Annotated in this window: 91 protein-coding genes (1 of these 91 running past the window's edge); 46 read left to right on the forward strand and 45 right to left on the reverse strand. The window is 62.0% G+C overall.

Annotated features, from left to right (window positions below):
* Positions 1 to 137 precede the first annotated feature (137 nt).
* The 8 genes from GE253_RS04075 to GE253_RS04110 all read right to left on the reverse strand — a co-directional run bounded on the left by GE253_RS04075 (position 138) and on the right by GE253_RS04110 (position 12272).
* Entirely contained in the window at positions 138 to 2147 is a 2010-nt protein-coding gene (locus GE253_RS04075) for a methyl-accepting chemotaxis protein (RefSeq protein WP_173012483.1), read from the reverse strand.
* Between the two features lie 268 nt (positions 2148 to 2415).
* Positions 2416 to 3123, reverse strand: coding sequence for a response regulator transcription factor (locus GE253_RS04080; RefSeq protein ID WP_153202872.1), 708 nt, complete (start codon positions 3121 to 3123; stop codon positions 2416 to 2418).
* A complete protein-coding gene (locus tag GE253_RS04085; protein ID WP_153202873.1) occupies positions 3116 to 4573 on the reverse strand; it encodes a HAMP domain-containing sensor histidine kinase in 1458 nt (485 codons plus the stop codon). The genes GE253_RS04080 and GE253_RS04085 overlap by 8 nt, the downstream gene beginning before the upstream one ends.
* Positions 4574 to 5049: 476 nt before the next feature.
* Entirely contained in the window at positions 5050 to 5850 is an 801-nt protein-coding gene (locus GE253_RS04090; RefSeq protein ID WP_153202874.1) for a hypothetical protein, read from the reverse strand.
* A gap of 22 nt (positions 5851 to 5872) precedes the next feature.
* Positions 5873 to 6817: a response regulator gene (locus GE253_RS04095; protein WP_153202875.1), complete on the reverse strand. Its 945-nt coding sequence runs from the start codon at positions 6815 to 6817 to the stop codon at positions 5873 to 5875.
* Positions 6814 to 8355 carry a hypothetical protein gene (locus GE253_RS04100; protein ID WP_153202876.1) on the reverse strand — a complete coding sequence of 514 codons (1542 nt, stop codon included), beginning with the start codon at positions 8353 to 8355 and terminating at the stop codon, positions 6814 to 6816. Before GE253_RS04100 ends, GE253_RS04095 begins: the two co-directional genes overlap by 4 nt.
* 5 nt (positions 8356 to 8360) lie before the next feature.
* On the reverse strand, positions 8361 to 10235 hold the full coding sequence (locus GE253_RS04105; RefSeq protein WP_153202877.1) for a glycosyltransferase: 1875 nt from the start codon (positions 10233 to 10235) through the stop codon (positions 8361 to 8363).
* 18 nt (positions 10236 to 10253) lie between these two features.
* The gene (locus GE253_RS04110; RefSeq protein WP_153202878.1) at positions 10254 to 12272 is read right to left on the reverse strand and encodes a hypothetical protein; all 2019 of its coding nucleotides are present in this window, start codon (positions 12270 to 12272) and stop codon (positions 10254 to 10256) included.
* Positions 12273 to 12332: 60 nt separating this feature from the next.
* Between GE253_RS04110 and GE253_RS04115 the strand changes: the two genes are divergently transcribed.
* Positions 12333 to 13346 (forward strand): glycosidase-like protein, encoded by a 1014-nt coding sequence (locus tag GE253_RS04115; protein ID WP_153202879.1) that lies wholly within the window; start codon positions 12333 to 12335, stop codon positions 13344 to 13346.
* A gap of 11 nt (positions 13347 to 13357) precedes the next feature.
* Here the strand turns inward: GE253_RS04115 and GE253_RS04120 are convergent, their stop codons facing one another.
* Both GE253_RS04120 and GE253_RS04125 read right to left on the reverse strand, forming a co-directional pair.
* On the reverse strand, positions 13358 to 14800 hold the full coding sequence (locus GE253_RS04120) for a mannose-1-phosphate guanylyltransferase/mannose-6-phosphate isomerase (RefSeq protein ID WP_348770773.1): 1443 nt from the start codon (positions 14798 to 14800) through the stop codon (positions 13358 to 13360).
* A 380-nt stretch (positions 14801 to 15180) separates the two neighbouring features.
* The gene (locus tag GE253_RS04125; protein ID WP_153202881.1) at positions 15181 to 15414 is read right to left on the reverse strand and encodes a hypothetical protein; all 234 of its coding nucleotides are present in this window, start codon (positions 15412 to 15414) and stop codon (positions 15181 to 15183) included.
* 319 nt (positions 15415 to 15733) lie between these two features.
* Here GE253_RS04125 and GE253_RS04130 point away from each other — a divergent pair, with 319 nt between their 5' ends.
* Positions 15734 to 16342, forward strand: a complete 609-nt coding sequence (locus tag GE253_RS04130; RefSeq protein ID WP_153202882.1) for a DedA family protein — start codon at positions 15734 to 15736, stop codon at positions 16340 to 16342.
* 51 nt (positions 16343 to 16393) lie between these two features.
* On the opposite strand, the gene GE253_RS26450 is transcribed toward GE253_RS04130, so the two are convergent.
* Positions 16394 to 16525: a hypothetical protein gene (locus tag GE253_RS26450; RefSeq protein WP_282183185.1), complete on the reverse strand. Its 132-nt coding sequence runs from the start codon at positions 16523 to 16525 to the stop codon at positions 16394 to 16396.
* 222 nt (positions 16526 to 16747) lie between these two features.
* A complete protein-coding gene (locus GE253_RS04135; protein ID WP_153202883.1) occupies positions 16748 to 17209 on the reverse strand; it encodes a MaoC family dehydratase in 462 nt (153 codons plus the stop codon).
* Positions 17210 to 17480: 271 nt separating this feature from the next.
* Between GE253_RS04135 and bfr the strand changes: the two genes are divergently transcribed.
* Positions 17481 to 17957: a bacterioferritin gene (gene bfr / locus GE253_RS04140; protein WP_153202884.1), complete on the forward strand. Its 477-nt coding sequence runs from the start codon at positions 17481 to 17483 to the stop codon at positions 17955 to 17957.
* Positions 17958 to 18034: 77 nt separating this feature from the next.
* On the opposite strand, the gene GE253_RS04145 is transcribed toward bfr, so the two are convergent.
* A complete protein-coding gene (locus GE253_RS04145; RefSeq protein ID WP_173012484.1) occupies positions 18035 to 18448 on the reverse strand; it encodes a hemerythrin domain-containing protein in 414 nt (137 codons plus the stop codon).
* 105 nt (positions 18449 to 18553) lie between these two features.
* Entirely contained in the window at positions 18554 to 19552 is a 999-nt protein-coding gene (locus tag GE253_RS04150) for an NAD-dependent epimerase (protein WP_153202886.1), read from the reverse strand.
* 187 nt (positions 19553 to 19739) lie between these two features.
* Here GE253_RS04150 and galE point away from each other — a divergent pair, with 187 nt between their 5' ends.
* The 8 genes from galE (at position 19740) to GE253_RS04190 (ending at position 28013) form a co-directional block, all read left to right on the forward strand.
* A complete protein-coding gene (gene galE, locus GE253_RS04155; RefSeq protein ID WP_153202887.1) occupies positions 19740 to 20735 on the forward strand; it encodes a UDP-glucose 4-epimerase GalE in 996 nt (331 codons plus the stop codon).
* A 127-nt stretch (positions 20736 to 20862) separates the two neighbouring features.
* Entirely contained in the window at positions 20863 to 22029 is a 1167-nt protein-coding gene (gene glf, locus GE253_RS04160) for a UDP-galactopyranose mutase (protein WP_153202888.1), read from the forward strand.
* A 33-nt stretch (positions 22030 to 22062) separates the two neighbouring features.
* Positions 22063 to 23295, forward strand: a complete 1233-nt coding sequence (locus GE253_RS04165) for a glycosyltransferase family 4 protein (protein WP_153202889.1) — start codon at positions 22063 to 22065, stop codon at positions 23293 to 23295.
* A gap of 14 nt (positions 23296 to 23309) precedes the next feature.
* Positions 23310 to 24557: an oligosaccharide flippase family protein gene (locus tag GE253_RS04170; RefSeq protein WP_173012485.1), complete on the forward strand. Its 1248-nt coding sequence runs from the start codon at positions 23310 to 23312 to the stop codon at positions 24555 to 24557.
* A 187-nt stretch (positions 24558 to 24744) separates the two neighbouring features.
* On the forward strand, positions 24745 to 25113 hold the full coding sequence (locus tag GE253_RS04175) for a helix-turn-helix transcriptional regulator (protein WP_153202891.1): 369 nt from the start codon (positions 24745 to 24747) through the stop codon (positions 25111 to 25113).
* 11 nt (positions 25114 to 25124) lie between these two features.
* Complete coding sequence (locus GE253_RS04180) at positions 25125 to 25508, forward strand: helix-turn-helix transcriptional regulator (protein ID WP_153202892.1); 384 nt, start codon at positions 25125 to 25127, stop codon at positions 25506 to 25508.
* The gene (locus GE253_RS04185) at positions 25505 to 26638 is read left to right on the forward strand and encodes a hypothetical protein (RefSeq protein ID WP_153202893.1); all 1134 of its coding nucleotides are present in this window, start codon (positions 25505 to 25507) and stop codon (positions 26636 to 26638) included. Before GE253_RS04180 ends, GE253_RS04185 begins: the two co-directional genes overlap by 4 nt.
* A 4-nt stretch (positions 26639 to 26642) precedes the next feature.
* Positions 26643 to 28013 (forward strand): hypothetical protein, encoded by a 1371-nt coding sequence (locus GE253_RS04190; protein WP_153202894.1) that lies wholly within the window; start codon positions 26643 to 26645, stop codon positions 28011 to 28013.
* A gap of 358 nt (positions 28014 to 28371) precedes the next feature.
* Here the strand turns inward: GE253_RS04190 and GE253_RS04195 are convergent, their stop codons facing one another.
* The 8 genes from GE253_RS04195 to GE253_RS04230 all read right to left on the reverse strand — a co-directional run bounded on the left by GE253_RS04195 (position 28372) and on the right by GE253_RS04230 (position 43902).
* Positions 28372 to 28803: a hypothetical protein gene (locus GE253_RS04195; protein WP_153202895.1), complete on the reverse strand. Its 432-nt coding sequence runs from the start codon at positions 28801 to 28803 to the stop codon at positions 28372 to 28374.
* 17 nt (positions 28804 to 28820) lie between these two features.
* Positions 28821 to 30179: an HlyD family type I secretion periplasmic adaptor subunit gene (locus GE253_RS04200; RefSeq protein WP_153202896.1), complete on the reverse strand. Its 1359-nt coding sequence runs from the start codon at positions 30177 to 30179 to the stop codon at positions 28821 to 28823.
* Between the two features lie 79 nt (positions 30180 to 30258).
* Entirely contained in the window at positions 30259 to 32028 is a 1770-nt protein-coding gene (locus GE253_RS04205; protein WP_153202897.1) for a type I secretion system permease/ATPase, read from the reverse strand.
* 276 nt (positions 32029 to 32304) lie between these two features.
* Positions 32305 to 32847 carry a hypothetical protein gene (locus tag GE253_RS04210; protein WP_153202898.1) on the reverse strand — a complete coding sequence of 181 codons (543 nt, stop codon included), beginning with the start codon at positions 32845 to 32847 and terminating at the stop codon, positions 32305 to 32307.
* Positions 32848 to 32855: 8 nt separating this feature from the next.
* Complete coding sequence (locus GE253_RS04215; RefSeq protein ID WP_153202899.1) at positions 32856 to 34382, reverse strand: class I SAM-dependent methyltransferase; 1527 nt, start codon at positions 34380 to 34382, stop codon at positions 32856 to 32858.
* 105 nt (positions 34383 to 34487) lie between these two features.
* The gene (locus GE253_RS04220) at positions 34488 to 35720 is read right to left on the reverse strand and encodes a glycosyltransferase family 4 protein (protein ID WP_153202900.1); all 1233 of its coding nucleotides are present in this window, start codon (positions 35718 to 35720) and stop codon (positions 34488 to 34490) included.
* 98 nt (positions 35721 to 35818) lie between these two features.
* Positions 35819 to 42427 carry a hypothetical protein gene (locus GE253_RS04225; protein WP_153202901.1) on the reverse strand — a complete coding sequence of 2203 codons (6609 nt, stop codon included), beginning with the start codon at positions 42425 to 42427 and terminating at the stop codon, positions 35819 to 35821.
* 521 nt (positions 42428 to 42948) lie between these two features.
* Positions 42949 to 43902 (reverse strand): glycosyltransferase family 2 protein, encoded by a 954-nt coding sequence (locus GE253_RS04230; RefSeq protein ID WP_153202902.1) that lies wholly within the window; start codon positions 43900 to 43902, stop codon positions 42949 to 42951.
* Positions 43903 to 44141: 239 nt separating this feature from the next.
* On the opposite strand from GE253_RS04230, the gene GE253_RS04235 reads away from it, so the two are divergent.
* The 5 genes from GE253_RS04235 (at position 44142) to rfbD (ending at position 48701) form a co-directional block, all read left to right on the forward strand.
* Entirely contained in the window at positions 44142 to 45146 is a 1005-nt protein-coding gene (locus tag GE253_RS04235; protein WP_153202903.1) for a glycosyltransferase family 2 protein, read from the forward strand.
* 153 nt (positions 45147 to 45299) lie between these two features.
* Complete coding sequence (gene rfbC, locus GE253_RS04240) at positions 45300 to 45860, forward strand: dTDP-4-dehydrorhamnose 3,5-epimerase (protein ID WP_153202904.1); 561 nt, start codon at positions 45300 to 45302, stop codon at positions 45858 to 45860.
* Positions 45861 to 45863: 3 nt separating this feature from the next.
* Entirely contained in the window at positions 45864 to 46925 is a 1062-nt protein-coding gene (gene rfbB / locus GE253_RS04245; RefSeq protein ID WP_153202905.1) for a dTDP-glucose 4,6-dehydratase, read from the forward strand.
* Between the two features lie 5 nt (positions 46926 to 46930).
* Complete coding sequence (gene rfbA, locus GE253_RS04250; RefSeq protein WP_153202906.1) at positions 46931 to 47815, forward strand: glucose-1-phosphate thymidylyltransferase RfbA; 885 nt, start codon at positions 46931 to 46933, stop codon at positions 47813 to 47815.
* Position 47816: 1 nt separating this feature from the next.
* Positions 47817 to 48701: a dTDP-4-dehydrorhamnose reductase gene (rfbD, locus tag GE253_RS04255; RefSeq protein ID WP_153202907.1), complete on the forward strand. Its 885-nt coding sequence runs from the start codon at positions 47817 to 47819 to the stop codon at positions 48699 to 48701.
* Positions 48702 to 48790: 89 nt separating this feature from the next.
* On the opposite strand, the gene GE253_RS04260 is transcribed toward rfbD, so the two are convergent.
* The 5 genes from GE253_RS04260 to GE253_RS04280 form a co-directional block, all read right to left on the reverse strand.
* Entirely contained in the window at positions 48791 to 50152 is a 1362-nt protein-coding gene (locus GE253_RS04260) for a hypothetical protein (protein ID WP_153202908.1), read from the reverse strand.
* A complete protein-coding gene (locus tag GE253_RS04265) occupies positions 50149 to 51048 on the reverse strand; it encodes a hypothetical protein (protein ID WP_153202909.1) in 900 nt (299 codons plus the stop codon). The genes GE253_RS04260 and GE253_RS04265 overlap by 4 nt, the downstream gene beginning before the upstream one ends.
* Positions 51048 to 51977: a hypothetical protein gene (locus GE253_RS04270; protein WP_153202910.1), complete on the reverse strand. Its 930-nt coding sequence runs from the start codon at positions 51975 to 51977 to the stop codon at positions 51048 to 51050. Before GE253_RS04270 ends, GE253_RS04265 begins: the two co-directional genes overlap by 1 nt.
* Before the next feature lie 91 nt (positions 51978 to 52068).
* On the reverse strand, positions 52069 to 54597 hold the full coding sequence (locus tag GE253_RS04275) for a YjbH domain-containing protein (RefSeq protein ID WP_153202911.1): 2529 nt from the start codon (positions 54595 to 54597) through the stop codon (positions 52069 to 52071).
* A 25-nt stretch (positions 54598 to 54622) separates the two neighbouring features.
* On the reverse strand, positions 54623 to 57577 hold the full coding sequence (locus GE253_RS04280; RefSeq protein WP_173012486.1) for an SLBB domain-containing protein: 2955 nt from the start codon (positions 57575 to 57577) through the stop codon (positions 54623 to 54625).
* Here GE253_RS04280 and GE253_RS04285 point away from each other — a divergent pair.
* On the forward strand, positions 57561 to 58313 hold the full coding sequence (locus tag GE253_RS04285) for a YjbF family lipoprotein (protein WP_173012487.1): 753 nt from the start codon (positions 57561 to 57563) through the stop codon (positions 58311 to 58313). The two genes, GE253_RS04280 and GE253_RS04285, sit on opposite strands and share 17 nt — an antisense overlap.
* Before the next feature lie 141 nt (positions 58314 to 58454).
* Here the strand turns inward: GE253_RS04285 and GE253_RS04290 are convergent, their stop codons facing one another.
* Positions 58455 to 58772 carry a hypothetical protein gene (locus tag GE253_RS04290; RefSeq protein WP_211101339.1) on the reverse strand — a complete coding sequence of 106 codons (318 nt, stop codon included), beginning with the start codon at positions 58770 to 58772 and terminating at the stop codon, positions 58455 to 58457.
* 281 nt (positions 58773 to 59053) lie between these two features.
* Here GE253_RS04290 and GE253_RS04295 point away from each other — a divergent pair, with 281 nt between their 5' ends.
* The 11 genes from GE253_RS04295 to GE253_RS04345 all read left to right on the forward strand — a co-directional run bounded on the left by GE253_RS04295 (position 59054) and on the right by GE253_RS04345 (position 72780).
* Positions 59054 to 59548: a hypothetical protein gene (locus tag GE253_RS04295; protein ID WP_153202914.1), complete on the forward strand. Its 495-nt coding sequence runs from the start codon at positions 59054 to 59056 to the stop codon at positions 59546 to 59548.
* A gap of 96 nt (positions 59549 to 59644) precedes the next feature.
* Positions 59645 to 59836 carry a hypothetical protein gene (locus GE253_RS04300; RefSeq protein WP_153202915.1) on the forward strand — a complete coding sequence of 64 codons (192 nt, stop codon included), beginning with the start codon at positions 59645 to 59647 and terminating at the stop codon, positions 59834 to 59836.
* A 148-nt stretch (positions 59837 to 59984) separates the two neighbouring features.
* Positions 59985 to 63545 (forward strand): response regulator, encoded by a 3561-nt coding sequence (locus tag GE253_RS04305; protein WP_153202916.1) that lies wholly within the window; start codon positions 59985 to 59987, stop codon positions 63543 to 63545.
* Positions 63542 to 63934 carry a response regulator gene (locus GE253_RS04310; protein WP_153202917.1) on the forward strand — a complete coding sequence of 131 codons (393 nt, stop codon included), beginning with the start codon at positions 63542 to 63544 and terminating at the stop codon, positions 63932 to 63934. The genes GE253_RS04305 and GE253_RS04310 overlap by 4 nt, the downstream gene beginning before the upstream one ends.
* Positions 63935 to 64096: 162 nt before the next feature.
* Positions 64097 to 64543, forward strand: a complete 447-nt coding sequence (locus tag GE253_RS04315; RefSeq protein ID WP_153202918.1) for a response regulator — start codon at positions 64097 to 64099, stop codon at positions 64541 to 64543.
* Between the two features lie 124 nt (positions 64544 to 64667).
* Entirely contained in the window at positions 64668 to 66932 is a 2265-nt protein-coding gene (locus tag GE253_RS04320) for a helicase-related protein (protein ID WP_153202919.1), read from the forward strand.
* 113 nt (positions 66933 to 67045) lie between these two features.
* Positions 67046 to 67549, forward strand: a complete 504-nt coding sequence (locus GE253_RS04325; RefSeq protein WP_153202920.1) for an arsenate reductase ArsC — start codon at positions 67046 to 67048, stop codon at positions 67547 to 67549.
* A gap of 256 nt (positions 67550 to 67805) precedes the next feature.
* The gene (greB, locus tag GE253_RS04330; protein WP_089289013.1) at positions 67806 to 68375 is read left to right on the forward strand and encodes a transcription elongation factor GreB; all 570 of its coding nucleotides are present in this window, start codon (positions 67806 to 67808) and stop codon (positions 68373 to 68375) included.
* 208 nt (positions 68376 to 68583) lie between these two features.
* A complete protein-coding gene (locus tag GE253_RS04335; protein WP_173012488.1) occupies positions 68584 to 71532 on the forward strand; it encodes an ATP-binding protein in 2949 nt (982 codons plus the stop codon).
* A 140-nt stretch (positions 71533 to 71672) separates the two neighbouring features.
* Complete coding sequence (locus tag GE253_RS04340) at positions 71673 to 72125, forward strand: Rrf2 family transcriptional regulator (RefSeq protein WP_153202922.1); 453 nt, start codon at positions 71673 to 71675, stop codon at positions 72123 to 72125.
* A gap of 25 nt (positions 72126 to 72150) precedes the next feature.
* Positions 72151 to 72780, forward strand: coding sequence for a hypothetical protein (locus GE253_RS04345; RefSeq protein ID WP_153202923.1), 630 nt, complete (start codon positions 72151 to 72153; stop codon positions 72778 to 72780).
* Positions 72781 to 72784: 4 nt separating this feature from the next.
* Here the strand turns inward: GE253_RS04345 and puuE are convergent, their stop codons facing one another.
* Complete coding sequence (gene puuE / locus GE253_RS04350; RefSeq protein ID WP_153202924.1) at positions 72785 to 73717, reverse strand: allantoinase PuuE; 933 nt, start codon at positions 73715 to 73717, stop codon at positions 72785 to 72787.
* Between the two features lie 89 nt (positions 73718 to 73806).
* On the opposite strand from puuE, the gene uraD reads away from it, so the two are divergent.
* The 4 genes from uraD to adhP all read left to right on the forward strand — a co-directional run bounded on the left by uraD (position 73807) and on the right by adhP (position 77279).
* Positions 73807 to 74334: a 2-oxo-4-hydroxy-4-carboxy-5-ureidoimidazoline decarboxylase gene (gene uraD / locus GE253_RS04355; protein WP_153202925.1), complete on the forward strand. Its 528-nt coding sequence runs from the start codon at positions 73807 to 73809 to the stop codon at positions 74332 to 74334.
* Positions 74331 to 75749, forward strand: coding sequence for an NAD(P)/FAD-dependent oxidoreductase (locus tag GE253_RS04360; RefSeq protein ID WP_153202926.1), 1419 nt, complete (start codon positions 74331 to 74333; stop codon positions 75747 to 75749). The genes uraD and GE253_RS04360 overlap by 4 nt, the downstream gene beginning before the upstream one ends.
* On the forward strand, positions 75737 to 76093 hold the full coding sequence (gene uraH / locus GE253_RS04365) for a hydroxyisourate hydrolase (protein ID WP_153202927.1): 357 nt from the start codon (positions 75737 to 75739) through the stop codon (positions 76091 to 76093). The genes GE253_RS04360 and uraH overlap by 13 nt, the downstream gene beginning before the upstream one ends.
* Positions 76094 to 76256: 163 nt before the next feature.
* Entirely contained in the window at positions 76257 to 77279 is a 1023-nt protein-coding gene (gene adhP, locus GE253_RS04370) for an alcohol dehydrogenase AdhP (RefSeq protein ID WP_211101374.1), read from the forward strand.
* 363 nt (positions 77280 to 77642) lie between these two features.
* Here adhP and GE253_RS04375 read toward each other — a convergent pair whose 3' ends face one another.
* Positions 77643 to 78116 carry a hypothetical protein gene (locus GE253_RS04375; protein WP_153202929.1) on the reverse strand — a complete coding sequence of 158 codons (474 nt, stop codon included), beginning with the start codon at positions 78114 to 78116 and terminating at the stop codon, positions 77643 to 77645.
* Entirely contained in the window at positions 78109 to 81405 is a 3297-nt protein-coding gene (locus tag GE253_RS04380) for a winged helix-turn-helix domain-containing protein (RefSeq protein ID WP_153202930.1), read from the reverse strand. Before GE253_RS04380 ends, GE253_RS04375 begins: the two co-directional genes overlap by 8 nt.
* Positions 81406 to 81980: 575 nt before the next feature.
* Here GE253_RS04380 and GE253_RS04385 point away from each other — a divergent pair.
* The gene (locus GE253_RS04385; RefSeq protein ID WP_153202931.1) at positions 81981 to 82589 is read left to right on the forward strand and encodes a hypothetical protein; all 609 of its coding nucleotides are present in this window, start codon (positions 81981 to 81983) and stop codon (positions 82587 to 82589) included.
* A gap of 95 nt (positions 82590 to 82684) precedes the next feature.
* Here GE253_RS04385 and GE253_RS04390 read toward each other — a convergent pair whose 3' ends face one another.
* From GE253_RS04390 to GE253_RS04405, 4 genes are all read right to left on the reverse strand, one after another.
* Positions 82685 to 83809 (reverse strand): ABC transporter permease, encoded by a 1125-nt coding sequence (locus GE253_RS04390; protein WP_348770782.1) that lies wholly within the window; start codon positions 83807 to 83809, stop codon positions 82685 to 82687.
* A 10-nt stretch (positions 83810 to 83819) separates the two neighbouring features.
* Complete coding sequence (gene rbbA / locus GE253_RS04395; protein ID WP_153202933.1) at positions 83820 to 86540, reverse strand: ribosome-associated ATPase/putative transporter RbbA; 2721 nt, start codon at positions 86538 to 86540, stop codon at positions 83820 to 83822.
* 35 nt (positions 86541 to 86575) lie between these two features.
* Positions 86576 to 87568: an HlyD family efflux transporter periplasmic adaptor subunit gene (locus tag GE253_RS04400; protein ID WP_153202934.1), complete on the reverse strand. Its 993-nt coding sequence runs from the start codon at positions 87566 to 87568 to the stop codon at positions 86576 to 86578.
* 77 nt (positions 87569 to 87645) lie between these two features.
* A complete protein-coding gene (locus tag GE253_RS04405) occupies positions 87646 to 88563 on the reverse strand; it encodes a LysR family transcriptional regulator (protein WP_153202935.1) in 918 nt (305 codons plus the stop codon).
* A gap of 178 nt (positions 88564 to 88741) precedes the next feature.
* Here GE253_RS04405 and GE253_RS04410 point away from each other — a divergent pair, with 178 nt between their 5' ends.
* Positions 88742 to 89935 (forward strand): acyl-CoA dehydrogenase, encoded by a 1194-nt coding sequence (locus tag GE253_RS04410; RefSeq protein ID WP_247878486.1) that lies wholly within the window; start codon positions 88742 to 88744, stop codon positions 89933 to 89935.
* Between the two features lie 213 nt (positions 89936 to 90148).
* Entirely contained in the window at positions 90149 to 91345 is a 1197-nt protein-coding gene (locus GE253_RS04415; RefSeq protein WP_153202936.1) for a CoA transferase, read from the forward strand.
* 6 nt (positions 91346 to 91351) lie between these two features.
* Here the strand turns inward: GE253_RS04415 and GE253_RS04420 are convergent, their stop codons facing one another.
* From GE253_RS04420 to GE253_RS04435, 4 genes are read right to left on the reverse strand one after another with little or no spacing between them, the layout of a single operon-like run.
* Positions 91352 to 91720, reverse strand: a complete 369-nt coding sequence (locus GE253_RS04420) for a phosphate acetyltransferase (RefSeq protein ID WP_153202937.1) — start codon at positions 91718 to 91720, stop codon at positions 91352 to 91354.
* A complete protein-coding gene (locus GE253_RS04425; RefSeq protein ID WP_153202938.1) occupies positions 91714 to 92085 on the reverse strand; it encodes a MaoC/PaaZ C-terminal domain-containing protein in 372 nt (123 codons plus the stop codon). Before GE253_RS04425 ends, GE253_RS04420 begins: the two co-directional genes overlap by 7 nt.
* The gene (locus GE253_RS04430; protein WP_153202939.1) at positions 92082 to 93587 is read right to left on the reverse strand and encodes a long-chain fatty acid--CoA ligase; all 1506 of its coding nucleotides are present in this window, start codon (positions 93585 to 93587) and stop codon (positions 92082 to 92084) included. The genes GE253_RS04425 and GE253_RS04430 overlap by 4 nt, the downstream gene beginning before the upstream one ends.
* A complete protein-coding gene (locus GE253_RS04435; RefSeq protein WP_153202940.1) occupies positions 93584 to 94246 on the reverse strand; it encodes a TetR/AcrR family transcriptional regulator in 663 nt (220 codons plus the stop codon). The genes GE253_RS04430 and GE253_RS04435 overlap by 4 nt, the downstream gene beginning before the upstream one ends.
* Positions 94247 to 94474: 228 nt before the next feature.
* Here GE253_RS04435 and GE253_RS04440 point away from each other — a divergent pair, with 228 nt between their 5' ends.
* The 3 genes from GE253_RS04440 to GE253_RS04450 all read left to right on the forward strand — a co-directional run bounded on the left by GE253_RS04440 (position 94475) and on the right by GE253_RS04450 (position 99164).
* A complete protein-coding gene (locus GE253_RS04440) occupies positions 94475 to 95323 on the forward strand; it encodes an alpha/beta hydrolase (RefSeq protein WP_153202941.1) in 849 nt (282 codons plus the stop codon).
* Between the two features lie 13 nt (positions 95324 to 95336).
* Positions 95337 to 97553: a TonB-dependent receptor gene (locus tag GE253_RS04445; protein WP_153202942.1), complete on the forward strand. Its 2217-nt coding sequence runs from the start codon at positions 95337 to 95339 to the stop codon at positions 97551 to 97553.
* A gap of 90 nt (positions 97554 to 97643) precedes the next feature.
* A complete protein-coding gene (locus GE253_RS04450) occupies positions 97644 to 99164 on the forward strand; it encodes an MFS transporter (RefSeq protein ID WP_153202943.1) in 1521 nt (506 codons plus the stop codon).
* Between the two features lie 124 nt (positions 99165 to 99288).
* Here the strand turns inward: GE253_RS04450 and GE253_RS04455 are convergent, their stop codons facing one another.
* The gene (locus GE253_RS04455) at positions 99289 to 101205 is read right to left on the reverse strand and encodes an ATP-binding protein (protein ID WP_173012489.1); all 1917 of its coding nucleotides are present in this window, start codon (positions 101203 to 101205) and stop codon (positions 99289 to 99291) included.
* 409 nt (positions 101206 to 101614) lie between these two features.
* Here GE253_RS04455 and GE253_RS04460 point away from each other — a divergent pair, with 409 nt between their 5' ends.
* Together GE253_RS04460 and GE253_RS04465 are read left to right on the forward strand one after the other, a co-directional pair.
* A complete protein-coding gene (locus GE253_RS04460) occupies positions 101615 to 102349 on the forward strand; it encodes a fimbria/pilus periplasmic chaperone (RefSeq protein ID WP_153202945.1) in 735 nt (244 codons plus the stop codon).
* Positions 102350 to 102415: 66 nt separating this feature from the next.
* Positions 102416 to 104962 (forward strand): fimbrial biogenesis outer membrane usher protein, encoded by a 2547-nt coding sequence (locus GE253_RS04465; protein ID WP_153202946.1) that lies wholly within the window; start codon positions 102416 to 102418, stop codon positions 104960 to 104962.
* Here GE253_RS04465 and GE253_RS04470 read toward each other — a convergent pair.
* A complete protein-coding gene (locus tag GE253_RS04470; RefSeq protein WP_153202947.1) occupies positions 104928 to 106340 on the reverse strand; it encodes an amidase in 1413 nt (470 codons plus the stop codon). The genes GE253_RS04465 and GE253_RS04470 overlap by 35 nt on opposite strands.
* A 446-nt stretch (positions 106341 to 106786) precedes the next feature.
* Here GE253_RS04470 and GE253_RS04475 point away from each other — a divergent pair, with 446 nt between their 5' ends.
* The 3 genes from GE253_RS04475 to GE253_RS04485 all read left to right on the forward strand — a co-directional run bounded on the left by GE253_RS04475 (position 106787) and on the right by GE253_RS04485 (position 108724).
* Positions 106787 to 107695 (forward strand): spore coat protein U domain-containing protein, encoded by a 909-nt coding sequence (locus GE253_RS04475; protein WP_211101341.1) that lies wholly within the window; start codon positions 106787 to 106789, stop codon positions 107693 to 107695.
* 72 nt (positions 107696 to 107767) lie between these two features.
* Entirely contained in the window at positions 107768 to 108238 is a 471-nt protein-coding gene (locus tag GE253_RS04480) for a hypothetical protein (RefSeq protein ID WP_153202949.1), read from the forward strand.
* A 126-nt stretch (positions 108239 to 108364) separates the two neighbouring features.
* Entirely contained in the window at positions 108365 to 108724 is a 360-nt protein-coding gene (locus GE253_RS04485; protein WP_153202950.1) for a hypothetical protein, read from the forward strand.
* On the opposite strand, the gene GE253_RS04490 is transcribed toward GE253_RS04485, so the two are convergent.
* The gene (locus tag GE253_RS04490; RefSeq protein WP_153202951.1) at positions 108719 to 109576 is read right to left on the reverse strand and encodes an alpha/beta hydrolase; all 858 of its coding nucleotides are present in this window, start codon (positions 109574 to 109576) and stop codon (positions 108719 to 108721) included. The genes GE253_RS04485 and GE253_RS04490 overlap by 6 nt on opposite strands.
* 360 nt (positions 109577 to 109936) lie before the next feature.
* Here GE253_RS04490 and GE253_RS04495 point away from each other — a divergent pair, with 360 nt between their 5' ends.
* The 3 genes from GE253_RS04495 (at position 109937) to GE253_RS04505 (ending at position 113902) form a co-directional block, all read left to right on the forward strand.
* Entirely contained in the window at positions 109937 to 111094 is a 1158-nt protein-coding gene (locus GE253_RS04495) for a GGDEF domain-containing protein (RefSeq protein ID WP_173012491.1), read from the forward strand.
* A gap of 106 nt (positions 111095 to 111200) precedes the next feature.
* A complete protein-coding gene (locus GE253_RS04500; RefSeq protein ID WP_153202953.1) occupies positions 111201 to 112787 on the forward strand; it encodes a sodium:solute symporter in 1587 nt (528 codons plus the stop codon).
* Positions 112788 to 112870: 83 nt separating this feature from the next.
* Positions 112871 to 113902: a LacI family DNA-binding transcriptional regulator gene (locus GE253_RS04505; RefSeq protein ID WP_153202954.1), complete on the forward strand. Its 1032-nt coding sequence runs from the start codon at positions 112871 to 112873 to the stop codon at positions 113900 to 113902.
* 2 nt (positions 113903 to 113904) lie between these two features.
* On the opposite strand, the gene GE253_RS04510 is transcribed toward GE253_RS04505, so the two are convergent.
* The 3 genes from GE253_RS04510 to GE253_RS04520 form a co-directional block, all read right to left on the reverse strand.
* Positions 113905 to 114366 (reverse strand): cyclic nucleotide-binding domain-containing protein, encoded by a 462-nt coding sequence (locus GE253_RS04510; RefSeq protein WP_173012492.1) that lies wholly within the window; start codon positions 114364 to 114366, stop codon positions 113905 to 113907.
* 83 nt (positions 114367 to 114449) lie between these two features.
* Positions 114450 to 115142, reverse strand: coding sequence for a hypothetical protein (locus GE253_RS04515; protein WP_153202956.1), 693 nt, complete (start codon positions 115140 to 115142; stop codon positions 114450 to 114452).
* Positions 115139 to 115343, reverse strand: partial view of a CHAT domain-containing protein gene (locus tag GE253_RS04520; RefSeq protein ID WP_153202957.1) — the final stretch only. It continues 2831 nt past the right edge of the window; 205 of the gene's 3036 nt are visible here — the last part of the coding sequence; the start codon falls outside the window, past its right edge; its stop codon occupies positions 115139 to 115141. The genes GE253_RS04515 and GE253_RS04520 overlap by 4 nt, the downstream gene beginning before the upstream one ends.

The raw sequence follows: 115343 nt of genomic DNA on the forward strand, positions 1-115343 counted from the left end.
AGCAGCTCCCGCAGCGAGCACGCCACAAACAGCTCAGGCTGACGACGATCCTTTTGACCCAACATGGCGATGCCTCCCGTGACATCGCCATCGAATCAAAATATCAGGACTTCTTCAACAGGCCCGGGAGATTGGTATTACGCGGCTTTGACATCCGCCAGGAAGGTGCTGACCACATCCGTCAGCTGGTTGGATTGCTGCTGTACATTGGATGCCACGCCCAGCACCTGGATGGCCGCCGTCCCCGTCTCCCCCGCCGCGGAGCGGACGCAGACGATGGTAGAAGACACATCATGGGTACCAAGGGCCGCCTGCTGCACATTGCGGGCAATCTCCTGCGTGGCGGCCCCCTGCTCCTCAATCGCAGCGGCGATGGCGGCCGAGATTTCATTCACCTTGGCAATGGTGCCGGTAATGGACTGGATGGCCACCACGGCCTGCTGCGTGGCATCCTGCACCTGCTGCACCTGCCCGCTGATCTCCTCCGTCGCCTTGGCAGTCTGGTTGGCCAGGCTTTTCACCTCACTGGCCACCACGGCAAAGCCTTTGCCAGCCTCCCCGGCACGCGCCGCCTCAATCGTGGCATTCAGGGCCAGCAGGTTGGTCTGGCCGGCAATATCCTGGATCAGTTGCACCACGGTGCCGATCCGGCCGGCCGCTTCCGACAGGGTGGCAACGGTTTCGTTGGTATGTTCCGCCTTTTCATAGGCTTCGCGGGTGACCTGAGCGCTTTCGGCTACGCGTCGGGTGATTTCCTCCAGCGAGGCGGAAAGTTCCTCCGTCGCCGATGCCACCGCCTGCACGTTTGCGGATGCCTGCTCCGCCGCGCCGGCCACCGTAACAGACTGGTTGCTGGTCTGCTCCGACAAGGCCGACATGGATTGGGCAGAGGCGCGCATTTGCGTGCTGGCAGCCCCCAACTGTCCGACCAGGGACTGGACCTGGCTGTCAAAGCCACGCATCAGCGCCTCCAGTCGCTGGGCGCGCTTCTCCCGCGCTTCCCGCTGGGCGACCTGTTCCGCCTCCAGGCGCTGGCGTTCCAGACCATTGGTCTTGAAGACCTCCACAGCGCGCGCCATATCCCCCATCTCGTCACGATAATGGGTGAAGGGCACGTCGACCGTCAGGTCAGCATTGGCCAGCCGCCCCATGGTGCCGGTCAAGGCCGACACCGGGCTGGTAATGGAACGGGCTACAATCCAGGAAACCGCGGCCCCCAGCAGCACCGCCACAATCCCCAGCATAATACTGGTGTTGCGGGACATCTCAATCCCGCCCACGACTTGCGGCCCCAACTGATTCTGGCTCGCCGTTTGCGAGCTGCGCATCCGCCCGGTCAGTTCGATGAAACGGTCGCCGCTCGGCACCAGCCGGTCCTGCGTCAGCCGGGTCTGCAACAGCAGCAATTCATTATTCCGCTTTGCCCCGGCCATATAGGCGTCGATGCCGGCGACAATGTCGGTAACCACAGCGCGGCGCGCTGGGATCTGCACCAGTTCGCCGAAATTTTTTTTGGATACCGCCAGAGTTGCCAGACGTTCATCCAAGGTGGCGGCTGTCTTGTCATCCCGTCGGTTCAGCAGACGCTGCATATCCAGCCGCACCAGCAGATAATCCTGCATCAGCTGGGCGGAACGGCCACCCGTGCGCGAGTCATTCTCGGCGGCAGCCGCGTCAATCAAGGCGTCCAGTTTCATCCGGGTTTCCGGGCCGATCTTGTCCAGCACATCGGTCGTCAGATGGTCCATCTCCTGGTCCAACTTGGTGATCTGCACGAAGAGGGCTTCATAATCAGCAAGAATCCCCTCCACCTCACCCAGCATCTTGCGGCGCTCCGGGTTGGTCACCGACTGCTCGGCCTGCGTAAGCAGTTGTTCCAATTCACGCAGCAACTTGCCGGCGCGGGTACTGTGCTGTTCCTCCCCAGCCAGCAGGAAGTCCTTGACCGCCATGCGAACATCAGCTGCCTTGGCGTCAACCTCCCCCAAATGGTTGGAATTGCGGGCGATCCGCCGATATTCGGTGAAATTGCTGCTGATGCCGGACAAGGACCAGATGGATAGCGTTACCATAGCCAGCAGAATGACCAGAAGCAGTGCCTGCCCACCGACAATGCGCTGCGAAACCTTAAAACGATCAAGTTTCATGAAATTTCCCCGCCCTATTTGCCACACTGGGGCCGTTGCGCCACGATTAGCGGACATAGAGGGCCAGTACAACCCCTGCATGGGTATAAAAATAGACCATTACATGTAGGGGTATACTGACCAGAAGGTTAGGGTGTACTTAAGGATAGTTTAACTTGTTCATACAAATGTGCTTTTGTTGATGAACAATTGAATATCAGATAAATTATACCGCCTAAAATTTCGGCGCGATTTTCTTTAATATCGCCCCCACCCATTCCCTGTCTTATCAGGCCGCAACCGGTCGGAATACATATCCCACCCCATAGACAACGCTGATCGGCAGCTCCATCCCACAGAATTGCGCAACCTTGCGGCGCAGACGACTGATCAACCCGTCAAGATTACGTTCGTTATAGCGCATGGAAGGACGGGCCAGGGCAGCGATCAGATCCTGCCGGGGAATGGCGCTGCCGCGCGCTTTCATCAACTTGGCAATACAGGCAAATTCCGTCGCCGTCAGTTGTACCTGGGCGCCATGGGGGCTGGTCAGGCACCAGCTGGTGTCCTCCAGCCGCCAATCCGTGGTAGGGCGGGTAAGGGTGGGCTTGGGTGCCCCCGACACCGTCTCTGACAGGCGGCGCAGCAGGCTGCGCACATTGGCCTCCACCTCCCGCAGGCTGACATGTTTGACAAGATAGATATCGGCACCGCTGGCCAGCCCTTCCACCTTGTCTTCCACCGTCCCCAGCCCGGTCAGCATAATAATGCCGCAGGAAAGACCGTACCGGTCACGGATTTCTCGCGCCAGATCAAAGCCATGGCAATCCGGCAGCCCCACATCCAGGATGACCAGATCAAAGGTCCGCTGCGCCAGCAGGGAACGGGCCGCCGCCCCATTGGCGGCCCCGCAGGCGCCATATTGTTTCAGGCAGAGATAGTCGATCAGGTCATTGCGCGGACCGTCGGCATCTTCGACCACCAGGATCTCAGGCATGGGCTAGCTCCCGTTCCGGTTGGGGGGCCGTCCGCACCGGCGGGTGCGGCGGCAGACGCAGGGTGACCAAGGTGCCGCAATTGTCCGGACCGGGATCGTGGCGCATCTCGCCCCCCATCTCGGTCAAAAAGCGGCGAACGATGAAAAGCCCCAATCCCGTTCCGACCTGCCGGTTGGTGTTGGAGGCACGATAGAAGCGCTGGCCGATGGAAGCCCGTTCCAGCGGCGGGATGCCGATGCCGCGATCCGTGATGGTCAGCAGCAGACCATTACCGTCGCGGGCCAGGGTGACCTGCACAGGGCTGTCAGAGGAGGAATATTTCAGGGCATTTTCCAGCAGATTGCGCAATATGGCGCTGAGCAAGGCCGGATCGACCATCAGAGGCAAGCAGGCCGCGGCGCCGGACAGCTGAACCCGGGTGGCTGCCCCCATATGGGCCAGCCCCTGCAGCACATTAGCCAGCAGGCCCGACACGTCCAGCATCTCCGGCCGGGGACGGACATGACCCGCCCGTTCCTCATCCATCACCCGTTCAACCAGGCCCCCCACCCGGCGCACCCCGTCACGAATATCTGCCAGCCGGCGTTGACCGGTGGCCGGGAGTTCCTGGCAGGTGAGCTGCAGCATCTCCGTCGCCCGGTCGATCCCAGCCAAAGGGGTGCGTATCTCATGGGCAACAATGTGCAGCAACTGGCGATGCTCGGCGTGCAGCTGTCGTTCTGCCGCCAGGGTGGCTGCCAGTTGCTGTTCCAGATGACGCCTATGCTCAACCTCCTGCGCCAGTTCGACATTGCGTTGTCGCAGACTGGATTGCAGCCGAGCGCCCAGCATTGTCAGAAAGCAGATAAACCAGAGATGGTGAGCAATGGCTGACTCGACCACCGTCCAGGGAAAGAACATGCGCGGGTCGATCACACCGTCGAGCCGCAGACTGACACGGTATACCGACCAGCCGATATGGATGGCCAAATGGATCAGGACGGCTGGCAACAACGTGTAGCGTAACCAGCCGCAATCCCCCTTCAAGCGCCAGAGGACCGGCACCGCCGTACCAAAGGAAATCACCCCCAATGTACTTGCACCGATGGAGCGCAGCGATCCGTCGGCCGGATTGATCAGCAAGGCCAACGGCCAGTAAATCATCGTGAAAATCACACTGAACGGCAATAACCAGCGCTTCGGTGTAACGCCCAGAAACACCATCACCCCATTCACACACAAGGGCACCGACGCGGCTATCAGCACAGCGGGAGGGAACCCTGTCATACCCGCCCGCAAACCGGGGGCAGGATTATAGAAAATCCCAACAACAGCCGCCAAAGCCCCAACGATAAAGCCTCCGGCGATCAGGGGTACCCCGGCCAAATGTCGATAGGTTGCCCAGATCGCTGCCGATACGGCAGCGTTCAGCATGGTCATGATGAACAGCAGGATCAGCAGGGTGTTCATGGCATATAAGATTATGACATTTCTAGTGGATGATTTGATATATATAACACCTATTTATATATTGAAGAATATGATTTGCAATTTTCTCTGAATTTTACCCTACTCGCCACATAACTCTCAGACAAAAACAAGATATTAATACGTTTAAAGGGTGACTATTAATATATATAATAAAAAATAATCAGAATTAATGAAATAAAAATTCACGATCATCTAAGAAAATATGCAACCATATGGGGATTTATCCGTAAATTCGGAAAAATATCTATTCTGATAGGCGAGATAAAAAATGCCCTGCCTGGCCTTTACGCCATTATTTTCTTATCCCAATCCCTATCCAGAAAAATATACCATCGCCAAACGGAGAGTATGGTCGCAATCGGAGCTGATTAACGACGGATACCAGGGGTATGGCGCGCATGGCTCATGGCGTGAATGCCGCCGCCAAGCACAACACGGATCGCTTGATCCTTTGATCAGACTCTCATCCATAGGGCCGCCATGACCCCACGTTCGTTCCCATCATTATGACCGGCAATGGCCTGGTTGACACCGATCTGCAACGACACATCCTCCGTTAACTCATAAACGGCGGAAACCTGCAGCTTGTGGCGACGGAATTCACCATAGCCGGGACCGGAATCACCGGTACTGACGGTATTGAAGGATTGCAGCAGCACCTGCAGATCTGTATCGGCGCGCACGCCCAGGGTCAGGTCCAGACTGACCTCATTGGCGGGTGGGCCGGTGCGCTCCCGCCACGCCACCTGCCCGTCAAAGAAGGCCGGCAAGCCTGCCACTGACAGGTTGGTACCGTACATTGCTCGCATTTCCAGATCGAGATGACCGGACCCCAGCGCTGGGTTTCGATCCGGATTATAGAAAAAGGGCAGACGCGCCATTGGCTGCAGGGAAATGACGCTCTCAGCGTCCCGCCATACAGCGAATGTCCCACCAATCTCCGTATCGGTCACACCAACTGTGTGATCGGTCACGCCGCCGCTGCGGTCGGCCGACAGGCGCTGCAAGCTGGGCTTGACGAACAGGCTGCTATCCTGCCCCACCCCCCAACTGGCAAGTGCAGAAAATTCCCATTTGTTAAATTCCAGGCTGCGGTCGTTGTTGCGGCCATCAAACCCGGTATCAGAGGTGGAGGTGGCCAGGCTGGTGATGAGTTGGCCAGTTCCTTCTGCCTGGGGCCAGGCACCCGCCAGCCCCTGTTGCGGGAACAGGATGATGCCCAGGAGCAGCACCGACAGAAGGATAAGACGCTTCATCACACCAGTCACCCACATATCCTCACTTCTTTCCTGCCGGCGGAACATCGTCCGCCACAGCGCGGTTCCCGCCATCCAGCTTGGCCTGCTCCCGCGCCGCCTCGGCGCGCGCCTCCAGCCCTTCTCCACGGGCGCAGCCGATGCTGAGCGTGATGCAGGGCCAACTGGAGGAACGCGGATGCGGAATCGTGGCATCATAGACGGTGCGGCAAAGCAGATCGGCCAGCAGCAACGCCTCCTTGGCGGTCGGCCGGCGGGCCAGCAGGAAGAATGCCCCGTCGGGAAGCACCAGCATCTGGTCCCCCACCCGCCCGGGTACCGCGCCCAGCAGTGTCAATACCTGACGCTTGACCAGAGTCGCCTCCAGCTCCCCTGCCGCCACGGACAAATTGGTCCAGCCATCAATTTCCCCGCTGAACAGCCAGAGATCGGCGGCCAGTCGCCCGGAGAGCAGGGCCGGCAAGGCGGATAGGTCGGGCAAACCCGTGCCGGGATCAATCCCGGTCAGCCTTGGCTTGTCGCGGCGCAGGGCGGCATTGGCTTCCGCCAGCGCCGCTTCTCGCTCCCGACGGCGTTCCGATTCCAGGGCCAGCCGCAGCGCCCCGCGCACGCGGGTCAGCAGTTGCACCTGGGTCACCGGCTTGGTGACATAATCAATGGCACCGGCCATGAAAGCGTTGACCAGGCACGCCTCATCTTCCCGGCCGGAAACGACGATGACGGGAATTTCGGCCAGGCGCGGGTTGGATTTAATCAGGCAGATCGCCTCAATCCCGTCCTGACCCGGCAGTTCCACATCCATCAGGATGGCGCTGACCAAGGGAGGGGGACCATTACGGCGCTCCACATCCAGAATGCGGTAGGCTTCTTCGGCCGACGCTGCCTCCAGTACCGACAGGTTGCCGGCGCGCAGCATATGGCCCAGCAGCATCCGCACCTCGGGCACATCGTCGATGATCAAAATCATGGCCCCTGCCCCCCCCTGCTTTCGCCGTTTCTGACGGCTTTTGATTGATCCGGCATCCGCCACAGACGCCACGCCCCACGGCTGGCGACCAGGGTGCCACCAACCGGCCCGTCACGCCACAGCGTGGAAAAGGCTTGGCTGATCCGGTCGCGTTCCCCCCGCGGGCTACCCGGATCCTGTAGCGCCACATATTCGGTGGAAATATGTCCGACAACCATGTCCGCTTTAAGCCGGTCGGTGCTGGTCAGCACCAACCCATCCGCCTCACCCCGCCCCGGTACCAGCATACCGGAAGCATCCGCGTCGAGCGCAATATCCCCAGTATTGCGCAACAGACGGCCAAAGGCGGCATCATCCAGCGTCTGCATCTGCGCCACATTCTGCCCTGCCATAGCCTGACGCCAGTTGTCGGCAACCGGTGCCGGTTCATAGCCCTGAACCAGCCATCCGCCAGCCAGGCTGACAAGTGCCAGCAGCAGCGCCAACGACACTGGCAGCCGGGCCGGCCCCGCCGCCACCAGCGCCACCACGCCAAGCGGCAGCAGATAGACCAGCAGGCGCGATGGATGATCCAGATAGCGGGTCAGGGAGCCGATGGCGATAGCGGCCAGCACCGCCAGCGCCAACATCAGCAGGGTGAAACGGGCTTGCCGGTCCATCACCCGCCCCAGCGCCACCGGGAGCAGCGGCAAGCTAAGCAGCGCCATCACAGCGCCAGCCAGCAGTGAACCCGGCACCGTATGCCCCCACCCCAGCAGCCATGGATGCGCCCCGATATTGGCCGCCGCTCCCCGGATCACCGCATCCACCCCAGCTGCGAAAGCAAAGGCAGAGCCGCCGAAAATCCAGTTGATATAGAGATAGCCTGCCAGCGTGAAACAGCCGGGAAACAGCAGCACCAACAGCACACCGAGCGGCGACCGGGAGACCATGCCCGAAGGGGCCAGCACCACCATGAATGGCAGCAGTGCCAACATCATGTAGACCCCTGAAGCGGCGGAAAACATCATCAGCGCCAGCGCCACCCCCACCATGGCCATGGCATTGACATCTCCGCTATGGCGCATCCGGATGGCCGCCGGCACCAGCAGACTGAAGGCCAGCACGCCCAGGATGCCGCCACTGCCCGAGGCAACCACCTGCTGCAGCGGCGGTTGCGCCAGCAGCGCCAGCGCGATCAGCCCCGCGGGAAGCCGGCCATAACCCGCCCCTTGCAGCAACCCGGCCCATAAGGCCGCAGCGGTCGCCCCCGCCAGCACATTCACCAGCAAAGGCAAAGGCACGCCCGCCGTTCCCGGCAACAGGCCGACCAGAAGATCGGCCGACAGGGCCAGCGGCGGGAAGCTGACGGCGAACAGCTCCCGAAAGGCACTGGCATCGGCGGCGGCAACCAGAGCGGTGCGCCAGCGGTCGATACCAATGTCGGCCATATACCCTTGATCCAGAACCCGCATCGTCAACAGGCCACACAGCAGCAGCCCGGCCACGAACCAGATGAGATAGAAGAAGAGCGGCGAGGTGACTGGGTTGCGTACCATGGCCGTCACTGATTCATGCTGGCCATCGCCTTGGCCACCTCCTGCTTGGTCACAGCGGAGAGGCCGTGGTGGGTCTTTTCCCAGTAGAAGGGATTGCGCACCAGCTGCCACAGCGCCTTATAGGCCGCCACCGACATCAGCGCCCAATAGCCGGCCACCGTCAGCCCCCAGGGCGCCAGATTCATCCAACCGCGCTTCACCGGGGCGATGATCGACAAATAGGTGAACAAGCCATTGCCGGCCAGCAGGTTGAACAGCGACAGATACAGCAGCGCCGTCGGGAACAGCTGATCCAGGAAGGAACCGCCAATCAGCAGCCAGAACAGGTAGAAGCCCCAGAAGATCGGGTTAAGAATGCCCGACAGCATGGTGCCGCCGACGAAGAACTGGAAACCCCAGAATCCCCCCGCCCCCACCGAGCGGTAAAGATGCCAGGGATGGCGCATATGCACCAGATAGGTCTGCATATAGCCCTTGATCCAGCGGGAGCGCTGCCGAATCCAGTTGGGAATGGAGACGTTGGCTTCCTCAAACGTGGTGGAGTTGCAGACCGCCACCCGATAGCCCTTCTGCGTCAGCCGCACGCCCAGATCGGCATCCTCCGTTACATTGAACGGATCCCAGGAATGGAGCTTGCGCAGCACATCCATACGGAAATGGTTGGAGGTACCGCCCAGTGGAATGGGAATACGCAGCCGTTCCAGCCCCGGTAGCATGTAATCAAACCAGAGAGAGTAATCGAGCGTGAACATCCGGGTCAGCCAATTCTCCTCCGCATTGAAGTAATTCAGGCGGCACTGGATGCAGGCGACCTGCGGTCCGGCCTTTTCAAAGGCGATGACCACCTTCTTCAGCTGATCCGGCTCCGGCTGATCTTCGGCATCGAAGATCACCAGATATTCACCCCGGGCGAAGTTGAGGGCATAATTGCAGGCCTTGGGCTTGGTCTGCGGCTTGGACGCCGGCACACGGATAATCTCGAAGGAGCCTTCCAGACCCAGGGCCTTGGCCGCATCAATGGTTTCACGGTCGCCCGCTTCCAGCACCAGCTTGATATCCAGCTTGGCCATCGGATAATCCAGCCGCCGCAGGGCGGCGGCCAGGATGGGCAACACCTCCGGTTCCTTGTACATCGGCACCAGCACGGTGAAGACCGGCAGATCATCATCCTTCAGCGCCTTCACCTCCGCATCCGTCACCTTGCGGTCCACGACGCGGGCATTGGCGCCGAAGGCCACCAGCACCGCCTTCAGCACGAAATTGCCCAGATAAAAGACCGCCATCACCAGATTGAAGGCGATCAGCGTGCCCACGGGTGCGAAGGCAAAACCGGCCAGCAGTACGGTGAGGCAGAGATACAAAAACAGCCCCTGCTGCGGCGTCACCACCTGTTTGGCCGAGCTTTCAGGGTCCATATCGGACAGCCCGAACACAGCCTTGTGGCTATATTCCTGGTCGAAGGTGCGTTGCAGGGTCCAGAGAATGTCGAATTTGGAGGTGACCACCATCCAGACGTCCGGCCCAAAATGCCGGCGCGCGAACAACAGCGCCTGCGGCCCAGGATCGGCGGTGGCGACAATCACCTGCCCGCCCTGCCGCCGCCAGGGCAGCAGCAGCAGGCGGGCATAATCATCCATATGCTCCGCCCGCGCCAGGGTCGGGTCGGGTCGCGCCTCCATCAGATCCATAAAGGCCAACCCGAACCGGTCTGCCAGGGTACGATAGAAATCGCGCGGCTTCACCATGCCCTGGGAGATGACGATATCACCGAAGCGCACATTCCATTTCCGCTGCAACTCCAGCGCGCGCTCCAGTTGATCAAGCCGAAGCAGGCCATTGGCGATCAACAATTCGCCGATGGGGGGAGAGAGGCTGTTCATGGTACCATGCGCCTCCGGTCAGACTTTGGGCTTGGAACGGCTGCGGTACCAGCGGGCGGCTACACCGGCCAAGGCGGCGGTCAGCGCCACCCAGACCCCGGCCACCAGCAGGATGCGGAAACGATCCACCCAATCAGCCCAGGCTGAAGCCTCGCCCACTTCCACCCGCACAGCACGTTCACGCAGCGTATCCAGGCTCATCAACAAGCCGGTGGCATCGGCGAAAGCGACATTACCCCTGTCCAGCGCCAGGGCGGCTGGTACCGGGATCGGCCCGCTGCCACCTGATTGCAGGATAAGACCCGGCTGGTCCCCGACCGTCGCCAGTTGGGCAACCAGCAGGCCGGGCGTGCCTGAGACATCCAGCAGCAATCGCTTCTGCCGGTCCACCACCTTCACGGAACCTTCCTCCATCGCCACCGGAAGCGAGATGCCGGCCGGCAGCTTGGCGCCCGGCAGCAGCAGGAAAGGCCGGGTCGGCACCTTGCCATCATCCAGAACCACCTGCAGCCCCTGGCTGTTGTGCGACAGGCCGCTCAGCGCCTTCGCGGCCAGGGCCAGGGAGGCGGCGGGATCGGCCAGGGCCGCTGGGGGCACGACAACCGTCACCCCATCGGCAAAGGCAGAGCCCAGAGCGAAGAAATCAGCCGGCTCACTCTTGTCGGCCACCAGTTCCACCGCGCTGCCCGGCAGCAACTGCGCCGGGGAGGCCAACGGCGCGTCCTTGCAGTTCCCGGCAGCCGGCTGGCGCTGCAACACCACGCGGACAGCATTGCTGCGGCCCAGCAGCCCGTCGGGCAGAGGCACCTTCAGGGTGCGGGCCTGCGCGCCCCCCTCCAACGTGACCGAGCGCAGCAGCAGGTCATTGACGAAAATATGGGCCAGCTGCGGCTGGCTGGTCATAGCGGCACCGGGCGCCAGCTCGATGCGCAGGGCTGCCGGCCGCATGTCCTTGGGCACCATGGCATAGTCCAGCCGCAGCTGCCACTCGCCGCGATCCACCACTTCCTGCACGCCCTGTCCCAAGCCCAACCGGGCAAAGGCGATGGCGTCGGAATCAGTCTGCATGACGGGTCGGCTGGCACGCGGCGTGACTGCCGGCCCACCCGCAAGCGCCTGCCAGTCAGAAGACAGGTAAAGGGCTGTCTGCGCATTGGCCCCATCGGTCAGCGCCACAAGGGGGAAACGACCATTACGCAACAGTCGGGCCGTGCCCTGCCCGTCCCCCTTCAAAGCCGCCAGTTCGGCGGCGGGCGCGATGACGATCTCCGCCAGGGCCTGCTCCGGCTCCACCGGCACAGTCGCCGGCAGGCGCAGGAAGCTGACCTTGTGGCCCTGACGGCCAAGCTCAGCCGCCAGCACCAGGGCTGCTTCATAATGGTCCCGGCTCAGCGGTGCCGCCGACAGGGCGATGCGGACATGGCGTGGCAACACCGCCATGGCGGTGCGCAGGCTGGTGATGGCTGCCGGATCGTAGCTGTAAAGCAGGGCTGTTTCCGGCGCCAGGGTAACATAGCCGCCGGGCAAGCGTTGATCGGCGCAACGATCATCGGTCCAGGCCGCCCCATAACGGAACCCAACCCGGACATAATCCTGTGTCTGATCCCCGCGCGCCACCTCCAGTGCCACCGGCACGACCGCAGTACCCAGCACACCGCTCCAACGCGGTCGGTTGTCGATGGCGATCTGGGCTGACGCGCGGATCGGGTCAGGAATGGCGCTGTCCAGCACCCCGCTCAGCCGCAGGCTGCTGACCGGCACACCGGCCGGCACGGGGAAGAACAGGTCGCGCTGCCCGGAAAAGCCATTGAAGCTCAACCCGTCGGCAAAGCCCAGTTCCGCCAGCGTCACCTCCCGTTCGAGCAGGCGGGGCTGCTTTGTCGACAGAGTGGAAGCCGCCACCGGGGCGGCAGGAGGCGCTTCAGGCTTGGACTTGGCAGCCGTTGCCGCTGGCTTTCTGGCCGGCGCCGCATTGCCAGCCAGCGGGAAAGCCATGGCGACAGTAGTCAGAAGGACAGTCTGCAACATGGTCTTCATGGAAGAGTTCCTGTAAAGGGCGGAGACGGTCTGCATGATCGGACAAAAGGAGAAGGGTTGATGATGTTCCGGCGGCATTTCCTGGCCATGCCCCTGCTGGCGCCATTGCTGGGCTGTTCGCCGGCGGGTGCCGCCCGGCAGCACGGACCCTGGCGCGGCGCCAATCTGACGCGCACGCCGGAAGCCCCGCTGGGCAGCGACGCCTGTGGCCGGTCGCTGGCGGCATTGAAGGCGTTGGGAGCTGACGCCGTGGCCCTGGTCTGTTTTTTCTGGCAGGCCACGCCGAAAAGTGCGGACATCACGTTGGGCAGTGACATCCCGATGGAGGAGCTGCGCGCCGGCATTCGCCAGGCGCGCAAGCTGGGACTGAAAGTACTGCTGAAGCCGCATGTCTGGGTGCCGCAGACCTGGGCCGGCGCCGTCGATCCCACTGGCGACGGCGCCTGGGAGCGTTGGTTTGCCGGCTATGGCACCGGGCTGGAGACATTGGCGCAACTGGCCGCAGCCGAAGGGGCGGAGGGTTTTGCCATCGGAACCGAACTGCGCGGCACCACCCACCGGCCAGAATGGCGGGAGATGATCGCCCGAGTCCGCCAGACCTATCAGGGACTGCTGACCTATGTCGCCCATTGGGATGGGGAGGTGACACGCGTTCCCTTCTGGGATCTGCTGGATGTGGCCGCCGTCAGCCTTTACTCCCCCTTGGGAGAAAATATGGCGGACATTAGTACCGCCGTGACCGGTAGCGCTGATGAATTGGTCAAATGGCGTGACCGGATCGGTAAACCACTCTGGATTGCCGAACTTGGCCTGCGTTCCGCCAACGGCGCCCAGGCCAAGCCCTGGGAGAGTGCGGAGGAGCGGGAAACCCAGCCGAATGAGCTGGTGCAAGCCGAGGTGCTGGCGCAATGGCTGGCAGCATTGGACCAGCGCGGCTTCCAGGACGTGCTGATCTGGCGTTGGTTCAGCACCCCCGATATCGGGGGGCCTAAAGACACCGATTTCACCATCCAGGGCAAACGTGCGGCCACGGTTCTGCATGACTGGCTCAGCAGCTCCAACAAGACGCGATAGGGGGAAGCCGGTCAGTCACGGCCATAATCATCCTCCAGCCGGACAATATCATCCTCACCCAGGTAAGAACCGGAGGCGACCTCGATCAGGTTCAGCGGGATGCAGCCGGGATTTTCCAGCCGGTGGACCGACCCCATGGGCAGATAGACGGATTCATTCTCCCGCACCATGAACTGCTCACCATCACGCGTGACCAGTGCGGTGCCATTGACGACGATCCAGTGTTCGGACCGATGGAAATGGCGCTGGAGCGACAGTTTTTCGCCCGGTTTCACCATCAGCCGCTTCACCTGGAAGCGGTGACCAGACTGCAGGGGCTGGAAATAGCCCCAGGGCCGGTACTGGCGCGGCCGGCTTTCCGCTTCCGCGCGGCCCGCCTTCTTCAGTCGCTGCACCACCGTTTTGACATTCTGCACTTCCGATCTGTCTGCCACCAGTATGGCATCAGAAGTAGCCACCACCACCAGATCGCGGGCGCCCAGCACAGCTGTCAGCACACCATCGGTACGGACATAACAGCCTTCGGACCGCTCGACCACCACATCACCGATGGCGGCATTGCCATGATCATCGCGTTCAACAATGTCGTACAGCGCGGCCCAGGAACCAATATCGTTCCAGCCAATGGAACAGGGCATCACCCCGGCCAGACCGGTACAGGCAAAGACGGCATCATCAATAGAAATAGAACGCGCGGCCCCGAACGGCTCTGCCGCCAGCCGCACAAAATCACTCTCTGTGCGGCGCCCGGCCACGGCCGCCCGGACATGGGCCACCAGCTCCGGCTCGAACCGCTCCATCTCCGCCACCAGTTGGGATGGCTTGAACAGGAACATGCCACTATTCCAGACATGCCGCCCCCCCGCCAGCATGGCCTCGGCCACCCCGCGTGCCGGCTTTTCAACAAATTCGGCAATGTGGAAGGCACCGGGCAATCCCCCCAGCGGTTCTCCTTGCGCGATCCATCCGAACCCCGTTTCGGCCCGTTCCGGCCGGATGCCGAACGTCATCAGCAGGCCGTCGGCAGCGGCCGGCATAGCCGCCCGCACCGCCTCTGCCCAGGCATCGCCATCGGCAATGACATGGTCAGCCGGCAGAACCAGCATCAACCGCTCAGGGTCGGTTTCCATCAACAGCAAGGCCGCCGCGCAGATGGCAGGTCCGGTATTGCGGGCCGCCGGTTCGAGCAACAGGCTCCGGGGTTCCACGCCCTGTTCAAGCAGCTGTTCGGCGACAACAAAACGATGCCCCTCGCTGGCCACCAATATCGGAGGGGCGAAACCGGCCGTCTGGCAACGCGCAACCGTTTCCTGCAACAAGGAACGGTCGGACATCAGGCGCAGAAATTGTTTGGGGTAGTTCTCCCGCGAGAGCGGCCACAGCCGGGTGCCTGACCCACCGGACAAGATCACTGGCACCAGCCGCCCGCCCCAGCCTTCCGAAAACTCCTTCACCAAACCACCCCTATCGAGACGAGGAAAAAATGTCTGAATACAACCTAATGTATTACCCCACACCCACTATCTGACATCAAACACGGTTCAGGTCCATGGATACAATGGCGGAAACCTATACCGGGGGATAGGGGTAGCTATGCCAATATTATCAATAAGTTAACGGAATAATAATGAGTACTGGCTCGTCAACGTCTCCAACAACAGAGAAACAAGATTTTTCGTCTTTATCCCAAGGAGATAGAGGAACATGGGCGCGACTAAGAAATGTTGCTCCCCGAAGCGTTTTTCACCGTATCTACAGTCAACAGATTGTAAACAAAAACGCCGCTCCCAAAAGGAGCGGCGTTTTCAAAAGCGGAACCAGCCAAATAATAGGGTCAGGCGGCGTCCTGACTATGGCCCAGGCGGCGGAATCGGGTGGCATCCAGCACCACCTCCAATGCCAGCGACAGCCGGTCACTCGACCGGCCCTCCACCAGAAACTCGACATGAACCGGGCGCGTAGCATGTTGATGGACCGCATGAACCAGAAGACGCCGACGCGGCACCTTCAGTTCCTCCAGCCATTCGCCCGGTTTCGGGGGGTCGGCGACCCGCCTGGACAATACCATCGCACTCTCCTCACCAAACCGCCCCGATCAAAAGGGGAATATAACCGGCACAAACGGGGGTACCGCCGTGCAACCGGACTTCCCCACTGTTCTAGAGCCCATGATAGCCGAAAATTCTCCTAAAGGAATAGAGCTTCAAAAGGTCAGTGTGATCGTTGGCGACAATGGGGGGCTAATCCCACCCTTTTCCGCCATGGCTTTGACATCATCGGGCCTGAGGCGGCGTTTACCCATGACAGGCAGGCGGGCTTGGGTTACAGCACGGCACGCCTGCGCACCAACGCGTCGGCACACGATAAATCAGGATGGCAGCAGGATCATGTTCGAACAGTTGTTGGGTCTGGTGGAGCAGATGGGATATTGGGGCCTGCTTGCCCTGATGTTCCTGGAAAACCTGTTTCCCCCTATCCCCTCGGAACTGATCATGCCGCTGGGCGGCTTTCTGGCCGCACAGGGCAAGATGGATCCGGTACTGGCCGTGTTGTTCGGCACCACCGGGTCAGTTCTGGGAGCCTTGCCCTGGTACTGGCTGGGACACGCCTTTGGCCGCGACCGCTTGTTCCGCCTGGCCGACCGATTCGGCTTCATCATGACCATGGACCCGCCGGAAGTGCTGCAGGCGTTCAACTGGTTCGACCGTCACGGACGCAAAGCCGTACTCTATGGCCGGCTGATCCCGGCCATCCGCACGCTGATTTCCGTGCCGGCCGGTCTGGCCAGCATGTCGCTGCCGGGTTTCCTGGCCCTGACCACCCTGGGTTCCCTGGTGTGGACCAGCGTACTGACGGCCGCCGGCTACCTGCTGGAAAGCCAGTATGAGCAGGTGCAGGATTATGTCGATCCCGTTTCCAAGATCGTCGTTTTCGCGGTTATCGCTATTTACCTGTGGCGGCTGGGGCGGCGTCTCATCATCCGCCGCCGCAACTAAAGCCGCTCCCCGCGCGGGTACCCCAGCCGGGAGAATGATTAGATACCCCCCCTAGCGCAGGCGGCGGAAGCGATTGACATCCGACAGAGCGAAGATGGACAGGCTGAGCCTGTCCACCACATTGCCGGCAATCGCCAGTTCCACATTGGCCGCCTTGATGCCCGGGCGGGCGTGGATAGCCATAACCTGTAAACGTCGACGCGGGGGTTGCAGCTCCTCAACCCATTCACCTGGGGCGAAATCAGCAAAGTCACGAGCCATGATGGGAGCGCACCGGAAAAGCTTGTTGTTGATCAGCCCGCGGGGCGGACTGTCCCATATTACGCCAGCTTGACGGCTGATTGCACCAATGATTGCAGGACGATTAAAGAAAATCGTCCACACGGATCAATCGTGGTCACCCGATTACACACCAGGCTCCCGGCGACGGATCATCCCGACGGAAATGTTGGTCATCACCACCTCATCCTTCTGGTTCAGCACCTCCGTGCGCTGACGCACGGTGCCCATTTCCGGTCGGGAGCGGGATACACGCACCTCCAGCACCTCCAGCCGGACGCGCAGACGGTCGCCCGGTCGCACCGGGCGCAACCAGCGCAGTTCATCCAGGCCGGGGGAACCCAGCGAGGTTTCCGGACACAGGTAATTATCCACCATCAACCGCATCATGATTGCGCAGGTCTGCCAGCCACTCGCCACCAGCCCGCCAAAATGCGTCTTCCGTCCCGCCGCCTCATCCAGATGAAAAGGTTGGGGATCATAGTCGCGGGCAAAGGCGACAATTTCCTCCGCCGTGATCAGCCGATCACCAAACTCGACCACCAGACCGGGGCTCAAATCCTCAAAATACCGTAACTGTCGCGCCATTCCCGCTTCCTTTCCCTCATTTATTCTCCAACCATCATCGACGTTGGAGCTGCAAACAGAGTAACCCGTGCCGACGATAACGACAATCATCAGCATTATTGAAATATTGATATACAGAAATCGCTAATGAAACCAGTTATCAACTACGCCCCATTCAATTGCAAGACGTTATCACGCGACAAATCGTGCAGCTTGTGCCAGTATTGTCGAGACATGATTGTTCGGCTGCATCAACGGCCATTCAGACCACCCCAAATGAACGAAGGTTCCCATGAAGGGCGATCCCACCGTCATCCGTCACCTCAACACGATCCTCATGAACGAGTTGACGGCCATTAATCAGTATTTCCTGCACGCGCGCATCATCAAAAACTGGGGTTTCCTGCGACTGGCCAAGAAGGTCTATGAGGAATCCATCGGGGAGATGAAGCACGCCGATCAGTTGATCGAACGGATCCTGTTCCTGGAGGGGCTGCCCAACCTGCAGGATCTGCATAAGCTGATGATCGGCGAGGAAGTGCCGGAATGCTTCCGCGGTGACTTGGCGATTGAAACCCGCAACCGCACCGACCTGGTCGAGGCGATGCAGTATTGCGAAGGCATCCGCGATTACCAGTCCAAGGAAATCTTCCGCCGCATCCTGGAAGATACCGAGGAACATATCGACTGGCTGGAAACCCAGCTGGGCTTGATTGACCGGGTCGGCATCCAGAATTATCTGCAAGAGCAGATGGGGGCGGAATCGTAATTCCCCCCTGCCGGCAGTATCCACGGGCGATCCCACTGGGGTCGCCCGTCACTTTTTTATACTGAAACGCAGCCGGATCAGGCTGTCTTGCTGGCGGCCATTTCCTCGTAGCGGGCATAGAGAATTGCTTCCTCCTTATGCAGGCGGGATTGCAGCTGTGCGCTGATCCGGCCGAAATCGATAGCGAAGGCCATGCCCTCGCCCCCATCCTTGTATTTATCGAAGAAGGCGAGGATTGCGGCCCCCATCTGGCGCATCTCCTCAGCAAACTGATCTGCCGTGGCCGCCCGCAACGGGTCGCGCCGGGCCAGACGACGATAGTCAGGATAAAAGACTTCATCCTCCCGCTGGATATGGCGGATGAACCGATCGCGCGCGGCAAGAAGCGTTTGCCGCCCGGCAGCGGTGCCGATTCCCAGGCGACGCACCTCCTCCAGAATATGCTTCAATTCAAGATGATCATGCTTCAGTTCAGGAACGATCCTGGTCATTGGCCTTCTCTTTAATATGCATTCTATATGCATATTAAATCCAAATTGCCGTCTCGCCGATGCGGCAACCGGTCGCATCATCCGGAGAACGGCACCAGGATTGGATCAATCCAGCTTGTAGAAAGCCCGATACCAGGCGATGAAGCGTTCAACCCCCTCGGCCATGCTGGTGCGGGGCACATAGCCCAGGTCCGCCGTGCTGGCGCTGATATCGGCATAGGTTGCGGGCACATCGCCGGGCTGCATCGGCTCCATGATCTTCTCCGCCTTACGCCCCAAGGCCGTCTCAATGGCGGCAATGAAATCCAGCAGCCGCTCCGGACGGTTATTGCCCAGATTGTAAAGGCGATGGGGCACCAGATCGCCGCCCGGCAGCTCCGGTGCCGGACGGGCCGGACGATCCAGCGCGGCAATCACGCCGGCGACGATATCGTCGATATAGGTGAAGTCGCGCCACATCTGCCCATGATTGAAAACGCGGATCGGCCGCCCTGCCGCCACGGCACCGGCAAACAGGAAGGGCGCCATGTCCGGCCGCCCCCACGGACCGTAAACGGTAAAGAAACGTAAACCCGTCGCCGGCAAGCCATATAGATGGCTGTAGGTGCGGGTCATCAGCTCGTCGGCGCGCTTGGTCGCGGCATAGAGCGACACCGGCCTTTCCACCGCATCACCCACGGTAAAAGGCTGCTTCTCGTTGGCCCCATAAACAGATGACGAGCTGGCATAAACGAAATGGCGCAGGCCCGTCAGATGGCGCGCCCCCTCCAGCATCACCACTTGTCCCATCAGGTTGGACTGGACATAGGCATAGGGATTTTCCAGCGAATAGCGAACACCTGCCTGGGCGGCCAGATGCACGATGCCCGTAATGTCCGGGTGGCCGGCGAAGAAATCCTCCATGCCGACACGATCAGCAATATCAAGCCGGTGCAGGCTGAAATCCGGCTGCCCGGTCAGCAATGCCAGCCGCGCCTCCTTCAACCGAACATCATAGTAATCATTGACATTATCCAGACCGACCACCCGATCGCCACGCGCCAGCAGCGCCCGCGCCACATGCGAACCGATAAAACCAGCCACACCTGTGACAAGGATGGTCATGACAAAACCTCACCCGCTCTCTTCACGAACATATGCGTTATAGGCCGGAAGAAAGAAGCAGGTAAGCCTGTCACACAGCCAAATAACGATTTTACAGGCTGCCTTGGAACTGGCTACAAACGGGGCAATGGCCTCCGCCTTCCGTATAGGTGAAGGGGAGGTATCTCTTAACGTGAAGCGGGTTCAGATGGCAGCGGTTGATGCAATCCTGGTAACCGGTGGTGCTGGCTATGTCGGCAGCCATGCGGTGGAGGCCCTGTGCCGCGCCGGCTATGCGGTCACGGTGGTGGATGATCTGAGCCAGGGCCACCGGGCCGCCGTACCGCCGGCGGCGGATCTGGTGGTGGGCGATGCGGGGGATCGCCCGCTGCTTGACCGGCTGATGGCAACCCGTCCCTATCACGCCGTCATGCATTTTGCCGCCCGTTCCCTGGTGGGCGAATCCATGCGCGACCCAGCCCCCTATCTGGCGGGCAATGTCCGCGTGGCCCAGGCGGTGATTGACGCTGCGGTGGCACACAAGGTTGGCAAGCTGGTGCTCTCCTCCACTGCCAATATCTTTGCGTCCAGCGACGGCCGCCCCATCACGGAGGAAAGCCCCATCGATCCGGGCAGCCCCTATGGGGAAGGCAAATATATGGTGGAACGGCTGCTGCACTGGGCGGATCGCTGCCACGGGCTGCGGTCGGCGGCACTGCGCTACTTCAACGCCGCCGGCGCCCATCCCGACGGGCATCTGGGGGAAGACCACCGGCCCGAGACGCACCTGATTCCTATCGTCCTGGAAGTGGCTCTTGGCAAACGGCCGCATCTGGATATTTTCGGCGACGATTATGAGACGCCCGACGGTACTTGCATCCGCGATTATGTCCATGTCTGCGATATCGCCGAAGCCCATATAAAGGTGCTGGACGTGCTGGATGAACGGTCGGCCCGCTATAATGTCGGCACCGGCAGCGGCTACTCGGTCCGCCAAGTCGTGGAGGCGGCGGAAAGGGTGATCGGCCGGCGCATCACGGTGCGCATGGCCCCGCGCCGGCCAGGTGACCCGCCCGTTCTGGTCGCCAATGGCAGCCGGCTGCGACGGGAAACCGGTTGGGCACCGAAGCTGCCCGACCTGGACAGCATGATCGCCACCGCCTGGGAATGGCGACGTCGTCACCCGGACGGCTATGTCGGCTAAGGCGGCAGGGCGTACCCTGCCATGGCGCAAAGCTGGCCAGCCCGCCCTTGCAATCCCCCCGTGACCGACGGTAACAGTAAACCGGCCCCGCGTTCGCCGCGCAGGGTGGAATTTCCGAGGGGTAAAGATGAATTTCGACGGTTTTGACCTGATTGTGGTGGGTAGCGGCTTCTTCGGCGCCACCATCGCCGAACGCGCTGCCCGCGAACTGGGCCTGACCGTTGCCGTGCTGGACAAGCGCACCCATTTCGGCGGCAACTCCTATTCGGAGATCAATACCGAAACCGGGATCGAGGTGCACCCCTATGGCACCCATATCTTCCACACCAATTCGGAAGAGGTGTGGACCTATATCAACCGCTTCACGCAATTCTCCGAATATCGGCACCGGGTGTTAACGGTGCATGGAAACCGGGTGTTCTCCATGCCCATCAATCTGGGCACCATCTGTTCCTTCTTCGGCCGCCATTTCACGCCTGACGAGGCCCGTGCCCTGGTCGCCCAGGAAATGGCCGCAGAGGCCATCGGCGAACCGACCAATCTGGAAGAAAAGGCGGTCAAATCCATCGGCCGTTCCCTTTATAACGCCTTCATCCGTGGCTATACGATGAAGCAGTGGCAGACCGATCCACGCCAGTTGCCCGCCTCCATCATCGGCCGGCTGCCGGTTCGTTTCACCTTTGATGACCGCTATTTCGCCGACCGGTTCGAAGGGATGCCGCTGGGCGGCTATGGCGCGATCTTCCGCACCATGCTGAATCAGCCGAAGATCCAGATGTGTCTGGGGGTGGATTTCTTCGATATCCGTGACCAGATCCCGGCCGGCAAACCCATCATCTATACCGGCGCCATCGACCGTTATTATGATTATCAGTTTGGCGAACTGGGCTGGCGCACGGTCGATCTGGAATGGGAAGTGGCACAGACACCCGATTTCCAGGGCACCTCGGTGATGAACTATGCCGATATGGACGTGCCCTTCACCCGTATCCACGAATTCCGGCATCTGCACCCCGAACGGCCATTCGACGGTGACAAGACGATCATTGCGCGGGAGTTCTCCCGGTTTGCCGGCAAGGGGGATGAGCCCTATTACCCGATCGCCACACCGGCGGACCGTGATCTGTATGAACGATATGTCGCCTTGACCGAGCGTGAGCCGAATGTGATCTTCGGCGGCCGTCTTGGCACTTATCGTTATCTCGACATGCATCAGGCCATTGGCGCGGCCCTGAAATGTTACGATACCCAGGTGGTGCCGCTGGTTACGGCCGGCAAACCGCTGCGGGTCTGACCCGGTTTTCTCGTTTTTCAGGCAAGGCGCCAAATGGCTGCGAATTCGCTGCGTGTGAACATTGTCGTCCCTCCCCTGCATCGGGAGAAGTTCACCGGCGGCATACTCTGTATCCTGGAACATGCCCACCAGCTCCACAAGCGCGGGCACCAGGTGACGATCATCCCCACCCGCCCCTGCGATGCACCGGCCTGGTTCAAGAAGGAATTTGGCACGCTGCTGCACTGGGCGCCGCAATCGACCGGTGGCGCCCTGGGCCGGCTGATCGGCACCGTTGCCGGCTGGCTGCCCCGGCGGGATGAGGCCGGCAAAGCCGATATCCGGCGCGATTTCATGACCCTGTTGCGCAATCTGCCCCAGCTTTGGACACCAGAGATCGAACAGGCCGTGCAGCACCATGAGCTGCGCCACCTGATCCCGCCGGCCGACATTACCATTGCCACCCAGTACAGCACCGCCCTGCCCGTCTATCTGTTCGGTACCGGCAAGCTGGGCTATTTCATGCAACATTATGAGGTCATCTTCGCCAATGACACCCCCGATCCGGCGCTGACCCACAAGGTCGCCGCCATGTCCTATCGGTTGGGGCTGGAGATGATGGCCAATTCCCCCTGGCTCTATGATCAGGTCGACAAGGCGGTCCCCGGTGCTTCCCTGCGCCTGTCACCCAATGCCCTGGACCATAATATCTTCAACGGGGCACCCAAGCCGCTGGCAGGCCCGGATGATCGCAAGGTGACGCTGATCTCCTATGGTGGCCGCCATGTCGCCTGGAAAGGCTTCAAGGAGATGGCAGAGGCAACCGCGATTGTGCGCCGTCGCCTGCCGCAATACCAGATCGACTGGCATGTCTATGGCGGGGCGGCCCTGCCACCGGATAATCCCATCGCGCCTTACAAGGATCTTGGCTTCCTGCAGCCGCTGGCCCTGGCAGAGGCCTATCGTCAGGCTGACATCCTGCTTTCTGCTTCCTGGTATGAAAGCTTCCCGCTGTTCCCGGCAGAGGCCATGGCCTGTGGCCTGGCGACCGTGACCACCCAACCGGGGACGGAGCAATATGCCATCCCCAATCAGACGGCCGAGGTGGTGGAGGCGCAATGCCCGGAATCCGTGGCGGCCGGTCTGGAACGGCTGATCGCCGACCATGCCCACCGTCAGCGCATCGCCCAATCCGGCTGGGAAATGGCCCGCACCCTGACCTGGGAGGCGGCGGGCGATGCCATGGAGGCCAATATCCGGTCGATTGTCGCAGGTCAGGCCCCCTGAGGGGCTGTTGCACCATGATCGACCGCAAGATTCTTCACAATATCTCCTATCTCGGCCTCACCAACGTTGCCAACCTGATCATCCCGTTGGTGGTGCTGCCCTTTATCACCCGGGTGCTCGGGCCGACACAGTTCGGGCAATATGCCTGGGCTGTATCGGCCGGCACCTTGCTGGGTCTGGTGTGCGATTTCGGCTTTAACTGGAGTGCGGCGCGCGAAGTGGCCATCCATAAGGAGGATCGCCGCCGCACCGCCGCCATCGTTGCCGAAGCCTATGCAGTACGCGCCCTGCTGTTCACCCTGACCGGTCTGGTGATTTTCACCATCTGGACCCAGTTGCCCCATGAGGGTGGCGTGGGTGCGGTGTTGTCTTTCGTACCATTGATCGCTTTTTGCAATCTGCTGACTCCGCCCTGGCTTTTCCAGGGGCTGGAGCAGTTTCGCATCGTCGTCTTCTCCTCCATGTTCGGACGCCTGATCGGGGTGATTGGCATCTTCGCCTTGGTGCGCGGGCCGGCGGATGCAGGTTTGGCAATCATGCTGACGGCGGCAGGGGCCGTGCTGCCGGGGTTGGTCACCTTCCGCTTCCTGGCGCGCCATTATGGCGATGTGCTCCACCTGCCCACACGGGCGGCGGTCGGAGCGCGGTTGCAATCCGCCTGGCGTATTTTCACGGCAGATCTGGTGATCCAGGTCTATACCATGGCGCAGACTTTCCTGGTCGGGCTGCTGGGCGGACCGGTGGCTGCCGCCCAGTACAATATCGGCGACCGTTGCCTGAATGCTGGCAAGGGTTTCCTGGCCGCGATCACGCAGGCCGCCATGCCACGGGTGGCCAATCTGGCCGTCACCGATCCGACGGCTGGTATGCGGTTGATCCGCAAGGTGATGCTGATGGTGGGTTGCGTCGGCTTGGCTGGCGGGCTGGTCATGGGCTTTGCTGCCGACCTGCTGGTGATGGTTGCCTTTGGGCCGGACTTCATGGAGTCGGCGCGGGTGCTGCGTATCCTGGCACCCGTCCCCATCCTGGTCGGGGTGGGCTCCTGCTTCTCCTCCCTCTATATGTTCAACTATGGGGAGGGAAAGTTATGGTCCGTGATGCTGAAAGTGGCAGCTGCCATCAATTTTGGTACCATGCTTGGCCTGCACCTGTTGGGGGTCGATATGCATATAGCGGCCCCCATAGCTGTGGTTGCAGCCGAATCATTCGTCTTCTGCCTTGCCGGGTATCGCTTCCTGCTGGCCGTGCGCCTGGGAAAATGAGCCAATAGTGGCAATTTCATGGCAACCCCTGCCGGTACTGCCCAACTTTCATGCGGCGAACTGTGGCTTCTGCGCCGCCCGGCTTAAGTTTTTTGGTCCATAGGTGGATGCAGGCAATAAGTGAAGTGGTATTCTGTTATAAAGTCGCTTATGTTGGGGTCTAAGGAATCGATCTCAAGGATGTCGCATGTACACCCACCCCCAACATGGTGGCGGTGAAGAGGTCAAGGAGTTGCGCCGACGCGCAGGCTCCTGGCTGAAGAACCGCCGCACGGAAGTCGGGCTGACACAGCGCGCTTTGGCAGAAGCTGTCGGCCTTGAATATTACACGATGGTTTCGATGATTGAGGCCGGTCGTGGCCGTATTCCGCCGGACAGCTATCTTGCCTGGGCAGCCGCTCTGCAAATGGTCCCGGCAGAGTTTGTACGCACTCTGATGCAGTTTTATGATCCTATCACCCACGCCATCCTGTTTGGGGAGGTTGGTGACATCGGCGGTACGATGACCGGGAGCGAGACGCCGTCTGCAAAGGCGACAAAGTTCCGGGTCGTCTAGGAAGGTTGGCGATGGGCGAGATCATTCCCCTGCGTTCCGATCCTTTGGAAGCGCCGCGTAGCGACACGCAAGAGCTCTTCCAGCGTGACCGGATCAACCAGGCGCGGGAAAGACGCGCCGCATGGGGGCGCGCCATCCGCCTGCAACGACTGACCACCGGTCTGACCACACGCGGTCTTGCCAGCCACATCGGTTTGGCCAGCCCTGGTATCATCAGTGCGGTGGAAGCCGGGCGTGGGCGGATACCGGAGGGTAGTTTGCTGGGGTGGGCGGAGGCTTTGGGAATGGAACCGACCTTGTTCGCTGCAAGCTATCTGGCCGCCTTTGAACCGGATGCCGCGGCCCTGTTGCTGATCAATAGCCGGGAGGATGGCGCTAAAGGAGAGGCGTCATGAGCGTCTCAGCCGATATATTCACCTTCCCCGGCCGTAATGGCGGGGGGAATAGCGGGACCTGGGGCAACCAGGATTTGGCCGATATCTATCGCTGTATCGACCTCTTCGCCCGGCATGGCGTTGTTCTTGAGGCTGCATCTGGTTTGACGGACGAGGGGGATCCCTGGTTTGCCCTTGAGGATGTGGCCACCGCCGAAACCTTGGTCCATATCGCCAGGATCGATGGATTCTTCATTGTTCATGTCATGGACGGGGAAACCTGGCAGGCCGACACCCTGCGGGCCGCCCTGGCCAACCTGGATTTGAGCGCATTGGCTCTTGTTGATTCCCATGTGCCCGCTGACCATGGTCACGATGGCACGGATAACAAGACCGACCCGGATGGGTCACATGCGTTCTTGCGTATCGTCAGTGCCGTCATTGCGGTGCTGACGGCGGATGTGATCGCCAGCACAGTGGCGCATGACGCGATGGCGTCGCCCCTGCCGGACGTCAGCGAACCTGTCGCTGGCGATCACGCCTTCGATACTAACAGCCATACGCTTGCATTGCCAGAATTGCATGAGGCGGTGAAAGCCAAACTTCACCCTTCCGCGGAGGCGACAACCGATGGCGCCGGGTTAGAGGCGACGTCTATGCCGTCGCCGCCCCCTGTTCCCGGGAACGGGGAGAAGACTGCCGTCTTGTTGCTGGCAGAAGAAGCGCCGGCTATCCAACATGGCACGCCACCACAGCTTGCTGTCGCTGACCTGCTCATGCTCGCAGAGGCCAGCGCGCCGATCAAGATTGAAGCGGCAGCACAGCCGCTGCTCGTCATGGCGGCCGGTGTTCAGGGACAGACATCGGAGCAACCGGCCGTTCTGCATTTCTTCAGCAGCGACAACGTCGTTCTCTCGGGAACGGAGAAGAAGGATTTGTTCCTCGTCTCGCTGACACCAGACCATGAACGCCTGCAAATCACCGCAGACAATTTCCAGTCCGACCATGACAGCCTTGTGGTTGAGACATCGGAGCATGACAGCACAACAAGCGGCGTTATTCTTGACCTGTCACAGGTGGCCGTGCAGGCAGGGGGATTGACGATGATCGGCCAGTCGACAACCGGCGATTTGCCGCTTTCAGGAGGTTGAGGAAATGTCTTTTGCCGCTCAAACGCTTCTGATGGCGGGCAGCAACGTCATGACAATCGACGAGCTGAGCCTTTATCATGCAATCAATGATCAGCGGGTTGCCCAGGGGCTTTCCGCCCTGCGCCCGGTAGTGGATCTGACAACCCTTGCGGGGCAGCACGCTGCCGATTTCAGCAGTAATGTTGGCTATGCTAACTGGTCTGCCGCACCCTCGGTCACCGCCCGTCCCGTCCCCACTCTGCATCATTGGAGCGATGGCAGTTCCTTCCTTGATGGCGTGTTAAGCGTCGCCACCGGGCTCCGCCTCACGCTGCCGACCGGCTTGGCAGAAAATGCGGAGGGCACGTTGGTCGGGCAGACCAACGACACCTTGCTGCACAATTGGCTGGGCAATCCCGCCACCAGCTCAAATCTGCTTTTTGCCGGCTGGGACACGATGGGGGTCGGCATTTCCGGCGACATGACCTATGTCGTATTCGGGAATTATGACGATACCGTACAAACCACGACACCTGTGATCCTTGGTACTGACAAGAGCGATAATATCCGCACCACCCCCTGGGCTGATGTCATCCTGGGCGGAGCTGGAAACGACATATTCACAGCAGCCTCCTACGGTGATCGACTGGACGGCGGCAGCGGGGCGGACCGGTTGGTCCTTGATGGTCCCGCCAAAGCCTACCAGATCAAGTTTGTTGAGGAGAATGGCGAGCACTGGGCGCTGATCAATGACGACAACGGGCTGGAGTTGCGTATCCGCAATATTGAATATATCGCTTTTAAAGACCGGGTTGTCGATAGCAGCAGTTGGGGAGAACGTGTCAGTGCCGTCCATTTCGATGCAGACTATTATCTCGCTTCCAATCCCGACGTCGCAGCGGTCCTGAAGGTGGCGTATCCCACGGCAAGCAAAGAGATGCTTGCCGCCGCCGCCGCCGATCATTATTGGAGCTATGGGCAGAAGGAAGGGCGTGATCCGGCCGCCTTCTTTGATACCAGCTACTATCTGGCACATTATCCTGACGTGGCGGTGGCTGTGGAGGCTGGTTCTTTCACGGCTTTCTCGCATTACATGCTGATCGGTCAGTTTGAAAACCGGAACCCCAACGCCAAGTTTGACGCCATTGATTATCTGGCCTTGAACCCGGATATCAACGCGGCCATCAAGACGGGAGAGGTCAACTCTGCCATCGACCATTACGTTCTCTATGGTCAAAAGGAGAAGCGAGAGGCGATGTTCGATGAGGACTATTATCTCTCAGCCTACCCGGACGTAGCTGCGGCCATCAATGCGGGGGCCTTCACCAATGCCTTGTCTCATTTTATACTTTACGGTGCCGCTGAAGGGCGCCACGGCTATGCGGATTTGATCTGATAGTTTCCCCGCTGGCGCTTTGGCCGTTACGGGAGCCCTGTGCATTTGCATGGCTAACACCAGGGGCCATGGATCATGCCTCTTGGTTCAGATAAGTTCGCTCAATCACCGGACGCTGCTTCCGGCAGCCAACGGTCGCTGGCTGCCATTGTGCACGACCGTGCCACCAGTATGAAAACCTATCGACAGTGCCAGCCCCAACATCAATCGCGGGAAAGGCGCTGATACCAATCTCCCTTGATCCTGACCGATTCAGGGAGATTTTGTGTTCCCTCATGTGCCGGGTGGGCGCTTAAGGTACCCTTGGCACGCTCCGTAATGCCGAGCCAAGGGTACCGACCTCCAGACCGCCTAAAGGTCAACCTTTAGGCGGTCTGGTATGAGCCGGCTCAATCAAACGACCAAGAAAATACTCAAGCCGGTGGCATAAATCATCCACCTGCTCTGCAGCAAGCCGGTCAAAGCGCCGCAACATGTTTATTGTCGTGTCATCCAACCGGGGGTAAGCCAGAAGCAGCCCTTCTGACTCCCCGGCAGCAGACCGTACAAATAACCTGAATGCATGACCATTCATGACAAAATAGGCCAGCAGGGCAACAAAACCCACCTTGTCCTGCAGGAAGAAGGTAGGGCACTCAACATAGGCGCTATCTGGAACCAGATCGGTCAAAACCGCATCTGGCACCACCAAACTGTTGGGGGAGAGTCCGCAACAGGCGACGCCACGTGCCAACTCCCGAGGGGCCGCCTGCAAGCGCCAGACCGGCCCCTTCTCGCGTATGGTCAGCATGGCATCACCAGTGTCGGTCAAACCTCCTTGAACGCACGGAAGAAGCTGTCCGTCAGCGGCTTCATCAGATACTCAACCAGCGTCCGCTCGCCAGCCCTGACCAGCACTTCCGTCGGCATACCCGGGACGATCTTCTGACCACCCAGCTTTGACAATTGATCCTCCGGCACTTCTACACGCGACAAATAATAGCGGTTACCCCGCTGGTCGGTTGTTACGTCAGCATCGACCTGTATCACCGTTCCCAACAAAATCGGGATCTGGCGACTGGACAAGGCTGAGAAACGAACCTCCGCTTCCTGTCCTACAGCCACATTGTCAATATCGTTGGGGCTGACCATTGCCTCAACGATGAGCCTCTCGTTGTTGGGGACGAGCTCCATGATGGTTTCACCGCCACGCACGACCCCGCCCAGTGTATGGACGCGCAGACCAACAATGATACCATCACCCGGGGCCTTCACTTCGCGTCGCTGCAAAACATCATCGGCGTTGGTCAATCGGTCTTCCAGATCAAAAATCTGCTGCTGGGCCTCACGCAGCTTATCAGCAACGTCTTCCTCAAATGCCTTACGAACCTGCAGGATCTGCAACCGGGCTTCGCCAATCTGCATTCTGGCGCGGGCGATCTCGCCTTCATAATTACCGCGCTCGCCATCAAGCTCAGCGCGGTTACGCTGGAGCTGAAGCAACCGCGTCTTTGAGGCATAGCCCTTATCGTAAAGCTGCTTCAAACCATCCAGCTCATCGTCAATAAGACGGATCTGCTCTGTATTTGCCAGAACCTGGGCCTCAAAACCCTTTATCTGCTCATCAAGCTGCTTGACGCGTTGCTCATAGATGGAAAGCTGGCCAGCCAATGTCAGCCGACGGCTTTCAAACAGCTGCTGTTCATTATTACGGATACTGAGCTTACGACCATTTTCGTCCGCTCCCTTCATCAGTTCGTCCGACCAGTTGATCCGCTTGCTCTCATCCCGCTCTGCGAGCAAACGTGCCTCTTTGGCCTTGGCCGACAGGAACTGGCCGTACAAGACGTCGCGCTGCGCCTGAGACGATACCTCGTCCAAACGCATCAGAACCTGGCCAGCCTTCACCGCATCACCATCCCGCACCAGGATTTCCGATACGATACCCCCTTCCAGATGCTGGATGCTCTTGCGGTTGCTGTCCACCACAAGCGTACCGGGGGCCACAATCCCCTTTGCAAGCGGGGCAAAGACAGACCACGCCAGAAGACCGCCAAAAGCAATCAGGATCAACGTCAAGCCGAGACGTATAATCGGCATTTCGTCGGTGGGAACCTGCGGTGCCGGTCCCTTCTCAAGGCCAGGTACCGGCAGCGGGGGGGTGTTGCTCGTGACAAGGTCGGTCATGCTTGCGCACTTTCACAAAGGTCAGCACCAGCATGGTGCCTAAAGCAAATGTCGTTAAAGGGGGTGATGCAGGGCAACATCACGCACCCGACGCGCCGGAAACCTGACCCTGCGGGGGTGCCCCCTGCGGAGGAACCGCAGGCTGATTTGCCACCGGGCGGGTGAGCCGGGCAATCACTTCCTGTTTCGGCCCGAACATCTCCACCATTCCTTCACGCAACAACAGCACCTTATCCACATGGTTCAGAATGCTGGGACGGTGTGAAATCAGGATCACCGTCGCGTTCATCTGCTTCAACCGCTGAAGGCCATTCACCAGGGCCACTTCGCCATCGGAATCGAGGTTGGAATTGGGCTCATCCAGAACGACGAAGGTAGGATTGCCATAAACGGCCCGCGCCAAGCCCAAGCGCTGGCGCTGACCGCCGGACAGAGCAATCCCGCCCGGGCCGATTAATGTATCATAGCCAGACGGCAACCGCAAAATCAGGTCATGCACGCCGGCCAACTGTGCGGCCTCTACCACCTTTACGGCGTCAACCGTGCCGAAGCGGGCGATATTTTCCTTGATGGTACCGTCAAAAATTTCGACATCCTGCGGAAGATAGCCGATATGCGGACCGAGTTGTTCATGATCCCAAGACGACACATCCGCACCGTCGAGCCGCACCGAACCGGAATGCGGCGCCCAAACGCCAACCAGCAGCCGCGCGAGCGTGGACTTGCCGGCGGCGCTGGGACCAATGATCGCCAGGGACTCCCCTGCCGCCAATGCAAAACTGACCCCTTTGATCGTCGGCGCGTTGGCCCCCGGCGGCATCGCAACCACCCGATCGACCGCCACATTCCCCACCGGCGCCGGCAGTTCCATTGTGTCCGCGTTGGGAGTGAAGGCGCGCAGCAGATCGTCCAGGCGGCTATAGGCACCGCGGGCGGAAACGAACGACTTCCAGGAACCGATCGCCTGTTCCACCGGTGCCAGACCACGTCCCATGATGATCGACGCGGCGATCATCACACCCGGGGTAATCTGCCCTTCCAATGCCAGATAGGCACCGAAACCCAGCATTGAGGATTGGAGCAGCAGGCGGATAAATTTAGTCAGCGCACTGATGCTGCCGGCACCGTCGCTAGCCTGTGCTTGCAATATCAGTGCCTTTTCCTGATTGACACGCCAGCGGCGGCGGATACCGGGCAACATACCTAAAGCCGCCAGCACCTCGCTGTTCTTCAAACTGGCTTCAGCGAAAGATGCCGCCTTGATGGCATGTAAATTCGCCTCGTTCAGCGGCTTCTTGGTCGTCACCTCGGTAACGTAGGCCAATGCGAAGAGGATCAGCGCGCCAACGGTGGCAATCAGCCCCAGCAACGGGTGCATCATGAAAACGATGCCGATAAAGATCGGCGCCCAGGGCGCGTCAAACAGCGCGAACGGCCCCTGTGAGGTGATGAATTGCCGCAGCGTATCTAGATCGCGCAGCGACTGGGCGCGATTGGCAGCGGGACTGCGGAGATTAAGAGCGAAAATGGCGTCAAATACCTTTCCGCTCAAGGTCTGATCCATCTTGCCGCTGACGCGCACCAGCACACGGGACCGAACCATTTCCAACAAGGCCATCAACAGCATCATCCCGGCAATGATGAGGCTGAGATACAGCAAGGTGGATTCGCTGCGGGCAGTCAATACACGGTCATAAACCTGCAACATATAGATAGGCGAGGTCAGCATCAGCAAATTAATGAAGAAGCTGAATATCGCCACAAAGAAGAACGCCCGACCGGAGCTCTTCAACGCCTGGCGTAATTGTGACGGGGCGCCTGCCTGGCGGTTGACGGGAACAATCTTCATCGGGTTCGCCTGCTTCCAGATGCTGGTCACAAAAACAGCCAACCACGTCCGGGTGGCTGGCTCTCCATTTTAACGTTTAAGCCGCCCTGTCTGCAACAGCACGAAACGGGTAGCTGATGCAACCATTCCTCCCGGCACAGGCGGAATGCAACAACAAGATTGCGGTGTTTCAGCGGCGCATGGCATCCAAGGACGTTATGACGCAGGAACCGAACGGACGCGACAATGCCGGGAAGGTCCACCCTAACCGGGTCCGCCAGTGCCCGGCCAAGCCATTCAGCAGGGACGCGTCCCCTCGGGAAGCACAATCTGACCGCGGCGGTCAACCCAGGCCAGTTCATCCAGATTCCAGCCCGCTTCCTGGCATTTCTTCAACAGCATATTGACGAACTGATGCACCAGTTCTCTAGGCAGGCTCAGCCAAGCCTGCTCCCCCGCCTCGACCAGGAAAGACAGGCGGACCATCCCGCGCGTGATTGTCACATCGATGCGGTCCAGTAACCGGGGCGTCTGGGCCTGAAGCTGCGCTGCCAGCGCTGGCGCCACAGTAGATGGCGACACATTGCAGGCGGTGACGCGGTTTACCGCGTCCATATGCTCGAACAGCAAAACATCCCCCCGATGATCCGGACCACTGCGCGCCACCAGATCACTCGTTCGCATCAGCAAGTCCAGCAGACCAGACAACAGCGCCCTTGTCAGACGCCGTGTCAGGTACATGTCCATTCCCGTTGCCACCGTGCGGGCGGTCAACACGAGCCGATCCTGGTGCAGATCATAGCGCAAATCCAGGCTGCTGGCCGCCACTGAGGTCATCATGCTGCTACCTATGCAATGCCGAGCCGCCGCAACAGCGGCAGTGTATCCACCTGGAAAACTCTGTACTTCCCGCGTAATTCGGTCAAATTATCTGCATCATCCGTCAACGGTTTGCCATCACGAAACATTCGTTGATTATTGCGTGACAGGGCCCGCCAGACAAAAGCGCTTGGATCGGCCTCTCCTTCCGTTAAGGCCAGCAGGAACAACTGTGACACCTGGTCCTGCATCACCGCCCCGCCGAATACAGGGGATGCCAGATATTGAAGCTCGGATGACCAGCGTGCCCGCCGCATGACCGCTTCATTAAACGCGCGACAACGCTGGTGACGCTCCTCCGCGCCGACGTCAGACAGAACGGGCTGCACATAGCCAACGCCTACCAACACCATCAGTGCCTGCTGAACACGCTGTGGGTTCATGGCAACCAGAGCCGGATCCGTCAGCAGTTCAGTAAAGCTAGGGCACCCCCGCTCTAAAGCGTCCAGCAGGGGAACATAAACTTCCTCCTGCAGCACGGCTTCCCCCATAGCGCCCTTCACCTTCATGCTGACCTTGGTGCGTTCAACGGACAAGGTGAAACGCTGGCGCGCCCACAGACTGTGCGACTCACCCGTCAATAATCTTACAGCCCCCTTGACGAAAATATCGCGCCGGAATTGCTGGTTGACCATAAAATCGCGCAGGGTCTCGCGCCGAGAGACATCATCAATCTGATTCAGCACTTGTTGCTGTTCAGGGCTCAGATTGATGGCATCCAGACGGTCCAGCAGAAATGCTGACGTAATCCAACTCAGCTTGGCTGCGGCCAACTCCGCCGCAACATCCCCGTGGTAGAAGGGCGTCCAATGTTCATTAAAAAATTCGTGAGCCAGATAAGCCCGCGACTGACCCTTAATACGATTCAGCCGGTCGGCAACACCGGGATTATGGGCAAAGTAGCGGCCATTCACCCCAGATACCGTCTCCGCCAGACGCAATGCCTCTTCGATGCGTGCGAACACGGATTTACCCGCTGCCCCGGCGGCACCCTCAACCAGAAGCCGGCGTAATGGCATCGCCGCCGCCCAGCCTGGCAAAGTATTATAGGAGATGTAAACCAACCCGCCGGGACGCAAGCGTCGCCGGATGAATTCAACAATCTCCCCCCGGTGTTTATCACTGATCCAGCTATAGATACCGTGCAGAGCGATGATATCGAAATCGGGTAAATCGGTACGTGCTACAAACTCTCCGAAACTATCCTCATAAAAAGTGATGTTGGTACTGTCGGCTGCAGCGGCCAGATCGCGCGCGCCGACGACCTGTGTCGGATTGAAATCCGTCGCGTGGAACTGAATATGCGGATTGGCTGCCGCCAGCAGATTGCTGGAATAACCCTGCCCGCAGCCCAGCTCGCAATAAGCAAGCGTCTGGGGAGCGCGATGGCCAGACAGTAACGCCGCAAACTCAAGCAGAGAGGGGGTAAGCTCACGGTAAAAACCATGGGTATATGAGACTTCAGCCATATAACCAGCGGACCAATCTGTTGTCATCGCCTGCTGCCTTTGGTTAGTTATAGAGCGCGAGCCATTAATGATGGAAATCAGCGACCTGTCAGTCAATCAACTCAACATGAAAGCAAAGCTGGCCGGAAAATCTTAATTCGCGTGCCCCATCTTCGCAACACGATCAATCAGGGCTTGCTGACGCGGTAGGCAGACACGTGCGAGGTCATAGCGATCCACCACGGTCTGCCGGGCCGATTGGCGCATCCCCTGGTATCGCTGGCCATGTTCCAACACCTCGCCCACCGCATGGGCAAGCCCTTCGTAATCGAAGAAATCGACCAGCAGCCCATTATGCCCGTGCTCAATCACCTCCTGTACCGGCGGCGTCGCACTGCCGATAATGGGCGCGCCACATGCCATAGCCTCCAACATCGACCAGGACAGCACAAACGGGTAGGTCAGATAAACATGTGCCGCCGAAACCTGCATCAAGGCCGCGAATGTAGGATACGGAATATGCCCCACAAACGCGACGCGCGTAAGATCAATCCGATCTGAGACCTCGTTGAGGAATATCTCCTTCCAGGTTTTTCCCTCCGGCGCCTTGGAGCCATAGGAGACGCCGTCGCGCCCGACCACCACGAAAAAGGCATCCGGGGCCAACTGCTGCATCAAAGGCAGGGCCCGCATGAAGCTGTGATAGCCGCGATAGGGCTCCAGATTGCGGTTAATGAAGGTCACCACCTTCATGCCTGGCCGCAAAACAAGGTTACGACCGGCCAGCGTGACAGAGGCGTCGGGGTTGGGTCGCAATTGATCTGTATTGATCCCGTCATGCACCACCTCCACCTTCGGACGGGCAAAAGCGGGATAAGATGCGCGCTGCCATTCGGTTGGGCTGTATCCGGCATCCATCTGTTCCAGCGAAATTAACCCGCCGGAATTTTTTGTTCGAACCCGGGCACCATTTTGCCACTGCGCCTGGGCAAATTCCGGATCGAAATTCACATCGCTGCCCTGGGCGGCGTAATAAAACTCAAGAAAATGCAACTGTGGCGCGCTTGGCCAGATATCGCGCAGAAACAGCATCTCTCCCCATCCAGGGTGCCCCACGATGATATCCGGCTGATAGCCGGCGGCCTTTAAGTCCGCCGCAGCCGTCGCACAGGCCTCACCGCGCAGTACTTTAGTTTCAAAATCGCTGACCCAAGGGTGAATGTTGGGAGAGGTTCCGCGATGCGGTCGATAGCGGATGAACCGGGGACCAAGTATCTCCGTACCTTCGATCGCCAACGCCGTCACCTCATGGCCAGCCGCGATTAATGCCGGCACCAGCGATTTGAACTGACCTGGAAAATTCTGATGAATGAACAGGATCTTCATTGAAATTGTCTAACCAAAAAAGAAGCCCCGCCGCTCGCACGGCGGGGCTGAATGCCCTGGAAGGGGAGACCAATCGGTCTCCCCGATAGAGGGTAAGATTAGAAGCTGAAGTCGTTGAAGCGGAAGTTGTCCAGCCAAGAAGCAGCCGTACCACCACCGTTCGTAACGCCGACCAGATCGATCACCATGTCGTCAGCCTGGTTGAAGTCACCATCGCCATTCACGTCGATGAAGACGCGGAGGTTAGTGGTGCCCTGTTCCAGCTGAACAGCGACGCGACGATCAACACCGCCATCGTCAAACAGGTCGGTCAGGGTAGAAGCGTTATCCACCGAAACCGGGTTGGAGTACTTAATAGCGGCCGTACCGGTGCCGGTGAAGCCGAAGGAGGACAGATCAATAACGTCAGTGTTGCCATCGAAGTTGGTGATCTCGTCACGGGTACCCAGGGTCGACTGGTCACGAGCGGTGTAAACCAGCTCGTAGCTGCCGACGCTGCCGCCAGCGTTGGACAGGGTCTGGGCATCCGCACCGCTCGTCTGAAGAACGCGGAACACCACGTCACCAGCGACAACAGTACCGATGTCTTCCAAGTCGATGGACACGTCCGCCGCAGCGCCAACACCACCAACGGCGTTGTCGGAACCCAGATCCACCACGATCGTTGCGTCGTTGGCGTCGCCATCGGTGTCGTTGTTACCGTTGGTGAGGCCGAGAGCGGCGTTCAGCACGTTAGAGGTATCGGCCACCGAGATCACGATCTTGTCGACAGTGGTCGTGAAGCCGGTGACGATATCAGCCGTGCCGGTGGTCGCCTGGTTGAAACCGGACGATTCCGTCGCTGCCGATGCGCTGTAGATGATGCGGTCAACAACGCTGGCACCTTCGGTCAGGACAATGCTGTCCGCGCCGGCGCCACCAACGATGATGTCCTTGCCTTCGCCGCCGGTCAGCGTGTCAGCACCGCCACCGCCAGAGATGGAGTCGTTACCGGCGCCACCGTTCAGACCATTGGCCGAGCTGCTGCCCGTAATGAAGTCAGCGATGGAAGAGCCAGTCACGTTCTCGAAGTTGCTCACGTTGACGGCGTTGACAACGGACGGGCTCGCACCCGTGCCGTATTCCTGCACCAGACCGCTTTCCAGATTAACAACGTTTTTGGCGCCGTTGGTCAGGGCAGAGACGTCGATGGTGTCGGAGGTATTGCCGCTCGAAGCAACCAGGGTCAACGAATTGGCGCTGCTCGACACCGTATCGCCGTTGAAGGTGTGCGTCGCAGTACCCAGCGTCAGCGCACCCACGGTGAAGTTGGTAGCGGTGGTGACCGCACCAGCGTCAACCTTGTTCGCACCAGCGCCCAGGTTGAAGGTATGAGCAGCAGCCGTCTCCGCATCGGTGACGATGACGGTTTCGGCATTGGCGCTACCGGCAACCACGGTGAAGCTTGCACCGCCGACCACGTTCATGAAGCGGGCGAAGACCTGGCTGGCATCCGCCGTGCTGGCCACCGAGGTACCGCGCAGAACATTGGTAGCGCCAGAAGCGGTACCGTTCGGATCAGCAAACTCGTTGGTCGGGTTGTTATTGGAAGCCTCGGCAGAGAAGTTGATCGTCGTGTTCAGCGTCACCGCCGACAGATCAATCGTGTTCACACCGGTGCCACCGAAGTAACGCTCAACATTGGTGGCCTGATCGACGCGATCCTGCGTGCTGTTGTTCAGGTTGTTGTCGCTGTTGCCATCGACGATCACCAGATCAGCACCGGTACCGGAGTTCACCACCACATTGACGCGGCCCGTTTCAGCCCGATAGTCCAGGATGTCGTCGCCGGCACCCAGATCAAACTTGAACAGGTTGACGTTGACCGACGTGGTCGTCGCCGCACCGTAAGCGGAAGCCAAGCCAATGGCAGTAGCCGTAGCAGAGGCGCGGGTGTTGGACATCGCATTGTCGAGGATGACGCGGTCAGAGCCGGTCGAACCATTGACCTTCTCAACCTCGGTCAGGCCGGTAACGGTCAGACGCTCGGTGCCAACACCGTTGCCGGTGACAGCGATGCCGCCAGCATTCAGCGTGCCACCGCCCAGGGTAGCGAGAACCGTAACCGCACCACCGTAGTTAACGGTAGCACCAGCAATGGCAGACACATCCAGCGTATCGTCAGCGGTGCCGGTAGCAGCATTAGAGATGTTGAGCTGCTCGACGCTCACCAGACGATCGGTGCCGCCGCCAGCCAGAGCGACCGTATCGGTGTCAGCCGCAGCTTCCACAGAGATGGTCATGGCCGGACGACCAGCAGCCGCCAGAGCGGAGTGGTCATAAGAGACCGTATCAGCACCATTGGTACCCTGGCTGCCCAGGTTAATGGTGTTGAAGGAAGCATACTGGCTGGCATCCAGGTTGACGGTGTCATTGGCGTTGCCACCAATCACATTCTCAACACCGGTGACATTGAGAACCGCGTAGTTGCTTTCGTTGGCGTCAGCAACGTCGCCGTCATTGTTCAGATCAACCGTACGGGTAACAGCGTTACCGGTGCTCGTCAGATTGACGGTCACGCCTTCGCTGGCCAGCATCGCGGTGTTCGGCGAAGCCGTGGTCACCACGTTGATACGGTTGGACAGCGCCGAGACATCCAGCGTATCGGTCACGGTCTGCGAGGCGTTACCGATGGTACGAACCTGTTCAATACCGCTGAACTGGGTCGTGCCAACAGTCGTGGTGCCATCGACAGACGTAACAGTACCCTTGCCCTTGCCCAGCAGATCATCGCCCGCATCCACGGCAACCGTGAAGGCAGTGGTGGCGGTGAACAGGTCGCGCTTGAACAGCAGGGTGTCTTCGAAGGTGGTGCCGGTCAGGTCGCCGCCACCAACAATGGTGTCAGTACCCTTGGAACCATAGAAATCGTCGTCACCGGTACCGCCCGACAGGCTGTCATTACCGTTGCCGCCGATCAACAGATCGTCACCATGCAGACCGTTCGCCTGAGCGTCCTTGCCCGTCAGCGTGCTGCCGGCATTGCTGGCGGTCAGCAGCACAGACTTGCTGTCAGCCGAGGTGAAGGTGTTGACGGTCGCCGGCTCACCAACGAACAGCACGTTGTCAGCGGTGAAACCGCCGTTACGGGCATCGTAGTTCAACAGCGTGATCTGGTTGCTCGAAGAAGCAGCGTTGCTGACCGTTGCGCCGTTCACCAGCAAGGTCGCCGTCGGGGCCGAACCACCGGAGCCGTTCACCAGGGTGAAGGTCGGGGCCATCATGAAGACGTCTTCGTCACCGGAAATCAGCAGCGTGTTGACGACGTTGCCGTCGACAGTGGCCGTGTCCAGCGAAGCCGTCAGCTTACCAGCGGAACCGCCGGCATCACCGTTATTGATGGCGTCGCGGATTTCCTGCAGGCGGGCGGTTTCGCTACCACCAGCCAGCTTCACCGTGAAGGACTGACCATTCACCGTGACGGTGACGGTATCGTCAACGTTCAGATCCGTGAAGCGAGCTTCGTAAACCTGGCCATTGACCAGACCGGTGCTGACATTGCCAGCAGCGTCGGTGGTGAAACCAACGGCCAGCTTCTCACCTTCGAGGGTCAGAGCCGTGTTGGTGGTGTTCACGCCCGTGTTGGTCGCACGGTCGGCATAGGTCTGGAAGACCAGACGGTCCTGCTCGTCCGTGGTCACCGCGGCGGTGCCCTGGGTGATCGGACCGAGGGTAACCGGCAGAGCCGTACCGGAAACCGAGGTCACGCCCGGAGCGGTCGCCACGCGGCCGACAGAGTCGGTGAAGCGGATGGTGGTCGCATCCACGGCGGTAACCGTCACACCCGCCGGCAGCGCGCCGGAGAGGATGGAGACGATACCGGCCAGATCGGTTGCCGCAGCCACATTGACATTGATCGTGCCAACGCCCGCCAACTGGAAGGACACCGCACCAACATCATCAACACGGGTCAGATCCGTGAAGGTGAAGTTGATGGTGGTCGGCGAACCGGGGATCGTGGTGCCCTTAACAGCGAAATCCTGCGTGAACAGGCCAGCACCAGAGGCGTCGGTGTCCCAGATGCCGTCATTGTTGGCATCAAGCTGACGATGAACGACGTCCACGCCGTCGCCAGCCTGGAACACGAACGTATCGTTGCCACGACCGCCCGACAGGCTGTCAGCACCACCGCGACCTTCGATCACGTCGTTGCCGGTGTTGGCATACAGAACGTTGGAAACATCCGTGCCGCGCAGAGCCAAGTTGGCATTGATGCCAGCGAAATTCTGCTGCGACTTGACGTTGATGTCGTTCTTGTTGGAACCATCAACATCATAATCCAGCGAGCCCAGGCCCGTGGCGATCACATTCTCGGTATTGAGAATGACAGAGCTGGAAGCACCGGTCTTGTAGTTGGTCTGATCAGCAGTGCCGGCCTTGTTGGAGCCGCCATAGCCGCGGAACTCAGCCGTCGTGGCCGAAGTACCAACGCCCAGATCAATACGGACGGTATTGTCGGTGGTCTGCGCCGTCAGAGCGGCCGTTTCACCGGCATTGTCCTTTTCACCCGCCCAGGTCGCACCGGCCAGACGCCCGGCAGTGAAATTGGTCAGGAACAGGCTGTCGGTACCAGCACCGCCGTCAATGGAACCACCGTCCATTTCAAAAACGATGCTGTCGTCGCCGGCGCCGCCAAGCAGGGTATCACGGCCATCATTCACCACGTTGGTGGTGGCGTTGACATTGAGATTGAGACCACCCGTGGCGTTCAGCAGGTTGGCATTGTTCTGCTGACGCAGCAGGTAACCAAGGTTACCGCCGAACAGCACGTCGTTACCCGCACCGCCGTCGACCGAGTCATTGTCGTAACCGGCAACGATGATGTTGTTTTCGGCGCTGCCATTGACAATCAGCTGAGCCGTGGTGCCAATACCAAAATTCTTATCGGCATCAGCGTCACGGGTGAAGCCATCCACGCGGCTGTCGGTCGCACGGCCACCAATCTTGGTGTCGATCTGATCGATCGCCTGATACAGGTTACCCGAGGCGTCGAGGTTTTCGACATCCTTCAGCGCAGCCAGCTGCACGCCGGAACGGGTGGTGACATTACCGTTATCGGTGTTACCACCAACCTGCAGGTTAACCGTGGTTGCTTCGTCATCATCCGACGCTTCCAGCAACAGCCAGTCGGAGTCCTGCGAGGCCTTGTCGTCGTAGGTATTGCCACCGTCAATGGAGAGGGTGCCATTGCCGTCGGTCGAGTCCAGCTTGGACATTTCAGCAAAGAACAGGTCAGCGTTACGGCCGCCATAGAGCTGGTCGCTTCCACCACCACGCGCCTGCGCAACGCCACCGCCAACGAGGAAGTCGTTACCGATACCGCCGAAAATGGTGTCGGCACCCAGGCCGCCCAGCACGATCGAACCGTTGGTCGTGACGCCGTCGCCGGCATAACCCGTACCATCATAGGCGATGTCGCCCAGGAAGTTCTTGGTGGTGTCGGTCTGGTTCAGCGGATTGCGGGAGTATGCATCCACAACTTCGAAGTTCTTCGCGGTGAAGATCTTGGAAGCGGAGACATTGTTCTCTACGCCGTTGGCATCGATCTTGCCGTTGCCATTCAGGTCGATACCACGAACCTGGTTCGCGGAATTGGTCAGGTCGATACGCAGGTCGGTGTTACCCGTCAGACGCAGCGTGTCAAAGCCAGCACCACCGTCAGCGGTGACATTGGCACCGGTCACGCCACCACCGACATCGGTCATGTTGACCGTAACCTTGTCAGCATTGGCCGTCGCAGCGCCAGACACGGTGATGGCAGCAGCAGCAGCCACACCGTCGTTCAGGCGCACCGGGGTGCCGGTCGCCAGCACGGCGCCGGTATCACCCAGCAGCGACACCTTGAAGCCTTCAACACCTTCGCTGACGCCATCAGCCTTCGGGGTCAGCGTGATCGTACCGGTGGTCTCACCGGCCTTGATCGTGACCGTGCCCGTCATGGCGCTGAAGTCGTTCTGGTCGACCTTCGAAACCAGACCACCCATGTCGTCAGCAGAAATCAGGTAGCTGATGGTGGTGTCGGTCGTGGCCGGCAGCTTCAGGGTAACGGTGAAGCTGACCTCCGAGCCTTCCGTAGCGGCGGCCGGCGAGCTGATGGAATAGCCCTGCGTACCGGTCGGGAACGCGCGGCCTTCGTAGATACCGTTGTTGTAATAATGGAAGCGGGCAGCTTCCACACCGGTATAGCCACCAAAGGTATTGCCGGCAGCCAGATAGTCCGCCAGATCCTTGTTCGCGGCCAAGTACGCGGCACCGTCAAACGCAGAGGCGACGCGGTTTTCGGTCACGCCATAGGTGGTGAAGTGCTGGTACAGAGCCACCGGGTCGGTGACGCCATTGGCAGCGAGATCAGGGTTGCTAGCGGCATAGATGGCAGCGTTGAACTGCGCCGCCGTGAAAATGGAACGGCCTTCGAAAATACCGAACTGCACATAGTGCAGGGTCAGCTGCGCCGGCGTGGTCAGACCAGCTTCGGCCAGGTCAGGATTGTTGGCAGCGTAAACCGCGGGATTGAAAGCTTCCGAGAAGGCACGGCCTTCGTGCACACCGTACTGCTCCCAGTGCGCCAGCCCAGAGGACAACACACCAGCCTTAACGGCTTCGGCGACGTCCGGGTTCTGGGACAGGTAGTACGCCTCATTAAAGAGGGAGCTCAACGTGACAGCCATCTAGATTCTCCGTAGGTTGGCTAACTTGCCTGACCGAAATGCTGAAAAACGGGTGGAGTTGAGCAAGCCAAAGGGCAATTTACAACCGAAATTCCGGCTGCATATGACGAGAGAAGATACTCAGCGGCCGGCTGACCGACCGCGAAATGCGGGGGCAACGACCAGAGGAAGGCATTTTGCTCACTGAAAACACGCCCGTTAGACCCTTATTCGTTCAAGCGTAGTAGGTTCTTTAAGCGAGGCTGCTCTTATACGCAAGAGCCAAATGAGCGCGGGAATCCGCGAAAACCCGACTTTGTTAAGCAACTCGCTAACATGAGGTCGCTGTTCAGGGGGCATGTGGGCGCTCTTTATGCCATCACATTGTTAATAAAGGATTTTTCTGGTGGGAGCGCTACAATGCAAAATTGCCACAGGCCGGCGCGAAAAAAGCAGGCTTGAGGATCAATTCACCGCGGCATCCGCTTTAAGCCCACGAGAATCCACCTGATGGTCGCGGGGGCAGACGGGAGAGCCCCTGCTCAAGCCCGCAAGTAGAAGCCAATTGTCCGAATCACGCCTGACAGACGAAAGCCGTGGCGAATCATTCGCAAACGGCGCGCCAGGAAGCCCTGGTGTGGCAGGAAACGGAAGGCGGCGAGGGTATTGGCACGAGCGCGAGGTAATTCTGCTCCATGCAGCCGATGCAACGCATCCGCCTGAGCATAAAGCCGATCCATCCACGCCAGGAAACGCTGCTGGTTGGCGCGAAACCGACCGCTGCGAATCTTGTCCCGAATAGCAGAAGCCGCCGACCATGGCTTCGCGCCAACCGCGTTATTTCCATGCTGGCGGTAGTCAATCAGACATTCCGGCATCGTTATGATTCTGCCACGGGCTGCACAAACCAACGCCAGCCACCAATCATGCATCAGCGATTCCGTCGGGACATTACAACCGATTCGACAGGCGGCCCGATTGATCCCCATGGCGCAACCCGTGACGACATTCTCCGTCAGCAGACGATGGAAGGCGGCCCCGGCCTTTGCATCCATCCCCTGGAACCGTCGGAAACTGGGATTGATCACCATGCCGTCGGCATCCACCACCGCCAGATCACAGAAGGCAAGCAAGGGCGTTTCGGCGCTGGTTTCCGCTTCCGCCCTGATCAGCGCGGCCACCGTTGTACCGACCTTTTCGGGATGCCAGAGATCGTCCTGGTCGGCGAACAGAATATAGGGCGCATCCGCTGCGGTCATCAGTCGGGTGAAATTAGCCGCGGCCCCACCCGCCGGCTGATCCATTTCCAATATCGACACACGGTCGGGATCACGCGCCTTCCACGCTTCAACCAAGGCCAGGGTACCATCACTGGAACCATCATCCCGCACCAGGACGCGGTAATCCCGATCCAACTGCGCCTCAATCGACGCGATCAACGCGGGCAGGTAGGTCTCACCATTGTAGGTCGCCAGGAGGATGTCGGTGCGGGCCATGATCTTCAGTCAGAAACGGAAAAGGAAAATGTGGACAGACCACAATGCTGGACTGTGGCGTGAAACAGGGGCAGGGCGGAAGCCCTACTTGCAGACGGCTTTCGAATGCCTGCCCTCCGCTCCACCCTATCCCCAGCTAGACGTGCGGGAGACCTGCGGTACCCCGACGCGCGATTGACCAATGCTCCCCCCGCGCCTAGACAAGGCAAACAGCCGAAGCCCTGGAGATAGAGTCGCAAATGACAGGATCATCCGAAGAAGGCGCAGCCGACGCCGCGCTTTGCTGGATCGTGCTGCTGAACTGGAACGGTCACGCGGATACCATCGCCTGTATCGACAGCGTGATGGCGCTGCGAAATGTCCGTTGGCGCCTCGCCGTCTGCGACAATGCCTCCTCCGACGGCTCGGCCCCCATACTCTGGCAGGCCATGCGTCAACGCTTCGGCGCCCGGTTTCAGGTACTGGGTGAGGCCGATTCCGCAACAGCGCCGCTGTCCCCGGAAACAGATGCGTTCCTGATCCAGAATTCTGCCAACCATGGCTATGCGGGCGGCAATAATGTCGGCCTGCGTCTGGCACTGCGTGATCCGGCCATGGCAGCCGTCTGGATCTTGAACAATGACACAGAGGTCGATCCCGACGCCCTGGCTGCATTGTGGCACCATGCGGAAAGACATCCTCGCCAGGGCATCATTGGCTCCACCCTACTGTATCATGACCGGCGGGATATCATTCAGGCCGCCGGCGGTGGCACCTATCACCGCTGGACAGGCCTGTGCGATCATCACGGCTATGGCGAGCATCGCCAGGCGGCGCAGCGCCATGCCAGCCGCCCTCTGGATTATGTGTTTGGGGCTGCCATGTTCATTCGTCGCCCCTGGCTGGAACAAGTCGGGCTGATGGATGAGAGCCTGTTCTTGTATTTCGAGGAGATTGATTATTGCCGCACCGGACGTGATCGGTTCGATATCGGCTATTGCCCACAGGCCATCGTCTTCCATAAGGAAGGAGGCAGCACCGGGGGCAAGCGCGAAGCCGTCAGTCTGTTGGCCGATTTTTACAATCTTCGTAACCGGTTACGTATCACCTGGCGCCATTTTCCCTATGCGCTGCCCACCGTCTGGGCCGGCTTACTGGTGACCATGCTGAACCGGTGGCGGCGGGGGCAAAGCGACAGGGTCGCCATGGTATGGCGCATCGCCATCGGCTTTCGCCATATCGAGTTCAGGGATCTGCAGCGATAGCTTGAATGATGCTTCGGGCCGTCCGCCCAAGCGCGGAAGAGTGCCCGCTATTTGGCGGGTTGCCGAGTGGTTACGGCTGAGGCATAAACGCGGCGGGGCGATATCATACATTTGGGGCCGGCGCCCATGCCTGCCCTCATAATGGAATCAAACATGGACGTCAGAGAATTCGCGATCGCCGGGCCAAAGCTGCTGGTGCCTGCCCGCCATGGCGATCATCGCGGTTATTTCAGCGAGACTTTCAATCGCCGTCGCTTTGCCGAAGCCACCGGCGTCGATCCCGACTTCGTGCAGGATAATCATTCCCTTTCGGGCGATGTCGGTACATTGCGGGGCCTGCATTTTCAGCGTCATCCAACCGCCCAAGGTAAGTTGGTTCGCGTTGTACGCGGTGCCGTCCTGGATGTGATCGTCGATATCCGCACCGGTTCCCCCACATTCGGTCAACATATCAAGGTTGAACTGTCAGCGGAGAACGGCGCTCAACTCTGGGTGCCGGTCGGCTTCGCCCATGGTTTTTGCACCCTGCTGCCGGATACTGAATTTCTTTACAAGGTCACCAACTACTACAGCCCGGCGGATGATGGCGGTATCCTGTGGAATGACCCCGATCTGGGCATTGACTGGCCGTTCGGCCCAGAGGCGGTCAAACTGTCGCCCAAGGATACCAAGCTGCCGCTGCTCAAAGACCTTCCAGCCCTTTTCCACTGGTGAGACATGACGATCCGTAACCCCAAACTGGTGCTGGTCACCGGCGGCGCCGGCTTTATTGGTTCGGCCCTGGTACGCCACCTGATCCTGGATCGCGGTATCACGGTGGTGAATGTCGATTGTCTCACCTATGCCGCCAATCCGGATAACCTGAAGCCGGTGGCCAACAGCCCGCTCTACCGGTTTGAGAAGGTGGATATCCGCGATCGGGCGGAAATCGACCGGGTGCTGGCGGCCCATAAGCCGGATACCATCATCCATCTGGCCGCCGAGTCCCATGTCGATCGTTCGATCGACGGGCCGGATGCCTTCATTCAGACCAACATCGTTGGTACCTCGGTATTGCTGGCCGCCGCCCGCGCCTATTGGTCGGCCCTGGATGTGGACGCTGCCCGCCATTTCCGCTTCCACCATGTCTCCACCGACGAGGTATTCGGCAGTCTGGGGGCGGAAGGCTTTTTCACCGAAGAAACCGGCTACGCCCCACGTTCCCCCTATTCAGCCTCAAAGGCGGCGTCCGATCACCTAGTTGATGCGTGGCATCATACCTACGGGTTGCCGGTGGTGCTGACCAATTGTTCCAATAATTATGGCCCCTATCACTTCCCTGAGAAGCTGATTCCGCTGATCATCCTCAACGCGTTGGAATGGAAGAACCTGCCGGTTTATGGCGATGGGCAGAATGTGCGCGACTGGCTTCATGTGGAAGACCATGCCCGCGCGCTGGCTGAGGTTATGATCAAAGCAGAAAATGGCGGCCGCTATAATATCGGCGGCAATAATGAGAAGACCAACCTGGAGGTCGTGGAGCGAATCTGCGATCTGGTGGACAAGTACCGGCCGGAACCCGGTCGGTCGAGACGCGAACTGATCAGCTTTGTTACCGATCGGCCAGGCCACGACCACCGTTATGCCATCGATGCCACGAAGATCCGGCGTGACCTTGGCTGGTCACCGCAGGAAACTTTCGACAGCGGCATCGAAAAGACCGTTCAATGGTATCTGGAAAATGAATGGTGGTGGGGCCGGCTGCGGGCCGTTGCCGGCCAACGTTTGGGAAAGGTGTAAGGGCCATGAAGAAGCGTAAGGGCATTATTCTGGCTGGCGGTTCCGGCACCCGGCTTTATCCCATTACCCGCGGCGTCTCCAAGCAGTTGCTTCCGGTCTATGACAAGCCGATGATCTATTATCCGTTGTCTGTGCTGTTGATGGCCGGCATCACGGATATTCTGATCATCGCCACCCCCAAAGACATGCCGCAGTTCCAGGAATTGCTGGGTGATGGCAGCCAGTGGGGTGTCTCCTTCATTTATGCCGTGCAGCCCAGCCCGGACGGGCTGGCCCAGGCCTTCATCATTGGGCGCGGGTTTGTCGGCAACGATGACAGCGCCCTGATCCTGGGCGATAATATTTTCTATGGCCATGGCATGGACAGGCTGTTGGCCAATGCCGATCAGCGGCAGGACGGGGCCAGCGTTTTCGCCTATCATGTGAATGATCCGGAACGGTATGGCGTGGTCAGCTTCGACGCCGATGGTCGGGCGCTGACGATTGAAGAAAAACCCAAACAGCCCAAGTCCAACTATGCCGTCACGGGCCTGTATTTCTACGATAACGACGTTCTGGACATTGCCGCGAACATCAAACCCAGCCCCCGCGGGGAGCTGGAAATTACCGATGTCAATAATGTCTATCTCCAGCAGGGCCGCCTGAATGTGGAACGGATGGGCCGGGGCTATGCCTGGCTGGATACCGGCACCCATGACAGTCTGGTGGATGCCACCCATTTCGTGCAGACGGTGGAACGCCGTCAGGGCCTGAAGGTCGCCTGCCCGGAAGAGATCGCCTATCGGAAGCGCCTGATTGACGATGCCCAACTGGAGGCGCTGGCCCAGCCGCTGATGAAGAATGACTACGGCCATTATCTGCTGAAGGTTCTGAACGAAGGGCGCGAATGAGATGACGGTTCTGGTCTTCGGCCGGAATGGCCAGCTTGCCAACGCCCTCATTCGCCATCCCTGGTCGCCCAACGCGGATGGCAGCCCCCGCAAGGTGGTGGCCTTGGGCTCGGCAGAGGCGGATATCCGTGACGCGGTGGCGGTGACGAACGCCATTACCACCCACCAGCCGACGCTGGTGGTCAATGCCGCCGCCTATACGGCGGTGGATAAGGCAGAAAGCGAGCCGGAAGCCGCCTATGCGGTGAATGAGACTGGATCAGGCGCCATTGCCCACGCCGCTGCGGCGGCCGGCATCCCGTTGATCCATGTCTCGACCGACTATGTGTTTGACGGCACCGGCACCAGCCCCTACCGCGAGGATCAGCCGACGGCCCCACTCGGCGTCTATGGTGCGTCGAAGCTGGCTGGCGAGAAAGCCGTGGCCGCCGCCGGTGGCCGCACGGTCAGCCTGCGCACCTCCTGGGTGTTCAGTGCCGACGGAAACAATTTTGTGAAGACAATGCTGCGGTTGGGCGCTGATCGTCCTGCCCTGCGGGTGGTGGCCGATCAGGTTGGCCGCCCCACAGCCGCCGCCGATATTGCCGCGGCCATCGCCTTCCTGGAACCATTCGTGGCAGATGGGCGCGCGTCTGGTGTCCTGCATTTCGCCGGGGCTGAAGCGATCAGTTGGCACGGCTTCGCCGAGGCCATTTTTGACGAGGCCGCGGCCTTGGGCCGCCCCCGCCCCAGCGTGGCCCCGATCACCACCGCCGACTATCCCACCCCGGCCAAGCGGCCGGCTTATTCGGTGTTGGCCTGCGACCGGTTCCTGGCCCTGCCAGGGGCCAGCCTGCCGGACTGGCGGGTGGCCCTGCGGCAAGTGGTGACCGATCTTGTAGGGTGAGGGTCTTGCAGCGCCCGGCGTGCGAGGGAGCATAAAATCTCCCTGGATCGGTCACGATCAAGGGAGATTTGTATAAAAGGCCGCCAGCATCACGGGCTGGCGGCTTTTTGTATGCTCCGGGTACCGCCCAGCAATATGCGTCGGGGTAATAGAAGTAACGAGCAGAACAACCAGAATATCGCCGCCTGGGTTGGCTGGTAAACCAGACCGTTGGCAAACGGCAGATTGACGAAATAACAGATATAAACAACTAGTAAGGCAATAAAGAGACGACGCGGCTCTTCTAAGTGCTGGCGCCAGCTTTCATTGATCAAAGATAGCAGCCGCCATGCCACAAGCCCCAAAATTGCTAGAAAATTGAGCAGGAAGAAAACACCACCCAAGGCCCAGAATTCGATGAACTGATTATGGGCCATGGTAGATAATTCATCCTCCTGCGGTACCAGGGCGGTAGAGGACATGCCAAAGCCAGCCCCTGTAAGCAACCCGAACGGCCCGTTCGTCTTATCCAGATTGCTGAACATGATGGTTGGGTGAAAAAGCAATCGCTCCTGAAACGACTTGCCGATGGCAACATCATCGGTGCGTGTCTCGGCGGAGGCAACGCCAAAGCTGGCCAGGCTGACCAGGATACGCCCCTGCACAGCCGGCACTGACAGGGCGATACCGATCACGGCAGCTACCATGACAAAAAAGCCGATCACAGCGCCCACCGGCACGCGACGCACAATGCGAAAGCGCGGCAGCACCGACAGGGCGGTGATCAGTACAACCGGGATGGCGACGTTGAAAATCGCCGCCTTGGACAGGCTGGCGATGGCAGAGACAGCAATGGCCAGACAGATCAGCAGCTTCCACAATCCACGCCGCATCACCAACAGAATGATGGCGAAATAGAAGCCGGCGGAAATACCAATGGCGGTCACATTTCCCAGAATGCTGGCATAGCGATCAAAGCCCCCACGCTTGTAATCAGATCCCAGCCATTCCAGCTTGCCGAACGCCATCTGCCAGGGCACCGACAGGTTGCCCACGGCCACAACGATGGCGATCCCCACCAAGGCCAGACGCAGGGTCGAGAAGTCCCGCACATAGAGCATCAGGGCCAATAGCAGCGGGATCGCAAACAGGAACCGCCCCATGCCCATCACGGCCCCTACCATGGAAATGTTGCTGGCCGAATTCACCAGGGCGATGAAGACAAAGGTCAGATAGCCCAGCAGCAAAGCCAGACCGGCCAGATTCTCCCGCTCCAGACGCATGGGACGGCGAAACAGGTCCAACAGCAGGATCGCCATGGCCGGCGCCAACAGGGCCAGATAGAGGGCGGACGAGAGCTTGCTGACGGCATTCAGGGCGACGGCGGCGAAGATGAAGACGATCTTCGCCGCGTCCCAGTTGACGGGCCGTGGCGGGGACATCCGCACGGCACCCAAGGCCAGTTCACTCATACGCCCCTCCCCAGCGACGGCACGGACCGGTCACGGCCGAACAAACCGCAACTGAAGGCCCGCAACCGCCTGAAACCCGTGCCGCGCGACCGTGTGCCGGCCAGCATCACCAAGCTTTTCAAGACGAACAGCAGCGCGCGCAGCAGAAAATAGCCAAAACCCGCCAATCCACCGACAGGATGCATCAGATACTGGCCGACAAGATAGCCCTGGCCAAAACTATATCGCGCCACCTTTTCCGCCAGATCATCGCGCGGCAGCCGGGCCACCGGCAGCCCGCTCAGGAAAGGCAGAGATCGCAGACCCTGGCCCCTGACAATGGCATATAATAAGCGGGAATCCTCCCCCGCCTGGTGATGCGATGGGGTGCCGGGACCGATATCAGCCAAAAACCGCAGATCGCCAATCGCATCCAGCCGGATCAGGCTGGACCAGATGAACCCGCGATAAACAAGGAAAGCGGCAGAGACACGCGACGGCGCAGCCCCGCCCTCTGGGCTTTCGGCGGCAAAGACGACCGGCGCCGAAACCAGCGGGGCGTCGTCCAGCAGCACCAGGGCTGCCCGCAAAAAGGCGGCGGAGGGTCGCACCGCGACATCGACAAACATCACCGCATCCACACGCCCCCGCAGATGGTCCAACGCGCTATTCCGGGCACGGGAAACACCGGCCTGGGCTTGTGGCAGCCATTCCACGCCCGGTTCCACCACCGGGGCCAATACAGCGCCACCAGACGGTTGCGGCACCACCACCACGACCAGATCTGCCTCCCCGGTTAACGCGGCTCTGATCCGCGCGATATTGGCCAGACAGTCGCACAGCAGGGCTGCTTCACTGGCCAGAACAGGGACGATCAGACCAACGCGGCGCAGGACCGGCTCTGACCGAGCGGCCATCAGGCCGCACCCATGTTCCGGCGCAGGATGCGGATGAAGCCCAGCACCGCCAGCAGCAGCACGCTGCCCACGACAGCCAGAATGAAGCTGATGATAATAGCGAACAGCGGCCGGGGCGTGACCGGTTGCGGGTTGACACTCAACGGATCGAGAACCCGGAAGGCAAAGAACTCCGCACTTTCCGCTTCGACGATCTTGTTCTCATTCTCCGATATCCAGCGCAGCATATAATCCCGCACGCTGCTATTTTGCTCCACATTGAAGCGCGCACGCAGCGCCTCATTTTCCTGGCCGATCTGGGCCAGTTTCTGGGTGCGCAGGATCGTGTCCAGTTCACGCACAACCCGGCCAAGGAAGAGCTTTGCGAAGGCCGGATCGGTATGCTGATAGGAAAGACGGGAGGCACGGCTGTCGGTCACCTTGGCCACCTTGACAGCGCCCTTGACATAGTCGCGCATTTCAAACGCCGTCGGGGACGTCCAGGGTTCCAGCCCAAACAGGCTGCGCAGGCCACGGCCCACCATCGAACGCATCCCCCCCGCCGGCTTCCACTGCTTTTTCTCCGCATCCCAGCGGTCAGCAAAGACCCGCGCCGCGATGGCTGGATCGGCCAGCAGTTTCTCACCCAGTTGCACAGAACCTAAAGAGGTGAGGAAATTGCCGAAATCCGGGCTGTTGCCACTGTCCCCCATCAAGGCCTGGGCCAACCCGCCGGCGACACTCTGGCTTTGCTGCCGCGTGTCAGGTGGCAACACATCCATACCGGCCTCATACTGCTTGGCAGACGTGAGGAACAGGAAGAATGCAACGATGAAGATCGTCACGAACGCCGCAAGCAGCAACCGCACATGTCCGGCATAGAACCGGATAATGTCGAAGATGGTGAATTCCATCCCCGCTTTTTCCTGGAAATCCGCTTCCTGAACCATCTTATGCTCCCCGGCCCCTCAGCCACGGCCGCCCGGGGGGCGGCCGTCATCTCACAAAATCAGGCACCTGCCCGAACCCCAGGTCGATGCCTTAATCCAACAAGGTGTTCCAGTCCCGCCGCAACCGCGACCCGTCGGCCGCATCCACCTGCCCGATCAGGGCCCGGCGATTGGCCAGCATCTGACCACCATCGCGGGTCAGCGGACGCCACAGCCAACCCAGCGACCCGCGACTGGACTTGACATAGACATTGTCGAGCGGAATGACGAAATAAATGCCCTTATCGAAGCGACCCTCACCGAACTGCTCTGCCGATACGTCCGTGAAGGTGGCAAAAACCCCCACGGTTATGCCGCTGTCAAAGGTACGCGACATTTCAAAGGTGGCCCCCTTGTCACCGGCCAAGTAACGGCCGACGCGGACACGGGTGTCAACGCCCAACGGTTCGTAATGATAGTAACCGGTCAGGTGACCGGTCACGACGTCATAGTTGCGGAAGCCGAACCACTGCTGGAAATCACGCTGTTTTGCCCAAGCAACATCCAGACCGATGGCCCAGTCCTGACCAAAGGGCTTGTAGAGCACTTCGCCACCGGCACCGCCGAACATCTCCTCCAGATAGCCGCCATAGAGCCGGCCATAGGTGTCCTTTGCCAGCTTGAACGAATAGTCGGCCTGCAGGTGCGTCATCGACGTCGTCCCCTGCTGCAGGTAGTTCTTGATATCCGAACGCACATGGGGAAGCTTGCTGTCCGACGGAATTCGCATCCGGTCGAAGTTATTATAGATGTCAAAGCCGATACCGCCGGCGATATTGACACCGGGTGCCACGGACACAGAGCCGGAAACGCGCATCAGCGCCTGCCAGAGGATGAAGGCCTCTGGTCGGCCCAGGGTCTGGCGCAGTGCCGGGCGCAGCGACCAACCGAACCCCGGATAAGGGTCTGGTTGCGGCGCATTGGCATCCGACAGCTTCATTTCCGGCCGTTCCATGCGGGTGCGCATCCACACCTCTTCCATGGAGCCGCCCGTGGCGGACAAGGAACGCTCCAGATCCGCCCGGTACATGGTGGCGGAGAGCATCTCCATACCATTTTCCATGAAGACCAGTTGGATCTCCCCATATTCCGGGGGCAGCACGGCGGCAGCACTGCGCACCGCGCGGCCAATGGCGCGCGGCACCTGCCGGTAGCGACCATTGGAAATGAACAGTGTGGCCCGACCGGGTTTGTAATCCGCACCGAACAAGAAGAAGCCCTGCTTGCCCAGCACCTCCTGCAACTGCTTGCGGATCGGTTCCGGCGGCGGCTCCCCCTTCAGTTCCATCTTCCTTGATGGCGTGACCGGTGACGGCTGGGGCAACTTCATCTCGTCGCGCAACAGCTTGGTGTCGAAATCCATCACCAGCCAGGGGAGGCTGTTCTCAACCTGCAGAATGCGGATCTTGCCCTGGAAATCTGTTGCCAGCTCGATAACCCGGTGCGCCAGGGCATAGGCAACCGTGACCCCGTCACGATTGGGTGATCCGGTTACGGTGACATGGATTTCCTTGCCCATACGGGCAAAGGCCTCCAGATGCAACCCGTCCAGGGCAGCCTGCCGCCCCAGGCCGGTCCGCATCTCCTCCATCCCCGCCGGAACGACCGGCGTGGAAGCGACCGGTGCCACGGCCGGCCCCGCAGCCGACTGGCCAGCCGGCGTGGTGGGAATCAGCGGCGGGAGGGGGGCGTCCAGCTTGGGCGGCCCCTTGGCCTTGTGGAAGTTGGTGGTGGTGACAAACCGCAGCATCGCGCGGTTACCCCGCTCCAGCGCCACGCCCAACTGCAACCAATCCCATGGCTTGTAATCGATTCCGATATTAATCGGCAGGCTCTGTTTCAGCGGATTGTTGAGCGGTTCCGATTTATAGTCGTTGGGATCATATTCCAGCTTCAGATTGAGCCCTTCGATAAAGGGCGGGCGCCAGTTGATACCGCCAAACAGCGAAACCCGCCGGCCCTGGAAGAAATCAGTCGAAATGGCGCCGCCACCGCTGGCAAAGGTGGAATTGCGGGTGTCGAACCGCTTGGAAATCAGCGAGAACGGGTTCCGCAGCGTGCCCTGGGTACCCATATTGCCCCAGCCCATGCCCAGCGAGAGGTCGAAATCCCCAAAGCTTTGATCTGCCACGATATATTCAGAACCGAACAGGCCGGTTCCGGCAATATCGCGCAGCCCCACCGACAAATTGGGCCAGTCACCATTCCCCTTCACCAGGCGGACCTTCACATCGATACCGCGATCCTTGTAACTCTGGTCGCCGGAGAAATCCTGCGGCCCGTAAAAACGGTTGGCGACGCTGGTATAGCGCAGGGTCGCTTCCATCCAGGGCAAGCCTTGGACCGTGATGAAATAGCGCGAATAGGGCCAGACATAGGAGAAGCCGGCATAGGCCTGTCCATCCTCTGCCATGCGCGCCATCGGGGTCTGGATCAAACCGACCCCGCCATAATCATTCACCGTGTCCGGCTGCCGCCAGGGCAGGAACGGGTTTTCCAGTTCCTGCCCCAGGGCGACCCCGCCATTGGAAAGGGCCAGCAGGGCGACGATGGCCGTTGCCATCCGGCGAAGGCGCGACATGATCACCAGAATATCCACCCGTCGGTCAGTTTCTGGAGATCACGGCCAGCGAGGCCGCCGACAGGGCCAGGCTGCTGATCAACGACATCACCGTTCGGGTGGTGGTCAGGAAGTTGAACGGCTCAGGATCGCGTGGCACCACGATGGTGGAGCCCGGCGGGATGGGAGTATTGCCGCTGCTGAAGCGGCCAACGCCCAGCGGTTCGGATTCCCCGTTGGGATAAATGACGAAGGCATTTGAAATCTCTGCCGCCGCCGTGGCCCCGCCCGCCTTATTAATGTAGTCGCGCGCGCTGGCGCCACTGGTGAACATAACGGAACTCGGGTTCAGCACTTCGCCCGTCACCGTCACGTGCGATGGCCGTTTGGGAATCAGCAGCTTGTCACCCGGCTCCAGTACAAAATCCAGCTCAGGTCTGGACGCCAGCACGGTGGGGTCGGCCTCGATCACCACGCGACCGACAGCCTCGGTGCTCTTCAGGCTATAGATCAGACCCTGCAGGAAAGGCAGCGCGTTTTGTGCCGCCTGGGCATTATCCGTATTGCTGGAAAGTGCCGCCGGCAGGGACAATTCCAGTTCACGCGCGGCCCGGCGATAGCCCTCCTCCTCGGCGATACGGACCTGATCGCGCTGGAAAACGGCACCGTAGGGATAGGCTTCCGGTGTCAGACCATCGACACGGCGCAGCAGCTCGGAAAGCCGCTCGCCGCGGCGGATATCGTACCGACCGGGGCGCAAGACTTCGCCCGCCACCTCCACCATACCGGCTTCGCGCTGTTGTACACGGCCGCTGATCCGGATGACATCGCCGGGATTGACGACCATCTGGTTCAATTCCGCCACGGTCAGGCCGGTGCGACGCCCACCGCCGCTGCTGGTCATTTCAATGGCCTTGGTATCTGCATCCAGGGTAAGCCCGCCCACCGCTGTCAGCAGCGTCTGCGAACTGGTGCCAGGCACGACCGGATAGACACCGGGGAACCGTACCTCCCCCTCCAGGGCCGTCGCATATTCCAACAGGAAAGGCAGCAGATCGGGATGCCGGTCATAAAGCTTGGGACAGGCGCGGATATCCACCAGCCCGACGGGAATGGCGTTCCTGCCCCCGGCGGCGTTGCCCTTCCCCGTGGTGCTATCGCTCACCCCCGATGCACCAACGCGACGGGCGACGCTGAAGCGCTGCTGCAGTCCCTCGGAGACGATGGCCGCCAGGGATTGCAGTCCTGCACAGGTGACATCGCTCTCAACAAGCCGCACCGTATCCCGATCACCATCTTTGAAGGCCCCGATCAAGCGGCCGCGATCCAGCTCGCCATTGTCATCCGCATTGGCGTCGGTCTCGCCTTGGCGATAGCGGTCAGAACGGTCGACCGGATCATCCTCACGCGGCGGGGCCAGCATATCGTCACGACGTTTGGCACCTTGCAGATTGGACCGGTTACCCCGCTCAGGCTGGTTTGCGCCAACACCCGCCAGATTCTGCCGTTCCTGCGCCATCTTCGTATCGACCGAGAGACGGAGGCTGGGGGGCGGTTCCTTACGCAAAATGGCCTGCACATCGGCTGAACCAAGATAGCGGATATCATCACGGGTCAGGATGATCACCCGGTCACGCTCCCGCAGCGTGACGTTCATCCCCCCCTCCAGCACGCGCTGCAAATCCACCGGCACATAGCGCCGCTGACGCGTTACCGGATCCTCGGTATCGATCACCGCCATCGGCAGATAGGGATTGGAACGCAGCACATAGGGGTCGCGCAACAGATCGCGCAGGGTCTTTGCCTGCATCAGGCCACGATCACCAGGCTGCTCCGCCCCACCCTCCAAGGCAATCGCCTCCCGGGGCAGTTGCACGGAAATGATGTCGCCCGGCAAGATCACAGTGGTGCCGGCCGCACTCCGGATCACCTGATTGCGACCGGCCCCATCAAGACGCAGAATGTCCAGCCGGTTACCCCGGGCGCGCTGCGCACCACCCGCCAGTTCCAGCACCGCATTCAGCGCCGGCTTGCCGCCGCCCGGGCGCATTTCGTAGATACCTGGGCGCACAACGTCACCGGTCACGGCGATCGTTTCGCCAATCGCGGGAACAATGATCTGATCGCCATCGCGCAGGCGCAGATCATTGACGGAACGGCGCCCCAGCAGCACGTCGTAAAGATCAACAGACAAAGTCTCGCCGCCGCGCATGATCGTCAGATTACGCAGGCTGCCCGTCTTGTCGATGCCATCGGCCATGACCAGCGCATCGATCAGGCTGGAGAAGCTGGTAACGGTAAAGCGGCCGGGCGACCGCACCTCACCCGTGACCAGAACTCCGATGGACCGAACCGACCCAACAGAAACATAGATACTGGTTTGCAGGAAGGTCGCCTGGGCCTGCGCCGCCAGATCGTCACGGAACTCACCAAAATGGCGCCCGGCCGCCGCGACGGGCGGCATGTTGGGCAATACAACGCGGCCCTCCCGATCAACGCGCACCTGGCTGGTACTGTTGACCTGGCCGCGTAGCGTAATGACCAGTTCATCCCCGATTCCCAGGACATAATCGTCCGGCACCGAGCCGGAGAGCAGACCCGTGGTCGGCGTGGTGACATTGCCCAGGCGCAGGTCATAGCCGAACTGCTTCAGTTCCCGACCGGCCCGCTTGCTGTACTGTGATTCCAGCGCGGTTGGCCGCGCCTGTTCCAATGTTCCGTACCCGGCTTCCGCCGCCCGGCTGTCAAAACGGTCGGTACCGACATTGCTACGATCACCGGGGCTGACCTGCTGGCGGGCCCGGTCCAGCGCGCTGGGCACCTGCCCCCCCTGCTGGCCCTGTCCATATTGTTGCTGCAGGTCGCGCAGGTTAACACTGCCGTTGGGCAACTCGATCATCTGTGCCGAAGCGGGCATGGCGGCACTGACAAGCAGCCCGACCCATGCTAGACCGGATCGCAGGTACCGCCCCGGGACGGCAGCCTTGAACACATCACGCATCGAGTTCTCCATGATTCATCCCAAACGCGATCCCAACGCGACCACGGTCATCCTCAGCCGGCGCCGCTGTCTGGGCCTGCTGGCAGCCAGCGCCCTGCCGGCGACCATCTTGCCGGGATGTGCCCTGGTTAGCACTGAATCTCCATATTGGGCAACAGTGGCCGCGGTGGCTGGGGTCACACATCCGGCACCGGTGACCCGCCAACAGGCGGATGACCTGCCCTATGCCTCCATCCTGGCCTGGTATGATGACGCGTCGGTGGCCTTCATGGTGCTGGGCGAAATCAGCCCGCAGCGGGAGCTGGTTTATTACAGCCAGAGCCGGCAGGTACTGGTCACCCGGGGAGCCTTCATCGTGCGCAGCGTTGGTATGGCCGGGGATCTGACGCGCACCGTATTTTCCCCCGAATGGCCGATGGCGGAAAACGGGGAACCCGCCGATCTGCGCGGATTGTCGGGCCGCACGCTGGTGCGACGCATCGATATCCAGTCGGCAGCCCTGTTCGATATCCCCCTGCGCAGCAGCTTCGTCCTGGAAGGTGCTGCCAGAATCGAAATACTGGGACGTCCGCTTGAAACAGTCCTGCTGCGTGAAGACGTGCGGATGCCAGGCGAGAAGCCTTATTCGAACCGGTACTGGCTGGATGCCAAAACGGGATTCTGCTGGAAATCCTCTCAACATATCCACGCCCGCAGCGAGGCGATCAATATTGAGATAACCAAGCCCGCCGGCTGAACTGACGGCGACAGGGGGAAAGACGGCGGCGGCTCCATAGCCGTGCGCCCATCCCTGTCAGCAAGCCGAAAATAAAAGGGCCCCGCGAGGGGGCCCTTCCGAGAACAGTCCACATCCTTCGGGTGCGAACAGCGCCCGTTCTCAGCGCGCCGTGCTGGTCGCCGTGCTGGTCGACGTGCTGGTCGGCGTGGTCGTCGGCGGAGTCGGCGTAACACCGCCATTATCCGGCGCATCATCATTACCGCCAGAAGCCGCAACAGCCACAATACCGGCAACAGCAACGGCACCGACAACAGCAACCGAGGTCAGCGAGCCAACGGCCACACCGCTGGCACCAGCACCCGCAGCGCTGCCAGCGCCAGTCGGAGCGGCGGCGGGTTTGGCGTCCTGAGCGTTGGCAACGGCAGGCATCAGCCCAAGTGCGACAGCGACCGCGGCAGCCAGAATATCCTTTTTCATTTGGACTAATTCCCCAGAGGTTGGACCGATGTGCCTTATACCACTTCTTTTTCGCGTTGCGAGAGCTCTTCTGTCCCGGGCAGGCTAAAAATACCGCATAGCGGTGGCGTGTGGCCCCGCTGCCGCAGATGAAGGCAGACGGGCATGGGGACCAGATCCCGGTTTCCTCCGCCGGGTGCCACAACAGCCTGCCGACTTTCCATCGGGGCGATAGCGTTTTTGGTTGCGCCGTCTCTGGCGATTCGGAATATGACTTAAGGAGGGGAAACGGGAAAGAGACCATGAAAGGCGACCCGACAGCCCAGGCGCGCATAGAGCATCAGTTAAGCCTGCTGCACGAAGATCTCGCGCGGCTGGAGGAACACTGCGCCGCGCTGTCTTCCCCATCGGACGTGACCACGGCGTTGCGCCAGTTCAAGGAAATGACCCCCTTGTTCGAAACTGTCGACTCCTTTGTCACCGTTGCCGGTTCCTATGCGCAACGGCTGGAGACGGATAAGCTGCTTCAAGTGGACCAGCAACTGACAAGGTTGCGAATCCTCCTCTGGCAGCTGCGGCTGAACGCGGTTGAACCGATCCTGGAGCGGCTGACCCAGGATATGCGGCAGATGCCCCTGGGCAGCCGCTTCATGATGGAGCGCTGGCAGGACAGGCTGAGCGATCTGCGCCAACAGCCCACCATACAGTTGGGCCTGCCGCCGGCCCTGCTCGCCCGTATCGAAGCACTGACACAGACCCTGATCGGCAGCGCCCCCGATCTGGCCGTCTTCGATTGAAGGCAACGAAAACACTGCATCACGCTGGTCAATCGCCTCCCCTGCTGTATTATCCTGCGCCCGAACTCGTTTGCCATGCAGGGATCAGAAAAGCGGATGAACAAGATTCTTGAGATCCTCAAACCCTATGGTCGCCCCACCCCCAAGGAAGAAGCGATACTGGATGCCGTGCTTGAACGGGTCGGGCGCAAGCTGCTGACCCCCGAAGATGCCATTGACGAGATCATTGAGCGGCTGGACTGGCCGCTGGAAAGGGCAGCGGCGGAAGTGGACGGCTATCTGGAATAATCTGCGGCGGCGCTGAATTGGCGTGAGAACCTAGACTTCTGGATAGGATCATCTCAGGAGTATGGCGACAGGCATACGAATGGTTCATCGTCGTGATCATACTGGCGGTGGCACAGGCGATCGCATGTAAACTTGACGTTGAAGGTCGATGCGGCTCCGCTATTTCATCACGGTCCTGATCCTGGCACTCGCCGTTGGCTTTCTGGCCATGGCGGGTGTGGACATCTTCCAGAGCTGGCGTGAAAAGCGGAACGCGGAAGATTTCATCCACTCCGACGCCGCCCGGGGCACGTTGTTGTACGCGTCGGCAGACTGGGCACTGGAGCGGGGCCTGGGTTATATGCTTCTTTTCAGCCAAGCCCCGGTGCCGCTGGAAAAGCGACAAGAGTTGGCTGCTATCGCCGGACGGGCGGACGGCTATTGGCGTCAGGCCTTTGCAGCCCTGAGCGCACCAGAGAAGCGGCCGCAGATCTCCTTGCACACATTGCAGGAGATGAATCAGGTAATCGCAGCGGCGAATGAGACGCGGGCCATGGTCATACAGGCTCTCAGCCAACCTCGTTCTCAGCGCCCCATCGATTTACATGAACGCTGGTTCACTGCCATGACCGGCGTCATCGACCAAAGCGGGGTATTGCGTTTCCAGGTACTTGCCTCCATCCCCATCGACGATACGCGCATCGACACCCAGTCTTGGCTGAAACAATATTCCTGGGTCGCGGCGGAATATGCCGGGCGTGAACGCGCCCTGATCGCCGGAGCGCTGGCGGGCGGGCCGACGCTGGCCGCCGTGCAGACCGCGCTGATTGATGCGAACGCCCGCCATGCCTGGGCCTGGGGCAGCATCGAAAACATGGCCCGCGCCGGGATCGGCAATGTGGACAGTCTGGTCGCGGAAGCGCGCCAGGTGATGAACACGGTGGTTGCCCCCGCCCGCCACAACGCAATGCAACGGCTGAGCAGTAGCGATTATCGCCCCGATATGGCGGAAGCGGAGAAATGGTTCGCGGCCGCGACACGCGGCATTGACAGTCTGCTGGATATCCAGCGCGCCGCCACCGTCGCTTCCGCCAACCGTGCGGCGGACCTTTCGCGTCTGGCCAGACGCGACCTGCTGGCCAGCATCCTGCTGCTGCTGTTTGGCGTGGTCCTGACGATGGCGGCCCTGCTGCTGGCCCATTACCGCCTGCTGCGCCCCCTGGCCGAACTGACCGACCTGTTCGAGAAGATCGCCCGCGGCCGCACCGATCTGACCGTGCCGGACACACGACGCCATGACGAGGTAGGGGAACTGGCGCGCGCAGCGGCTGCCTTCCGGGAGACCCATCTGGAAGGACGGCGCATGGCGGAGGAACTGCGCCGCCGCGAGCATCTGCTGGGCCTGTTCATCAGCCATGCCCCCACCGCCATCGCCATGCTGGACCGCGATATGCGCTATCTGGCGGTCAGCCGGCGCTGGCTGTCGGAATATGGCCTGGAAGGCCGCAATGTCAGCGGCCTGTCTTATTATGATCTGTTTCCGGAAACCGATGAACGCTGGCGTGCCATCCATCGCGCCTGCCTGGAGGGTGAGACCGCCGCTTCCCAGGAAGACAGGCTGGTCGGCACGGATGGCACGGTCAACTGGCTGCGCTGGGAGATTCATCCCTGGCACGACATTGATGGCCATGTCGGCGGGATCATCATTTTCACCGAATTCATCACCGAGCGCAAAGAGGCGGAAAGCGAAATCCGCCATCTGGCCACCCACCTTCAGGTGATGCTGGACAGCGCTGACGCCGCCTTCATCTCTACCGACGCCGACGGCACGATCCAGATCTTCAACCGGGGCGCAGAACGGATGCTGGGCTATGGTGCGCATGAGCTGATCGGCCGCCAGACCCCGGTTCTGTTCCATGATCCGGCGGAACTGGCCGGCGTCCTCAATGGGTTGCGGCAGGAAGGCATCCCTATCAACAGCCCCTTCGACGCGCTGGTGCATGACGCCCGCCAGGGCCGGCCCTGCCAGCGCGAATGGACGATGGTGGACCGCGATGGCCACCGGTTCCCGGCCTTGCTGTCCGTCAATGCGCTACGCACCGCTGATGGCCATATCCAGGGTTTCCTCGGCATCGCCAACAATATCTCGCAATTGCGCGAGGCTGACCGGCTGAAGGCGGAATTCATCTCTACCGTCAGCCACGAGTTGCGCACACCGCTGACGGCCATCCGCGCTTCCCTGGGCATGGTCAATAGCGGCCTGTTCGGCGACGTGCCGGAAGAGGCACAGCAGTTGACCGACATTGCCCAGCAGAGCACAGAGCGGCTGATTCGCCTGATCAATGATCTGCTGGATATCGAGAAGATCGCGTCGGGCAAGATGCGGTTTGAGATGAAGCCGCACCAGCTAAGCGCCCTGCTGCGGCAGACGATGCAGGATAACGAGGCACTGGCCGGACGCGCCGGTGTGACGTTACAGCTGGCTGATGGGGAACAGGTCGCCACCGTGCGGGGTGATGCTGACCGTCTGGTGCAGACCTTCACCAATCTGGTCAGCAACGCGGTGAAATTCTCCCCCGCCGGCAGCACCGTCCAGATCAGCGTCATCACCCTGAAACCCAATTGGGTCCGTGTCAGCATCATCGACCAGGGCTGCGGCATCCCGGAAGATTTCCGCCCCCGCATCTTCCAGCGCTTCGCCCAGGCGGACGGTTCTGACAGCCGGGCCAAAGGCGGTACCGGTCTCGGGCTGGCCATCACGCGCGAGATCGTCGAACGCCATGGCGGGGAAATCTCCTTCGAGACAAGGGTGGGCAGCGGCACGCAATTCCATGTCGACCTGCCTGTGCTGGATGATCTGCCGGTCACCGCCCTGCTGGCAGATGACGGTGGGGAGGCGGGGACTGAGAAGCCCACCGCCCATGTGCTGGTCTGTGAGGATAACCCGGATATTGCCCGCCTGCTGGGGCTGATGCTGACACAGGCGGGCTTTGACCCGGTTCTGGCCCCGGATGGGGAAGAGGCGCTGCGCCAGCTGCGGGAGCGGCGGTTCGATGCCATGACGCTGGACCTGCTGCTGCCCGACATGTCCGGACTGACGTTGTTCGACAAGATCCGTGCCCTGCCCGCCGGCCGCGATCTGCCGATCATCATTGTCTCCGCCATCGCCGATCAGGGGCGGGAAACGCTGGATGGGGAGGCGGTGGGCATCATTGACTGGCTGCCCAAGCCCATTGACCCGGACCGGCTGATCCGCGCCATCGGCCGGGCCATCGCCCGTCCCGGCAGCCAGCGACCGCTGCTGCTGCATGTGGAGGATGATCCCGACATGCGGCTGGTGGTGCAGCGTGTTCTCTCGCGGCTGGCCGAAATCGTGCCGGCCTCATCCATGGCAGAGGCCCGAAAGGCCGCGGAGGAACAGTATTTTGATCTCGCCATCATTGACATCGACATGCCCGGCGGATCAGGGCTGGACGTGATCCCGCTGCTGCGCGACCGCGCCGGCGGGCCTGTACCGGTGGTGGTGTTCACCGGCGCCGACATCGACCTGGCCGCCCTGCGCCAGGTGGCGGCCACCCTGGTCAAGTCACGCGCGCGCAGCGACGATCTGGTCGAAACCATTCAAGGGCTGATACAAAGGCTGCGTCACGCTGGACATGGGCCGGCCGACGTGATCAGCCATACCTCCTCTTTACCCGAACCGCCCCGTCATCTGGAGCCCTCATCATGACCACGGACCTCAACCGTATCCTCTATGTTGAGGATGAGGAGATGCTGCGCACAGTCACCAACCTGGCGCTGACCCGAATTGGCAAATTCACCGTGGAACTATGTGACAGCGGCACCCGGGCGGTGGCCACCGCTAAGACGTTCAAGCCTGACCTGATTTTGCTGGATGTGATGATGCCGGGCATGGATGGGCCGGCCACGCTGCGTGCCCTGCAGGCGGACCCGGAGACGGCGGCCATCCCGGTGATCTTCATCACCGCCAAGGTGCAGCCGCGCGAGGTAGAGGCTTTCCTGGCCCTGGGCGTCATTGATGTGGTGCCCAAGCCGTTCGAGCCGATGACGCTGGCACGCGACATCCGTGCCATCTGGGACCGCCACCACGGCGGTTGACCCCTGTCTGCCTATGCCTTCCGCCCATGCCAGGGGCGGTTGTGCCTAGACGGACAGTCCAATGGGCCAAGACCTTTTGCGGGCGGGACTTTTCCCGCCCGTTGCCGTTCAATCCCCCTGTCGGCATCGGCCTGCCGGCCACCGAACCTTGGGGGATGAGACATGCACGTTCTGATCGTGGAAGATGAACCCTTGATCGCCGCCAGCGTGGAAGACGCGTTGGGCGGGGCCGGCATCAGTACCCGTTCAGCCGCCAATGCCGCCGAGGCTCTGGCCCTGGCTGAACGCACGCGTTTCGATCTGGCCCTGCTGGATGTCCGGCTGGGCTATGGCGAGAGCGGGTTGATGCTGGCGGAAATGCTGCTGGAAAGCCACGCCGTGCCCACCTTGCTGTTGACCGGGCTCAGCGAGTTGCCCGAGCATATCGGTGCCTTCGTCCTGGGTGTGCTGCACAAACCCTTCAGCGGGCAGGATGTGGTGTCGGCCGTTCAGGCTGTACGCCAGGTGGTCGCCGGGCAGACCGTCGAACATCTCCCACGCAACCTCACCTTCTATGGCGGGCACCGTCGCAATCAGCAGGATATGCCGGCCTTCATGGCGATGGCGTAATTGCCAGCAGCCCAACCAGCAGAATCCGGGGGCGTGAGTGCCATGTTCACGAACCCTCTGGGAATAGGCGGCGGCTTATCGCATATTGTGCACTTGCTAAATCGTTCTCATTGCCCGGTGCCCAATGGAAGTGTCGTCCCCGGAACAGGCTGTTCTGGACCCGGATCTGGTTTTCTCTGTCGCCCGCCATCACCCTGAAATCACCACTGCCGGCCGGCTGGGGCTGGATCGGGTGGAGCAGGCGCTGGCCTATGGCATGGTGCCGCTGGGCCTCCCCTTGCCGGAGGGCAAGCGCGATCTGGTGGTGATGGAGGACCGGCGCGAGGCCGTGGCGCTGGAGATTGAGGGCCAGGTGGCCCGGCTGATCCGCCGGCGCGAATTGCTGGAACAGGGCCGCCGCGCGCTGGACGGTGCCCCCGTCGCGCTCGTGGCGGCGGAGGCGAAGACACGGGTACGTGCCCGCACATCCGATGAGCTGAACTTCCCCGACCTGCCCGGCCCGATCAAGCTGGAGGTCAGCCGGACGCTGGATATTGACGAGCTGACCGGGTTGGAGGATGCGGAGCTGCGGGAGCGGCTGGTCAATGATCCGCAACTGGCCCAGGCGTTGGAACAGGCGCTGACCGATGTGGCCCAGCGCCTGTGGCAGCTGCGCGAGCTGGTGGGTGAGGCAGACGACAGCTGGACCTTCGAGAATCTGGGGGAGCGGCTTTACCGCATCTGCCGCAGCAATCATCAGCCCAACGATATTCTGCGCCGCTGGGAAGAGGTGGCGGACACCTGGCTGCGCGAACGCGCCGTGGCGCGCGGCCGCAACTTTGTGAACAGCGAGTTCGATTTCGCCAAGTTCGAGCGACTGTTCCCGCGCGCCCGCACCATGGGGCGCAAGCTGGTGCTGGTGATCGGCCCGACCAATTCCGGCAAGACACACCGGGCCATGACGGCGCTGCGGCAGGCCGAAACCGGATTCTATCTGGCCCCCCTGCGTCTGCTGGCGCTTGAGGTGATGGACCGGCTGAACCGCGACGGCACCCCCACCACCCTGCTGACGGGGGAGGAGGAAATCCGTGTGCCGGACGCCCGGCACACGGCATCGACCATCGAGATGCTGGACCCGGAAATCCCCGTCGATGTGGCAGTGATCGATGAAATCCAGATGCTGTCCGACAAAGATCGCGGCTGGGCCTGGACGGCGGCCCTGATGGGCGTGGCGGCGCGTACCGTTTATCTGCTGGGCGCGCCGGAGGTGCTGCCGCTGATCAAACGGATGGCACACCATCTGAACGAGCCGCTGGAGGTCGTGTCGCTGGAGCGCAAATCGCCCCTGCACATGATCGAACAGCGGCTGGAATATGAGGATGTGCGCAAGGGCGATGCGCTGATCGCCTTCTCCCGCCGCAACGTGCATCTGGTACGCGACATGGTGCAGGCCAAGGGCCTGACCGCCGCCGTGATCTATGGCGCGCTGGCACCAGAGGTGCGGCGGCGCGAAGCCGAACGCTTCACCAGTGGCGAGGCACAGGTGGTGGTGGCAACCGACGCCATCGGTATGGGCCTGAACCTGCCCATCCGCCGCGTGCTGTTCACAACGCTGGAAAAGTTCGACGGGGTGGAGCAGCGGGAGCTGCTGCCGACAGAGTTGAAGCAGATTGCTGGCCGCGCCGGCCGCTATGGCCATCACGAGGCTGGCGAGTTCGGCATTGTCGGCAAGGGTACGGCGGCACGGCTGCAGGCGCTGTGGAACCGGCCCGACAATGCCTTCGGGCCGAAAACCATGCTGACGGTGCGGCCGACCCGCGCCATGGTGGCCCGGCTGGCCGGGCGCATCGGCACCCACAACATGCAGCTGCTGGTGGACTGCTTTGCCGCCGCCAAGACGGCCGGCAGCCCCTACCGCGTCTCCGACCTGTCTTCCCTGCGCCGGTTGGCGCAGGAGCTGGATGAGCGGGATATCGGCTTTGAGGAGAAGCTGTCCCTGCTGTTCATGCCCTGCGATCTGGAAAAGGAAGTGGATGCCCGCTTCTTCCACCAGATGCTGCGCGCCGTGGAAAGCGGGGAGCCGGTGCCGCTTGGGCTGGTGGTGCCGCTGCGCATGGACCGGCTGGATGACTACGCGCTGGAGGAGCTGTCCCGTTCCTGCGACCTGTATTATTGGGCCAGCCGCAAATTCGCCCGCCTGTTCCCGGATCGTAAAGCCGTGGAGGAACGCCGGGGCCAGGTGGCCGGGCGTCTGTCGGAGCTGCTGGCCAGCACAGCGCGGCGACGCCAGGGCAAGCCGCATGGCGGCCCGCGTCCTGGCGGGCCCGGCCCCAATGGCGGACCGGGCGGCAAACCCGCCCCCGGCTTCCGCGGGGCACCGCGCAAACGCTATGGCCCCAAGCGGGGATAAGTTTAATGGATTTTTAATGCCCACAGGTGTGTCCGTCACCAAACCGTCATCGGCCTGTCACCACTCATCGCCATGATCGCGCGACCGTGGAAACAGGGCTGTTGGGGTCGATCATGACGGACAAACGGTTCAAGGTGCTGTTCATCTGCCGCAAGAATGCGGCGCGCAGCCTGATGGCGGAAGCCTTGCTCCGTCGCTGGGGCATGGGCCGGTTCGAGGTCTATTCCGCCGGGCCGGAGCCGCTGGATCAGCCCAATCCGCAGGCGATGGAATTGCTGCGCAAGGTCGGGATTGAGACTGACACGCTGCACCCGAAAAGCTGGGATCTGTTTGCCGGGACCGATGCACCGGTGATGGACTTCATCTTCTATGCCTGCGAAGACACCGCCAAGCTGCACCCGCCGCACTGGCCCGGCCAGCCCATGGTGGCGCAGTGGAACTTCCCCGACCCGCTGAGCCTGCAGGGGTCGGATATTGAGCGTCATGCGCTGTTGAATCTGGTGTTCGGCATGATTGAGCGCCGGGTGAAAATCTTCTGCGCCCTGCCCGACCACCGGCTGGCCAAGCTGACAGCCGCCGACATGTCGGACATTGCCACGGGCGAACACGCCGCCTGACACCAATCTCCCTTGATCGTGACCGATCCAGGGAGATTTCGCGTTCCCTCACACGCCGGGCGCTGCCGTCCGGCAGCTTGACTTGACGGCGCACGAGCGCCGGGCCGGCAGTCGCCGGCCTCCAATCCGCCAAGGGTCAAACCCTCGGCGGATTGGTAGACACCCTGTTGCCTTTATCAGAACCGATCGCTCTGCCATCTTGGCCCCATCCCGCTGCCGCGCTAAACAGGTGCGGCAGTGATGGGAAGGGACGGTGATGAGCAAAGCCTGGGTGAATGAAAATGCGCGGGATGCGGCGGCCGATGATGACGGCGCCGATGATCCCCGCCCCCTGCCACCCGGTACAAAGAACCACATCACGCCGGCCGGTTTCGACCGGATGCAGCGGGAGCTGCAGCAATTGCTGCGGGTGGAACGGCCCAAGGTGGTTGAAATTGTGCATTGGGCGGCCGGCAATGGGGACCGGTCGGAAAATGGTGATTATATCTATGGCAAAAAGCGCTTGCGGGAGATCGACCGCCGGATGCGCTTCCTTTCCAAGCGACTGGAAATCGCCAATGTTGTCGATCCCGCCCAGCAGAAGCAGAAGGACCGGGTGTTCTTCGGTGCCACTGTCACCTATGTCCGCGAGGATGACAGCGAGAATACCGTCACCATCGTCGGGGTGGATGAAACCGACATGGGGCCTGGGCTGATCAGCTGGGTCTCCCCTATCGCCCGCGCGTTGCTGAAGGCGCAGGTGGGCGATCTGGTGGCCGTACGCACCCCCGCAGGGCTGGAGGAAATCGAGGTATTGTCCATCCATTACCCCACGGCCAGCACCTGAAGCTCCGTTGCCTCCATCGCCCGCGGCAATCTTGGCTACGCCGCATGTGTGACCCTATGGCAATCGCCGCCATACCAAATTGCGGACACAGCGGGTAACGATGCTCTCCCCTGCACCTCGGAAGGGAAATATGCTATCCACAGCGCTGTGATGCAGGGGTGGCCCGATGACAAGGCTGATAACAGCCGGCCGTCCCCTTGAAAGGGGGATGATGCAGGGCGCTTCGGGTAAATCACTGCTGGCTTTGTTTGCAGCGCTGGCCCTCTTATGGGGGGCGATCATCGGCTTCCTGCATCTGGAGCGCGGCACCCTGCTGCGGGCTGCGGAGCGGGATGTCACCAACCTGTCGCTGGCCTTTGAAGAACAGTCCTTCTGGCTGCTCTCCACCGTGGATCAGCTGCTGCGCGCCGTGAAGGCCGATCTGGAAGCGGATGCCGGTCATTTCGATCTGGCACGGGTGATCCGGCGGCAGAATTCGCCGGCCGGGGCCAGTGTGGAGGTCTCGGTCATTGACGCGGCCGGGTATCTGCTGGCCTCCACCCGGGGGCTGGGACCAGATGCGCGCATCACCAACTATCTGGACCGCGCCCATGTGCTGGCCCATCTGGACCGGGACAGCGGCGGCATTTTCATTGGCCCCCCCATAATCGGCCGGCTGTCCGGTCGCCACTCCGTGCCCGTTTCGCTGCGCATCAACCGGCCCGATGGCAGTTTCGGCGGTGTGGCGGTGGCCGCCATCAACCCCGCCGATCTGGCCAATTATTACCGCCGGCTGGACCTGGGCAAAAGCGGCGTCGTCTCCATCGTCGGGATGGATGGCATGGTGCGCGCCCGTTCCGGGGAGGAGGATGGCGATAAGACGGGCAAGGCCGTGGGACAGCAAAGCATGTTGTCCACCCCGCTAATGTCCCGCTTCCGCCAGGCGCCATCCGGCAGTTTCACCACCGTCAGCGCCATTGACGGGGTCGAGCGGATCGTCGCCTACCGGGCCATCCGTGATTATCCGCTGATTGCCACTGTCGGCCTGTCGCTGGCAGAAGTGCTGGCCCCCTGGCACACGCTATTGGCCTGGACAGTGGCGGCCGGCATTCTAGCCAGCTTGGCCTTCTACGGCTTTTTCCATATGTTGCTGGTGGAAGAAAAGCGCCGCCAGCGCCAGGCCCGCGATACGGAAGAGGCCAACCGCCTGCTGCGGCTGGCCGAACAAGTGGCCATGGTGGGCCATTGGCAGATCGAACTGGCCAGCGGTCGGGTCATCTGGTCGGACGAGGTCTATCGCATTCACGGGCTGGACCAGAACAGCTTTCAGCCCAGCGTGGAAGCAGCGCGAAGCCTGCTTGAGCCGGAAGACCGCGACCTGTTATCCGCCCTGGTGCAGGAGGCGATCGACGGCGCGGGGAATTTCGAAACCCGGATGCGCATCCGCCGACCCGACGGAACCCTGCGCCATGTCGTGGTGCGCGGAATTGTCGTGCGTGACGAGGCTGGCGAAGCGCAGTCCCTGTTCGGCGCCATGAGCGACGTCACCGACCGCACCCGCCAGGAAGAGGCCCTGCGCGAAGCCCGCCGGGAGGCGGAGGAAGCCGCCAAGGCCAAGGCCGACTTCCTGGCCACGGTCAGCCATGAACTGCGCACGCCGCTGAATGCCGTGATCGGTTTTGCCGATCTGCTGTTGACCGCCAATCCACCGGAAGCAGAGCGCCGCCACTATATCCGCCTGCAGGCAGAGGCCGGTCGCACCCTGCTGGCCGTTATCAACGACGTGCTGGATTTCTCCAAGATTGATGCTGGCCGGCTGGAACTGGAGGAGATGGCCTCGGAAACGGTGGGGCTGCTGCAAACCTGCGTCGATCTGGTGCGCCCGATGGCGGAGGAAAAGGGGCTGCGGGTCATTCTGGATATCGCGCCCGATCTGCCGCCCTGGCTGATGCTGGACCCGACCCGGGTGCGCCAGATCGTGCTGAACCTGCTGAACAATGCGGTGAAATTCACCCAGGCCGGCCATGTCGGGCTGCGTGCACGGGTGGTGGTGGTGGAAAGCCAGCCCTTCCTGCGGTTGGCGGTGGAGGATACCGGGATCGGCATTCCCCCCGCCCGCCAGGGCAAGCTGTTCGAGCCATTCCACCAGGCCGATGCCTCCACCGCACGCCGCTATGGTGGCACCGGCCTTGGGCTGGCCATCTGCAAGCGGCTAGTCAGCCTGATGGAGGGAAGAATCGGCGTCAGCTCCGATGCCGGCCGGGGCAGCACCTTCTGGCTGGAGGTACCGTTACGGCCCACGGAGGCGCCAAACCACGCCCCAGCATTGCCCACCCCCGGCGCCACCGGGGCGGGGGCGGTGCCGGCCCGGCCGCTGCGGATTCTGGTGGCGGAAGATTTGCCGGTCAACCAGCTGCTGATCCGCGCCATCCTGGAACGGGCCGGCCATCAGGTGGAAATGGTGGCCGACGGCGCAGCAGCGGTGGAGGCGGTGCAGCACCATAATGTCGATCTGGTGCTGATGGATGTGCAGATGCCCGGTATGGACGGGCTGGAAGCAACCCGCGCCATCCGCTCCCTGCCCAGCGTGGCGGGGCGTATCCCCATTGTGGCTTTGACCGCCAATGCCCTGCCGGCGGAGGTGGAACGCTGCCGTCGGGCCGGCATGAATGACCATCTGGCCAAGCCGATTGAGGCCGAACATCTGGTGGCGGCCCTGGCGCGCTGGTCGCAGCGTATCGGTCCAGTTCAGCCCCCCCCGCCGGCGGAACTAACACCGTCCGCAGAAGCCCAGGTTGTCCCGGCAGCGCAAGAACAGGAGCCGGTGCTGCTGGAGGACATGCTGAGCCAGCTGGAAACTCTGATGGGGGCGGCCACGCTGCACAGCATGTTGTCGGAGGTCAATAACACGCTGCGCAACCGGCTTTCCATCCTGCAGGCCGAAGACACCCCCCGCGACACGGTGCGCACCAATGCCCATGCGATGATCTCGCTCGCCGGCAATTTCGGCCTGATGGAAATGTCGGCCAGCGCCCGCCAACTTGAACATCTGTGCGAGGATGCCAAGGCTGGCCCTGCGGAACTGGCGGCAGGCATCACGGCCCTGGCCCTGGCTGCCGAACGCGCGCAGGCCGCCCTGGCGGAACGCCTGCCGCAACTGGCCGCCGCCGAGGGGTAATTGCCAAGGTCGATCATTGTCCAGCAGCACGCCGGCAACGCCATCCAGAAAAACCAATCCCCTGGCTCTGGTTACCCTTGATATCCGGCAGCTTAAGCCCCAAGAAAGATACCGTTCCGTCCTGGAGAAGCCGTTTCACAATGTTGACTCAGCGGGCGAAATACGCCCTTCGTGCCTGCATCCATCTCGCCGATCAATATGGGGATGCCACCACCGTCCAGATCGCGGAGATCGCGGCGGCGGAGAATATTCCAGGCAAGTTCCTGGAGGCGATTCTGCTGGACCTGCGTAAGGCCGGGCTGCTGCACAGCCAGCGCGGCCGTAACGGTGGCTATCGTCTGGCGCGGGCACCGGAAAATCTCTCGGTCGGTGATATTATCCGCGTCATTGATGGCACGCTCGCCCCCATCCGCTGCGCCAGCCGGCTGAAGTTCGAGCCCTGTGCCGATTGTGAGGATGCGGCCACCTGCGTCATCCGCTGGGCCATGCTGAAGGCGCGCGACGCCATGGCGACGGTGCTGGACCGCTGCACCCTGGCAGAGGCGTCGCGCCGCCGCGCCTCCACCAACCAGCCGCTTGATTTCGTGATCTGATGCCGACCTTGGGGGGACGTACGCGATGGACAAGAAGCCGGTCGCCAAGGTTCCTTCCCATCTGGAGGCCCCGCGCACCAACCTGCTGATGCGCTCGGGGCGCTGGGTCAATCTTTATGATCCTTCTCCGGCTGATATCGTGCTGGAGGATTGGGTGACCGGTGCCTCCCGCGTGGCGCGCTGGGGCGGACAGACACAGGGGGATATCGCCTATAATGTGCTGCAGCATTCGGTGTTGCTGGAACAGGTGCTGGTGACATTGCTGGCACCCGATGCCAGCCCGACATTACGGCTGGCAGCATTGATGCATGATCTGCATGAAGGGGGTGGCCTGGGAGATGTCGTCACTCCCTATGGCAAGCTGTTCGCCACCGCCGGGCTGAAGGAAGTGAAGGCCCGGCTGGATCGGGCCCTGTTCCTGGCCACCGGCCTGCCCTGGCCCCTGCCCGCCCCGAAGGTGGACCTGATCAAGAAGGCCGATCGGGTCACAGCCATATCAGAGGCGGTGCAACTGATGGGCTGGCCGGAGAAATTGGCCCGCCGGGATATCGGCGGCAATTACCGGGGCCGGCTGTGGCTGGAACCGATCCAGGTCGTGGATGAGGCGACGGCACGAGGTGCCTGGTGGGAAAGATATCACGCGCTCGCGGCCTGATCTGTCATCTCTGCCACGGCTGCCTTTCATGCCAGTGCCGGGCGATATCCACCCGGCGGCAGACCCATACCTTGTCATGCGCCATGATATGGTCCAGCAGCCGTTCCAGGGCGCGGATGCGGCCGGGGCGGCCGATCAGCCGGGTATGCAGACCGATGGACATCATTTTGGGCGCGGTCGCGCCTTCCGCATAGAGCACATCAAAGGCATCGCGGGCATAGGTGAAGAAATCATCGCCCTGGTTGAAGCCCTGGGCGGTGCCGAACTTCATGTCATTGACGTCCAGCGTATAGGGAATGACCAGATGCGCCCGTTCCTGCCCCGGATAATGGCCGGGCGGCAGCCAATAGGGCAGATCGTCATCATAGGCGTCCGCGTCATAAAGGAAACCACCTTCCGCCACCACCAGCCGCCTGGTATTCGGCCCCAGCCGGCCGGTGTACCAGCCCAGCGGGCGCTCCCCCGTCAGATCGGTGAGCGTCTCTATGGCGCGCTGCAGATGCTCCCGCTCCACCTCTTCCGGTACATTCTGGTAATCGATCCAGCGCCAGCCATGGGACGCCACCTCATGCCCCGCCGCCACCAAGGCGCGGGCCGCATCGGGGTGGCGGGCCAGCGCCATGGCCACTGCGTAACAGGTGATTTTGATACCGTAACGGTCGAACAGCCGCATCAGCCGCCAGAAGCCGGCCCGGCTGCCATATTCATAGACCGACTCCACCGACAGGCCGCGCTGGCCGATCAGGGGGGATGTGCCCACCACCTCGTGCAGATAGGTTTCCGAATGGCTGTCGCCATGCAGGATGCTGCATTCGCCCCCCTCCTCGTAATTCATCACGATCTGCACGGCGATACGCGCCCCCCCCGGCCACTGCGGATGCGGCGGGTGGGCGCCATAGCCAATCAGGTCACGGGGATAGGGCGGTGATGACAGCATCGATCCCTCCGGCAAAAGGGTGGATGGGATAAGGATAGGCACAATATCGTTTCGCTTGCGCACAAAAAAATCCATGCCACAGTTGACGCATGATCGATGCTCTCCCCGCCCCTGTGCTGGATCGCCTGAACGCCGCCGATTGCGCGGGTTTTACCCATGCGCTGGGGGCGGTTTTCGAGGATAGCCCCTGGGTGGCAACGGCGGCCTGGGCGGCCCGGCCCTTCCCCGATATTGCTGCACTGCATCAGGCCATGGTGGCCGTGGTGGATGCGGCGGGGAAGGAACGCCAGTTGGCCCTGCTGCGCGCCCATCCCGATCTGGCCGGCCGGCTGGCGCGGGCCGGCGGGTTGACCGCCCATTCCAGCGCTGAACAGGCCGGGCTCGGGCTGGACCGGCTGTCGGCGGAAGAGTTTGACTTTTTCGACCGGCATAACCGCAGCTATCGGGAAAAATTCGGCTTTCCCTTCATCATTGCGGTGAAGGCGCAGACAAAGGCCTCCATCAAGGCGGCGATGGTAAAAAGGCTGGCCAATGATGCCGGCACGGAGCGCCGGACGGCGCTGGGGGAGGTCGCCATGATCGCCAAGTTCCGGCTGGAGGCCATGACAGACCCATGACCAACGAACGGCTCGCCGCTTTGGAAGCCCAGGTCGCCCGCGACCTGACCTATCTGGATTATCCCGCCCGCCCCTGGGTGCCGCCGCGATCCCATCCCGACGGCCCGGTGCGGGATGTGGTGATTGTCGGCGGCGGGCAGGCCGGCCTTGCCATCGCCTTTGGCCTGATGCGGGAGAAGCTGGGCAATATCCTGGTGATCGATCGCAACCCGGCGGGCCAGGAAGGGCCGTGGGTGACATTCGCCCGGATGATCACCCTGCGCACGCCCAAGCACTTGACCGGCCCCGATCTGGGCGTCCCCTCCCTCACCCCCCGCGCCTGGTTTGAGGCGACATATGGGGAGGCCGCCTGGGCCGACCTGGGCAAGCTACCCAAGGAAATCTGGCAGGATTACCTGATCTGGTATCGCCGGGTGCTGAACATCCCCCTGCGCAATGGGGTGGAGCTGACACAGGTGGTACCCGATGGCGATCTGCTGCGCCTGCGGGTGGAAACCGCTGCGGGGGAAGAGACGCTGTTGACCCGCAAGCTGGTGCTGGCCACCGGCATTGATGGCGCCGGGCGCTGGCATGTGCCGGATTTCATCCGTCAGGCGGTGCCGGAAGGGCTGTATAACCACACCTCTGAATTCATCGACTTCACCGGTCTGAAGGGCAAGCGCGTCGGCGTGCTGGGCGCCGGGGCCTCCGCCTTTGACAATGCCGGCACAGCGCTGGAGGCCGGGGTCGCCTCGGTCGATCTCTGCCTGCGCCGGGCGGATATTCCGCGCGTCAATCCCTATCGCTGGATGGAGTTCAGCGGCTTTCTCGGTCATTTCGCCGATATGCCGGATCTGGATCGCTGGCGTTTCATGCGCCACATCTTCGATCTCAACCAGCCGCCGCCGCAGGACACGTTTCATCGCTGCGCCATGCACCCGCATTTCACCTTCCATACGTCCTGCCCCTGGGAATGGGTGCGGATGGAGGGGGAGGAGATTCATGTCGGCACGCCGAAGGGTGTGATGATCTTCGATCATCTGGTGGTTGGCACTGGCTTCATCGTAGAAGCTGCCTTTCGACCGGAGGTGGCGGCCTTTGCCAAGGATATCGCCGTCTGGGCCGACCGTTTCACCCCGCCACGGGGGGAAGGCAACCCGCTGCTGGCCCGTTATCCCTATCTGGGGGACGCTTTCCAGTTCACGGAACGGAAACCGGGGGCCGCCCCGCATCTGGCCCATATTCACAACTTTACCTTCGGGGCCACCCTGTCCATGGGCCTGTCCGGAGCCTCGATCAGCGGGATGAAATACGGGGTAGCGCGGCTGGTGCGCGGGCTGATCCGCGATCTCTGGCTGGCAGACCGCCAGCATTTCCTGGATGATCTGAAAGCCTATGACCAAGCCGAACTTGTGAGCACAACATGGCCCGCCTGACCACCCATATCCTGGATACAGCACAAGGCCGCCCGGCCGCCAATGTGCGCATTCAACTGTTCCGCCTGCTGGCGGATGGCGGCCGGATGCTGCTGGCCGATCTGCACAGCAACCAGGATGGCCGCACCGACGAACCGCTGCTGGACGGTGACGCCATCGCGGTTGGGCCGTATGAGCTGCTGTTCCATATGGGGGATTATTTCACCCTGCATTATGTCGGCCTGGCCGACCCGTCCTTTCTGGACCAGGTGCCCGTCCGATTCGCCATCGCGGAAACAGGCGGCCATTACCATGTGCCCCTACTGGCCAGCCCTTGGGCCTATTCAACCTATCGGGGCAGTTGAGCGCCGATCCCGTTTAGCCTGACCCAGGGACCGTTCGGCAACAGGAGACATGCTGCTTTGGTATCAGAAGCCCCGTCTCTTGCGCTGGATCAAGGCAGCCGCATGGCACGCTCTCTATGGTTCGCTTGCCTGTTTGCTAAACGGAAAGGACAGAGCCACCATGTTGCCGCAGAAGATGAAGGCCGCCATCGTCCATGCCTATGGCAAGCCCCTGTCGCTGGAGGAGGTGGCCGTACCCCGCCCCGGCCGGGGGCAGATTCTGGTGAAGATCGCCGCCTCAGGCGTTTGCCACACCGACCTGCACGCCGCCGATGGTGACTGGCCGGTAAAACCGCCCCTTCCCTTCATCCCCGGACATGAGGGCGTGGGCACCGTGGTTGCTTTGGGCGATGGCGTCACCCAGGTGCGCGAAGGCGACCGGGTGGGTGTGCCCTGGCTCTATACCGCCTGCGGCCATTGCGAACATTGCATGACCGGTTGGGAAACCCTGTGCGAATCGCAGCAGAATACTGGCTATTCCGTCAATGGTGGTTACGCTGAATATGTGCTGGCCGACCCAAACTATGTGGGCCATCTGCCGAAGGATGTTTCCTTCACCGATATCGCCCCTATCCTGTGTGCCGGCGTCACCGTCTACAAAGGACTGAAGGAAACAGAGGCCCGACCCGGCCAATGGATGGCGATCACCGGTATTGGCGGGCTGGGCCATGTGGCCGTGCAATATGCCAAAGCCATGGGGTTGCATGTCGCCGCCATTGATGTGGCCGACAGCAAGCTGGCCCTGGCCCGCAGCCTGGGCGCCGATCTGACCATCAATGCCACCCAGGTGAATCCGGTAGAGGAAATCCGCCGCACCATCGGCGGTGCCCATGGCGTACTGGTCACGGCGGTCAGCCAATCGGCCTTCGGGCAGGCTATCGGCATGGCACGGCGCCATGGAACGGTTGCCCTGGTCGGCCTGCCGCCCGGCAATTTCCCCGTGCCGATTTTCGATGTGGTGTTGAACCGCATCACCATCCGCGGTTCCATCGTCGGCACCCGCGCCGATCTGGCCGAAGCGCTGATGTTCGCCGGTGAGGGCAAGGTAAAGGCCACCGTGTCGGTGGAAGCCATGGATGATATCAATGGCGTGCTGGGCCGCCTGCGCGACGGCCAGATTGACGGGCGCGTGGTGGTGACGCCGTAAGATCAGACAGAAAAGGCCATCCGGTTTCTCCATGGCACCCATGGCAAACCGGATGGCCACTGCAACCTCTCGACCGACATGCCTGATTGGCTGAGCTGGCAGGGTTTATGCCAATGGGCATGTCCCATGCCCATTGGCATAATACCAACGGTCATAATTCATGACCGTTGGTACGGCGGCGACTGCCGCCGCGCGGCACGTGCCGCGTGAAGCCAAGCCAACGGATGTTGGCGCCGGCGCCTGAGGTGCTGAAAATATTGACTGACGGTCAATATTTTCAGCCGCTGGTATAAGTCGACCGACGGCGGTACCCACACGGAGGGCTCTGATCCCGACAACAGGCTAGATCAGGGCCGCCGGGCATCAGACTTCGCCCGTGTTCTTCACCTGCGGGTCGGGGCTGGTGATGAAGTGAGAACCCACAACGGTACGAGCGAGGAGTTGGAAGGAGATGCCAACCGGCTTCGCCGTTTTGCTGTTGTTGGCGAAACAGATCGTCGCAGTGCTGGTAGAGGGCGAAGGGAGAACGTCTTCTGTTACATCCGGCAAAGGACCCGGAATGGCATCAACTTCGAGAAGCTGATCAAAGTCGCACATACCCGTGGCCTGCGCAGGGTTTGTGTTGATCAGCACACTGAAAAGCTGGAACTGCGCAGAGCTCAACGAGTAGGTGATTTTCCAACTCCCGCTCTGCGTGGGGACCGTTACAACGCCCGCGGGGGTGACGCTGACACCCTCTGGAAGGGGAATGGCACCAGGAGAATAGGTCCATGCGTAACCGCCTGGGATCGCAGTAATATCGACGTTAACAGTGAACTGGTTATCGACTTCAATCATGACTTTTTTCCCTTCGTTTGAAGCTGGAAACATAGCGAATAAATCCTTGGCGTTTATAACCGATACTCTCCATCCACGCCAAAGCGTCAGAAACAGATTCGGTTTCATCAAGGCATATATGCGCTCTCACCCAAACATCTTGTACAGAGAATCTCTTTGCGTCAATCGCAATTAATGGATGTAGCAAATTTATAATTTCCCGACAGATTCTATTAGATTCCTGCGTGTTTCTCAGGGCTCTCTCTGCCTCCGATAGGAAAATCATCCCAATAGCAACATGGGAAACGAACGTGGAGTCACTCCCCATACTCCTGTCAACAGAAGCCAGCACCTTCTTTAAGTGATCACGCGCCTGTACAGCCCGCCCCATGCGCAGCAGGGTTTCCCCCAAATAGATATTATTCGCTATATCTGCTTGGCGTACGGCAAAGTTTGTCGGGTTTTCGTGCGACAAGGCAGCCAGTTTTTTTGCTGTCGCCTGCTGCATTTCCAGAACTGTTTCCAGGGGCCGACGGTGCACCCACATGCTGCCAGCCACCAGATTGATGCGAAGCTGGGCATTTTGCCAGATTCGGTTGCTGGGATCATGCTGTACCAGTAACTGACCGAGAATCTGACCCTCCGTGATCGCCGCGTCGGCTTCCGCGTCACGCCCCATAGCGTCAAGCAGCCGGGCATATCGGTGCAGGGCAGTCACAGTGTCATAGGTCCAGCTATATTCTGAAGGAGCAGTTGCTCTGAGCGCCCGTAATTCAACCTGTTCCTGCTCATACAGCGAAAGCGCCTGACGCAACTCGCCTTGCGCCTCCCGAACGCTGCCCAACCAGGACAGAGTATCGGCAAGTTCAGCCCGCAATCCCCGGTCGTTGGGCCGCCGGATCAAGGCGCGGCGTTTCAGCGACAGAGACCGTTCAAAATAGGTGGCGGCAACGTCGCTGGCACCGCGCGTCCGGTAAATCGAACCAAGACTGTTGGCTGCATAGGAAAGTTCAATCCATGCATCCACGTCATCCGGGCTTATTTCATTCATGCGAATGCTATATTGTTCATATTGGGTAAAAAAACGTTCAGCCTCATCGACCGCGTTTGCGTCCAGCGCAATCTGCCCCAGCCAGAAGGCGTCTGCGCCCAGATCCTTCAACAGGTCCAACGTCTCGATCCCCTGAGCCAGATTGGCGTCCAGCAGTTTCTTAGCCAACAGCAGGGCGCTGCGGGCCGCATCCGGATCGGCCCGTGCCCGGGCCACCTCGGCAATGGTCTGCAGGGCGCGAGCCTGCTGCATCCGCGCCTCGGGCGACAGATCGTTTATATTGCTGTTGCCAAAATAGCTGAGCGCCTTGCCGCCAATGTCCGACAGCAGGTCCAGCCGGCCCAGCGGGCGCAGTTTCTCGGCGAAGTCGCCCACCATGAAATTCATCAGGTCTTCGGCCTGCCGGCGACGATGCTCGGCCATATCCTCTGCCTGGTTGGCGCGCAGGCCCAGCAGCAAGGCCACCAGCGCCACCAGCCCGAAACCCAGCGAAATCACGAAGCGGCGTTGATCTGCCTGCCGTTCCCGCCGTGCAGAGGCGGCGATGAAGGAACGAACATCACCGCTGAGCGGTATCTGCATCTGTCGGGTCAGTTCCCGCGCCTCTTCCAACTGCTTGCCGCGTGGCAGCAGCAGGTCCACCCGACGCCCTTCTTCCGTCCAGCGTCGGGCCGATTCCTCCAGCCGGCTGCGCGCGTTCAGAGCCTGTCGGTGCTGGGCGATCCAGCCCGTAACGCGCGGCCATTGGCGCAGCATGGCTTCGTGCGCCACCCCAAAGACCGGCACCCCGTCATAGACCAGACTGACGAACAGGCGCTGTTGCACGAAGGTGCGTACCAGAATACGTTCCATCTCACTGCTCAGGGAGGACCAGGGCATACGCCGGCTGCGCGCGGCACCATCGGCGCCGATGCTGCCCCCCATGGTGACGATCAGGGACAAAACCTTTGGCAGGCAGAGACGGGACGCCTCTGGCAGCTGGTTCAGGGTGGTTTCGGCGCGTTTGCCGATGGCGCCGCCGATGCCGCCCAGGGCGCGATAGGCCGCGACGGTCAGTTCGCGGCTGGTACTCCGCTGCAGGTAAAGTTCGTGCAAAGTATATTGCAGAAGGGGCAGTGCATCGGGATTGTCCGCCGTACCATCACACAGGATATCATCAAGCTGAGCCTTGCTTTCATCATCCACCCCAAAGCTCAACCCGGCGGCCAGGGCGGGCATCCGGATCATCTGCATGATTTCCGCCCGGGTGGGCGGGGCCAGATCAAAATGCGCCCCGGCGGCCTTGGCCGCCATCAGTACCGGCTCGCACGCCACATCTGGATAGAAATCATTCCGGCAGGCGGCCAGCACCAGAACAGCACCGGTACGGGCCAACCGGTCCAGCCCGGCGAAAAAGCCCCGCCGCTGCGCCTCATCGACAGCCGGATTATTGAAGATCGCCTCCAGCCGATCAACGAACAGCAACACGCGGGTTTCCGCCGGCATCCTGGCAAACAGCGCGGCGACCGCGTCCGGCCGCGCATCATCCAGGGCGGCTGCCACGCTTTCGGCACTATGCCCCTCCAGCAGCGGTTCGCCCGCCGCCTCAAGATCCAGCAGGGCGCCGCCAACGGCCATGCCCAAGGGCATTCCGCTGATGTCGCCCATATCCAGCATCGTGCTGTCCAACAGGCGGAACGGCTGATCTGGGCGCCGCAGTGCCGGCAGCAAGCCGGCGCGGATCAGGGACGTCTTGCCGCTGCCGCTGGCGCCCAGCACAAGCACCAACCCACCATCCGGCGTCTGGGCATGGCGTAAGATGGTCTCCCGCAGGGCAGTGATGGCCGCATCCCGGCCAAAAAACACGGCCGAGCGTGATTCATCGAATGCCTCCAGCCCCACAAAGGGAGAATTTTCAGACCAATCGGAAGGGGAGGAGGTTACCGTAAGGTCAGAGACAATCGTCACGGGGGCGACCGTCCTGTATCCACGCTTACGTATGTTCTCTATGTAACGCACCTGCCCCGGATCATCGCCCAGAAGTCTGCGCAACTGGGCAATGGCCTTGTGCACCTGATTGTCGCCGACAGCCAGGCCATCCCAGCAGGAACGCAGCAAATCTTCCGCGCTGAGGATCTCTCCTGCCTGGCTGCACAGCGCCACCAGCACATCCATGGCCCGTGGCTCCACCTTCACCGGCTGCTGGCGCTGGTGGTGGGTCAAGGTGCAACTGGAGGCATCGACCTGCCATTCACCGAAATGGAAAAATCTTATCCGCAATGTCGCCCCACCTGACCGATATACCCGTGCCGGCCCTCGCTGCGGTGGAGTCTCTCCCGCCAGCGGGGATACGCCGCCGCTCGAATCGCGCTGCCATTCTGGTCCCAGCCAGCCGCCGGCTTACGCCAGTTTCTGATTACCCCCAGGCCGTTTCCAGACTGTCCACACCCCACCCCACAGCCCTTCCGATGATAGGCAAGTCGAAGGTTATAGTCCAATCCGATGAGCCCAATCAAACCCACCAAAGATTATGTAAATCGACTTTGATACGACATATGCGTGCAGGTGCGATCCTTCCAGCAAGGTTCCCCTGCCCACCGCATATGCCTTCTCCCCTGCTTCCCAGGGGAAAAAACGCGTGCCAAGCGCTGGGATCAGCACCTCGATGTTTCCTGAATTATTATTTTAAAACAAATCACTAAGCACCGGAAGATTTTCAGAAGCACCCGGTTCGGGAAAGCTGACCTAAACTTGGGTCCATAGCAAGCCCCCGGGGTCGACCCGACCAAGCCGGGGGCGGCTGGTCCGAATAGAACGCCCAAGCAATTGGCCTTATCCCGGAAGAGGGTCGTGACATGGATTTCCACATTCCGTCGCTCATGAAGATGAACGAAGCCTTCGCTTTCGGTCGCCTCGGTGCCGTCCATGGTGGAACCTATTTCCCGCGGGGTGAGCGCCCCTCCCGTCGTGACCGGTCACATTCTGCGGTTGCAAGCATGGCGCAACATGCCATTGCCAAGCCGGTAAGCCCGCCGCAGCCATCCCTTCCTCCCCAGACGACACCGACACGCTGCATTACCCCGCAGACCCCGCGCCTGAACGATCTCTGGACGACCGCGGAAACGGGCCGGCTCGACGGGCGCGATTTTTGGGTGATCGACAATTGTCAGTCCAAGGAGGAGGACAGTGCCATGGCCTTCTTCTCCTTCAATTTGGAACAGCCGTGCGACATCGGCCTGACCCTGTCGATGCGGGCCGCCGACCCCGGCCCGTCTGCATTTGAAATTATCGTAACCGGTCACGTTATCAGCCGGCATTACACGGTGGTTGACCGTTTCATCTCCCGGACCTTCACCATTCCGGCCTCCGTGCTGAGCAACGGGCGTAATGCATTGTCCATCAGCACCATTCCGGGTTATCATGGTATCTGGATCGAATCGGCAGGCGTCAGCCCGCTGGGATGAGTCCGCAATGGTGAGTTTGTCCGGTTGAAAAGCCCGGTGACAGGGACTGCCATCCCCGTCGCCGGGCTTTTCATTGGCGGCAGTCGTTGTCATGGTCACTGGCTGCGGGCCAACATGGCGCGGAATTGCGGCAGGGCGACCGCTAGAAAGCCCGCCCCCAGCCCCGCCAGCACCAGCAGTTGCGGCCAGATGATGGCCAGCCCGGCCCCGCGATAGAGGATGGCCTGGGCCAGTTGCACGAAATGCATCGTGGGCGAGACCTGCACCAGCCATTGCAGCACCGTCGGCATACTTTCCAGCGGCGAGGTGGCCCCGGACAGCATGTTCAGCACCAGGAAAACCGGGATACCGACCAGGGAGAATTGCGGCATGGAACGGGTGACCGTGGCCAGCAGGATGCCCAGCGACATGGTGGCGAACAGATAAAGCGCCACACAGGTGAGAAAGAGCGGGACAGAGCCTTCAATCGGCACGCCCAGCCACAACCGCACCACGAATTGCAGCGACAAGCCGGTGGCCACCAGAATCACCAGCCCATTGGCCCAGATCTTGGCCGCCGCGATTTCCGACGCCCCCAGCGGCATGACCAGCAGATGTTCGATGGTGCCATGCTCCCGCTCCCGGATCACGGCGGCCCCCACCAGCAGGATGGACATGATGGTGATATATTGGATCACCGCCATCACCGCCTGAAACCACATGCCTTCCAGATTGGGGTTGAAATAGGTGCGGGTGACCAGGGAAACCGGCGCCCGGTTGGGGGCATCCGGCGACAGCGCCGCGGCCACCTCCTGATTGATGATGGTCTGGATATAGGCACTGCCCAACCCGGCCATGGTCATGGCCGTGGCATCGATATTCAACTGGATGGTCGGCTGATGGCCCTCGCGCAGATCGGCTTCCAGCCGGGGTGGCAGGTCCAGCACGAAGGCATATTTCCCTTCATCCATGGCCCGGTCCACCTGCGACCGGTCGATCAACTCCGGCGTCTTGAATTGCGGGGGCAGCAGGGCATCGCGGAGGCGACGGGACAGGGCGGAGCCGTCACCATCCACCACCGCCACCCGCGCGCCCGCCACATCCGTTTTCACGCCCGTGGCCACCGTATAAACACTGACCGAGAAGCAGTAGATGATGAAGGCCAGCAACACCTTGTCGGCCAGCACGGAAGAGAGTTCCTTGACGCCCAGATGATAGACGGTGATGAACCAGCGCAGAATCCCGCCCATCTCACGCCTCCTGCTTGCGCAGCAGCAGCGATGCCGCCGTCATGAAAACCAGGGCGAACAGGCCCAGCATGACAAATTCCAGATGCAGTGCTCCGAAATCCCGCGCCTTGGCAAAGGCGCCCAAGCTGATGGTCTGAAACCAGAGGGAGGGGAAGGCCCTGCCGATCAGCGCCGCCCCGCCTTCCAGGGTGGAGGCGGGGTAGAGGAAACCGGAGAAATTGATCGCCGGCACCACGCTGATGATGGCGGTCACCAGGATGGCGGCCACCTGGGTGCGCACGAAGGTGGAGACCAGCAGCCCCAGCCCGGTGGCCGCCATGATATAGAGCCCACCGCCCAGCAGCAGCCCGGCCAGTGACCCATTCACCGGTACATCGAACAGCAGCACCGTGGTGGTGACCAGAATCAACAGGGCAGCAAAGCCAATCGCCACATAGGGCATCTGCTTGCCCAGCAAGAATTCCGGTACCGAGGCGGGGGAGGCGTAGAGATTGGCAATCGACCCAATCTCCCGCTCCCGCACCACGCCGATGGCTGTCAACATGCCGGGGATCATGATCATCACCACCATGATGATGCCAGGCAGGATGGCATTGGCGCTGCGGAAGGACTGGTTATAGCGGAAACGCGGCTGGATGATCGGCCCGCTGGCCGCTGCCGTGGCGGTCGTGGAGCGGCTGACCAACTCCTGGGCGTAACGTTGGGCAATGCCTTGCACATAACCCCGCGCCGTTTCCGCCCGGAACGGCATGGCCCCATCCAGATAGACCGCTAACTCCGGCTGGTGGCCATTCAGCAGGTCACGCCCGAAGGAGGGCGGGATCGCTACCACCAGCCGCAATTCACCAGAGCGCAGCCGCCGTTCAATCTCCAGATCGCTGAACACCGGTGCCCGTTCCTGAAAATAGCGGGAGCCGGAAAGATTCTCCACCAACTGTCGGCTTTCCAGTGACTGGTCACGATCAAATACCGCATAAGGCAGGTTTTCAACGTCAAAGGTAATGCCATAACCGAAGGTCAATAACAGGATCAGCGGTCCGATCAGGGCGAAGGCAAGCCGTATCCGGTCACGCAGTACCTCGGTCATCTCACGGCGGGCAAAGGCCCAGATGCGGCCGAAGGATGCCATCAGCTCCCCCTTGCCCCCCAGGGTCACCGGTTCGGCCGGCGCGTCCGGTTCGATCACAGGCGGTGGCTGGCTGGGGGCGGCTTCCTCCAGATAGGCGATGAAAGCTTCTTCCAGTGAGAGCCCCCCCTTGGCCGCACGCAGTTCCGCCGGCGTGCCGACCGCCAGCACCCGACCGGAATGCATCAGGGAGATACGGTCACAGCGCTCTGCCTCATTCATGAAATGGGTGGACACAAAGATGGTCACCCCGTCGCGGCGGGACAGATCGGCCAGATGCCGCCAGAACAGATCACGCGCCGCCGGGTCGACACCCGATGTCGGTTCATCCAGGATCAACACATCAGGCTTGTGCAGGCAGGCGGCTGCCAGTTGCAACCGCTGCCGGATGCCCAGTGGCAAGGAAGCCGGCAATTCATCCGCCACCTCTGCCAGCCCGAAGGTCTGCAACGCCTCATCCGTGCGGGCCTGCACGGCCGCCGCATCCATGCGGTACAGGCGGGCGTGCAGCAGCAGGTTGGCGCGGACGCTCAATTCCTCATAAAGCGAGAAGCTCTGCGACATATAGCCGACGCGCAGCCGCGTTTGCATGTCCGCCGCGCCGATGGGCCGGCCCAGCAGGCTGGCCGTGCCCTCGGTCGCCGGCAACAGGCCGGTCAGCATCTTCATCGTGGTGGTCTTGCCGCAGCCGTTGGAGCCGAGGAAGCCGAAAATCTCCCCCTTGCCGATACGGAAGCTGACATGATCGACCGCCGTGAAGGCCCCGAACCGCCTTGTCAGCCCGTCGGCGACAATGGCATCCGGCCCGTCATGCAGCACGCGCGGCGGCATCACCAGGGCGGCCCCCGCCCCGCCCCCGGCGGCCAGATTGGCGAAGGCCTGTTCGGGATTATCGGCACCGGCCTGTTGCAGCACCGCCTGCATCGGCCCCGCCGCCAGCACCCGGCCTTCATCCACCACCACCAGATGCTGGAAACGCGCCGCCTCTTCCATATAGGCCGTCGCCACGATCACGGTCATGCCCGGCCGTTCGGCGCGGATATTGTCGATCAGGCTCCAGAACTGGCGGCGTGACAACGGGTCCACACCCGTGGTCGGCTCATCCAGAATCAGCAGGTCGGGATCATGGATCAGGGAGCAGCAGAGCGAGAGTTTCTGCTTCATCCCGCCCGACAGCTTGCCCGCCGGCCGATCGGGGAACGGGTCCAGCCCGGTGGCGCGCAGCAACCGGTCGATGCGCTGCCGCCGCTCCGCTGCCGACTGGCCGAACAGCCGGCCGAAAAAGTCGATATTTTCCGCCACCGACAGGGTGGGATAGAGGTTGCGCCCCAGCCCCTGGGGCATATAGGCGATACGCGGGGCGACAAGATCGCGGTGTTTGGCATCGGCCATATCACCACCCAGCACCCGCACCTGCCCCGTCTGCAGGGTCCGCACCCCGGCGATCAGGCCCAGCAGGGTGGATTTGCCCACCCCGTCCGGCCCGATCACCGCCACGGTGGCGCCGGCTGGCACCTCCAGGCTGACGGCATCCAGGGCCGCCTTGTCGCCATAGCGGTGGGAAACGGCGGAAAGAAGGATGGCGGTTTCAGACATGGGCTGACCCCTGGGCGGCAGCGGGAAGGAACGGGTCAGCGGGCCGGCTTGGGCGGCAGTTTCACCGCCAGATCGGCCGGCCATTTGGCCCCCAGCTCCGTCAGCACATAGCCCTGGCCGGTCAGCCCGGCGCGCACATAATCCCGATAGGTTTCCAGCAATTGCGGGTCGACCGACAGCTTCACCCGGTACATCAGCTTTTCCCGCTCATCGCTGGTTTCCACCGTCTTGGGCGTGAACTGCGCCTCCGCCGCCACGAAGGAGACGCGGGCCGGGATGACATAGCTGGGGGCGGCATCCAGCACGATCCGCGCCTCCGACCCATGCGCCACCCGGCCAGCCTGGGAGGTGGGCAGGAAGACGGTCATATAGACATCGCTCAGATCCAGCAGGGTGGCCACCCGCCCGCCCGCCGCCAGCACCTCTCCCGGATGGGCCAGCTTATATTCGATGCGGCCGGCAACGGGGGCGGCCAGCACCATGTCGGCAATGGTGCTGTCAATCTGTGCCACCTGGGCGCGAGCCTGTTCCACGGCGGCCTTGGCATCGGCGACCGTCGCCTCCGCCGCCTGGATATTGGCGTAGTTCACCTCATGCTGGGACTTGCGGCGATCCACCTCCGACGCAGGCGTGGCCGATGTCTTCAGCAGCTCCTGCACCCGGCGCAGTTCCACGCCCGACAGCTTATACTCCGCCTGCCGGATGGCCACCATGGCCTCGGCCTGGGTCACCCCGGTTTCCGCCCGGCGCAAAGCTGCCTGGGATGCGGCCAGCTCGGCCTTCAACGTTGTGGTGTCCAGATTGGCCACAACGCCGCCGCGCGGCACGGCGTCGCCTTCCCGCACGGTGATTTCCGCCAGCTTGCCGGCATATTTGGTGGCGATGTCGACCCGCTCCACCTCCATCCGACCATTGGCGGTGGCAAGCCCGGCCGGCAATTGCCCCGCCCGGCTTTGCTGCCAATAGAAAAAACCACCGGCCCCCAAGGCAGCCACGGCGACAATGATCAGCAATGGTGCGGCACGCATACTGAATTCCCCCTGGGGCTTACCGTTCACATTGGAAAGGCTCTAAACCTCATTGCCCGTTGCCGCATTGCGGAAGATCAATCCGTCACCGAAGTGTTTCCATTTCCGCCCGCTTCCGCCAGCAGCCAATCGCGGAAAGCCACCAGCGGGGCATAGCGCTCCTTCTCCGCTGGATAGACGAGGTGATAACCACCGCCATCCTGCCCGGCCAGGCCGGGCAGGCGGCAGAGGCTGCCATCGGCCAGCTCATCCGCCACCAGGATACCGGGCACCAGGGCGCAGCCCAGACCGGCCACGGCGGCGCGGATGACCAGCAGGAACTGTTCGAACACCAGCACCGGCTGATGCGGGTCCGCCGCCAGCCCCTGGGCGGCAAACCAATGGCCCCAGGCGGTGGGCCTGGTTTCCTGCTGCAATAGGGTGGCGCGGGCCAGATCGGCCGGCTGATGCAGACCCAGCCTTGCCACCAGGGCGGGGGCAGCCACGGGCACCAGCTCTTCCCCGAAGAAACGATGGCAGATCAGACCGGTGCTACCAGGATCAACGCTCATGATCGCCGCATCGATCCCTTCCGCCCGCAAATTAAAAGGGCGCACCCGGGTGGAAAAATTGACACTGATATCCCGATGCCGGGTAAAAAAACCGCCCATACGTGGGATCAGCCAGCGGGCACCAAAGGTGGGCAGGATGGCCAGATCCAGCGTACCGCCCCCGCCGGCAAAGGCGATGGTCTGTGCCGCCGCCTGGGCGATGCGGCCCAACGCATCGCGCGCCTGTTCGGCCAGGAAGCGCCCCGCCGGGGTCAGCACCACGCGCTGGCGCACCCGTTCGAACAGCACCACGCCCAACTGCCCTTCCAGTTGGGCCACCTGCCGGCTGATCGCGCCCTGGGTCTGGTTCAGCTCCAGCGCCGCCGCCCGGAAGCCACCCAGCCGGGCCGCCGCTTCAAAGGCAATCAGGGCGGCGGTGCTGGGGATCAGGCGGCGGGAGAACATGGGTGCGGATCAGCCGGAAGGTGATGAGGGTTCATGGCAAGCTACCACGCATTTGCTGTGAACATGACGCCAACTTGATGCTGATCACGCATCAAGTTGGTGAGCAAACATGGTTTGCCGGCCGGGCCGGGCAGGCGTAAGCCAGAAGCCACAACAGCCCTTCCAACCCAGAGGACAGATGATGGCCGGCGATCTTGGCAGCTTTCAGTGGGATGACGCCTTTCTGCTGGATGACCAGTTGGACGAGACGGAACGGCTGGTCCGCGACAGCGCCCGCGCCTATGCCCAGGAAAAGCTGGCCCCCCGTGTGCGGGAGGCCTTTGCCCGCGAACATACCGACCCGGCCATTTTCAAGGAGATGGGCGATCTGGGTCTGCTGGGCGTCACCATCCCGGCCGAATATGGCGGGGCCGGCCTGGGCTATGTCGCCTATGGGCTGGTGGCGCGGGAGGTGGAGCGGGTGGATAGCGGCTATCGCTCCATGATGAGTGTGCAATCCTCGCTGGTGATGCACCCGATCCATGCCTATGGCAGCGAAGAACAGCGGCAGAAATATCTGCCCAAACTGGCATCCGGCGAATGGATCGGCTGTTTCGGCCTGACGGAACCGGATGCCGGTTCCGACCCGGCGGGGATGCGCACAAGGGCGGAAAAGATCGAGGGCGGTTATCGCCTGACCGGCGCGAAGATGTGGATCACCAATGCCCCCATCGCCGATGTCTTCGTCGTCTGGGCCAAGTCCGACGCGCATGGCGGTGCCATTCGGGGTTTCGTGCTGGAAAAGGGCATGAAGGGCCTCTCGGCCCCCAAGATCGAAGGGAAAATGTCGCTGCGCGCCTCGGTGACGGGTGAAATTGTCATGGATGGGGTGGCGGTGCCGGAAGATGCCCTGCTGCCCAACGTCTCCGGCCTGAAAGGCCCGTTCGGCTGCCTGAACCGGGCGCGCTATGGCATTTCCTGGGGGGCAATGGGGGCGGCGGAGGCCTGTTTCCACGCCGCCCGGCTCTATACGCTGGACCGCAAACAGTTCAACCGACCGCTGGCCCAGACCCAGTTGGTGCAGAAGAAACTGGCCGACATGTTGACGGAGATCAGCCTGGGGCTTCAAGCTTCATTGCGGGTGGGACGGCTGTTTGAGGCGGGCAAGCTGGCGCCGGAAATGATTTCCCTGGTCAAGCGCAACAATTGCGGCAAGGCGCTGGATATTGCGCGGGCCGCCCGCGACATGCATGGCGGCAACGGCATTTCCGATGAATATCCTGTGATGCGCCATATGGTGAACCTGGAAACGGTGAACACCTATGAAGGCACCCATGATGTCCATGCCCTGATCCTGGGCCGCGCCATCACCGGGCTGCAGGCGTTTTTCTGAAGGCGGCAGGGCCTGACAGACCGCACAACATGGTGGCTGCACGGCTCAGCACCTTTGCTGCCCGGCAACCACCCATTCAACCGTCACCCCGGCGAAGGCCGGGGTCCAGGGGCCAGAGGCGCTTGCTCTACGATGCTGGACCCCGGCCTGCGCCGGGGTGACGGTGATGTGAGATGTCGGCGGCCTGGAACCACAATCCGGAAGGGTTTTTCTATGGCAGCACTGGCGGGCATCCGCGTCCTCGACCTCAGCCGGATTTTGGCGGGGCCATGGGCAACCCAGATGCTGGGTGATTTCGGGGCGGAGATCATCAAGGTGGAACGCCCTGGCGAGGGGGATGATACCCGCCGCTGGGGTCCACCCTATGTGGAAGGCGACGGGCCATCCGCCTATTTTCTGACAGCCAACCGCAATAAGCGCTCCGTCGCTATCGATTTCACCGGCGCGGCGGGTCAGCGGCTGATCCGCGATCTGGCCGCCCGTTCCGACGTGCTGGTGGAAAATTACAAGGTCGGGGGGCTGGCCAAATATGGGCTGGATTATGAGAGCCTGCGGCAGGTCAATCCCCGCCTGATCTATTGCTCCATCACCGGATTCGGCCAGGATGGCCCCTATGCCCAGCGCCTGGGCTATGATTTCCTGATTCAGGGGATGAGCGGGCTGATGAGCGTGACCGGTCTCGCTGACAGTGGGCCACATAAGGCCGGTGTGGCGCTGGCCGATATCATCACCGGGCTTTATGCCGGCAACGCCATCCTGGCCGCCCTGCACCATCGGGAACGCACCGGGGAAGGCCAGCATCTGGATCTGGCCCTGCTGGACTGCATGGTCGCCGCCATGGCCAATCAGGCGCTGAACCGGCTGGTCAGCGGGCGCGATCCGGGGCGGCTGGGCAATGGCCATCCCTCCATCGTGCCCTATGACACGTTCCCGGTGGCCGATGGGCATATCAATCTGGCCGTCGGCAATGATCGGCAGTTCCAGCGCCTGTGCGCCGTGCTGGACCTGCCGGAACTGGCCGGCGATGACCGCTTTGCCAGCAACAGCGCACGGGTGGCCAACCGGGTGGCCCTGACCGGCCTGTTGAATGAGCAGCTGCGCCGCCGCAGCGGGGCGGAATGGCTGACCGCTCTGGAGGCGGCAGAGGTGCCGGCCGGGCCAATCAACGGTCTGGGGGCGCTGTTCGACGATCCGCAGGTGCGCCATCGCGGGCTGGCCCTCGCCATGCCGCATGAGAAAGCCGGCACGGTGCCGGGGGTTGCCAGCCCGGTGAAATTCTCCGCCTCTCCCGTGGTGGAAAGCAAGGCTCCGCCGGAACTGGGGGCCGATACCGAACAGGTGCTGGCCGACCTGCTGGGGCTGGACGCGGCGGGGCTGGCGGCCCTGCGGGCGGCCGGGGTGGTGGGGTAATCGGCCCTACCAGCCCTTGTCCGCCACATCCTCCACATAGACCAGCGCCCGGCCCTGGGCCAGCATCTGGCCGTCCAGTTCGCAAACCGTCTCCAAATCCACCAGATGCTTATCCGGGCGCAGGCGGGTGATGGTGACGCAGGCCAGAAGCGCACGCCCCAGCGGGATGGGGGCCAGGAACTGCGTCTGCTGTTTCAGGTAATTGGTGCCCGGCCCCGGCAGCTTCACCCCCAGCAGATAGGAGAACAGGGCCCCGACCAGCGGTTCGGCCGCTTCCCCCTCCGGCATCGGGGCGCCGCCCAGCGCCACATAATCCGCCATGTCGGCAGCGGTGAAGATGCGGGTGATGCTGGCGCTGTCGCCAAGCTTCAGCATGTCCATGTCCCCGCCATTTCAAACGTGCCGTCACAGGTGACCACCCCATCGGCGCGGCGGGTGACGCTGACCGCGATCTGCTGACCGGTCAGGGTGGCGCTGAACCGCATCGGCTCCCCTGCATAGGTGGGGGCAGGAAAGCGGATATCCTGGCCCAGCAGCACCGCCCCCGGCAGCAGCCGGCCCGCCAGCCCGCGCAGGATGGTGCAGAGCAACAGCCCATGCGCCACCGTGCGCCCGAAACGGGTGCGGGCGGAAAAGCCGGGATCGACATGAATCGGGTTGTCATCGCCCGACAGGCGGGCGAACAGGTCGAAATCCGCCTGGGTCAGGGTGCGGTCGATCACCAGGGTAGGGGCGGTCATAGTATCACCTGCTGTCGGTCCAGCTTATGTTTCTGCACCTTGCCGGCGGCGGTGCGCGGGAACTCCGGCACCATCAGGAACTGTCTGGGCACCTTGAAACCGGCCAGCCGGTCACGGCAGAACCGGGCCAGTTCTTCGGCCTGCGGTGCGGGATGGCCCGGTTTCAGCCGCACGAAGGCGCGGCCCACCTCCCCCCATTGCGGGTCAGGCACGCCGATCACGGCGGCCTCCAGCACCGCCTCATGCTGGGTCAGCACATTTTCCACCTCCGCCGGATAGACATTCTCCCCACCGGAAATGAACATCTCCTTCAACCGGCCGACAATGTAGTAATAGCCATCCGCGTCGCAGCGGGCGATATCGCCGGAGCGCAGCCAGCCATCCTCCGTAAAGGCGGCCTGATTGGCCGCCGGCTGGCGCCAATAGCCGGGGGTGACCCCCAGCCCGCCAAACAGCAGTTCGCCCGCCTGCCCCGGAGGCACGTCGCGGCCCAGCGGATCGACGATGCGCACCCCCACCATGATCTGCGGCTTGCCAACGGAGCCGATCTTTTCCAATGCATGGTCAGGATCGCCCAGAAAGGCGGTCGGCCCCGTCTCCGTCATGCCCATACCGTTGCAGACGCGGGCCCCGCGTTCAGCGTAACGGCGTACCAGCACATCGGGCAAGGGCGCGCCGCCGCACCCCCAATGGCGCAGCCGCGACAAATCCACCTGATCAAAGCGCGGATGCTGGGAAAGCTGCAGATAGACGGCAGGCACACCGAAGAAATGATCCAGCCGCCCTTCCGCCAACAGGCCAATCATCACATCGGCATCGAACCCCGGCAGCACCAGCACCTGCCCGCCCGCCATCAGCGTGGGCAGCGTGTGCAGGTTGATGCCGGCCGTATGGAACAAGGGCAGGAAATTCAGCGTGCGGTCCCGGCCCGACAGGCCGATGGGCTGGCTGATATTGACGTAATTCACGAACGCCATGGCATAGGTATAGATCACCGCCTTGGGCGTGCCGGTGGTGCCTGAGGTATAGAGCAGATACCAGATATCATCCGCCGGCCAACCGCCCCGGCCCGGATGCGGGCTGGCCGCATCACGCCGCCCGGCATAATCACCATCAAGATCGACCATGGCCAGACCGGGCTGAAACAGCTCCCGCGCCACACCGGCATCTTCCACCCCATGCAGCAGCAGGCAGGGCGCGCAATCGGCCAGCAGGGGGCGCAGTTCGGCCGCCGGCATCCGCCAGTTCAGCGGCACCAGAATCGCCCCCAGCTTGGCGCAGGCGAACAGGATTTCAAAAAACTCGATCCGGTTGCGGCAGAGAATGGCCACCCGGTCGCCCATCCGCACCCCCGCATCCGCCAGCAGGCTGGCAGCGCGGGCGGCGCGATCCTCCAACCCGCGATAGGTGACGCGCTGGCCGCCCACCAGTTCCTCCATCGCCAGATTGTCCGGCGACAGCAGGGCCCGCCTGGCGGTGATGTCGGCGATCTCCCGGCTCATGACATCCCCTTCCCCCTTTGCGGCGAAAGACCAAAGGTAATCAACTCGGCAGCGGCGGCGGCAATCTCCGCCGCTGGGCGGTCGTCACTCCACACCGCATAGCGCAGGCCCAGAAACACGCTCATCCCGATCAAGGCCCAGGCGCGTTCCTCCTCATGGCCGGGGCTGATCTCCCCCTTGGCAGAGGCATGGACCAGATTGCGGCGATAGGCTTCAGCGAAAACCCGGTAATAATTGCGATAGGCATCCTCGGCGACGAACTGCGCCTCCATGACGATACGATATAAATCCTTGTGCCCGCGCACAAAATCGATAAAGGCCTCCAGGCCCAGCCGTTCCGCCGTCAGCCGGTCGCTGGTGCCGGTCACCCTTTCGGCAATATGCTGGCGGGTCAGCCGGCCCATATCATCCACCAACGCCCGGAACACCTGCTCCTTGCTGTCGAAATAGGTGTAGAAGGTGCCCAGCGCCGCCCCGGCCCGCTGGGTGATGCCGCTGATCGAGGCTTCGTGATAGCCGCGCTCGCCAAATTCCGCCGCCGCTGCATCCAGCAGCTTGCGCAGGGTGCGCTTGCCCCGTTCCGTGCGCGGCGCCTTGGAAATAGCGGTATCCGCCGCCGGCACATCGGCCAGTTCCACACTTGCCGCCTTCGCGGTCATTCTCATCCCTCCCTAGCGCCTTCTATCCGGCGAAAGGCCCATCCTACAGGCTTTGCCGACGACGGACATCGTCGGCTTTTCTTCTGAAGTTGAATATTGACTCAGGTTTCGGTTTGGCGCAAGCATGGGGACGTTCAGCCGGTACTCGGGCCCCGCCATAGGGGCCATACCAAACCATAGAAAAGCCGGCGGACAGGGAAGCGGAACCAACCAGGGGGCGGACGGCCTATGCCGGAACTGCGTCTCAGCGATGGCGCCTTGATCGCCTATGAGGATGTGGGCAATGGCCGGCCGCTGCTGCTGGTCCATGGCTGGGGCACGCGCGCCAGTTTCTTTGCCCCACAACTGGATGGGTTGGCCGACGGGTTCCGCCTGATCGCCCCCGATCTGCGCGGCCATGGCCAATCGCGTGCCCCGGGGACCGGGGCCGATATCCCCCGGCTGGCCGCCGACATCACCGAACTGGCCGAGGCGCTGGACCTGCGCGGGATCTTGGCCATCGGCTGGTCCATGGGGGCCATGGTGCTGTGGCAGGCGCTGCTGGAAGGGAATTTGCGCCAACGCACCGCCGGGCTGGTCAGCATCGACATGGCGCCCAAGGTGCTGAACGGGCCGGACTGGGCCTGCGGGCTGCGCGGCAGCCACCCGGCCAAGGCCGGCAGCCAGGCGCTGGACCTGATGATGAACGGCTGGGCCGCCGTGGCACCGCGCATTGCCGCCCGCATCTTCGCCCAGGGGCACGAGGCGGAACGCGCCGTGCTGCGCCGCTGGGCAGCCATGGAAATAGCCGGGGCCGATCCGGTGGCCATGGCCAGCCTCTGGGCCTCGCTCACCGCGCTTGATTTCCGCGACCGGCTGCCGGGCCTGGATTTGCCGGCGCTGGTCAGTTTCGGCCAGCTCTCCCGGCTTTATCCGGCGGAGACGGCCCCCATCCTGGCCGGGCTGCTGCCCCGGTCCAACCTGCTGGGCTTCCCCCGCTCCGGCCATGCGCCGCAGCTGGAGGAACCCTTATCCTTCAACCAAGCCATCCGTGACTTCGCCGCCCACCTGCCGACATCGACCGATAATGATAAATGAGGGGAGTGAAACCATGAAAACGACAGCAAAGCCCATCGCCCGCCTGCTCTATGCCGGCACCGCCCTGTTCACCCTGCCGGTGCTGACGACACCCGCCGCCCTGGCCCAGCAACAGACCGCCGCCAGCGCGCCGATGATGGACGAGATCGTCGTCACCGCGCGCCGGCGGGAGGAATCGCTGCAGGATGTGCCCGTCTCCATCACCGCGCTGACGGCGGAAACGCTGGAGATGCAGGGTTCCCCCGACATTACCAGCCTGACCAAGATGACGCCGAACCTGACCATGCAGCCGGCGCGCGGGTCCAATTCCACCCTGATCGCCTTCATCCGTGGCGTGGGCCAGCAAGACCCGCTCTGGGGGTTCGAGCCGGGTGTGGGGCTTTACCTGGATGATGTCTATCTGGCCCGCCCACAGGGTGCCGTGCTGGATATTTTCGACATCGAACGGGTGGAGGTGCTGCGCGGGCCGCAAGGCACGCTTTATGGCCGCAACACCATCGGTGGGGCCGTGAAATATGTCACAAAGCGCATCAGCGACACGCCGGAAGGCAAGATCAAGGCGCAGATCGGCTCCTATGACCAGACCGACCTGATCCTCTCCGGCTCCACGCCGGTGGGTGACAAGGTGGGGGTCAGCGGGGCCATCGCCATGTACCGCCGGGGCGGTTACGGCAGCAATATCACCACCGGCCAGGACCATTACGACAAGGACGTCAATGCCGGCCGGCTGGCGGTGGAGTTCAAACCGACGGACACCCTGTTCATCCGGGTGGCCGCCGACAAGACGGTGGATAATTCCAGCCCCCGCCATGGTTATCGGCTGGTGGCCACCCCTACCGTGCCCAAGCTCACCTCCGTCTATGACACCCAGGCGGGGCTGACGGGGAAGAACAAGGTGAAGACAGAGGGCGTGTCGCTGACGGCGGAATATGAGGCGTCCGACACCATCACCTTGAAATCCATCACCGCCTATCGTGACGGGCGCAGCGACACGGTGATCGATTTCGATAATCTGCCGGCCAAGATTCTGGACATCCCCGCCTATTACAAGGATGACCAGCTGAGCCAGGAGTTCCAGTTCCTCTATCAGGGCGAACGGTTCCAGGGCGTGGCCGGGCTTTATTACATGGATGGTCATGCCGAAGGGGCGTTCGACACCATTGTCGGGCTGGCCAACCTGACCACGCTGACGTCCGGCAGCGTGGATACCAAGAGCTATGCCGCCTTCGCCGACTTCACCTATGACATTACCGATCAGTTCAAGATCTCGCTGGGTGGCCGCTACACGATCGACAAGAAGGAAGGCACCGTCTACCGCGTCAATTATGCCGGGCTGACCAGCCCGTTCTTCGGCGGTACAGCGCGCAACCCCACGCTGATCCGCAGCAATTACACCAACGAACGCACCTTCAAGGAATTCACCCCGCGCGTCAGCCTGACCTATGAACCGACCGACGATGTGACGCTCTATACCTCCTATGGTAAGGGCTTCAAATCCGGCGGCTTTGACATGCGCGGCGACGTGATCCTGACGCCGGACACGGTGAAGGGCTATGACCCGGAAATTGTCGATACCTATGAGGTCGGGTCCAAGCTGCGCTTCTGGGATAACCGGGCCCGGCTGAACTTGGCGGCCTTCTATTCCGATTATGATGGCCAGCAGGTCACCACCCAGGTGCCCGCCGGCACCACCATCGCCAGCTTTGTCGATAATGTCGGCTCCTCCAAGATCAAGGGCTGGGAAGCCGAAGGCCAGTTCCTGCTGACCGAAGCGCTGATGGCCAGCTTTGCCGTTGGCTATATCGATGCGGAATTCAAGGAATTCCTGCGGTATGACCTGACGACCAAGCAATATGTGAATATTGCCGATACGGCGGTGTTCCAGAACACGCCGAAATGGACGACCAACTTCACCCTCTCCTATACCCATGACATGGGTGATGCGGGAACGGCCACCATCACCGGCTCGGCCTCCCACCGCAGTAAATTCTCCCTGTTCGAATTCCCCAACCCGACGCTGGACCAGAAAGGCTATACGCTGCTGGATGCCAGCCTGGTCTGGACCACGGCAGATGATCGCTGGCGGGTGGGGCTGCACGGGTTGAACCTGACCGACAAGCGCTATCGGGTGGGTGGGTATAACTTCCCCGGTGCCCTGTTCGGTGACAGCATCATCGGCTTCTATGGCGCGCCGCGCACGGTGACGGCGACGGTGGAATATCGCTTCTGATGGATGGCCGGCGGGAATGGCGCGCCCCTTGCCGTTCCCGCCGGCCATCCCTATTGCTTGTCCTGCCGCGCCCCAAAAGGAACAAAACCGATGCCCGCAGCCGTGACCCAGCCACAGGGCCAGCGCCGCTATTATCGCTATTACGTGCTGCTGATTCTGATCCTGGTCTATATCTTCAATTTCATCGACCGGCAGATTCTGGGCATTCTGGCCTCTTCCATCAAAACGGAACTGGGCTTAAGCGATCAGCAATTGGGGCTGATGGGCGGCATGGCCTTTGCTTTGTTCTACACGGCACTCGGCATCCCCATCGCCCTGGTCGCCGACCGGAAAAGCCGCACCTGGATCATGACCGGGGCGCTGACCATCTGGAGCGGTTTCACCGCCTTGTGCGGCTTTGCCACCGGTTTCTGGCAATTGTTCCTCTGCCGGCTGGGCGTGGGCGTGGGGGAAGCGGGCGGCGTGGCGCCCGCCTACTCATTAATTTCCGATTATTTCCCCCCGCGGGAGCGGGCGCGGGCGCTGGCCGCCTACAGCTTCGGCATCCCTATCGGCATGGCGGCAGGCGTGCTGTTCGGCGGGGTGATCGCCCACCAGATCGGCTGGCGCTGGGCCTTCATCATCTGCGGGCTGGTCGGGCTGCTGCTGGCACCCTTGTTCAAGCTGACAGTGCAGGAACCGGTGCGCGGCGGGTTTGACGCCAAGCCGCCCCAACCGATCAGGGCTGATCATTCAACCCAGGCGGAACCGGCCCGCACCCGGACGTGGAACCGGTTTGGCATTCACCTGGCAAGCGCAGCAGGGGCGCTGCTGGGCGGGTTGATTGCCTACCTGACCGACTGGCCCTGGGCCATCATCGTCAGCGGGTTGGCGGGGTTGCTGCTGGCATCGCTGCTCAGGTTGGTGATGCGGAAGCCGAAAAGCAGCGGGTTTGATAGAAACCCTACCGTCAATATAACAACCCCCGGCCTGGGGGATGCGCTCTCCCTGCTGTTCCAGAAGCCCTCCTTCTGGCTGCTGGCGCTGGGGGCTTCCTGCTCCTCCATCCTGGGCTATGGGCTGGCCTTCTGGCTGCCCTCCTTCTTTGAACGCAGCCACGGGCTGGCTTTGGTGGACCGCTCCATCTTTTATGCCGGCATCCTGTTCTTTGGCGGCATGGTCGGGGTCTGGCTGGGTGGGTCGCTGGGCGACCGGTTCGGGGCCAATGACAAGGGTAATTATGCCCGCGTGCCGGCGGTGGCCTTTCTGGTGTCGCTGCCCTTCTTCATCGGCGGCATCATGTCGCCGTCGCTGCCGCTGGTATTCTTCCTGTTCGTGGTGCCGCAGGCCCTGTCGCTGATGTGGCTGGGGCCGACCCTGTCGGCCGTGCAGCATCTGGTGCCGGCCACCATGCGCACCACGGCGTCGGCCATCTTCCTGTTCGTCAATAACCTGATCGGGATCGGCTTCGGCACCTGGTTCCTGGGCGTGCTGTCGGACTATCTGGTGCCGCGCTATGGCGCGGACAGCCTGCGCTATTCCATCCTTTATGGCATGGGCTTCTATCTGCTGGCTTCCGCCCTGTTCTTCCTGGCCGCCCGCCGGCTGAACCGGGACTGGCACCGGGAGTAGAGTCAGTATCTGTCCGGAAAGTTCTTCTGTTTTTTCGAAGCTCTGCCGCTTCACCGCCGTCATTCCCGCCTTCGCGGGAATGACGGTTAAGCTGAGAAACAATATGAAGTTCACGGACGGACTCTCAGGCCGCCGGTTTGTCCTGAAGCGGCAGCAGGGCGGTCAGGGTGCTGACCAGATTTTCCACCCGGATCGGCTTGGTCAGGAAGGCCTGAATGCCGATATCGCGGCAGAGCTGGCGGATTTCCGGGGTGATCAGGCCGCTATTCAAGGCCACAATGGGCACATTGCCGGCCGGCAGCGGCAGGTTGCGGATATGGCGGGCGGTTTCCAGCCCCTCCAGCACCGGGGTGGAAAGATCGATCAGGATGATATCGATGCGGCGCTGGGCCAGCAGGGCCAGCGCCTCCCCCCCATCGGCGGCCTGCACCACATCGGCCCCGCGCCCGACCAGCAGTTCGGTGGCAACCACCCGGTTTACCTCATCCCCTTCCAACAGCATCACCGCCGGACCACCCAGGGGGCCATATGGTAGCAATGGGGCGATGTGGCGCGGGCCCCCTTCCGCCTGGGAGCCGGGCTGCACCAGGGTCAGCGGCAGGGTGACGGTGAAGCGGCTGCCCTGGCCGGGCACACTGTCAACCCCGATGGAACCGCCCATCATTTCCGCCAGTTGCTTGGCGATGGAAAGGCCCAAACCCGCCCCGCCAAAGCGGCGGGTCAAGGTGTTGTCACCCTGGGAGAAGGACAGGAAGATGCTGTCCAGCTTGTCCGCCGGCACGCCGATGCCGGTATCCATCACCTCAAACCGCACCCAGACAGGGGGCTGGCCATTTTCCAAGGCCGGCTCCATAGCAGTGCCGGGCGGGGCGGTAACCGGCTCCACCGTCAGGCTGACATGGCCCTTCTCGGTGAATTTCACCGCATTGCCCACCAGATTGAGCAGTATCTGACGCAGACGCCGGCCATCGGCCAGCACCGCCGCCGGCAGGCCAGGGGCCGGGCGCAGGCTGAGCGTCAGACCCTTATGGTCGGCCTTGGGCGTCATCAGCACTGTCACCTCGCGCAGCAGGGCCCCCAGATCGGTGACACCAGGGTCCAGTGTCACCCGCCCGGCCTCCATGCGCGCCATGTCCAGTACATCTTCGATCAAGGCCAGCAGATTGGCACTGGAGCTGCTCATCACCTCCGCCAGACGCGCCTGGGAGGGGTTCAGCCCATGGGCACCGAGAATTTGCAGGCAGCCCTGGATGGCATTGATCGGGGTGCGGATTTCATGGCTGATGGTGGCCAGGAATTCCGATTTGGCGCGGTCGGCGGCACGGGCTTGTTCGGCCGCCTGCTCAGCGGCAAGGCGCTGCGCCTCCCGCTCCGCCACCAGCCGCTGCGACATGGTGATAACCCCGCCCATGCCGATGGTCATGACGATAAAGGGCTGAGCCATCAGCAATATCTTCATCGTCTCCGTATCCGGCAGGGGGCGGGGCGGATAGGAATTGAACAGCAGATCAATCATATGGACGGCATTGGCACCGAGCAGGAAGCCGAACCCGCCCAGCAGCAGCCATTCCCCCGCCCCCGTCGGCAGCCCCCAGCGCCGCGACCCATCGGCCGGGCGCAGCATGTCGATGGTGGCGGAAATCACCGCCGCCTGGATGAAGCCGGAATGCAGCAGCCGGTGCAGCCCCTGATCCCCCCGGATCAGGGTGATGGTGGAAATAGCGACGATAACCGCGCCGGCAAACAGCCAGCGCCGCCAATGCATCCGGCGGCCCCGGTAACGGGCCATTCCATCAGCCAGAAAGAACAAGCCGGCATCACGGCAGATAGACCCCAGCAGCGCCAGGAAGATGCCCACCAGGCCACTATGGGGTGACAACCCCAGCAGCAGCGGCAGGCCCGGCAGGGCCACCAGCAGCGCCAACGCCCAGGAGAGCGCGTACCGCTCCGTCCGCCCCTGCCACCAAATGGTGCCCAGCGTCACCGCCGCCCCCAGAAGGGTGGCCGAATTAACCAGCAGGATGGAGAGTAGCAAGCTCATCAGCGGGCGGTTCGGAGGTGACGGGGCATGGGCGGCGCAGGTTGAAACTGTGATGTAGGAGCCGTGTTGATACACGCGAATCATCGGCTTTTCCATAGTTGTTTCGCAAACAATCACCTCCCGCGATCTCAATGAATAAAAAGCAATAACTTATCTTATATTTGCATCTGATGCGTATATATAGAGAGAAAGTTAATATATTAACACGGCATTTTAAATATTAACTTTCCAGCATTTCCTCAAGTCATTCACGTTTGTCATCGGACCCGTCCGCCCCCAACAGCCTGGAAAAAAGACAGCCAATGTGATTCAACAGATGGCATTGTCCCCTATACCACCATAGTACAGGTCGCTACGACCTTGCAGCATCCCCTGGCGTCTGGAACTGAGATCAAAAGGAATCGGGCTCATGAAAAAGTATCTCCTGCGGTTGGGGATCCTGCTGCTGCCCCTGCTGGGCCTGACGGTGCCGGCATCCGCCTTCCGCCTGATTCCCATCGAAATGAATTTCGAACCCTCCGGCCGGGGCGCCACGCAGATATTCCGGTTGGAGAATGATGCCCAAACACCGGTAGCGGTGGAAATCAGCATTGTCGGTCGCGGCCAGGATGAGAATGGCGAAGATGTGCTGAACGGGGGCGGCGATGATTGGGTTATCTTCCCCGAACAGCTGATTCTGGAGCCGGGGCAGAACCAATCCGTCCGGGTGCAGTGGATCGGCAATGCCGCTCCCCCGAAGGAGCTGCCCTTCCGGCTGGTGGCTGAACAGCTGCCCATTGATGTCGGGCAGGCGCCCGCCCAGGGGGCACAGGTGCGGCTGCTGGTGCAATATAAGGCCTCGCTCTATGTCGTGCCACCGGGAGTGGCACCGAAACTGACGGTATTGTCGGCCAGCCCCACCACCCTGCCCGATGGCGGCACGGTGCTGGACCTGCGGGTGCAGAACAGCGGCACCGCCCACCAGATCCTGCGTGACCCGACCCTGACCCTGGCCGCCGGCAATGCCAAGGTCAGCATCAAGGCGGACAAGCTGGGGGGGCTGGCCGGAGAAAACCTGCTGCCGGGGGTGACACGCCGCTTCTTGCTGCCTTGGCCCAAGGAGCTGCCGGTCGGCCCGCTGACAGCCACGATCGCCCTGCCCTGATCACGCTGGCCCGGCACCTTGCCTCCTTCCCGCTCCTGCCGCCTGTTGCTGCTGCATCGTCCCCGGATGGTGCGGCCCCTGGCTGTCTGCGCCCTGGCGCTGCTGGCAACGGGCATAGGGCGGGCAGCGGAGGAAAAACCGGCCGGCAAGCCCGCCGCCTCAGCCGAAGAGCTGTATAAGAAAGTGTTCGGGGCCAAACGTCAGGCCGCGCGCACCCAGAAGGCCGACCTGCCCGTCTATTTCGACGGGGCAGAGATTGGCCAGATACCCGGCATGGTGGGGTTGGACCCGGCCGATACCGGCTTTGATCTGACAGCGCTGGCAAGCCTGCTGACGCCGCTGGTGCAGCCGGGGGCCTTGACGGAATTCAAGGCCCAAGCCGATCCTGGCGGCTGGACCAAGCCGACCCAGCTGTCCCGCCAGGGCATCCAGGTGGCCTATGAACCGACTGCCCAGGTGCTGCAGGTGACCGTGCCCGCCATCGCCCGGCAGCGGCGGGAACTGTCGGTGATGGAACGGGGGGCAGCGGCACGATCCTATGTCGTGGTGCCGCAGGCCGATTTCAGCGCCCAGATGAACATGCGCGCCGCCGCCGATTATCTCTCCGTTCCCGATGGCTTGGGCGAAAGCGGGCTGGGGCCGCTTTCCGTCGTCTATGAGTCGGCGGTAAACTGGAAAGGCTGGGTGGCAGAAGGCAATGCCTATTACCGGGAGGATGGCAAGAAACGCTGGGCGCGTGGCCCAGTGAAACTGCTGCATGATTTCCAGGCCAGCGGCATCCGGGCGCAGCTGGGCGATCTCAGCACGCCGGTGACGGGCAGCCAGGTCGGCAAATCCGTGCTGGGTCTCTCGGTGGCGCGAGAATTCTCCATCCGCCCCTATGATCTGGTGCAGCCGGCCGGCAGCCGGGATTTTGTGCTGGAAAACCCGTCGGTGGTGGAGGTGCTGGTCAATGGAAGGCCCAGCCGATCCTTCCGCCTGCAACCCGGCCCCTATAATCTCAATAGCTTTCCGGGTGCATCTGGCACCAACGATGTGCAAATCCGCATCACCGACGGATTCGGCCGCGAACAGGTCATTGATTTCCCCTTCTTTTTCGACAGCCAGCTGCTGGGCACCGGGGTACAGGAATTTGGCTATACACTGGGGCTGCCCTCCAGCATCCGCGATGATGTCTATACCTATGACACGGCCGACCCGATATTGACCGCCTATCAGCGGGTCGGCCTGACCGATCAGCTGACCGTCGGGCTGGGCACCCAGATTGACCGCACGGAAACCAACGTGACGGGAGAGGTGCTGTTCTCCACCGGCCTGGGCACTTTCGGGGTAGAGCCGGCGGCCTATCTGCGGCGCAAACCCAACAAGGATGCCGACCCGACGGATAAGGGGCGCAAGGCCGGGCTGGCCGGCACCCTGCGCTACCGCTCATATGATAATGGCGCGGATAGCTGGGCCAATGGCTCCGTGACGGCGCAACTGAGCTGGTATCAGAAGGATTACCGGAATTTCGGCTCTAATTTCGATAGCGATACGAAACTGGATATGGCGGCCCGCGTCACCCGACCGCTGCTGGAAAGCCTGACCCTGTCACTGGGGGGCCGTTATCGTGAAGTACGCGGCACGGACAGCCGCGATAATTACAGTATCGACTTGTCACTGCGTCAGCGGCTGTGGCGCACCGGCAGCCTGGATGTCACCTTCTCCCACGGGCGGGACAGTCTGGGGGAACGGGATACCGGCGTCTATGTCACCTCCCGTTTCTTCCTGGATGGCGGGCGACAGAGCGTGGGGGCCAGCATCGATACCATTGCCGGGCAGCAGCGGCTGGACTGGCGCTATCAATCCATGCATCCGGTGGATGCCTTGAGCGCCCGGCTGGAACTGACCAACCAATATGGCTCCGCTGGGGACCAGATTCAGGGCGGGCTGAGCTATGTGAACCAGCGGTTCGAAACATCGGTGCAGCATAACCTTATCCGGCGCAGCCTGGATGCGCGCAGCGAACTGGAAAACCGCACCCAGATGACGGCGGCAACGGCCCTGGCCTTTGCCGATGGCCATGGCGCTGTCACCCGCCCCATCAGCAACAGCTTTGCCATCATCGTGCCGCACCCGCGCCTGAAGGGGCAGGATGTCGGGGTTGATCCGGTGGATGATCATTATCTGGCGGAAACCGACTGGCTGGGCGTGCCGGTGGTTCCCAATATTTCCGCCTATCTGGTGCGACCACTGCTGCTGGACGTGCCCGATGCGCCGGCCAATTACGATCTGGGGGATGACCGGCCGGCAGTGCAGCCGGGATACCGCGCTGGCACCATCGTCACCATCGGCACCGATGCCGTCGCCTCCCTGACCGGTCAGCTGCTGACGGCGGACGGCACGCCCGCCGCCCTGCTGTCGGGCGTGCTGCGGCCGTTGGAAAGCAGCAAGGGGGCCAAGGATTTGCCCTTCTTCACCAATCGCAAAGGACAGTTCCGGGTGGAAAGCGTGCGGCCCGGCCGCTGGGCGCTCAGCATTTTCGGCGTCAGCATGGTGGCAGAGACGGTCACCGTGCCGGCCGATGCAGATGGGGAGATCAAGCTGCCCCCGATCCACCTGCCGGCCCCGTAACCGCCGGTGCCAGCAGGGCCGCCACGTCCGGCCGCCGCTGGTGCCAGTCGGTGGCCTGCTGATAGGCGTTGGCGATGCCCAGCACCAGCCCTTCCCGCCAGGGCAGGCCCAGCACCTGCAGGGAAATCGGCAGGCCGGCCCGGTCAAAGCCGCAGGGCAGGGCCGCTGCCGGCAGGTCCAGCCAGTTGGCCGCCCGCACGAACCGGCTGAAGGGCAAGGCGCCCTCATCTGCCGCCGCCAGTGCGGGGGCGGTCAGCGCCAGGGTGGGAGTCAGCAAACCATCCACCTCTTCCAGCCAGGCATGGAAGCGCTGCTGATCGGCCCGGCGGCTGTTGCGCAGGGTTGTTAATTCCGTATCCGAAACGTCTGCCCCCATTTTTAACCGGCCGCAGGTACCGGGGTCCATTTCGGATTCGTAACGTTCCAGCCGTCCCCGCCACAGCCGCCAGGCAACGCCCGCCATCAACAGGCCGGACGGTTCGATCGCCGCCGGCAGCGGCAGGGGTGGGCGCACCTCCACCAGACGGGCGCCCGCCCGCTCCATCACGCGGCAAGCCTCCAGATAGGCATCACCCACGGCATTGCTCACCCCATCCAACCCCTGATCGGCCAGCACGCCCAAGCGCCGGCCGCGCATGGACAGGGCCAGCGCGCGGGCGGGATCAAAGGGGCCGGGTTTCGGCCCCTTGGGTTCCAGCAGGGTGGGCGGATCGGCGGAGTCGGGGCCGGCCATGGCGGCCAGCATCCAGGCCAGTTCCGCCACGCTGCGGGCCATCGGCCCCACCGTATCCAGATCCGGGCAGAGCGGCAGGCAGCCGCCGCGGCTGACCCGACCCAGGGTCGGCTTCAGCCCGGCGATGCCGTTGAGGGCGGCTGGAATGCGGATGGAGCCGCCGGTATCGCTGCCCAGCGCCAGATCGGCCAGCCCGGCCGCCACCGCGACGGCCGACCCGCTGCTGGACCCGCCCGGCACCCGCTCGACCGCAGCATCCCAGGGGTTGCGCGGCGTCGCCGTGGCGCGGTTGATGCCCCAGGTACCAAAGGCCAGTTCGACCGTGTGGGTTTTGCCCAGCGGCAGCATTCCCGCCGCCGCCAGCCGGGCAACGGCCACGGCGTCACTGTCCGAGTCGGCCTTGTGCGGTTGGTGGGAACCGCCACCAGTGGGCAAACCACGCAGGTCCAGCAGATCCTTCACCGCCAGCGTCAGCCCCCGCAACGGCCCGGCGGGGAAGCTCTGCCGGGCCATCGCCCAGGCCCGTTCCCGCAGCCATTCCGGTTCAAACCCGGCAAAGGCGCGCAGATGCGGGTCCAGCCGGGTGATGGCGCTGATGGCATGTTCAGCGCGCTGGACGAAATGGGTCGGCGGAGTGGCAGTCATGGCGTTGGTCTCCCATGGCAGGCGGGGCGGCGCATGATAGTCGCCATCCACCCCAGGTCCAGCCCTGGCGATGATGGCAACCAGTTCAGGATGCAACAGGTCGTATGCCAATCTCCCCAAAGGTTAAGCTTTGCGGAGATTGGACGCCGGCGACTGCCGGCCTGGCGCATGAGGGAACACGAAATCCCCCTGGATCGGTCACGATCGAGGGAGGGGGGGGTATTAGAGCGAATGGCCGACAGGTCATACCACCCAAGAACCCTGGTATTTGCAGATGAAACAGGTAATGATTAACAACCCTTTCTGTTGAGCCTCCTTGATCCCCGTCCATAGCCAGGACGGGGATTTTCTTTTGTCCCATCCCAGGCTGGCAGCCGGCGGGGCGAACTGGCATCCTGTCGGATGGGCATCCGCGCCGGATACCCGTACCGATGCCATGTGATGCGATGCCGATGCCTTCTTCCCCCTGCCGCCGCCGGCTTGCCGCCGCCTTCCTGCTGCTAGCGGCGGCATTGCCAGCCCATGGCACTGATCGCTGCGAGGTGGAGGTCGACCATATCGACCGTATCGAACCCGATGATGATTATGATCCGTTCCGGGGGGCCAATCTCAGCTATCACCGGCTGGAGATTGAGCATGATGACGGCCCCGCCTGCAGCGTGCTGATCGGCATTGACGATGGCCGCAACGGCACCCGCATCATGGAAGGTGGGCACGGCCGGCTGGTCTATGAGCTTTATAAGGACAGCGCCAGATCCCAGCGGTTGAACGATATTGATGGATCGCAAAGCGGCCTGTTCCAGGCCACGCTAACCAAAAAGAACGAAAAGCAGAGCCTGACCTTCTATTCCTATATCGAGCCCGGACAGGTGGTGAAGAAGGGCACCTATAGCGACCGCGTCACCGTGAATATCTATGAGCTGCGAGACGGGGTTCCCGTCGGCCCCATTGACAGCCGGTCGGTGCAGGTGCGCGCCAAGGTGCGGGAAGTGGTGGGCGCCAGCGTCACCGTCAATGGCGTTTCCCGCCCCCTGTCGGGCAGTTCGGGGGTGCTGGATATGGGGGAGCTGTCGCGCACCGGTGGCGGCTCTTTTGAAATCAAGGTCATGGGCAACAGTGACTATGACCTGTCGCTATCCTCTGATAATGCGGGAAGGCTGGTCTCCGCCGATAATCCCGACGGCATCGGCTACAGCGTTTCTGTCGCTGGGCGCAGCGCCCGGCTGACACGCGGCAGCAACTTCAGCCTGGGGGGAGAGGGCACCTATCGCATCGATGTGCAGGTGGATGATGTCAGCCGGGCATTGGCCGGCACTTATGCTGATAACTTGATCCTAATCATTTCGGCGCGATAAGCTTCTATCGGATAACCGTCACGACGCGGGACCGATCCGTCGTGGTGCCCAAAATGGGCAGAAATGGGGTGCATGATGCGCAGAATATCGCAGATTGCCGCTGTCATGGCGGTCGCACTGCTGGCCCTGGCCGATCCGACGGGTCCGGCACGGGGGCAGGCCAGCCAGGCCACCCTGACCATTCGTGGCAGCGTCACGGCCGAATGTTCCATCGGCATTTCCAACAATACCGCCACGGTGAACCTGACCGCCGGTCAGGCCACCGTCCCCGTCGCCACGGTGGAGGAACGCTGCAATGCCGCCAATGGCTATGTGGTGACAGTCGCCTCGCAGAATGGCGGCAGCCTCAGCTCCGGAACGGCATCCGTGGCCTATGGGCTGCAATATGGCGATGTCGCCGCCCAGAATGGCAGTGTCGCCACCACCCGCACCGCCAGCGGACAGGCCCGAAGCACCACGGTATCCGTCTCCGTCCCCGCCTCGCCCTCCCTGCCGGCGGGTGAGTACGCCGACACGGTGATCATCAGCATCACGGCCAAGTGAAGCCCACCCTGTCACCCGCCCTGTTCTTTCAGCGCGGGTGACAGGGTTTTTTCATATTTTGCTTGAGAACAAATCAGGAACATTGTAGCGTCTCTCTATCAGGCCCCGCCATTAGGGAGAACCGCCATGAAGCCCGCCATCTGTCACAGTGCCCTGCCCGGCAGCATCGGTTGCGCCAATTTCCAGGGACATGATTTCGCCATGCATTGCGTCTGCTGCGCGGAAGAATGCACGTGGCGCAGCGATCTGCTGCTGCGCCAGCATGGGCATGATTATCCGGTGGCGGAGTTCAGCCGGCATTTCGTCTGCCAGGGTTGCGGCGGGGTCGGCACCTCCGTCCTGCGGCGGGTGGAAAGGCCGCAGGAACAGCAGGCCAGCCGGTTCCGCCGCATGGCACCACGTGTGGTGACGGCACCGGAAAGCCCGCGCCACTCCCGCCCTGTCTGGGGAATGCGGGCGGCCGATGACGGGCTGGCGGCGCTATAGGCCGGCCAGCACCGGCCAGACCGCCCGGCACCGCTCCGAAAAGACACGTAGATGGCCGATGCTGGCAACCCCTGCCGCCGCTGGTTCGATCAGGTGGTTTTCCACCTGGGCCGCCGGATAGAACCCGGCCAGATCGCGCACCACCGGCGGCGGCAGCATCGGATCATCGGCGATGGCCACCAGCCGCAGCCGGCCCTTCATGCGCGACAGGTCGGGTTGCGGCAGGCGGCGGCCCCAATCCCGGCGGTAAAAGCCAGGGGTGATGCACCAGCGCCGCCATTCCCAATAGGCACCGGCCGGCAGATGCGCCCCCTGCCCCAGCACCCAGCCCGGCATGTAGCCCAGCAAGCTGGTCAGCAACGGTCCCGCCAGATACCAGAAGGCCAGCGCCTTGGGTACGAATCCGAGCGGGTGGCGGGACCAATGGGCCGGACCGCTGGCCACGGCCACCATGCGCACCACGCGGTCGCCACGGTCATGAAAAGGCAGGCCCAGCCCGCCCAGCGAATGGCCAATCACCTCCAGCGGCAACTCAGGAAAGCGCTGGTGCAGCAGTTCCAGCGCCGCCGCCTGATCGCGCACGGCCCAATCGGCCATGGTGGCGCGGGCCTGTTTCACCGGCACCTGGGCGGAATGGCCGCAATCGCGGTAATCATAGATCAACACCGCCGCCTGGCGCGCCTCTGCCACCCAGGCGGCAAAACGCGCATAGTAGTCCCGTGGCACACCGGTGGCGCCATGCAGCACGATGGCCGTCTGCGGCTCCCCCGCCGGCTGGAACATGAGCCCGGCCAGACTCACCCCCGCCACACCTGGAATATTGACAGAAGCTGGGACTGCTGCTGTTGCCATGATGCCACCCGTTCGTTCCTGGCCCACCTCAAATATACGAACGTTCGTGCGAAAATCCAGCGCCTTCCGCCAAGCTGCGCAGGTGCGACCGATTGTACGGGGAGGGTCAAGTAAAAACCAGTGTCTATACCTGTGACAGCGTGATATTTGTTGAAAACAGAACCACGCACATAGAAAGCACGGGCAAAGTAATCTGCCGCAGAAGCAGAGATAATGGTTAATTCTGGTGAAATCCGGTTGACGATGTAAACACGTTAATGGATTTCTTAAAACTGGTGAGTGTGAATGCTGCTGCACGGCAAGTATCGGCGATTGATGGGACGGCTTGACATACGGTCGAAGTCGCCCAGTGCTATTGCTATGTGCGCACGCTCCCAAATTGCCGGCGGGCTGACCCAGGTGACCGTCGCCAGTGCCCTGATATTGGCATTGGCGCAGTCGCTGCACCTGATCGCCCTGCTTTCCTGGGCGGCGGCGATCTGGCTGGTCTCCCTGTACCGGATCGTCACGGCACGGGGATTGTTGCCACAAACGACGGATCGCGCGGCGGTGGGCTGCTGGCAGCGGAGTAATCTGTGGAATTTCCTGCTGACCGGCCTCCTGTGGGGCGTCCTGCCCTGGCTGCCCCGGGATGGAGCCAGTGTGATGGTGGTCAGCCTGATTTATCTGGTGCCCACCGGCATTTCGGCCGCTGCCTCACATAATCTGGGCGCCATGCCGATGGCGCTTTTGGCGCTGGTGGGGCCGATCGCCACCAGCCACGCCCTGTTCGCGCTGAGCATTTTCGACGGGCCGACTGCCGCCGTCATGGCCTTCTTCTCCCTGCTTTACATATTGGTCATGTGGGTGGGCGTGTTGATGGTGAACAACACGCTGCTGTCGGAATGGCGGTTGGTACGGCGAAACCGGGGGATTGCCCGGCGCAGCAAGGCCCAAGCCGCCGCCTTGACGCAGACGCGGGCGGAACTGCTGGCCGCCAATGAAAGGCTGTCGCGCCTGGCCGCCCTCGACCCGCTGACCGGGCTGGCCAACCGGCGGCAGTTCCAGGAAAGGCTGCGCCAGGATCTGGCCCAGCATCGCCGTTATGGTGCGGCAGGTGTCCTGGTGGTGCTGGACCTGGATTATTTCAAACAGGTCAATGACACCTATGGCCATGCGACCGGCGATCTGGTGCTGATGGAGGCGGCGGAACGGATGGCCACGTCGCTACGCCCCAGCGATCTGGCCGCCCGCGTCGGTGGGGAGGAATTTGCCGTGCTGCTGCCGGACAGCGATATCGGCACGGGCGTCACCGTGGCGGAACGGCTGCGCGCCACCCTGGCAGATCTGGTGGTCTTCGCCCCGGATGGGCGCCCTGTGCGCATCACCGCCAGCATCGGCGTGGCCGCCTGGCAGCATGATGACCGGGACGAGCGCGACTTGCTGGAACGGGCCGATCAGGCGCTCTACGCCGCCAAACATGCCGGCCGCGACAATATCCGCATCGCCGTGCCCGGCCTGTCGGTGGTGCGCGGCTGAGCCACTGCATACGAATTCTTCTTGGGTACCGGGGCAAAGCCCTGTCAGATGGCAGCAAGGGTGGCATCTGACAAGCCGCCGGTAATGAAGGTCCAAGGGGGAGAGGATGCCGCCCATCAACGGTCTGGCAACGCTGGATTATGCCGTCATCGCCGCCTATCTGACCGCCATCATCGCGTTCGGCCTGCTGCTGACACGGCGGCGGGCGACGACGGAGGATTTCTTCCTCGCCTCTCGCGGCTGCACCTGGCCGGTGATCGGCTTGGCGCTGCTGGCCTCCAACATTTCCTCCACCACCCTGATCGGGCTGGCGGGTGCCGCCTATGGCGCCGGCATTTCCGTCTATAATTATGAATGGATGGCGGCGGTGGTGCTGGTGTTTTTCAGCATCTTCTTCCTGCCCTTCCTGCTGCGCTCCCGCGTCTATACGCTGCCGGAATATCTGGAGCGGCGGTATAATGGCACGGCCCGGCTCTATTTCTCCGGCCTGACCCTGTTCCTCAATATCGTTGTCGATACGTCCAGCGCGCTTTATGGCGGGGCCTTGCTGTTCAAGCTGCTGCTGCCCGATGTGCCCTTGTGGCAGATCGTCATCGGGCTGGCCCTGTCGGCGGGTATCTACACCATCGCCGGCGGCCTGCGGGCGGTGATCTATACAGAGGTGATCCAGGCGCTGCTGCTGCTGGGGGCCGCCATGATCATCGCGCTGAAGACCTTTGCCGCCGCCGGCGGCTGGGACCGGGTGATGGCGGCGGTCGATCCGGCCAAGCTGTCGCTGATCCGCCCGCTGGATGATCCCACCCTGCCCTGGCTGGGCCTGTTGACCGGGGTGCCACTGCTGGGCTTTTACTTCTGGTGTACCAACCAGTTCATGGTGCAGCGGGTGCTGACCGCCAAGGATGAAAATCATGGCCGCTGGGGCAGCCTGTTCGCCGGTTTGCTGAAACTGCCGGTGCTGTTCTTGATGGTGCTGCCGGGCACGGCAGCCATCCTGCTCTATCCCAGCCTGGAAAGCCCGGACATGGTGTATCCGACCCTGCTGCTGAACCTGTTGCCGGCGGGGCTGGCCGGCATTGCGGTGGCGGGGTTCATGGCGGCGCTGATGTCCTCCATCGCGTCCACCTATAATTCCGCCTCAACCCTGTTCACCATGGATTTCGTGCTGCGCCGCTGGCCCACCCTGTCCAACCGGGCGCTGGTGCGCATCGGGCGGGTGGTGACGCTGGCGATGGCTCTGGCTTCGGTACTGTGGGCGCCGCAGATCGAACGGTTCGGCTCGCTCTGGCAATATCTGCAGATCATCATCGCCTATGCCGTACCGCCGGTGATGGCGCTCTATCTGGTGGGGTTGTTCTGGCGCCGGGCCAATGCCGCCGGCGCCATTGCCTGCATCGCCACCGGTGTGGTGGCCGGCATCGCCCTGTTCCTGGCCGTGCCGGTAAAGGGGCTGTTCACGATCCATTTCCTTTATATCGCGCCCCTGCTGTTCCTGGCCTGCGCGCTGGCCCTGGTGGTGGGCAGTCTGGCGACCGCCCCGGACCTCGTCACCAAGAGCGAGGGCATGATCTGGACGCCCGCCTTTTATCGGGAGGAGAGCGCCCGGCTGGCCGCCGAACCCTTCTGGCGCAATTACCGGGTGCTGGCGGCGGCCCTGCTGGCCCTGACGGCGGTGATTGTCTGGAATTTCCGCTGATGGATCGCGCATGGGGAGAATTGCCAGCCTGGGCACCCGTCCGCTATCCTGCCGCCGGTCAGCAACCCAGCGCCGGAAGCACAATGCGGGCAAAACGGCCAACATCATTTGATATTGCCGAACTGGCGGGGGTGTCCCAGTCCACCGTCTCCCGCGCGCTGCGCCATGACAGCATGGTCAGCGAGGATACCAGGCTGAAGGTGGAGCGCGCGGCAAGACAGTTGAATTACAAGGTCGATGTGAATGCGCGCAACCTGCGTTCACAGAAGACCAACACGCTGGCGCTGCTGATCTATGAAGATCCCGGCACGTCCGACAGCCTGATCAACCCGTTCTTCCTGGCCATGCTGTCCAGCGTCACCCGTGCCGCCGCACGCCATGGCTATGATCTGCTGGTTTCCTTCCAGCAGCAGAGCGGGGAGGGCAATGCCGATTATGCCGCCTCCAAACGCGCCGACGGCATCATCTTTCTGGGCTATGGCGATTACCCCAGCTATATCGCCCGCATCGCCCGGCTGGACGAGGCGGGGATACCGCATATCACCTGGGGCCCGGTACTGCCGGGACAGCCGGGCCATTTCATCGGGTCGGACAATGTGCAGGGCGCACGGGAGGCGGTGGCCCACCTGATCGCCGCCGGCAGGCGGCATATCGGCTTCATCGGGGATATTTCAGAGAATTGCCCGGAATTCCGCGACCGGCACCGGGGCTATCTGCTGGCGCTGGAACAGGCGGGCCTGAGCGCCGACCCTGCCCTGCACCTGGATGCGGAGGCATCGGAACAGGACGGCCACCGCGCCGCCCTGGCGCTGCTGGACCGGGGCCGCCCGCTGGATGCGATTTTCGCCGCCTGCGACCTGCTGGCCATCGGCGCCCTGCATGGCGCCCGTGACCGGGGCCTGACGGTACCGGGTGACCTGTCCATCGTCGGTTTCGACGATATCCAGGCCGCCCTTTACACCAACCCACCCTTAACCACCGTCCGGCAGGATACCGAGGCCGCCGGCCGGCTGCTGGTGGAAAACCTGCTGCGCCTGATGGAAGACCGCCCCATCGACCAGACCATCATCCCGACGCGGCTGGTGGTGCGGGGGTCGTGCCGGCGGGTGGGGTGACCTTACCCTGCCGTCTCCTCATCGGCTTCCGCCAGCATGGCAACATCCTCATTGGGGCTGATCTCGCGGGATTTGATGGCGGTGACGGCCAGCATCTGGCTCATCATATCTTCCAACTGGCTGTTGGAGGCGCGCAGGTTGCGGGCCAGGATGCGGACAATGGAGGCAACAAACGGGTCAGCATCGGCCAGCCGGGCCCGCACCTTCTCCCCGGAAATGATGATCAGCACCGTATCCTCAATCGCCGTGGCCGAGGCGGACCGGGTGCCGTCGTCGATCAGGGCCATCTCACCGAACAGGCAGTTCGGCCCCACCTCCGCCAATACCACCGGATGTTCCGGTTCCCCCCGCCAGAGGCGAACGCGGCCCGACTGCACCAGATACATATGTTCGCCCCGGTCACCCGTGGCGAAGATCTGCTTGCCCGTGGCCACGAACTTACGATTCAAAATCCCGCCCGACATCGCATCAACCCTTTCCCGATCCCATGCGGGGATCATCCCATCCTCGGCCCGTCAATTGGCACGCCATCCCCGTGTCAGCAAGATCAACCCTTCAACAGGGCGTGCGCCTGCCGGTCGCAGCCCCGTGCCAGCAGCCAGCCGCCCACCATCTTCCTTGCCGTCACAGCATCAGGCAGATGGTGGAAGGTGATGGCCGCCGCATTGCCATCCAGCTCCAGCAGGAAGGTGGCGCCTTCCTGCACCGGCAGGTCGGGCAGGGCCAGCCGCTGCTCCCCTGCCGGCCAGGTGGCATTGGCGGTCCAGCTGCGGTCAGCCGGCATCAGGGTCAGCTTCTGCCGCTTCTGTGCGGCCGCCCGCCACAGAACCAGGGTGTGACCCGGCCGCAGACAGCCGGAACCGGAAGCACCGGCATCAATCAGCCAGGGTTCCGGCAGAGGGGGCGGCTGGCCGGCATCCCGCGCGGCACCCAGCGCACTGGTATCGGTGGCCCGCGCGCCCATCAGGTCCGCCAGGGCCTGGACTGTTCCGCCCTGGCTGCCGGCTTCCTTGGCGGGAATGCCGGAGAAGGGTCCGCGCAGGGTGATCTGGCTACCATCTTCGGCAATCAGCACCATCTGCGCACCGTCGGGCAGGGTGAGGGGCTTGTCATCCGGCACCTGGGTGCCGGGTGCCATGGCCACCCCGCGCGCTTCCACCAGCACCAGCGAACCCGCCAGGGCGGCGGGCACCAGCAGCAGGGCGGCAAGGGCGGCGGAAAGACGGTGCAGCATCATCATTCTCCGGCAGCTTGGGCGGGACCGGCGGCCCCCACCAGGGTGAAGGCCGCCCAGTTGAACGGGTGGGCGCTGGCCGGCTGGGCCGCCATGGCGCGTTGGGCGGCGGCCAGGGCGCCGGCCAAATCCCCCTGCGCCGCCGCCCGGTCAAACAGACCCGTCATCAGCCGCACGGTGGGCAGGGAAGGCACCTGCCAGTGCGTG

It is taken from the genome of Niveispirillum sp. SYP-B3756, assembly GCF_009495745.1.
GTDB lineage: Bacteria > Pseudomonadota > Alphaproteobacteria > Azospirillales > Azospirillaceae > Niveispirillum.

Coding starts and splice junctions, on each gene's coding strand:
- GE253_RS04180 (WP_153202892.1), top strand. CDS start 25,125: ATGGGCGAGATCATTCCCCTGCGTTCCGATCCTTTGGAAGCGCCGCGT.
- GE253_RS04510 (WP_173012492.1), bottom strand. CDS start 114,366: ATGTCGGGCGGGATTTTGAATCGTAAGTTCGTGGCCACGGGCAAGCAG.
- GE253_RS04190 (WP_153202894.1), top strand. CDS start 26,643: ATGTCTTTTGCCGCTCAAACGCTTCTGATGGCGGGCAGCAACGTCATG.
- GE253_RS04280 (WP_173012486.1), bottom strand. CDS start 57,577: ATGCGTGATGTGTTCAAGGCTGCCGTCCCGGGGCGGTACCTGCGATCC.
- GE253_RS04425 (WP_153202938.1), bottom strand. CDS start 92,085: ATGACCGCCCCTACCCTGGTGATCGACCGCACCCTGACCCAGGCGGAT.
- GE253_RS04445 (WP_153202942.1), top strand. CDS start 95,337: ATGAAAACGACAGCAAAGCCCATCGCCCGCCTGCTCTATGCCGGCACC.
- GE253_RS04195 (WP_153202895.1), bottom strand. CDS start 28,803: ATGCTGACCATACGCGAGAAGGGGCCGGTCTGGCGCTTGCAGGCGGCC.
- GE253_RS04485 (WP_153202950.1), top strand. CDS start 108,365: ATGAAGCCCGCCATCTGTCACAGTGCCCTGCCCGGCAGCATCGGTTGC.
- GE253_RS04345 (WP_153202923.1), top strand. CDS start 72,151: ATGGACAAGAAGCCGGTCGCCAAGGTTCCTTCCCATCTGGAGGCCCCG.
- bfr (WP_153202884.1), top strand. CDS start 17,481: ATGAAGGGCGATCCCACCGTCATCCGTCACCTCAACACGATCCTCATG.
- rfbC (WP_153202904.1), top strand. CDS start 45,300: ATGGACGTCAGAGAATTCGCGATCGCCGGGCCAAAGCTGCTGGTGCCT.
- GE253_RS04405 (WP_153202935.1), bottom strand. CDS start 88,563: ATGTTCTCCCGCCGCCTGATCCCCAGCACCGCCGCCCTGATTGCCTTT.
- GE253_RS04095 (WP_153202875.1), bottom strand. CDS start 6,817: ATGATTTTGATCATCGACGATGTGCCCGAGGTGCGGATGCTGCTGGGC.
- GE253_RS04200 (WP_153202896.1), bottom strand. CDS start 30,179: ATGACCGACCTTGTCACGAGCAACACCCCCCCGCTGCCGGTACCTGGC.
- GE253_RS04375 (WP_153202929.1), bottom strand. CDS start 78,116: ATGATTGAAGTCGATAACCAGTTCACTGTTAACGTCGATATTACTGCG.
- GE253_RS04420 (WP_153202937.1), bottom strand. CDS start 91,720: ATGCTGAAGCTTGGCGACAGCGCCAGCATCACCCGCATCTTCACCGCT.
- uraD (WP_153202925.1), top strand. CDS start 73,807: ATGATCGATGCTCTCCCCGCCCCTGTGCTGGATCGCCTGAACGCCGCC.
- rbbA (WP_153202933.1), bottom strand. CDS start 86,540: ATGTCTGAAACCGCCATCCTTCTTTCCGCCGTTTCCCACCGCTATGGC.
- GE253_RS04220 (WP_153202900.1), bottom strand. CDS start 35,720: ATGAAGATCCTGTTCATTCATCAGAATTTTCCAGGTCAGTTCAAATCG.
- GE253_RS04440 (WP_153202941.1), top strand. CDS start 94,475: ATGCCGGAACTGCGTCTCAGCGATGGCGCCTTGATCGCCTATGAGGAT.
- GE253_RS04460 (WP_153202945.1), top strand. CDS start 101,615: ATGAAAAAGTATCTCCTGCGGTTGGGGATCCTGCTGCTGCCCCTGCTG.
- GE253_RS04260 (WP_153202908.1), bottom strand. CDS start 50,152: ATGAGTGAACTGGCCTTGGGTGCCGTGCGGATGTCCCCGCCACGGCCC.
- GE253_RS04410 (WP_247878486.1), top strand. CDS start 88,742: ATGATGGCCGGCGATCTTGGCAGCTTTCAGTGGGATGACGCCTTTCTG.
- GE253_RS04135 (WP_153202883.1), bottom strand. CDS start 17,209: ATGGCGCGACAGTTACGGTATTTTGAGGATTTGAGCCCCGGTCTGGTG.
- GE253_RS04385 (WP_153202931.1), top strand. CDS start 81,981: ATGGATTTCCACATTCCGTCGCTCATGAAGATGAACGAAGCCTTCGCT.
- GE253_RS04455 (WP_173012489.1), bottom strand. CDS start 101,205: ATGAGCTTGCTACTCTCCATCCTGCTGGTTAATTCGGCCACCCTTCTG.
- GE253_RS04360 (WP_153202926.1), top strand. CDS start 74,331: ATGACCAACGAACGGCTCGCCGCTTTGGAAGCCCAGGTCGCCCGCGAC.
- puuE (WP_153202924.1), bottom strand. CDS start 73,717: ATGCTGTCATCACCGCCCTATCCCCGTGACCTGATTGGCTATGGCGCC.
- GE253_RS04085 (WP_153202873.1), bottom strand. CDS start 4,573: ATGAACACCCTGCTGATCCTGCTGTTCATCATGACCATGCTGAACGCT.
- GE253_RS04105 (WP_153202877.1), bottom strand. CDS start 10,235: ATGAACAGCCTCTCTCCCCCCATCGGCGAATTGTTGATCGCCAATGGC.
- GE253_RS04115 (WP_153202879.1), top strand. CDS start 12,333: ATGATGTTCCGGCGGCATTTCCTGGCCATGCCCCTGCTGGCGCCATTG.
- rfbB (WP_153202905.1), top strand. CDS start 45,864: ATGACGATCCGTAACCCCAAACTGGTGCTGGTCACCGGCGGCGCCGGC.
- GE253_RS04300 (WP_153202915.1), top strand. CDS start 59,645: ATGAACAAGATTCTTGAGATCCTCAAACCCTATGGTCGCCCCACCCCC.
- GE253_RS04205 (WP_153202897.1), bottom strand. CDS start 32,028: ATGAAGATTGTTCCCGTCAACCGCCAGGCAGGCGCCCCGTCACAATTA.
- GE253_RS04490 (WP_153202951.1), bottom strand. CDS start 109,576: ATGGCAACAGCAGCAGTCCCAGCTTCTGTCAATATTCCAGGTGTGGCG.
- GE253_RS04125 (WP_153202881.1), bottom strand. CDS start 15,414: ATGGTATTGTCCAGGCGGGTCGCCGACCCCCCGAAACCGGGCGAATGG.
- GE253_RS04185 (WP_153202893.1), top strand. CDS start 25,505: ATGAGCGTCTCAGCCGATATATTCACCTTCCCCGGCCGTAATGGCGGG.
- GE253_RS04495 (WP_173012491.1), top strand. CDS start 109,937: ATGTGCGCACGCTCCCAAATTGCCGGCGGGCTGACCCAGGTGACCGTC.
- GE253_RS04270 (WP_153202910.1), bottom strand. CDS start 51,977: ATGGTTCAGGAAGCGGATTTCCAGGAAAAAGCGGGGATGGAATTCACC.
- GE253_RS04295 (WP_153202914.1), top strand. CDS start 59,054: ATGAAAGGCGACCCGACAGCCCAGGCGCGCATAGAGCATCAGTTAAGC.
- GE253_RS04090 (WP_153202874.1), bottom strand. CDS start 5,850: ATGAAGCGTCTTATCCTTCTGTCGGTGCTGCTCCTGGGCATCATCCTG.
- GE253_RS04175 (WP_153202891.1), top strand. CDS start 24,745: ATGTACACCCACCCCCAACATGGTGGCGGTGAAGAGGTCAAGGAGTTG.
- GE253_RS04075 (WP_173012483.1), bottom strand. CDS start 2,147: ATGAAACTTGATCGTTTTAAGGTTTCGCAGCGCATTGTCGGTGGGCAG.
- GE253_RS04265 (WP_153202909.1), bottom strand. CDS start 51,048: ATGGCCGCTCGGTCAGAGCCGGTCCTGCGCCGCGTTGGTCTGATCGTC.
- GE253_RS04130 (WP_153202882.1), top strand. CDS start 15,734: ATGTTCGAACAGTTGTTGGGTCTGGTGGAGCAGATGGGATATTGGGGC.
- GE253_RS04335 (WP_173012488.1), top strand. CDS start 68,584: ATGATGCAGGGCGCTTCGGGTAAATCACTGCTGGCTTTGTTTGCAGCG.
- GE253_RS04400 (WP_153202934.1), bottom strand. CDS start 87,568: ATGCGTGCCGCACCATTGCTGATCATTGTCGCCGTGGCTGCCTTGGGG.
- rfbA (WP_153202906.1), top strand. CDS start 46,931: ATGAAGAAGCGTAAGGGCATTATTCTGGCTGGCGGTTCCGGCACCCGG.
- GE253_RS04100 (WP_153202876.1), bottom strand. CDS start 8,355: ATGGTACGCAACCCAGTCACCTCGCCGCTCTTCTTCTATCTCATCTGG.
- GE253_RS04340 (WP_153202922.1), top strand. CDS start 71,673: ATGTTGACTCAGCGGGCGAAATACGCCCTTCGTGCCTGCATCCATCTC.
- GE253_RS04325 (WP_153202920.1), top strand. CDS start 67,046: ATGACGGACAAACGGTTCAAGGTGCTGTTCATCTGCCGCAAGAATGCG.
- glf (WP_153202888.1), top strand. CDS start 20,863: ATGAATTTCGACGGTTTTGACCTGATTGTGGTGGGTAGCGGCTTCTTC.
- GE253_RS04215 (WP_153202899.1), bottom strand. CDS start 34,382: ATGACAACAGATTGGTCCGCTGGTTATATGGCTGAAGTCTCATATACC.
- GE253_RS04310 (WP_153202917.1), top strand. CDS start 63,542: ATGACCACGGACCTCAACCGTATCCTCTATGTTGAGGATGAGGAGATG.
- GE253_RS26450 (WP_282183185.1), bottom strand. CDS start 16,525: ATGGCTATCCACGCCCGCCCGGGCATCAAGGCGGCCAATGTGGAACTG.
- GE253_RS04230 (WP_153202902.1), bottom strand. CDS start 43,902: ATGGCCCGCACCGACATCCTCCTGGCGACCTACAATGGTGAGACCTAC.
- GE253_RS04500 (WP_153202953.1), top strand. CDS start 111,201: ATGCCGCCCATCAACGGTCTGGCAACGCTGGATTATGCCGTCATCGCC.
- GE253_RS04315 (WP_153202918.1), top strand. CDS start 64,097: ATGCACGTTCTGATCGTGGAAGATGAACCCTTGATCGCCGCCAGCGTG.
- GE253_RS04235 (WP_153202903.1), top strand. CDS start 44,142: ATGACAGGATCATCCGAAGAAGGCGCAGCCGACGCCGCGCTTTGCTGG.
- GE253_RS04450 (WP_153202943.1), top strand. CDS start 97,644: ATGCCCGCAGCCGTGACCCAGCCACAGGGCCAGCGCCGCTATTATCGC.
- GE253_RS04305 (WP_153202916.1), top strand. CDS start 59,985: ATGCGGCTCCGCTATTTCATCACGGTCCTGATCCTGGCACTCGCCGTT.
- GE253_RS04470 (WP_153202947.1), bottom strand. CDS start 106,340: ATGACTGCCACTCCGCCGACCCATTTCGTCCAGCGCGCTGAACATGCC.
- GE253_RS04145 (WP_173012484.1), bottom strand. CDS start 18,448: ATGACCAGGATCGTTCCTGAACTGAAGCATGATCATCTTGAATTGAAG.
- GE253_RS04435 (WP_153202940.1), bottom strand. CDS start 94,246: ATGACCGCGAAGGCGGCAAGTGTGGAACTGGCCGATGTGCCGGCGGCG.
- GE253_RS04275 (WP_153202911.1), bottom strand. CDS start 54,597: ATGTCGCGCCTTCGCCGGATGGCAACGGCCATCGTCGCCCTGCTGGCC.
- galE (WP_153202887.1), top strand. CDS start 19,740: ATGGCAGCGGTTGATGCAATCCTGGTAACCGGTGGTGCTGGCTATGTC.
- GE253_RS04475 (WP_211101341.1), top strand. CDS start 106,787: ATGCCGATGCCTTCTTCCCCCTGCCGCCGCCGGCTTGCCGCCGCCTTC.
- GE253_RS04225 (WP_153202901.1), bottom strand. CDS start 42,427: ATGGCTGTCACGTTGAGCTCCCTCTTTAATGAGGCGTACTACCTGTCC.
- GE253_RS04210 (WP_153202898.1), bottom strand. CDS start 32,847: ATGATGACCTCAGTGGCGGCCAGCAGCCTGGATTTGCGCTATGATCTG.
- uraH (WP_153202927.1), top strand. CDS start 75,737: ATGGCCCGCCTGACCACCCATATCCTGGATACAGCACAAGGCCGCCCG.
- GE253_RS04165 (WP_153202889.1), top strand. CDS start 22,063: ATGGCTGCGAATTCGCTGCGTGTGAACATTGTCGTCCCTCCCCTGCAT.
- rfbD (WP_153202907.1), top strand. CDS start 47,817: ATGACGGTTCTGGTCTTCGGCCGGAATGGCCAGCTTGCCAACGCCCTC.
- GE253_RS04505 (WP_153202954.1), top strand. CDS start 112,871: ATGCGGGCAAAACGGCCAACATCATTTGATATTGCCGAACTGGCGGGG.
- GE253_RS04080 (WP_153202872.1), bottom strand. CDS start 3,123: ATGCCTGAGATCCTGGTGGTCGAAGATGCCGACGGTCCGCGCAATGAC.
- GE253_RS04170 (WP_173012485.1), top strand. CDS start 23,310: ATGATCGACCGCAAGATTCTTCACAATATCTCCTATCTCGGCCTCACC.
- GE253_RS04110 (WP_153202878.1), bottom strand. CDS start 12,272: ATGAAGACCATGTTGCAGACTGTCCTTCTGACTACTGTCGCCATGGCT.
- greB (WP_089289013.1), top strand. CDS start 67,806: ATGAGCAAAGCCTGGGTGAATGAAAATGCGCGGGATGCGGCGGCCGAT.
- GE253_RS04290 (WP_211101339.1), bottom strand. CDS start 58,772: ATGAAAAAGGATATTCTGGCTGCCGCGGTCGCTGTCGCACTTGGGCTG.
- GE253_RS04415 (WP_153202936.1), top strand. CDS start 90,149: ATGGCAGCACTGGCGGGCATCCGCGTCCTCGACCTCAGCCGGATTTTG.
- GE253_RS04430 (WP_153202939.1), bottom strand. CDS start 93,587: ATGAGCCGGGAGATCGCCGACATCACCGCCAGGCGGGCCCTGCTGTCG.
- GE253_RS04150 (WP_153202886.1), bottom strand. CDS start 19,552: ATGACCATCCTTGTCACAGGTGTGGCTGGTTTTATCGGTTCGCATGTG.
- GE253_RS04515 (WP_153202956.1), bottom strand. CDS start 115,142: ATGATGATGCTGCACCGTCTTTCCGCCGCCCTTGCCGCCCTGCTGCTG.
- GE253_RS04320 (WP_153202919.1), top strand. CDS start 64,668: ATGGAAGTGTCGTCCCCGGAACAGGCTGTTCTGGACCCGGATCTGGTT.
- GE253_RS04480 (WP_153202949.1), top strand. CDS start 107,768: ATGATGCGCAGAATATCGCAGATTGCCGCTGTCATGGCGGTCGCACTG.
- GE253_RS04465 (WP_153202946.1), top strand. CDS start 102,416: ATGGTGCGGCCCCTGGCTGTCTGCGCCCTGGCGCTGCTGGCAACGGGC.